This is a genomic window from Allobosea sp. RCC_152_1 (genome assembly GCF_041360765.1).
In the GTDB taxonomy this organism is placed as follows: domain Bacteria; phylum Pseudomonadota; class Alphaproteobacteria; order Rhizobiales; family Beijerinckiaceae; genus Allobosea; species Allobosea spartocytisi.
In genome coordinates, this window is the sequence record NZ_JBFUPU010000004.1 from 170647 (window position 1) to 282571 (window position 111925).

104 protein-coding genes and 1 riboswitch (2 of these 105 running past the window's edge) are annotated in these 111925 nt (G+C 67.5%); of the genes, 48 read left to right on the forward strand and 56 right to left on the reverse strand.

Going from position 1 to position 111925, the window contains the following annotated elements:
• The 4 genes from AB6806_RS15530 to AB6806_RS15545 form a co-directional block, all read right to left on the reverse strand.
• On the reverse strand, positions 1–1168 hold the 5' portion of the coding sequence (locus AB6806_RS15530; protein WP_142022269.1) for an amidohydrolase family protein. The gene continues 32 nt to the left of window position 1, outside the view; the window shows 1168 of its 1200 coding nt (coding positions 1–1168); the start codon lies at positions 1166–1168; the stop codon falls past the left edge of the window.
• A 26-nt stretch (positions 1169–1194) separates the two neighbouring features.
• Positions 1195–2169 carry an ABC transporter permease gene (locus AB6806_RS15535; RefSeq protein ID WP_133565931.1) on the reverse strand — a complete coding sequence of 325 codons (975 nt, stop codon included), beginning with the start codon at positions 2167–2169 and terminating at the stop codon, positions 1195–1197.
• The gene (locus AB6806_RS15540; protein ID WP_038366644.1) at positions 2159–3151 is read right to left on the reverse strand and encodes an ABC transporter permease; all 993 of its coding nucleotides are present in this window, start codon (positions 3149–3151) and stop codon (positions 2159–2161) included. The genes AB6806_RS15535 and AB6806_RS15540 overlap by 11 nt, the downstream gene beginning before the upstream one ends.
• A gap of 129 nt (positions 3152–3280) precedes the next feature.
• The gene (locus AB6806_RS15545; RefSeq protein WP_142022271.1) at positions 3281–4849 is read right to left on the reverse strand and encodes an ABC transporter substrate-binding protein; all 1569 of its coding nucleotides are present in this window, start codon (positions 4847–4849) and stop codon (positions 3281–3283) included.
• Positions 4850–5091: 242 nt separating this feature from the next.
• On the opposite strand from AB6806_RS15545, the gene AB6806_RS15550 reads away from it, so the two are divergent.
• From AB6806_RS15550 to AB6806_RS15580, 7 genes are all read left to right on the forward strand, one after another.
• Positions 5092–5799: a GntR family transcriptional regulator gene (locus AB6806_RS15550; protein ID WP_038366639.1), complete on the forward strand. Its 708-nt coding sequence runs from the start codon at positions 5092–5094 to the stop codon at positions 5797–5799.
• Positions 5796–6491: a flavin reductase family protein gene (locus AB6806_RS15555; protein WP_197062796.1), complete on the forward strand. Its 696-nt coding sequence runs from the start codon at positions 5796–5798 to the stop codon at positions 6489–6491. Before AB6806_RS15550 ends, AB6806_RS15555 begins: the two co-directional genes overlap by 4 nt.
• 281 nt (positions 6492–6772) lie before the next feature.
• The gene (locus AB6806_RS15560) at positions 6773–7588 is read left to right on the forward strand and encodes an alpha/beta fold hydrolase (protein ID WP_142022272.1); all 816 of its coding nucleotides are present in this window, start codon (positions 6773–6775) and stop codon (positions 7586–7588) included.
• A 120-nt stretch (positions 7589–7708) separates the two neighbouring features.
• Positions 7709–8122, forward strand: a complete 414-nt coding sequence (locus AB6806_RS15565; protein WP_038366636.1) for a c-type cytochrome — start codon at positions 7709–7711, stop codon at positions 8120–8122.
• A 234-nt stretch (positions 8123–8356) separates the two neighbouring features.
• Entirely contained in the window at positions 8357–8806 is a 450-nt protein-coding gene (locus AB6806_RS15570; protein WP_112763888.1) for an NUDIX hydrolase, read from the forward strand.
• Between the two features lie 113 nt (positions 8807–8919).
• Positions 8920–9726: a class I SAM-dependent methyltransferase gene (locus AB6806_RS15575; RefSeq protein ID WP_370954890.1), complete on the forward strand. Its 807-nt coding sequence runs from the start codon at positions 8920–8922 to the stop codon at positions 9724–9726.
• Between the two features lie 684 nt (positions 9727–10410).
• Positions 10411–10908, forward strand: coding sequence for a GNAT family N-acetyltransferase (locus AB6806_RS15580; RefSeq protein WP_370954891.1), 498 nt, complete (start codon positions 10411–10413; stop codon positions 10906–10908).
• A 189-nt stretch (positions 10909–11097) separates the two neighbouring features.
• Here the strand turns inward: AB6806_RS15580 and AB6806_RS15585 are convergent, their stop codons facing one another.
• From AB6806_RS15585 to uvrB, 4 genes are all read right to left on the reverse strand, one after another.
• Positions 11098–11244: a DUF2267 domain-containing protein gene (locus AB6806_RS15585; RefSeq protein ID WP_370954892.1), complete on the reverse strand. Its 147-nt coding sequence runs from the start codon at positions 11242–11244 to the stop codon at positions 11098–11100.
• 46 nt (positions 11245–11290) lie between these two features.
• A complete protein-coding gene (locus tag AB6806_RS15590) occupies positions 11291–12940 on the reverse strand; it encodes a hypothetical protein (RefSeq protein WP_370954893.1) in 1650 nt (549 codons plus the stop codon).
• Positions 12922–13308, reverse strand: a complete 387-nt coding sequence (locus AB6806_RS15595) for a hypothetical protein (RefSeq protein ID WP_370954894.1) — start codon at positions 13306–13308, stop codon at positions 12922–12924. The genes AB6806_RS15590 and AB6806_RS15595 overlap by 19 nt, the downstream gene beginning before the upstream one ends.
• Before the next feature lie 71 nt (positions 13309–13379).
• Entirely contained in the window at positions 13380–16088 is a 2709-nt protein-coding gene (gene uvrB / locus AB6806_RS15600) for an excinuclease ABC subunit UvrB (protein WP_370954895.1), read from the reverse strand.
• A gap of 142 nt (positions 16089–16230) precedes the next feature.
• Here uvrB and AB6806_RS15605 point away from each other — a divergent pair, with 142 nt between their 5' ends.
• The gene (locus AB6806_RS15605; protein WP_370954896.1) at positions 16231–19668 is read left to right on the forward strand and encodes a class I SAM-dependent DNA methyltransferase; all 3438 of its coding nucleotides are present in this window, start codon (positions 16231–16233) and stop codon (positions 19666–19668) included.
• A 15-nt stretch (positions 19669–19683) separates the two neighbouring features.
• Here the strand turns inward: AB6806_RS15605 and AB6806_RS15610 are convergent, their stop codons facing one another.
• Complete coding sequence (locus tag AB6806_RS15610; protein WP_142022279.1) at positions 19684–20901, reverse strand: TIGR03862 family flavoprotein; 1218 nt, start codon at positions 20899–20901, stop codon at positions 19684–19686.
• A gap of 97 nt (positions 20902–20998) precedes the next feature.
• Here AB6806_RS15610 and AB6806_RS15615 point away from each other — a divergent pair, with 97 nt between their 5' ends.
• The gene (locus AB6806_RS15615; RefSeq protein WP_142022280.1) at positions 20999–21319 is read left to right on the forward strand and encodes a YnfA family protein; all 321 of its coding nucleotides are present in this window, start codon (positions 20999–21001) and stop codon (positions 21317–21319) included.
• 145 nt (positions 21320–21464) lie between these two features.
• Here the strand turns inward: AB6806_RS15615 and AB6806_RS15620 are convergent, their stop codons facing one another.
• From AB6806_RS15620 to AB6806_RS15650, 7 genes are all read right to left on the reverse strand, one after another.
• Positions 21465–23192, reverse strand: coding sequence for a Na/Pi cotransporter family protein (locus tag AB6806_RS15620; protein ID WP_112763896.1), 1728 nt, complete (start codon positions 23190–23192; stop codon positions 21465–21467).
• Between the two features lie 156 nt (positions 23193–23348).
• Positions 23349–24416, reverse strand: coding sequence for an ABC transporter ATP-binding protein (locus AB6806_RS15625; protein ID WP_211200595.1), 1068 nt, complete (start codon positions 24414–24416; stop codon positions 23349–23351).
• Positions 24413–26629: an ABC transporter permease gene (locus tag AB6806_RS15630; RefSeq protein WP_142022281.1), complete on the reverse strand. Its 2217-nt coding sequence runs from the start codon at positions 26627–26629 to the stop codon at positions 24413–24415. The genes AB6806_RS15625 and AB6806_RS15630 overlap by 4 nt, the downstream gene beginning before the upstream one ends.
• A gap of 228 nt (positions 26630–26857) precedes the next feature.
• On the reverse strand, positions 26858–27895 hold the full coding sequence (locus tag AB6806_RS15635) for an ABC transporter substrate-binding protein (RefSeq protein ID WP_142022282.1): 1038 nt from the start codon (positions 27893–27895) through the stop codon (positions 26858–26860).
• A gap of 104 nt (positions 27896–27999) precedes the next feature.
• Entirely contained in the window at positions 28000–28782 is a 783-nt protein-coding gene (locus AB6806_RS15640) for an inositol monophosphatase family protein (protein WP_112763898.1), read from the reverse strand.
• Positions 28782–29801: an inositol 2-dehydrogenase gene (gene iolG / locus AB6806_RS15645; protein ID WP_370954897.1), complete on the reverse strand. Its 1020-nt coding sequence runs from the start codon at positions 29799–29801 to the stop codon at positions 28782–28784. Before iolG ends, AB6806_RS15640 begins: the two co-directional genes overlap by 1 nt.
• Before the next feature lie 39 nt (positions 29802–29840).
• Entirely contained in the window at positions 29841–30641 is an 801-nt protein-coding gene (locus tag AB6806_RS15650; protein WP_142022283.1) for an SDR family oxidoreductase, read from the reverse strand.
• A 330-nt stretch (positions 30642–30971) separates the two neighbouring features.
• Here AB6806_RS15650 and purU point away from each other — a divergent pair, with 330 nt between their 5' ends.
• From purU to AB6806_RS15675, 5 genes are all read left to right on the forward strand, one after another.
• On the forward strand, positions 30972–31835 hold the full coding sequence (gene purU / locus AB6806_RS15655) for a formyltetrahydrofolate deformylase (RefSeq protein WP_038364511.1): 864 nt from the start codon (positions 30972–30974) through the stop codon (positions 31833–31835).
• 210 nt (positions 31836–32045) lie between these two features.
• On the forward strand, positions 32046–33833 hold the full coding sequence (locus AB6806_RS15660) for a peptide ABC transporter substrate-binding protein (protein ID WP_038364513.1): 1788 nt from the start codon (positions 32046–32048) through the stop codon (positions 33831–33833).
• 150 nt (positions 33834–33983) lie between these two features.
• The gene (locus AB6806_RS15665; RefSeq protein WP_038364515.1) at positions 33984–34943 is read left to right on the forward strand and encodes an ABC transporter permease; all 960 of its coding nucleotides are present in this window, start codon (positions 33984–33986) and stop codon (positions 34941–34943) included.
• Positions 34909–35850, forward strand: coding sequence for an ABC transporter permease (locus tag AB6806_RS15670; protein WP_038364517.1), 942 nt, complete (start codon positions 34909–34911; stop codon positions 35848–35850). Before AB6806_RS15665 ends, AB6806_RS15670 begins: the two co-directional genes overlap by 35 nt.
• Positions 35851–35868: 18 nt before the next feature.
• Positions 35869–37719, forward strand: coding sequence for an ABC transporter ATP-binding protein (locus AB6806_RS15675; protein ID WP_112763901.1), 1851 nt, complete (start codon positions 35869–35871; stop codon positions 37717–37719).
• A gap of 91 nt (positions 37720–37810) precedes the next feature.
• Here AB6806_RS15675 and AB6806_RS15680 read toward each other — a convergent pair whose 3' ends face one another.
• Positions 37811–38326 carry a YqhA family protein gene (locus AB6806_RS15680; protein ID WP_051988187.1) on the reverse strand — a complete coding sequence of 172 codons (516 nt, stop codon included), beginning with the start codon at positions 38324–38326 and terminating at the stop codon, positions 37811–37813.
• A gap of 236 nt (positions 38327–38562) precedes the next feature.
• Between AB6806_RS15680 and AB6806_RS15685 the strand changes: the two genes are divergently transcribed.
• Positions 38563–39648, forward strand: coding sequence for a YeiH family protein (locus AB6806_RS15685; protein ID WP_142022475.1), 1086 nt, complete (start codon positions 38563–38565; stop codon positions 39646–39648).
• 59 nt (positions 39649–39707) lie between these two features.
• On the opposite strand, the gene AB6806_RS15690 is transcribed toward AB6806_RS15685, so the two are convergent.
• From AB6806_RS15690 to AB6806_RS15700, 3 genes are all read right to left on the reverse strand, one after another.
• Positions 39708–41747: an NAD(+) synthase gene (locus AB6806_RS15690; protein ID WP_142022284.1), complete on the reverse strand. Its 2040-nt coding sequence runs from the start codon at positions 41745–41747 to the stop codon at positions 39708–39710.
• Positions 41748–41920: 173 nt separating this feature from the next.
• Positions 41921–42937 (reverse strand): NAD-dependent epimerase/dehydratase family protein, encoded by a 1017-nt coding sequence (locus AB6806_RS15695; RefSeq protein ID WP_142022476.1) that lies wholly within the window; start codon positions 42935–42937, stop codon positions 41921–41923.
• A 128-nt stretch (positions 42938–43065) separates the two neighbouring features.
• Positions 43066–44415 carry a nucleotide sugar dehydrogenase gene (locus tag AB6806_RS15700; protein ID WP_370954898.1) on the reverse strand — a complete coding sequence of 450 codons (1350 nt, stop codon included), beginning with the start codon at positions 44413–44415 and terminating at the stop codon, positions 43066–43068.
• A 338-nt stretch (positions 44416–44753) separates the two neighbouring features.
• Between AB6806_RS15700 and AB6806_RS15705 the strand changes: the two genes are divergently transcribed.
• Together AB6806_RS15705 and AB6806_RS15710 are read left to right on the forward strand one after the other, a co-directional pair.
• Positions 44754–46418, forward strand: coding sequence for a GMC family oxidoreductase (locus AB6806_RS15705; protein WP_370954899.1), 1665 nt, complete (start codon positions 44754–44756; stop codon positions 46416–46418).
• Positions 46419–46492: 74 nt separating this feature from the next.
• Complete coding sequence (locus AB6806_RS15710) at positions 46493–47020, forward strand: hypothetical protein (RefSeq protein ID WP_162720139.1); 528 nt, start codon at positions 46493–46495, stop codon at positions 47018–47020.
• A 4-nt stretch (positions 47021–47024) separates the two neighbouring features.
• Here AB6806_RS15710 and AB6806_RS15715 read toward each other — a convergent pair whose 3' ends face one another.
• The 3 genes from AB6806_RS15715 to cobD all read right to left on the reverse strand — a co-directional run bounded on the left by AB6806_RS15715 (position 47025) and on the right by cobD (position 50352).
• A complete protein-coding gene (locus AB6806_RS15715; protein ID WP_162720140.1) occupies positions 47025–48239 on the reverse strand; it encodes an MFS transporter in 1215 nt (404 codons plus the stop codon).
• 13 nt (positions 48240–48252) lie between these two features.
• Entirely contained in the window at positions 48253–49224 is a 972-nt protein-coding gene (locus tag AB6806_RS15720; protein WP_133566015.1) for a D-2-hydroxyacid dehydrogenase, read from the reverse strand.
• A gap of 84 nt (positions 49225–49308) precedes the next feature.
• A complete protein-coding gene (gene cobD / locus AB6806_RS15725) occupies positions 49309–50352 on the reverse strand; it encodes a threonine-phosphate decarboxylase CobD (RefSeq protein WP_370954900.1) in 1044 nt (347 codons plus the stop codon).
• Here cobD and cbiB point away from each other — a divergent pair.
• Positions 50351–51328, forward strand: a complete 978-nt coding sequence (gene cbiB, locus AB6806_RS15730) for an adenosylcobinamide-phosphate synthase CbiB (RefSeq protein ID WP_142022290.1) — start codon at positions 50351–50353, stop codon at positions 51326–51328. The genes cobD and cbiB overlap by 2 nt on opposite strands.
• A 4-nt stretch (positions 51329–51332) precedes the next feature.
• Here the strand turns inward: cbiB and AB6806_RS15735 are convergent, their stop codons facing one another.
• From AB6806_RS15735 to cobU, 4 genes are all read right to left on the reverse strand, one after another.
• Complete coding sequence (locus tag AB6806_RS15735; RefSeq protein ID WP_142022291.1) at positions 51333–52988, reverse strand: acyl-CoA dehydrogenase family protein; 1656 nt, start codon at positions 52986–52988, stop codon at positions 51333–51335.
• Entirely contained in the window at positions 52985–53605 is a 621-nt protein-coding gene (locus AB6806_RS15740) for a TetR/AcrR family transcriptional regulator (RefSeq protein WP_133565908.1), read from the reverse strand. Before AB6806_RS15740 ends, AB6806_RS15735 begins: the two co-directional genes overlap by 4 nt.
• Before the next feature lie 296 nt (positions 53606–53901).
• Complete coding sequence (cobO, locus tag AB6806_RS15745; protein ID WP_142022292.1) at positions 53902–54510, reverse strand: cob(I)yrinic acid a,c-diamide adenosyltransferase; 609 nt, start codon at positions 54508–54510, stop codon at positions 53902–53904.
• Between the two features lie 13 nt (positions 54511–54523).
• Complete coding sequence (cobU, locus tag AB6806_RS15750; RefSeq protein ID WP_142022293.1) at positions 54524–55045, reverse strand: bifunctional adenosylcobinamide kinase/adenosylcobinamide-phosphate guanylyltransferase; 522 nt, start codon at positions 55043–55045, stop codon at positions 54524–54526.
• A gap of 179 nt (positions 55046–55224) precedes the next feature.
• Positions 55225–55410: riboswitch (cobalamin riboswitch) on the forward strand.
• A 37-nt stretch (positions 55411–55447) separates the two neighbouring features.
• On the opposite strand from cobU, the gene AB6806_RS15755 reads away from it, so the two are divergent.
• From AB6806_RS15755 to cobJ, 9 genes are read left to right on the forward strand one after another with little or no spacing between them, the layout of a single operon-like run.
• Positions 55448–55624, forward strand: coding sequence for a CbtB domain-containing protein (locus tag AB6806_RS15755; protein ID WP_142022294.1), 177 nt, complete (start codon positions 55448–55450; stop codon positions 55622–55624).
• Positions 55625–55636: 12 nt separating this feature from the next.
• Positions 55637–56380 carry a CbtA family protein gene (locus AB6806_RS15760; protein ID WP_142022295.1) on the forward strand — a complete coding sequence of 248 codons (744 nt, stop codon included), beginning with the start codon at positions 55637–55639 and terminating at the stop codon, positions 56378–56380.
• A 41-nt stretch (positions 56381–56421) separates the two neighbouring features.
• Positions 56422–56811 carry a DUF1636 family protein gene (locus AB6806_RS15765; protein WP_112765217.1) on the forward strand — a complete coding sequence of 130 codons (390 nt, stop codon included), beginning with the start codon at positions 56422–56424 and terminating at the stop codon, positions 56809–56811.
• Positions 56812–56815: 4 nt separating this feature from the next.
• On the forward strand, positions 56816–57871 hold the full coding sequence (gene cobW, locus AB6806_RS15770) for a cobalamin biosynthesis protein CobW (RefSeq protein WP_142022296.1): 1056 nt from the start codon (positions 56816–56818) through the stop codon (positions 57869–57871).
• 9 nt (positions 57872–57880) lie between these two features.
• Positions 57881–61315, forward strand: coding sequence for a cobaltochelatase subunit CobN (gene cobN, locus AB6806_RS15775; RefSeq protein ID WP_370954902.1), 3435 nt, complete (start codon positions 57881–57883; stop codon positions 61313–61315).
• Entirely contained in the window at positions 61312–62682 is a 1371-nt protein-coding gene (locus tag AB6806_RS15780) for a precorrin-3B synthase (RefSeq protein WP_142022298.1), read from the forward strand. Before cobN ends, AB6806_RS15780 begins: the two co-directional genes overlap by 4 nt.
• A complete protein-coding gene (locus tag AB6806_RS15785; protein WP_142022299.1) occupies positions 62679–63311 on the forward strand; it encodes a precorrin-8X methylmutase in 633 nt (210 codons plus the stop codon). Before AB6806_RS15780 ends, AB6806_RS15785 begins: the two co-directional genes overlap by 4 nt.
• 4 nt (positions 63312–63315) lie before the next feature.
• Positions 63316–64056, forward strand: coding sequence for a precorrin-2 C(20)-methyltransferase (locus tag AB6806_RS15790; protein ID WP_370954903.1), 741 nt, complete (start codon positions 63316–63318; stop codon positions 64054–64056).
• Positions 64053–64844 (forward strand): precorrin-3B C(17)-methyltransferase, encoded by a 792-nt coding sequence (gene cobJ / locus AB6806_RS15795; RefSeq protein ID WP_370954904.1) that lies wholly within the window; start codon positions 64053–64055, stop codon positions 64842–64844. Before AB6806_RS15790 ends, cobJ begins: the two co-directional genes overlap by 4 nt.
• Here the strand turns inward: cobJ and AB6806_RS15800 are convergent.
• On the reverse strand, positions 64787–65551 hold the full coding sequence (locus tag AB6806_RS15800; protein WP_051988203.1) for a cobalt-precorrin-6A reductase: 765 nt from the start codon (positions 65549–65551) through the stop codon (positions 64787–64789). The two genes, cobJ and AB6806_RS15800, sit on opposite strands and share 58 nt — an antisense overlap.
• On the opposite strand from AB6806_RS15800, the gene cbiE reads away from it, so the two are divergent.
• The 5 genes from cbiE to bluB all read left to right on the forward strand — a co-directional run bounded on the left by cbiE (position 65550) and on the right by bluB (position 70058).
• The gene (gene cbiE, locus AB6806_RS15805; protein WP_142022302.1) at positions 65550–66797 is read left to right on the forward strand and encodes a precorrin-6y C5,15-methyltransferase (decarboxylating) subunit CbiE; all 1248 of its coding nucleotides are present in this window, start codon (positions 65550–65552) and stop codon (positions 66795–66797) included. The genes AB6806_RS15800 and cbiE overlap by 2 nt on opposite strands.
• A 160-nt stretch (positions 66798–66957) precedes the next feature.
• The gene (locus tag AB6806_RS15810) at positions 66958–67347 is read left to right on the forward strand and encodes a cobalamin biosynthesis protein (protein ID WP_142022303.1); all 390 of its coding nucleotides are present in this window, start codon (positions 66958–66960) and stop codon (positions 67345–67347) included.
• 13 nt (positions 67348–67360) lie between these two features.
• Positions 67361–68125 carry a precorrin-4 C(11)-methyltransferase gene (gene cobM, locus AB6806_RS15815; RefSeq protein ID WP_142022304.1) on the forward strand — a complete coding sequence of 255 codons (765 nt, stop codon included), beginning with the start codon at positions 67361–67363 and terminating at the stop codon, positions 68123–68125.
• Entirely contained in the window at positions 68122–69447 is a 1326-nt protein-coding gene (locus tag AB6806_RS15820) for a cobyrinate a,c-diamide synthase (RefSeq protein WP_370954905.1), read from the forward strand. Before cobM ends, AB6806_RS15820 begins: the two co-directional genes overlap by 4 nt.
• A complete protein-coding gene (gene bluB / locus AB6806_RS15825) occupies positions 69444–70058 on the forward strand; it encodes a 5,6-dimethylbenzimidazole synthase (protein ID WP_370954906.1) in 615 nt (204 codons plus the stop codon). Before AB6806_RS15820 ends, bluB begins: the two co-directional genes overlap by 4 nt.
• A gap of 137 nt (positions 70059–70195) precedes the next feature.
• On the opposite strand, the gene AB6806_RS15830 is transcribed toward bluB, so the two are convergent.
• A complete protein-coding gene (locus AB6806_RS15830) occupies positions 70196–71860 on the reverse strand; it encodes a caspase family protein (RefSeq protein ID WP_370954907.1) in 1665 nt (554 codons plus the stop codon).
• A gap of 410 nt (positions 71861–72270) precedes the next feature.
• Here AB6806_RS15830 and AB6806_RS15835 point away from each other — a divergent pair, with 410 nt between their 5' ends.
• The 5 genes from AB6806_RS15835 (at position 72271) to AB6806_RS15855 (ending at position 77039) form a co-directional block, all read left to right on the forward strand.
• On the forward strand, positions 72271–73038 hold the full coding sequence (locus AB6806_RS15835) for an ABC transporter ATP-binding protein (RefSeq protein ID WP_038364593.1): 768 nt from the start codon (positions 72271–72273) through the stop codon (positions 73036–73038).
• Complete coding sequence (locus AB6806_RS15840; protein WP_051988205.1) at positions 73025–73771, forward strand: ABC transporter ATP-binding protein; 747 nt, start codon at positions 73025–73027, stop codon at positions 73769–73771. Before AB6806_RS15835 ends, AB6806_RS15840 begins: the two co-directional genes overlap by 14 nt.
• A 67-nt stretch (positions 73772–73838) precedes the next feature.
• Positions 73839–75041 carry an ABC transporter substrate-binding protein gene (locus AB6806_RS15845; RefSeq protein WP_370955008.1) on the forward strand — a complete coding sequence of 401 codons (1203 nt, stop codon included), beginning with the start codon at positions 73839–73841 and terminating at the stop codon, positions 75039–75041.
• Positions 75042–75143: 102 nt separating this feature from the next.
• Positions 75144–76031, forward strand: coding sequence for a branched-chain amino acid ABC transporter permease (locus tag AB6806_RS15850; RefSeq protein WP_112765203.1), 888 nt, complete (start codon positions 75144–75146; stop codon positions 76029–76031).
• A gap of 18 nt (positions 76032–76049) precedes the next feature.
• Positions 76050–77039, forward strand: a complete 990-nt coding sequence (locus AB6806_RS15855) for a branched-chain amino acid ABC transporter permease (RefSeq protein WP_370954908.1) — start codon at positions 76050–76052, stop codon at positions 77037–77039.
• 18 nt (positions 77040–77057) lie between these two features.
• Here AB6806_RS15855 and AB6806_RS15860 read toward each other — a convergent pair whose 3' ends face one another.
• The gene (locus AB6806_RS15860; RefSeq protein ID WP_038364599.1) at positions 77058–77588 is read right to left on the reverse strand and encodes a hydrolase; all 531 of its coding nucleotides are present in this window, start codon (positions 77586–77588) and stop codon (positions 77058–77060) included.
• A gap of 116 nt (positions 77589–77704) precedes the next feature.
• On the opposite strand from AB6806_RS15860, the gene AB6806_RS15865 reads away from it, so the two are divergent.
• The 4 genes from AB6806_RS15865 (at position 77705) to AB6806_RS15880 (ending at position 80833) form a co-directional block, all read left to right on the forward strand.
• Positions 77705–78145: a MarR family winged helix-turn-helix transcriptional regulator gene (locus AB6806_RS15865; RefSeq protein WP_112765200.1), complete on the forward strand. Its 441-nt coding sequence runs from the start codon at positions 77705–77707 to the stop codon at positions 78143–78145.
• Between the two features lie 33 nt (positions 78146–78178).
• Positions 78179–78583 carry a VOC family protein gene (locus tag AB6806_RS15870; protein WP_142022311.1) on the forward strand — a complete coding sequence of 135 codons (405 nt, stop codon included), beginning with the start codon at positions 78179–78181 and terminating at the stop codon, positions 78581–78583.
• A gap of 110 nt (positions 78584–78693) precedes the next feature.
• Positions 78694–80190, forward strand: a complete 1497-nt coding sequence (locus tag AB6806_RS15875) for an MDR family MFS transporter (RefSeq protein ID WP_038364605.1) — start codon at positions 78694–78696, stop codon at positions 80188–80190.
• An 85-nt stretch (positions 80191–80275) separates the two neighbouring features.
• Positions 80276–80833 (forward strand): DUF1269 domain-containing protein, encoded by a 558-nt coding sequence (locus AB6806_RS15880; protein ID WP_370954909.1) that lies wholly within the window; start codon positions 80276–80278, stop codon positions 80831–80833.
• 100 nt (positions 80834–80933) lie between these two features.
• Here AB6806_RS15880 and dapD read toward each other — a convergent pair whose 3' ends face one another.
• From dapD to AB6806_RS15905, 5 genes are all read right to left on the reverse strand, one after another.
• A complete protein-coding gene (gene dapD / locus AB6806_RS15885; protein ID WP_370954910.1) occupies positions 80934–81776 on the reverse strand; it encodes a 2,3,4,5-tetrahydropyridine-2,6-dicarboxylate N-succinyltransferase in 843 nt (280 codons plus the stop codon).
• A 59-nt stretch (positions 81777–81835) separates the two neighbouring features.
• The gene (cobF, locus tag AB6806_RS15890) at positions 81836–82597 is read right to left on the reverse strand and encodes a precorrin-6A synthase (deacetylating) (RefSeq protein WP_370954911.1); all 762 of its coding nucleotides are present in this window, start codon (positions 82595–82597) and stop codon (positions 81836–81838) included.
• 53 nt (positions 82598–82650) lie between these two features.
• Entirely contained in the window at positions 82651–82968 is a 318-nt protein-coding gene (locus AB6806_RS15895) for a hypothetical protein (RefSeq protein WP_370954912.1), read from the reverse strand.
• Entirely contained in the window at positions 82958–83227 is a 270-nt protein-coding gene (locus AB6806_RS15900; protein ID WP_038364612.1) for a hypothetical protein, read from the reverse strand. Before AB6806_RS15900 ends, AB6806_RS15895 begins: the two co-directional genes overlap by 11 nt.
• Before the next feature lie 140 nt (positions 83228–83367).
• Positions 83368–84150: a VOC family protein gene (locus AB6806_RS15905; RefSeq protein ID WP_113253751.1), complete on the reverse strand. Its 783-nt coding sequence runs from the start codon at positions 84148–84150 to the stop codon at positions 83368–83370.
• Positions 84151–84342: 192 nt separating this feature from the next.
• Between AB6806_RS15905 and AB6806_RS15910 the strand changes: the two genes are divergently transcribed.
• Entirely contained in the window at positions 84343–85245 is a 903-nt protein-coding gene (locus tag AB6806_RS15910) for an aldose 1-epimerase family protein (protein WP_370954913.1), read from the forward strand.
• 9 nt (positions 85246–85254) lie between these two features.
• On the opposite strand, the gene AB6806_RS15915 is transcribed toward AB6806_RS15910, so the two are convergent.
• The 6 genes from AB6806_RS15915 to AB6806_RS15940 form a co-directional block, all read right to left on the reverse strand.
• Positions 85255–86844, reverse strand: a complete 1590-nt coding sequence (locus AB6806_RS15915; RefSeq protein ID WP_370954914.1) for an ABC transporter substrate-binding protein — start codon at positions 86842–86844, stop codon at positions 85255–85257.
• 50 nt (positions 86845–86894) lie between these two features.
• Positions 86895–88403 (reverse strand): serine hydrolase domain-containing protein, encoded by a 1509-nt coding sequence (locus AB6806_RS15920; RefSeq protein ID WP_370954915.1) that lies wholly within the window; start codon positions 88401–88403, stop codon positions 86895–86897.
• A gap of 3 nt (positions 88404–88406) precedes the next feature.
• A complete protein-coding gene (locus tag AB6806_RS15925) occupies positions 88407–89564 on the reverse strand; it encodes an amidohydrolase (RefSeq protein ID WP_370954916.1) in 1158 nt (385 codons plus the stop codon).
• A 113-nt stretch (positions 89565–89677) separates the two neighbouring features.
• A complete protein-coding gene (locus AB6806_RS15930; protein WP_112765190.1) occupies positions 89678–89893 on the reverse strand; it encodes a hypothetical protein in 216 nt (71 codons plus the stop codon).
• A 104-nt stretch (positions 89894–89997) separates the two neighbouring features.
• Complete coding sequence (locus tag AB6806_RS15935; protein ID WP_038364621.1) at positions 89998–90738, reverse strand: M48 family metallopeptidase; 741 nt, start codon at positions 90736–90738, stop codon at positions 89998–90000.
• Between the two features lie 74 nt (positions 90739–90812).
• The gene (locus AB6806_RS15940; protein ID WP_081925507.1) at positions 90813–92114 is read right to left on the reverse strand and encodes a polyhydroxyalkanoate depolymerase; all 1302 of its coding nucleotides are present in this window, start codon (positions 92112–92114) and stop codon (positions 90813–90815) included.
• Positions 92115–92240: 126 nt separating this feature from the next.
• Here AB6806_RS15940 and AB6806_RS15945 point away from each other — a divergent pair, with 126 nt between their 5' ends.
• From AB6806_RS15945 to AB6806_RS15955, 3 genes are all read left to right on the forward strand, one after another.
• On the forward strand, positions 92241–92387 hold the full coding sequence (locus AB6806_RS15945; RefSeq protein WP_185747972.1) for a hypothetical protein: 147 nt from the start codon (positions 92241–92243) through the stop codon (positions 92385–92387).
• Positions 92388–92416: 29 nt separating this feature from the next.
• Positions 92417–93736 (forward strand): ActS/PrrB/RegB family redox-sensitive histidine kinase, encoded by a 1320-nt coding sequence (locus tag AB6806_RS15950; RefSeq protein ID WP_038365158.1) that lies wholly within the window; start codon positions 92417–92419, stop codon positions 93734–93736.
• Between the two features lie 88 nt (positions 93737–93824).
• Entirely contained in the window at positions 93825–94391 is a 567-nt protein-coding gene (locus AB6806_RS15955) for an ActR/PrrA/RegA family redox response regulator transcription factor (protein WP_038364622.1), read from the forward strand.
• A gap of 74 nt (positions 94392–94465) precedes the next feature.
• On the opposite strand, the gene AB6806_RS15960 is transcribed toward AB6806_RS15955, so the two are convergent.
• The gene (locus AB6806_RS15960; RefSeq protein WP_142022322.1) at positions 94466–95635 is read right to left on the reverse strand and encodes an MFS transporter; all 1170 of its coding nucleotides are present in this window, start codon (positions 95633–95635) and stop codon (positions 94466–94468) included.
• A 136-nt stretch (positions 95636–95771) separates the two neighbouring features.
• Positions 95772–96239, reverse strand: a complete 468-nt coding sequence (locus tag AB6806_RS15965; protein ID WP_133565880.1) for an MmcB family DNA repair protein — start codon at positions 96237–96239, stop codon at positions 95772–95774.
• Between the two features lie 189 nt (positions 96240–96428).
• Here AB6806_RS15965 and AB6806_RS15970 point away from each other — a divergent pair, with 189 nt between their 5' ends.
• Positions 96429–98315: a TRAP transporter large permease gene (locus AB6806_RS15970; RefSeq protein ID WP_142022323.1), complete on the forward strand. Its 1887-nt coding sequence runs from the start codon at positions 96429–96431 to the stop codon at positions 98313–98315.
• 9 nt (positions 98316–98324) lie between these two features.
• On the opposite strand, the gene AB6806_RS15975 is transcribed toward AB6806_RS15970, so the two are convergent.
• The 10 genes from AB6806_RS15975 to AB6806_RS16020 all read right to left on the reverse strand — a co-directional run bounded on the left by AB6806_RS15975 (position 98325) and on the right by AB6806_RS16020 (position 108106).
• Positions 98325–99293 (reverse strand): 2-hydroxyacid dehydrogenase, encoded by a 969-nt coding sequence (locus tag AB6806_RS15975; RefSeq protein WP_210245675.1) that lies wholly within the window; start codon positions 99291–99293, stop codon positions 98325–98327.
• 53 nt (positions 99294–99346) lie between these two features.
• On the reverse strand, positions 99347–100024 hold the full coding sequence (locus AB6806_RS15980; protein ID WP_038364631.1) for an RraA family protein: 678 nt from the start codon (positions 100022–100024) through the stop codon (positions 99347–99349).
• Positions 100025–100092: 68 nt separating this feature from the next.
• Positions 100093–100881: an ABC transporter permease gene (locus AB6806_RS15985; RefSeq protein ID WP_038364633.1), complete on the reverse strand. Its 789-nt coding sequence runs from the start codon at positions 100879–100881 to the stop codon at positions 100093–100095.
• Positions 100878–101720 (reverse strand): ABC transporter permease, encoded by an 843-nt coding sequence (locus AB6806_RS15990; protein ID WP_142022324.1) that lies wholly within the window; start codon positions 101718–101720, stop codon positions 100878–100880. Before AB6806_RS15990 ends, AB6806_RS15985 begins: the two co-directional genes overlap by 4 nt.
• On the reverse strand, positions 101717–102772 hold the full coding sequence (locus AB6806_RS15995; RefSeq protein WP_370954917.1) for an ABC transporter ATP-binding protein: 1056 nt from the start codon (positions 102770–102772) through the stop codon (positions 101717–101719). Before AB6806_RS15995 ends, AB6806_RS15990 begins: the two co-directional genes overlap by 4 nt.
• 21 nt (positions 102773–102793) lie before the next feature.
• Positions 102794–103849, reverse strand: coding sequence for an extracellular solute-binding protein (locus AB6806_RS16000; RefSeq protein WP_038364639.1), 1056 nt, complete (start codon positions 103847–103849; stop codon positions 102794–102796).
• A 78-nt stretch (positions 103850–103927) separates the two neighbouring features.
• On the reverse strand, positions 103928–104755 hold the full coding sequence (locus AB6806_RS16005) for a creatininase family protein (protein ID WP_038364642.1): 828 nt from the start codon (positions 104753–104755) through the stop codon (positions 103928–103930).
• 44 nt (positions 104756–104799) lie between these two features.
• On the reverse strand, positions 104800–105627 hold the full coding sequence (locus AB6806_RS16010) for an ABC transporter permease (RefSeq protein WP_166652887.1): 828 nt from the start codon (positions 105625–105627) through the stop codon (positions 104800–104802).
• Positions 105624–106577, reverse strand: a complete 954-nt coding sequence (locus AB6806_RS16015; protein WP_133560527.1) for an ABC transporter permease — start codon at positions 106575–106577, stop codon at positions 105624–105626. Before AB6806_RS16015 ends, AB6806_RS16010 begins: the two co-directional genes overlap by 4 nt.
• Complete coding sequence (locus AB6806_RS16020; RefSeq protein WP_038364649.1) at positions 106574–108106, reverse strand: ABC transporter substrate-binding protein; 1533 nt, start codon at positions 108104–108106, stop codon at positions 106574–106576. The genes AB6806_RS16015 and AB6806_RS16020 overlap by 4 nt, the downstream gene beginning before the upstream one ends.
• Before the next feature lie 239 nt (positions 108107–108345).
• Between AB6806_RS16020 and AB6806_RS16025 the strand changes: the two genes are divergently transcribed.
• The gene (locus AB6806_RS16025; RefSeq protein WP_210245676.1) at positions 108346–109104 is read left to right on the forward strand and encodes a GntR family transcriptional regulator; all 759 of its coding nucleotides are present in this window, start codon (positions 108346–108348) and stop codon (positions 109102–109104) included.
• A gap of 96 nt (positions 109105–109200) precedes the next feature.
• Here AB6806_RS16025 and AB6806_RS16030 read toward each other — a convergent pair whose 3' ends face one another.
• Positions 109201–109971, reverse strand: coding sequence for an SDR family NAD(P)-dependent oxidoreductase (locus AB6806_RS16030; RefSeq protein ID WP_112761506.1), 771 nt, complete (start codon positions 109969–109971; stop codon positions 109201–109203).
• Between the two features lie 129 nt (positions 109972–110100).
• Between AB6806_RS16030 and AB6806_RS16035 the strand changes: the two genes are divergently transcribed.
• The gene (locus AB6806_RS16035; protein WP_142022326.1) at positions 110101–110436 is read left to right on the forward strand and encodes a GIY-YIG nuclease family protein; all 336 of its coding nucleotides are present in this window, start codon (positions 110101–110103) and stop codon (positions 110434–110436) included.
• A gap of 193 nt (positions 110437–110629) precedes the next feature.
• Here AB6806_RS16035 and AB6806_RS16040 read toward each other — a convergent pair whose 3' ends face one another.
• Both AB6806_RS16040 and AB6806_RS16045 read right to left on the reverse strand, forming a co-directional pair.
• A complete protein-coding gene (locus AB6806_RS16040; RefSeq protein ID WP_038364652.1) occupies positions 110630–111568 on the reverse strand; it encodes an ABC transporter substrate-binding protein in 939 nt (312 codons plus the stop codon).
• 96 nt (positions 111569–111664) lie between these two features.
• Positions 111665–111925, reverse strand: partial view of an ABC transporter permease gene (locus AB6806_RS16045; RefSeq protein ID WP_370955009.1) — the final stretch only. The gene runs 687 nt beyond the window's last position; 261 of the gene's 948 nt are visible here — the last part of the coding sequence; its start codon lies beyond the right edge, outside the window; the stop codon is at positions 111665–111667.

The window sequence follows — 111925 nt, forward strand, 5'->3', positions numbered from 1 at the left end:
GGGCGACGATCTTGCCGCGCTTGACGACGCGGCGCTTCGGAGAGCGGGTGACGATCGCCTCGGCCAGCGTCTCGCCCGGCAGGATGACGAAATCCGCAGCCTTGCCCTCGGCCAGCCCGTAATCGGCGATCTCCATCACCTGCGCGCCGCCGAGCGTACAGACATCGAGCGCGATCCTGAGCTCGTCGTCGCGGCGGAAATTGTTGCGCAGGCCGACGAACATCGCCCGCTCCAGCATGTCGGCATTGCCATAGGGGCCCCAGGTGTCGCGGATGCCGTCCGAGCCTGAGCAGACGCGCACGCCGGCCTCGACCAGCTTCTTCACCGGCGGAGCGGCGCTGCGCGAGGGGGCGGTGGTCATGATCGCGATGTCGAGTTCGGCGAGCTGCGCGATCAGCGGATCGACCAGCGCAGGATCGGGTGAGCCCAGGCAGAAGGCGTGGCTGATCGTGACCTTGCCCTGCATGCCGAGCGCGCGGGTGCGCTCGATGATCAGCTCCGTCGAGAAGGCGCCCATCTCGCCGGGCTCGTGCAGATGGATGTCGAGCGGCTTGCCATATGTCTGGCAGAGCGCGAAGACGGCATCGAGATGCCCCTTGGGGTCGCGGTCGATGCCGCAGGGATCGAGGCCGCCGACGATCTCGCAGCCGGCCTTCATCGCCTGATCCATCAGCTCCAGCGTGCCGGGACGGCGCAGCAGGCCCGATTGCGGGAAGGCGACGAGCTCGATGTCGACGATGTCGCGGTATGCGTCGCGGGTCTTCATCACGCCCTCGACGCCCCAGAGCCCATGCTCGGTGTCGATGTCGACATGGCTGCGGATATGGGTCGTGCCCATCAGCGAGGACTGGATTGACTGCCGGGCCGACTGGCGCGCCGGCTCGATATCCAGCCGCTTCTTGCTCTCGCGCTCATTGTCGATCTTGTCGAGCAGCTTCGGGCCGACCTCGTTGACGTACCAGGGCTGGCCCCAGAGGCTCTTGTCGAGATGGGTGTGCGCCTCGACGAGGCCGGGGATGACGATCTCGCTACGCCCGTCCTCGACCGCCACGCCGGCCGGCGCGGCGATGTCCTTCGCCATGCGGGCGATGCGGCCGTTCTCGATGAGGATGTCGAGGGCCGCTCCAGCGTTCGGGCGGACATTCTTGAGCAGCAGGGAGGCGGTCATATCAGGCATTTCCTCGTGGTTTCTTGTCAGCGAAGTTTCGGATTCAGCGCATCGCGCAGCCAGTCGCCGAGCAGGTTGACCGAGAGCACGATCAGCCCGAGCTGCAGAGAGGGGAACACGACGAGCCACCAGGAGCCGGAGAACAGGTACTGGTTGCCGATGCGGATCAGCGTGCCCAGCGAAGGCTGGGTGATCGGCATGCCCACCCCCAGGAAGGAGAGCGTCGCCTCCGAGAGGATGGCGAGGCCGAGATTGAGCGTCGCCGCGACCATGACCGGCGTCAGCGTGTTCGGCAGGATGTGCCAGAGCATGATACGCGTCGCCGGCACGCGGATGATGCGGGCGGCCAGCACATATTCCTTGCGGCGCTCGACCATGGTCGAGGCGCGCACGGTGCGGGCATACTGTACCCAGTTGGTCAGCGAGATCGCGAGCACCAGCACCATCGCGGCGAAGGGGTCGCGCAGTTCCGGCGGCAGCAGGCCGCGGAAGACCGCGGAGACCAGGATCGCCATCAAGAGCGTCGGAATCGACAGCACGGTATCCCCGAGGCGCATCAGCAGATTGTCGATGCGCCCGCCATGGAAGCCGGCGACGAGCCCGACGGACACGCCGATCAGCATCGAGACGACCACGGCGGAAAAGCCGATGATCAGCGAGATGCGCGAGCCGTAGAGGATGGCGGAGAGCACGTCTCGGCCCTGCGGGTCGGTGCCGAGCAGGAAGGGCCATTCGCCGCCCTCCTGCCAGATCGGCGGGATCTCGGCCTTGTCGATGAAGATCTGCGAGAGATCATAGGGGTTCTGCACGGCGATCAGCGGGGCCAGGAAGGCCGTGACGATCAGCAGCGTCAGCACCAGCGCTGAGATCCAGGCGGCGGGCGTCTTGCGGAAGCTCCAGCCGATGTCGCTGTCGAGAAAGCGCCGGATGCGGCCGGGCTTGGCATCGGCAGGTTTGGCATCGGCAGGTTTGGCGACGGTCGCGACGGTTTCAGCGGGCATTGGCGGCTCCCGAGAGCGCGTCCTCGCGCAGGCGCGGATCGACCCAGGCATAGGTCAGGTCGACCAGGGTGTTCAGCGCGACGAAGATGAAGGAGACGATGATCAGATAGGCCGCCATCACCGGGATATCGACGAAGGTGACGGCCTGGACGAAGAGCATGCCCATGCCCGGCCACTGGAACACCGTCTCGGTGACCAGGGCGAAGGCGATGAGATTGCCGATCTGCAGGCCGGTGACGGTGATGACCGGCATCAGGCAGTTGCGCAGCGCATGGCCGAAATGGATCGAGCGGGCGGGCAGGCCGCGCGCCCTCGCGAAGCGGATGAAATCGGTGCGCATGGTCTCGAGCATCTCGGCCCGCACCAGCCGCATCACCAGCGTGATCTGGAAGAGCGAGAGGGTGATGCCGGGCAGGATCAGCGCCTTGCGCCCCGACGGCGTCAGGAAGCCGGTGCTCCACCAGCCGAGCTTCACCACCTCGCCGCGGCCGAAGGCCGGCAGCCATTGCAGCGTCACCGAGAAGACGAGGATCAGCATGATGCCGAGCGCGAAGCTCGGCAGCGACACGCCGAGCACCGAGCCGAATTGCAGCGCCTTGGCGAGGAGGCTTTCTCGTCGGATGGCGGTGTAGACCCCGAGCGGGATGCCGAGGGCGAGCGACAGGAAGGTCGCGACCAGGACGAGTTCGAAGGTCGCCGGGAAGCGCTCCGAGATGAGCGCGAAGACATCCTGCTGATTGCGGTAGGAGATGCCGAAATCGCCCTGGGCCGCGTTCTTCACGAAGGTCGCGAATTGCAGCACGAAGCCCTTGTCGAGACCGAGGCGGGTCCGCAATTCGTCGCGCTGCTGCTGGCTCGCCTGCTCGTTCAGCATCAGCTCGACGGGATCGCCGACGAAGCGGAAGCTCAGGAAGGCGAGGAAGGCCACGGCGAGCATGACGCCGGCGGCATTCAGGAAGCGCTTGAGGAGGAAGGCCGGCATGGGCGGCTCCTGGGTTCCGGCGGCATTCCCGGGCTTCGCGTTGGCGAAGACCCGGGAAGCTCAGGCGGATGAAGGGCTCGTTTCCGAGATGGCCGGGTCAAGCCCGGCCATGACGGCGGCGGTTCAGCCTCATTTCAACTTGGTCAGCCACAGGCGCGGCTTGTTGTCGGAGGCCTGCACCATAGTCTCGACATTGGCACGCATCGCCCAGGCCATCGGCTGCTGGTGCAGCGGGATGAACAGGGTCTGCTCCTTCACCAGCTTGAGCGCCTGCTTCATCAATTCGATGCGTTTGGCGTTGTCGAGCTCGACGCCGGCCTTGTCGATCAGCGCGTCGACCTTCGGATCGCCCCAGTTGCCCCAGTTGAACACGCCGGCCGTGCCGGTCCTGGAGTGGATCACCTGCACGAGCAGGGAATAGGCGTCGATCATCGGCTCGTTGGCCCAGCCGAAGGAGAGGACGTCGAAATCGCCCTTGGTGCGCTTCGGCGTCTGCTGGGCGCGCGGCGCCATGCTGAGATTGGGCTTGAAGCCGGCGCGCGACCACATCGAGGCGACCGCCTGGCAGAACTCCTCCTCATTGACCAGCGAATCGCTCTGGCAATTCATCTGGAAGGAGAAGCCGTTGGGATAGCCGGCCTCGGTGAGCAGCTTCTTGGCGGCGTTCAGGTCGAAGGGCGGACGCTCGTCCTGCGACGGCTCATAGCCGGGGATGGCGGGCGCGATGAGCGCGCCGGTGTTGCGCGAGAGGCCGCGCATGGCGCGCTTCTGGACCGCGTCGATGTCGATGGCGCGATAGAGCGCCTCGCGCACCCGGATGTCCTGGAAGGGATTCTTGCCCTTCACATCGCTCTCGAAGAGCTGGTCCTTGAGATTGAAGGCGAAGAAGACCGAGCGCAATTCGTTGGTCTGCATCACCTTGACGTCGGACGACGCCTTGAGGCGCGGCAGATCCTGCAGCGGCGCGACATTGGTGTAGTCGATCTCGCCCGACAGCAGCGCCGCGACGCGGGTCGAGGCCGAGGCAATCGGGACGAACTCGATGCGGTCGATATTGTGCTGCGGCTTGTCCCACCAGCCGGGATTCTTGACGAAGATCGTCTTGGCGTCGGGCTGGCGGCTCTCGATCGAGAAGGGGCCGGTGCCGTTGGCGTGGTCGGTGGGATAGCCGGTGACGCCCTTGCCGACATCGGTCGGCTTCAGGGCGTTGTGCTCCTCCAGCCACTTCTTGTCGAAGATGAAGATGTTGGTGAGGTCGTTGAGCAGCAGCGGATAGGGCCCGTCGACCTCGATCTCGACGGTGTAATCGTCGATCTTCTTCGAGGATTTATAGGCCGGCAGATTGCCCTTCAGCGGCGAGGCGGCATCCGAGACGCGGGCGAGCGAGGCGATGACGTCGTCGGCCGTGAAGGGGTCGCCATTGTGGAAGGTCACGCCCTTGCGCAGATGGAAGCGCCAGACCGTCGGCGACACCGTCTCCCAGGACTCGGCCAGCGCCGGCTCGATCTTGAGGTCGCCGGTATAGCGCACCAACCCTTCATAGACGTGGTTCAGGACCGACAGCGTGAAGGTCTCGCCGAAGGAATAGGGATCAAGCGAGGCGATCTCGCGACCCGCACCCCATTTCAGCGTCTTCGCCTCCGCCGCGCCGCTCAGCGCGAAAGCGGCAACGGCCGCCAGCAACCAGGCCTTCTTCATCGACACTCTCCCCTTTTCATTCGGCGCAGCCCGGAACGAAGCCGCGCGGTCGTCACTGCCACCTCTGTGTGCATCGCGGCGCTTTCCGCGCCATCTCGTGTGCGATTAATGTTCAGTCTTGCATACGATTGTTTGATCGTATTGTATGCGATTATTGAACACAAGCGCAAACTGGAACGGAGCCCCGTCTCGTGACATTGACGGTCCCCAGCAAGGTCAGACCAAAGCGAGGACAGGCCGATATGGGCGAGTCACGGCTGCCGGGATTGCGTGCGCAATCCGTCTACAGGGCGCTTCGGCGCGCGATCATCGAACAGGCGCTGAAACCGGGCATGAAACTGCCCGAGGATTCGATCGGCGAGCAGCTCGGGGTCAGCCGCACGCTGGTCCGGGAGGCCTTCAACCGCCTTTCGGTGGAAGGGCTGGTCGAGCTCACGCCGAACAAGGGCGCCTCCGTCGCCTATCCGACGCTGGAGGAGGCGCGCGACGTCTTCGAGGTCCGGCGCGGGCTCGAGCGGCTCGTCGCCGAGAACCTCGCCGGGCGGTTGACCGCCGCGCAGGCGGCCGAGCTGGAAGCCCATGTCCGGCAGGAGGAAAAGGCGCATGGGCAGGACGGGCCGGAATCGATCCGCCTGTCCGGCGAGTTCCATATCAAGCTCGCCGAGATGACCGGCAACGCCCTGCTGCTGCGCTATGTGCAGGAATCCTCGTCGCGCTGCTCGCTGATCCTGGCGATCTACGGCCGGCCGCATTCCTCGGAATGCGCCGTCTCCGAACACCGCCAGCTGATCGAGGCCCTGCGCGACGGCGACGCCGCCCGCGCCGCCGACCTGATGGACCACCACCTGCGCGCCGTCGTCACCCGCGCGCTGCTGACACCCCGCATCGAGCGCGACATCCGCGACGTGCTCGCCCCCTATGCCCTGAGCGAAGGACTGACTCCATCATGACAGCGACGCCGGCCGTGCAGCCGCGGGCCGAGGAAGCCCCCGGCATCGTCACCTTCGATTTCGCGCAGCTGACGCCGCGCGAACGCTACAAGCTGCTGATCGGCGCCGTGGTGCCGCGGCCGATCGCGCTGGTGACGACGGTCGATGCGCAGGGCACGGTCAATGCCGCGCCCTTCTCCTTCTTCAACTGCCTCTCCGCCGATCCCGCGATCCTGGCTCTCGGCGTCGAATACCGCCCGACCGGCGCGCAGAAGGATACCGGCCGCAACATCCGCGAGACGCTGGCCTTCACCGTCAACATCGTCTCCGACGCGCTTGTCGCCGGCATGAACATCTGCGCCGTGCCCTTCGAGCCCGGCACGGACGAGCTCGCCGAGGCCGGCCTCACCGCCATGCCCGGTATCAAGGTGCCCTGTCCCTGGATCGGCCAGGCGCCGGCCGCCTTCGAATGCCGCCACCACACCACGCTCGGCATCGGCAGCTCGCGCGAGATCATCCTGGGCGAGATCGTCTATGCGCATTTCCGCGGCGATACCGTCGACGAACGCCTGCATGTCGACCCCGTCGCGCTCGACGCCGTCGGCCGCATGGGCGGCCATGGCTACGCGACGACGCGGGATTATTTCGATCTGCCGACCATGCCGCTCGCGACCTGGCGGACCGATCCGGACGCCGCGAATCGACGAGACTGACCTGCCGGTGCTGCGGCGAAGCGCAGCTTCGCCATGCAACAGGCGCGCAACGGTTAGTCCTCCACCTATCGACCTTGCATTTATCGCATCCCGCCCCTCGCGCTCACGCCATGGCGGGCTCCGCCCGCATGGGTCATCCTGACCTGACGTGACGGCAGCGCCCTTCGGAGCGCAACCGAAGAACAGCGGGGCGATGCACCGCGACAGGGGGAAGGCGGAACCATGGCGGCGCAGCCGCGCCATTGCTGCGCGGCACGGGGCCATGCCCGTTGGGTGACGACATGACGACGACAACCGAGATCATCGACTTCCGGGCCGAGACGGATGACGGAGCCACGCTCCACTGCTTCCGCGAGGGCCATGGCCAGCCGCTGCTGCTGGTCAGCGGCCTCAGCGGCACCGCCGGATTCTGGACGAACATCGCCGCGACGCTCGGGCGCTCCTTCGAGATCATCCGCTTCGACCAGCGCGGCATCGGCGGCAGCAGCCGCGGCGAGGCGCCCTGCGACATCGAGAGGCTCGCCCGCGACGGCCTCGCCGTGCTCGACGCGGCCGGGCTCGACCGGGCCGTCGTGCTCGGCCATTCGACCGGCGGCTGCATCGCGCAGGGGATGGCAAAGCTTGCGCCCGGCCGGCTCGACGGGCTCATCCTCAGCGGAAGCTGGCTCAAGGCCTGCCGCTACATGACCGCCCTGTTCGGTGCCCGGCGCGCCATCCTCGACTGCGCCCCCCAGGCCTTCGCCGCCCTGTCCGTGCTCAGCGCCTACCAGCCGCGCTGGCTCGAGGCGAACTGGCACATCTATGACGACGCGATCGAGGCCGCGCCGGTGAGCGACCATGCCCGGACCGTGATGCGCGAACGCATCGACGCGCTGCTCGCTTTCGACGGCACCGCCGATATCGAAGCCCTGCCGATGCCGATCCTGGTGATGGGGGCGCGGGACGACATGGTCGTGCCGGTCTACCATCAGGAGGCGCTGGCCGCCGCCCTGCCCGGCTGCCGCCGCTCGATCATGGAAACCGGCGGACATCTCTTCCCGGTGTCGCGCCCGGACATCTTCACCGCCTCCGTGGCGGAATGGATCGGCGAGCTCTGAGCGCCCCACCCGCCCGGCCGCGTCGAAAGGACCCATATCGGCCCGGCGCCGGCCCACGCTAAACCGGAACCGTTCCAAGGAAGACCCGGGCCGCAAGCCGGGCCCCGAAAGACGAGACCCATGCGCGCCGTTCTGCCCCGCCTCCTCGCTGTATCCTTCCTGACCTCATCGCTTCTGGCCCTGCCGCTCCTCGCCCATCCCGCCGCCGCGCAGGATCTCGAGGCCGGCCAACGCTCCTTCAACAAATGCCGCGCCTGCCACCAGATCGGCGAGGGCGCGCGCAATCTCGTCGGACCCGAGCTCAACGGCGTGATCGGCCGGCATTCCGGCGCGGCCGAGGGCTACAGCTACTCGAACGCCAACAAGAATTCCGGCCTGACCTGGGACGAGGCGACCTTCGCGGATTACATCAAGGATCCCAAGGCGAAGATCCCCGGCACCAAGATGATCTTCGCCGGCATCCGCAGCGAGAAGGAGATCCAGGACCTGATCGCCTTCCTCAAGCAGTTCGACAAGGACGGCAAGAAGCTCTGACGGCGCCCCTCGCCGCGCAGTTCCCCGACCAAACCCATGTCTCGCGCAGCGCCACGGAAGGCGGTGCCGGACGAAAACGACGGCATGCGCTCAGATCAGGGCCGGTAATCCCCCGGCCATGACAGAACGCCTCTTCCATTTTCGCGATTGGATGCAATATTTATTCGCTCCGGCGGATCATCGCGATTCGGGAGCCGGAGAAATGTGCTGCCCGGGAAAGGTCTCCACGCACCGATGAAGAAGGCCAAGCGGAAAACGGGAGAGAAGCGGTCGCAGATCGCCGCTGTGCCGATCCGCCGCGCCGCCGACGGTTCGATGGAGATCCTGCTCGTGACCTCGCGGACGACACGCCGCTGGATCGTGCCGAAGGGCTGGCCGATCAAGGGCCTCAAGGACCACGACGCCGCTGCGCGCGAGGCCTATGAGGAAGCCGGCGTGATCGGCCGCATCGGCCATGAGCCGGCCGGGCGCTACAGCTACTGGAAGCGGATGAGCGACCATTTCGCGCTCTGCGAGGTGAAGCTCTATCTGCTGGCGGTCGAGAAGCAGCTCGGCAGCTTCCGCGAGCAGCACCAGCGCGACCTGCACTGGTTCAAGCTCGCCGACGCCGCCGACATCGTCGACGAGCCCGAGCTCAGCACCGCCATCCGCAAGCTGGAGACGCTGCCTGCCCTGGCGGCATGAAAGCCCGCGGCGACCGCGCCCGAATGACAGCGCCGAGAACCGACGATTACTGGCGCATTCAACGAAAATGACGTAGCGTCACCATCCGGAACAAAGAAAAGCGGAGGCCGGCAATGCCCGACCAGACGCGCCATGACGCATGGCAGGCCGGCGAGACTGACGAGCGCTTCATGGCGCGCTGGAGCCGGGAGCTGGCGCCGCGCTTCATCGACTGGCTGAACCCCCTGCCCGGCTTCGAATGGCTCGAGGTCGGCTGCGGCAGCGGCGCGCTCACCGAGGCGCTGCTCGGCCTGGCCGTGCCGGTCAGCGTCGTCGCGATCGACCCCTCGGAGGACCTCCTGGCGCTGGCGCACGAGCGGATCACCAATCCCCGCGCCAGCTTCCGGAAGGGCAGCGCCGAGGCCCTGCCGGTGGCGAATACAAGCTGCGACGCCGTCGGCTCCGGGCTGGTGCTCGATATCGTGCCGGACCGGGCGAAGGCGCTGGCGGAGATGCGCCGGGTGGTGCGGCCGCGCGGGCTGATCTGCTTCTATGTCTGGGATTATCCGGGCGGCGGGGTGCAGTTCCTGCGCGCCTTCTGGAGCGCCGCGACGGTGCTCGACCCGCAAGCCGCCGATCTCGGCGAGGACCGGCGCTTCCCCTTCTGCACCCAGGAGGGGCTGACCGGGCTCGCGCTCGCCGCCGGGCTCACCGACATCGCCTGCGCGCCGATCACGATCCCGACCGTGTTCCGCGACTTCGCGGATTTCTGGCAGCCCTTCACGCTCGGCACCGGGCCGGCTGCGGCCTATTACGCCAGCCTGGCGCCGGCGGCGCGCGAGTCCCTGCGGCAGAGGCTGCGGGAGAGGCTGCCGATCGCCGAGGACGGCACGATCGCGCTGGAGGCGCGCGCCTGGGCGGTGCAGGGCATCTCGCCCTGAGAGGGCGGCATGGCCGATGCGGGCCGCGCGAGCCAAAACCCCGCCCGCCTTGCGGCGTTCGTTCGAGAACGAGGGGCAGCGGAGCGCCGCGAGGCGCGGTTGGGTATAAGGCCGCTTCCATTGAGCCAGGATGCGGCGCGGAGGGATTGAGCCACCTTCCGCACGCCCCGTGGCGCTCCGCTTCCGGCGTTCTTAAGTCTCCGGGCCGCGCTTATCGGGCCTGCGGCCATCCTTCGCCGCGAGCCCTTTCGACGCCAGTTCGGCTCAGCGCCTTGTCGCGCCTACTCGGGCATGGGACGAAGGCGTGATGCCATCGGCCGTTCCCAGCGAGCTCCTCGCACAGGGATCGTAATGTCCCCAGGGCGGTGCCCCGAAGCCTCCCGGGAGTGGATCGTGACTCCACCCGCAGGCGCCGACCTCATCCCCACCAACGGCACACCTCCGGATGGCTGCCCCTCGGGGATGAGGTGGTCCGAGGATAGGCGCGGCTTGCAAGGGCGGGGATAAGTTTTCGGCGGGCCGCGACGCCTCTTCCCGTCTCCCCCTGCGGGAGAAGGGTTCCCGCGCCCTCCATCGGCCGCGCGAGACGCAGATGCGCGGCACAAGGCCGAGCCTAACGGCAGACCGGGCTCGACTCCACGCCGGGATGGCGGCATGGCATAAGCGCTCTCTCAAGGAGCCAGCATGCCAATTCGCCCCGAACAGCCCGCGGACGCCGAGGCCATTCGCGCCCTGACCACCGAAGCCTTCGCGGCGGCGCCGCATAGCAGCGGCACCGAAGCGGCCATCATCGACGGCTTGCGCGCGGCCGGGGCGCTGACGCTCTCGCTCGTCGCGGTCGAGGGCGACGAGATTGTCGGTCATGTCGCCTTCTCGCCGGTGACGATCGACGGGGCGGAACGCGGCTGGTTCGGGCTCGGGCCGGTCTCGGTGCGGCCGGGCCGGCAGCGCGGCGGTGTCGGCTCGGAGCTGATCCGCGAGGGCTTGCAGCGCCTGCGCGAGATCGGCGCCGGCGGCTGCGTGTTGCTCGGCGACCCCGGCTATTACGGCCGCTTCGGTTTTGCTGCCGATCCGGCGCTGGTGCTGGAGGGCGTGCCGCCGGAATATTTCATGCGCCTCGCCTTCGGGGCCGGGGTGCCGGCCGGCACGGTGCGCTATCACGCGGCTTTCGACGGGGCTTGAGGCTCAGGAGCGATAGGGCTGCCGAACCGCTACGCCTTTCCTTCTCCCGGCTGGGAGAAGGTGGCGCGGAGCGCCGGATGAGGGTGTGCCTTTTCTGAAGAAGGCTCAACGGCTCCGTTGCGGCTAGACGATCAGCGGCGGTCCCTCACCCCTGCCCCTCTCCCATCCGGGAGAGGGGTTCTCCGCGGCTCACTTCATCGCCCGGAAGGTGACCAGCACGGCCAGCACCGCCGCATAGCTCTGATGCGTGGTGCCGAGCCCAAGCTCATCGCGCGCATCGAGCAGGAAGCGCTCGAGATCGCGCGAGGCGTAGACGAAGGTGGAGGGGACGGTCACGCGAAACGCCCCTGTTTGTCCGTCCTATGACACCATAAAGAAAATATTACGAGATGGCTTCTGTCACAAACCGAATGGTTCCATCAGAGAAACGCCTAGCCATACATGAAAGATAAGAAGCATCAGCCTGGCGCGTCAACTCCTGCGGATGCAATGTATACATCTCTCCATCAAGCGTGACGACCCCAGTCTTCATCATATGATCCAAAACAGAACGCCCTGAGCCCTTTGTCATACGCTCGTGATCCAATTTATCTTTGAACCTTTTGAGACTTCCTTTGGAATGCGACCTAAACGAAATTACGAACTTCCTGAATCGTCTCAATGCCTCTTCAAGACGAGGATCAGAACTCTCCGTCGGGTTTGTTGAAAAATTAGTCCAGGGATGAGCAGACGATCCCGGCCATGCGACTGAGAGTGAAACTCCATTTAAAATTGGCACGCTCGAGATAAGCGAAACATTAGCCTGTTGGGCTTCGATGAACACCGCCGCGTCACTCGAATTAGGAATTGCCTCCAGCACCACCTTTTCTGCAGCAATGCTCAGAACCCCACCCTGAATAACAACAGGAGCAACGAGAACGACTTCTTTTGCTCCTCCAATTTCGACTTGGGCGTGCGGGGCATTGATTTCAACATCCTGCACATGGCTCCCAAGCTTCAAAGTGCCAGCCTGCTCGCTTGAGAATCGCAAAACTCGATTATTAGTCCCATCCGCCCGCACCGTTCCAATCTCAATTTCTGCTCGGAGCAGCCCTTCATCAGAGCCATCATCGGAACCGTCAACCAACAAACTGGCGGAGTCTCCAAGCGATAGTCGAGCGCGAATTGAAGAATAAACAATGCCGACATGCTCCGGCGGCAAAAATGAACTATCGCGGCCGGAAAAATAAAATTCTGACAGAAATGGATTACTCGCCGCGCCTTTCGCCAATTCGGCTGCAAGCGCTTTGGCTGCTATCGATTCATTTTGAAGGGCCGCAGCTGCAATAACGGCCGCAAAAACTGCCGATGATGGCCGATTATTACCGTCCAAAAACGGGTGCTCTGGCACCCAAGTCTCCAACGCAGAAGAATATGTTTGGGTATCCTGCGCGCACATTTGAATCAGCTGAGGCGCAATTCCACCATAAACTCTGGCGCCGAGTCGAGAGAGCTGCTCTTTTGGCAAATAAAGCTGTTCAGCTATTCTTTTTTCTTCAAGAACAATTGAAGAAAGCTTTTGATGCTCTCTGCTCAGTATAGCATCAACAACACTTTGAAGTGTTACAGGATGCTCTCCCTTCTGCAACTGTGCAATCAAAGTGCTAGGATTTCCAGAGGCAGCAACGCGATCTGCTACTGCTTGTATAACGGGAGCGTACCCTGCAAATCTGTCGCCATCTTGCGTCGTATCCTTTCGAAGACCATCAAGAAGCAACGATACAGCACGTGAGCAGGCCTCAGCATGCGGATTATTCGGCACAGCAACATTCAGTCGTGCACGCGCAAAATCCAGCGCCCTATCCTTTGCGTAGTAACCAATCTCAAGAACAGGGACGTTTATTTGATCACTGCAAACAATCCACGCGTCCTGAATCGCACCTGTGCGACCGAATAAAACGGTCGGCAGCTTTCGGCTTTTTGACATAAAAGCAACATCTGAAAGAAAAGCCTCAAAAGCCTCTTGCGTTACTCTTAGTCGAGCTTCATCCAAGCCATCGATAAGAACGGCGCAATTACCACTCTGCCAAGAAGCATATAAATTTGACCTGGCCAGCCCACCGGACAGTGTATTAGCACCAACTGGATCAGCTTCAGCCAGATCAATGTAAATTGCGCCAGTAACTGCAGACAGCTGCCTAGCAAGAGTTGATTTCCCGCAGCTCCTGGCGCTGAAATAAAAATCAGAGACTCTACTTTTGGATCTATAGGATCGCCGAAACTCTCGCTTAACCTTAGAGGAGCTTCCGTGAAAGTGGCAAGCTCTGGCACATCCTGATACCATCCTTTAACTAAAGAATCGCTGCGTACCGAACTTGCCGCGAGTCTCCCACGCCAAAACTCGTCAATATTGTAGTTCATAATGCAGGACCTAGCCCAAAATCCGAAGACGAAAATCATTCTCAAAAATTAAACCCAACTTTGTCAAATCATCACCGCGTTGATCTCCTCCCTCTCCGCTCCCCCGCCCCCTTCGGCCGCGATTCCGGCACCGGGCCCATCTCGTCCAGCGTCGGCTTCCGCACCCGTGAGGTGCCCGTCAGCAGCGGGTTCGGCTTATCGCCGGCCTTCGGCTTGGCCTCGCCGCCGCCGAGATTATGCGGACCCATGTCTGCGTCCGTGGGTTTGCGGGCACGGGTCGGCGGCAGGTTGGCGCTGGAGCCGTAGCTGCGCTCGCCCTTGTACTTGCCGGCGGAGGCCTCGACATCGCCCTGCCGGGCGAGCGGATCGTCCGCGATCGCCAGCTCCGTCGCCTGCAGGCGCTTGATCTCGTCGCGCAGCCGGGCCGCCGTCTCGAATTCGAGATCGGCCGCGGCCTCGCGCATACGCTTCTCGAGATCGGCGATCGCGGCCTTGAGGTTGTGGCCCGAGGCCGGCGCCACCAGCCCCTTGTCGACCGTGACATGGTCGCGCTCATAGACCGAGCCGAGAATGTCGCCGATGGCGCGCTTGATCGTCTGCGGCGTGATGCCGTGCTCGGCATTGTAGGCGAGCTGCTTTTCGCGGCGGCGGTTGGTCTCGGCCAGCGCCCGCTCCATCGAGCCGGTGACGTGGTCGGCATAGAGGATGACCTTGCCGTCGACGTTTCGGGCGGCGCGGCCGATGGTCTGGATCAGCGAGGTCTCGGAGCGCAGGAAGCCCTCCTTGTCGGCGTCCAAGATGGCGACGAAGCCGCATTCGGGAATGTCGAGGCCCTCGCGCAGCAGGTTGATGCCGACCAGCACGTCGAAGGTGCCGAGGCGCAGGTCTCTGAGGATCTCGATGCGCTCGATCGTGTCGATGTCGGAGTGCATGTAGCGCACGCGCACGCCGTTCTCGTGCAGGTATTCGGTCAGGTCCTCCGCCATGCGCTTGGTCAGCACCGTGACGAGGGTGCGATAGCCCTTCTCGGTGACCTCCTTGATCTCGTCCAGGAGGTCCGCGACCTGATGCTTGGCCGGCCGGATCTCGACCGGCGGGTCGATCAAACCTGTCGGACGAATGACCTGCTCGGTGAAGACGCCGCCGGTCTGCTCCATCTCCCAGCCGCCGGGGGTGGCCGAGACATGCACCGACTGGGGCCGCATCGCGTCCCATTCCTCGAAGCGCAGCGGCCGGTTGTCCATGCAGGAGGGCAGGCGGAAGCCGTATTCGGCCAAAGTCGCCTTGCGGCGGAAGTCGCCGCGATACATGCCGCCGATCTGCGGCACGGTGACGTGGCTCTCATCGGTGAAGACCAGCGCGTTGTCGGGCAGGTATTCGAACAGGGTCGGCGGCGGCTCGCCCGGCTTGCGGCCGGTGAGATAGCGCGAATAGTTCTCGATGCCGTTGCAGGAGCCGGTGGCCTCGATCATCTCGATGTCGAAGGTGCAGCGCTGGTCGAGCCGCTGCGCCTCGAGATAGCGGCCCATGCGGTTGAGTTCGTCGAGGCGGGCCTTCAGCTCCTCCTTGATCGACTTCACGGCCTGGGTCAGCGTCGGGCGCGGCGTGGTGTAGTGCGAATTGCCGTAGACCTTGATGAATTCGAGCTCGCCGGTCTTCTGGCCGGTCAGCGGATCGAATTCGCTGATGCTCTCGACCTCGTCGCCGAACAGGCCGATGCGCCAGGCCCGGTCCTCATAGTGCGCCGGATAGAGCTCGATGACGTCGCCACGCACCCGGAAGGTGCCGCGGGCGAAGTCATGCTGGGTGCGCTTGTACTGGAGCGCGACGAGATCGGCGATGAGCTGGCGCTGCTCGATGCGCTCGCCGAGCTTCACCGAGAAGGTCATCGCCGTATAGGTCTCGACCGAGCCGATACCGTAGATGCAGGAGACCGAGGCGACGATGATCACGTCGTCGCGTTCGAGCAGGGAGCGCGTGGCCGAATGGCGCATGCGGTCGATCTGCTCGTTGATCGAGGATTCCTTCTCGATATAGGTGTCCGAGCGCGGAACATAGGCCTCCGGCTGGTAATAGTCGTAATAGGAGACGAAGTACTCGACCGCGTTGTCGGGGAAGAAGCTCTTGAACTCCCCGTAAAGCTGCGCGGCCAGCGTCTTGTTCGGCGCGAGGATCAACGCCGGGCGCTGCGTCTCCTCGATCACCTTGGCCATGGTGAAGGTCTTGCCCGAGCCGGTGACGCCGAGCAGCACCTGGTCGCGCTCCTGCCGGCGGATGCCGTCGACGAGATCGGCGATTGCCGTCGGCTGGTCGCCCGAAGGGGAGAACTCCGACTTCATCTGGAAGCGGATGCCGCCTTCCGATTTCTCGGGGCGCTCCGGCCGGTGCGGCGTCCAGGGCTTGCCGGGCTGGATGAAGGGGCTGCCGGTTTCCAGCAGATGCTGCAGCGAGCTCGCCGTCGCGGCCGCCGCGCCCTCGGCGCCGATGAAGGCGCCATCCGCCTTCTTGGAGAGCTTGCGCTTGGGTCTCTCCTCGCCGCCCGGCCGTTCCAGCGCGTAGTCGGGCTTCGCTTCATAACCAGCCTGCGGCCGGTCGCTGAAGCCGGACGCGCCGCCCGGCACCGCCGTGCCGCGGTTGATCGCGGGGTTGAGCAGGTCGGCGAGATAGCCTTCGAGCGGCTTCAGCTCGGGCTTGGTCGCCTTGGAATTCGGCGTGCGGGCCGAGGACGGCTTCTTCGCCGCCTTCGGCCTGGTCGCGGTGGTGTCGGAGCTTTTCGGCATGGCCGCAATATGGGGCGGAACGACCGCGGATGCGAGGGGGCGCAGCGCCCGGCCGGCATGATTGGTGACAGGAGTTGACAGGAAAGAAAACTGCAACTTATAGTTGCATAGATGCGGCATCCGCAATCAGGGGGCCGTTACGATGCCGGGGAGCAGACCCGAGCCGGCGGAGGATGAGGTCGAAGCCTTCATCACCCGCTGGCGCGTATCGGAAGGGGCGGAGCGCGCGGCCTATGCGCAGTTCCTGAGCGAATTGTGCCCTCTCATCGGCGTCGAGGCGCCGCAGCCGCCAACCAGCGACGCCGACGCGGTGGCCTATCGCTTCGAGTACCCCGTGCGCTTTCCCGACGGGCAGGGCGGACACACGACCGGGCGGATCGACCTCTACAAGAAGAGCGCCTTCGTCCTGGAGGCGAAGCAGAGCCGACTGAAGGGGCAGGCCAAGGAGTTGCTGCCGGCCCAGGGCGCCCTGCCCTTCGCCGAGCCGGCGGGACCGCGCGGCCGGCGCGGCGCCGACCGTGCCTGGGACGTGCTGATGCTGAACGCACGCCGCCAGGCGGAGGATTATGCCAAGGCGCTGCCGGCGGCACATGGCTGGCCGCCCTTCCTGATCATCTGCGATGTCGGTCATTGTTTCGAATTCTATGCCGACTTCACCGGGCAAGGTAAGAACTACAGCCAGTTTCCCGACCGGCAGAGCTATCGCGTCTATCTCGACCAACTGCGCGATCCCGCCATCCGCCGGCGCCTCGCCGCGATCTGGACCGAGCCTCTCACGCTCGACCCGGCGCGCCATGCCGCCCGCGTCACCCGCGCGATCGCCGAGCGGCTGGCGGCGGTGTCGAAGGCGCTGGAGCGGGTGCACGACCCGGAGGAGGTGGCGCTCTTCCTGATGCGCTGCCTGTTCACGATGTTCGCCGAGGATGTCGGACTGATCCGCAAGGACGCTTTCAAGACGCTTCTGCGCGAATGCCGCGACGATCCGGACTCCTTCCTGCCGCTGGTCTCGGAACTCTGGCAGGCCATGGACAAGGGCGAGTACTCGACATCGGTGCGCGAGCGCATGAAGCGCTTCAATGGCAAGCTCTACGAGGACGCCAAGGTCTACGCGCTGGGCCGCGAGGAAATCGGCGAATTGCTGGCGGCGGCCGAACATGACTGGAAGGAGGTGGAGCCGGCGATCTTCGGTGCGCTGCTGGAACAGGCGCTCGACCCGCAGGAACGTGCGCGTCTCGGCGCGCACTACACGCCGCGCGCCTATGTCGAACGGCTCGTCGTCGAGACGGTGATGGAGCCACTCAGGGAGGATTGGCGTGCCGTGCTCGGCGCGGCCCAACAGGCGCGCGACGGCGGCGACGCCAGGAAGGCGCTGACGCTGGTCGAGGGCTTTCACACGACGCTGTGTAAAACGCGGGTGCTCGATCCGGCCTGCGGAACCGGGAACTTCCTCCACGTCGCGCAGGAGTTGATGAAGAAGCTCGAGGGCGAGGTCCTCGACGCTGCGAGCGAGCTTGGCAGTGCCGAGACGCTTGGCGGCTTCGCGCGACACGCGGTGGGCCCGCATCAATTCCTCGGCATGGAAATCAACCGTCGGGCCGTCGCCATTGCCGATCTCGTGCTTTGGATCGGCCATCTGCAATGGCATTTCCGCACCCGTGGCTTCGCGCCCAAGGAACCGATCCTCGAAAGGCTCGACCACATTTACAAGCGCGATGCCGTGCTCACATGGGACGGTTGGCCGATCCCGCAATGGCGCGACAGCGGCGAATTCCTGCCCAATCCGCGCCTGCCGGCATGGCCGGAAGCGGAGTTCATCGTCGGCAATCCGCCCTTCATCGGCGGCAAGGATCTGCGCATGCGGCTGACCGACGTCTACGTCGAGGCCCTGTGGGCAGTGCATCCGCAGATGAACGAGAGCGCCGATCTGGTGATGTACTGGTGGGATCACGCCGCCGAAATCCTCACCCGGCCGGGCACGAAGCTCCGACGCTTCGGCTTCGTCACCACCAACTCCATCACCCAGCTCTTCCAGCGCCGGACCATCGAGCGGCATCTCGCCGGCAAACGCCCGCTTTCGATCCTGATGGCAATACCCGACCATCCCTGGACGAAGGCCGGCAAGGACGCAGCCGCCGTGCGTATCGCGATGACGGTCGCGCAGGCCGGCAGGCATGAAGGGAAGCGGCTGGAAGTTCTTTCCGAAGCCGGGCTCGACAGCGACCAGCCATTGATCGCGTTCCACGAGCGGCGGGGGCGGATCAATACCGACCTGACGATCGGTACCGACTTGACCACGGCAAACGCCCTGCGTGCGCAGGACGGGCTGTGTTCGCCCGGCGTCAAGCTCCACGGCGCGGGCTTCATCGTGACGCCGGCCGAAGCCGAGGCATTCGGGCTCGGGCGCAGACCCGGGCTTGAAATGTACATCCGTCCCTATCGCAACGGCCGCGACCTGACGGAAAGAGCGCGCGGCGTCATGGTCATCGACCTGTTCGGCCTTTCAGCCGAGACCGTCCGTGAGCGCTTTCCGGAGATCTACCAGCACCTCAAGCTGACGGTGAAGGAACTCAAGAGCGACGCCGGAAAGACCATTGGCCGCGACGCCAATCGGCGAGCCAGCTATCGCTCGCAATGGTGGCTGTTCGGGGAGCCGCGCCGTGAATTGCGCCCCGCCCTCGCGCAGCTCCAGCGCTACATCGCCACCGTCGAGACCGCGAAGCACCGCGTCTTCCAGTTCCTCGACGGGTCGATCCTTCCCGACAACATGCTGGTCGCGGTCGCGCTGTCGGATGCCTTCCATCTCGGCGTGCTGTCTTCGCGCTTCCATGTCATGTGGTCCCTTCGTCAGGGAGCAACGCTGGAGGATCGGCCCCGCTACTCGAAATCACGCTGCTTCGACCCGTTTCCCTTCCCGGAGGCCAGCGAAGTCCAGAAGGAGGCGATCCGGCTACCGGCCGAGGCGCTGGACGCGCTGCGCAAGCAGGTTCTGGCCGAGCATCCCGACCTCACCCTGACCAAGCTCTACAATGTTCGCGAGGCGATCCGCACGGGTTGTGCGCTGAGCGCGGCCGAGACCAGTGTCCGCGATCGCGGCCTGGCGTTGATCCTCGACGAGCATCACCTGGCCGTCGATGCTGCCGTCGCGAGCGCCTATGGCTGGCCCGCCGATCTCGCCGAGGAGGAGGTGCTGGCGCGGCTCGCGGCGCTCAACCAGCAGCGCGCGCAGGAGGAGAAGCGCGGCCATGTCCACTGGCTGCGGCCCGACTATCAGCGCCCGCGCCATGGCGACACGGACAGGGGCGGGGAACAGCTCGAGGCGGAGGTGCTGGTCGCCGCGCGTCCCGCCGCGACGAAACCGAGCTTTCCGGCCGATGCCGTCGAGCGCGTCGCGGCGGTGCTCGCCATGCTGGGCGGCACCGCGATCCCGCTCGATGCGGCAGCCATCGCCGGGCAGTTCCGGCAGGGGCGCCGGGTCGAACGCGCCGTGCGCGAGATCCTCGTCTCGCTCGCCCGTGTCGGGGAAATCTCGACCGTCGACAGCGGCATCCGCTTCGCGCGCCGGCTGACCGCCACGGGGTGACGGGCGCGACCTCGTTCAACGCTGCCCGAGCCACGCTTCCAAGCCGGCGGCGGCGGCGGCGCCCGTCGCGAGGCTCGCCTGCAGCAGGTAGCCGCCGGTCGGCGCCTCCCAGTCCAGCATCTCGCCGGCGACGAAGACGCCCGGCAAGCGCTTCAGCATGAAGCCGGCATCGAGCTCGCCATGGCCGATGCCGCCGGCGGTCGAGATGGCGCGGGCGATCGGCATCGGCGCGGCGAGGCGCAGCGGAGCATCCTTGATGAGCAGCGCCAGGGCTCCGGGCTCGGCCGGCATCGCGGCGCCCGCAACCTCGCGCAGCAGCGCCACGGCGACGGGCGAAAGCCCGGCCGCCTTGCGCAGATGGTTGCTCAGCGTCTCGCCCTTGCGGCGCTTCGTCAGGCGCACAGCGAGCGCCTCGGCGGACAGGTCCGGCCTCAGATCGAGCCGGAGCGTCGCCGCGCCATCGCGCCGAACGGCCTCGCGCAGCGGAGCCGAGAGAGCATAGATCAGGCCGCCCTCGATGCCATCAGCGTCGATCATGGCCTCGCCCGCCACCTCCTCATCGCCGAAGCGCGCCACGATCCGCTTCAGCGGCGTGCCGGCGAAACGCGCGCGCATCGTCTGCGACCAGGCGACGGTGAAACCGGCATTGGCGGGCCGGAGCGGCGATAGCGCGATCTCCCGGGCGGCGAGCAGCGGCACCCAGCCGCCATCGGAGCCGAGACGCGGCCAGCTCGCGCCGCCCAGCGCGAGCAAGGCGGCCGCGGGATGGACGGTTTCGGTTTCGCCGGAAGCGAGCCGGAAGGTCAGGGCACCGGCAGCGTCCCAGCCGGTCCAGAGCCGCCCGGCCGCCAGCCCGACGCCCAGCCCTTCGAGACGCCGCAGCCAGGCGCGCAGCAGCGGCGAGGCCTTCATCGCACGGGGAAAGATGCGCCCACTCGATCCGACGAAGGTCTCCGCGCCGAGCCCATCGGCCCAGTCGCGCAGGGCTTGCGGCGGAAAGGCGCGGATGGCCGGCTCCAGCCAGCCCTTCGCCTCGCGATAGCGGCCGAGGACGGCATCGAGCGGCTCGGAGTGGGTCAGGTTCAATCCGCCCCGGCCTGCCAGCAGGAATTTGCGCGCCGGCGAGGCCATGCGCTCGTAGATCGTGACGCGATGCCCGGCCTGCGCCAGCCGCTCGGCCGCGATCAATCCGGCCGGGCCGGCGCCGATGATGGCGATATTCTGTGCTGACATGTCCCGGGCTTGCTCGCATTGCGCTTCACTCGCAATGACGGCTTAGACTGGGGGCTCCCGCGAGGGAACCTCATTCGCGACCCAGCCGGATCCTGCCATGCCTACGCTTGCCGCCTATATCGGCGCCGCGCTCTTCGAGATCGCCGGCTGCTTCGCCTTCTGGGGCTGGATGCGGCTCGGCAAGCCCGTCTGGTGGCTGCTGCCGGGGCTCCTTGCGCTCGGGCTCTTCGCCTGGCTGCTGACGCTGGCGGAAAGCGCCGCGGCCGGGCGCGCCTACGCCGCCTATGGCGGGCTCTATATCGCCGCCTCGCTCGGCTGGCTCTGGGCGGTGGAGGGCTTGAGGCCGGACCGGTGGGACGTGATGGGCGGCATCATCTGCCTCGCGGGCGCTGCGATCATCCTGGCGGCGCCGCGTTAGGCAGGCATGAACGCCATTCTCGGGCGAAGCGGCTTCGACCCGAGAATCTCATGCAAGAAGGGGAGCCCTTCCGCCCGGAGATGCTCGGGTGAAGCCCGAGCATGACGGCGGGGACGGGCCACCTCCCGATCGAAACGCCCGATGCTCACCCGCCCGAATGCGGGGCGGGGATGAGCGTGGCCGGCGTCTCGCGATTGCGCGCCGCTTCCTTGGTCTCGCGCAGGCGGCTTTCGCGCAACTCGTTGGCGCTCTCCAGGATCGGGTAGGCGATCGAGACGATGTGGCCGTGGATGCGCTTGAGGTCGCGGATGATGTCGAGATGGATCGCGCTGGTCTCGATCGATTCCGGCCGGCCCGAGCGCAGGCGCTGGAAATGGCTGTCGGTGGCGCGCCGCTCAGCCTCGCGCATCGCCGCCTTGTCGGCGAAGAGCTGGCGGGCGAGCACGAGGTCGCGCGTCGCGAAGACGTTGAGCGCCAGCGCCAGCGCCGAGGCGACGCGGTGATGGAACTCGCGGATCTCGGCCAGCCCCTCGGGCGAGAAGGAGTAGCGCTTGCGGATCTTCTTCTCGGCGAGCTCGCGCAGGTTCTTGTCGATGACGTCGCCGATATGCTCGAGATTGGTGATCAGCGTGACGATCTCGAACAGGCGGCGGCTTTCCTCGTCGGTCAGCTCGTTGCGCGAGACCTTGACCAGATAGAGCTTGATCGACTCATGGATGGTGTCGACGCCGTCATCGGCCCGGGCGATGGCGCGGGAGAGCTTGAGTTCGTCCTTCTCCAGCAGCGTCATGGTGTCGCGCAGCATGGACTCGACCCGGTCGCCGAGGCGCAGCGCCTCGCGCATCGCGCCGCCGAGCGCCTCGGTCGGGCTGTCCAGCGCATTGGGGTCGAGATAGCGCGGCGTCACCGCCTCGCCCTTCTCCTCCTTGCCGGGCATGAAGCGCTCGACCAGCCCCGAGATGGGCTTGACGAAGGGCAGGAAGATCAGCGCGCCGACGAAGTTCAGCACGACATGGAACTCGATGGCGAGGCGCGAGCCCGACGGAGACAGGCCGAGCAGCCAGCCCGAGAGCGGGCCGACGAAGGGCAGCACGGCGAGCGCCAGCAGGAGCCGGGTCAGCAGGTTGCCGACGGCGGCGCGACGCTGGGCGGCCGGCGCGCCGAGCTGGTCCAGCACCGGGATCAGCGCATTGCCGAGATTGGCGCCGATGACCAGCGTCAGCGCGGTTGCCGGCGGGAACAGGCCCGAGGCGGCGAAGGTCGCGATCATCAGGATGACCGCGATGCTGGAATGGACCAGCCAGGTCGCGGCGATGGCGACGAGCATACCGAGCAGCGGCTCGGAACCGATGGCCCCGAGGACGACGCGGAAGGTCGGCGAGCGGGCGAGCGGCGCGGCGGCGGCGTTGAGCTCGATCAGCGCCAGCAGGATGAGGCCGATACCGACGAGGACGCGGCCGATATTGCGCGGCCGTTCCATCGCCTCGCTGGAGAGATACATCGCGACGCCGATGGCGACGCAGAGCCCCCAGAGCCAGCCCAGATCCATCGAGATCACGAAAGCGGCGAGCGCCGTGCCGAGATTGGCGCCGAGAAGGACGGCCAGCGCCATCGCCGGCACGATCAGCGCCTGCCCGGCGAAGGAGGAGACCAGCAGCGTCGTCGCGGTCGAGCTCTGCAGCACCATGGTCACGGCGATGCCGCTGCCGAAGGCGGCGAAGCGATTGCGCGTGAAACTCTGCAACGCATGCCTGAGCTGCGAGCCGAAGGCGCGCATCGCGCCCGTTCGGACCAATCTGACCGCCCAGATCAGCAGCGCGACGCCGCCGGCCAGATGGATCAGGATGGTGGTTGCGCTCTCGCTCGCGTTCATTTCGGTGCGGTCTTTCTCCGGTTTGGGATTGAAATATCTGCCGAATCTATCAATTTTTGATTAGCCGGCCAACTGATATCTCGCAAAAAAGTGCCCATAATGAGATCACCGGAATTGTGATCCGGGCAGGCGAAATCCGGGCTTTCGGCGGCGGAATCAGGCCGGTGGGATCAGCGTCACCCCCGACTCGGCAAAGGAAACCGCGACGGGCGCCCCCGGTTCCAGCATCGTGCGGGCGCCATACTGGACGACGAACAGCTCGCCGATCTCGGTTTCGACCATGACGTCGAGGTGATTGCCGAGATAGGCGCATTTGCTGATCTTGCCCGGCAGCGAGGCCGGGCCTGCGGTGCCGGACAGCAGCAGCGCCTCGGGGCGGATCGCGACCTTGGCCGGGCCGGGGCCGAGATCGCGGGCGGGCAGCGAAATCGTGGCGGAGCCGATCGCGACCTCGGCGCGGCCATCCGCCACGGATTTCACGGTCACCTCGACCAGATTGGCGTCGCCGATGAAATCCGCGACGAAGGCATTGGCCGGCTGCTCATAGAGCTCGCGCGGCGCGCCTTCCTGCGCGATCCGCGAATTCGACATCACGATGATGCGGTCGGAGACCGCCAGCGCCTCCTCCTGGTCATGGGTGACATAGGCGACGGTCAGGTTGAGGTCCTGCTGCAGTTCGCGGATCTCCTCGCGGACGCGGCGGCGCAGCTTGGCGTCGAGATTGGAGAGCGGCTCGTCGAAGAGCAGCACCTGCGGCTCCAGCACGAGGGCGCGGGCGACCGCGACGCGCTGCTGCTGGCCGCCGGACAATTCGGAGGGGTAGCGGCTCTCGAAGCCCTTCAGGCCGACCAGCGCCAGCTTCTCCAGCGCCATCTGCTTCGCCTGCTCCTTGCCGAGCCCCTTCACGGTGGGGCCATAGGCGGCGTTCTCGAGCACGCTCATATGCGGGAACAGCGCATAGGACTGGAAGACCATCGAGACGTCGCGGTCGGCGGCCGAGAGCTTGGTCACGTCCTTGCCGCCGATCAGGATCTGGCCCTCGCTGGCGATCTCGAGGCCCGCGATCATGCGCAAGGTCGTGGTCTTGCCGCAGCCGGAGGGGCCGAGCAGCGTGACGAGCTTGCCGGCTTCGATGGTGAAATTGACGTTGTCGACCGCCGTCACGGCGCCGTAGCGCATCGAGACATTGCGGAATTCAACGGAAGCGGGGCCGGCCTTCGTCAACTTGCTGCTCCCTGGGTGATGGGGTTGGAGACCGAGCTGGACAGCGCGACGATCTTGCGCCGGCCGAGCTTGCGCTCGCCGACGAGGAACTGGATCAGCGCGATGCCGAAGGCCATGAAAACGATGAGCGCCGAGGAATAGGCGATGGCGAGGCCGAATTCACCGGCCTCGACGCGCCCGACGATATAGGCGGTGGAGAGGTTGTACTCGGCCGAGACGAGGAAGATCACGGCGCTGACCGCCGTCATCGAGCGCACGAAGCTGTAGACCAAGGCGGAAACCAGCGCCGGCTTCAGCAGCGGCAGCACGACGCGCCAGAGCGTCGTGAAGCTGCGGGCGCGCAAGGTGGTCGAGGCCTCGTCCAGGCTCTTGTCGATCTGCGAGAGGCCGGCGATGCCGGAGCGCACGCCCACCGGCATGTTGCGGAAGACGAAGGCGATGATGAGGATCAGCCCGGTGCCGGTGATCTCGATCGGCGGCACGTTGAAGGCGAGGATATAGGCGACGCCGAGCACCGTGCCGGGAATGGCGAAGGAGAGCATCGTCGCGAATTCGAGCGCGCCGCGCCCGCGGAAGCGCTGCCGCGTCAGCAGATAGGCGGTGAGCAGCCCGATCAGCGCCGTCAGTGGCGCCGAGATCGCCGCGACCTTCACCGTGGTGAAGAAGGAGGACCAGGCCGAGCCCTCGAAGAAGATGCCGTGGCTGAAGTCGATGGCGAAGCCGGTGCGGTAATGCTCCAGCGTCGGGGTGAAGTCGCGGCCCATATTGCGAACGAAGCCGCCGATCAGGATGACCACATAGATGACGACGGTGAGCGCGACCCAGGGCACGATCGCCGCCGTGGCGAGCCAGGAGACGCGGCGCGGCAGCGGGGTCGGCAGGCCGGCATCGCCCTTGCCGGTGACGGTGGTGTAGGATTTGTCGCCGAGCCAACGCTGCTGCACCCAGAAGGCACCGAGCGTGAAGGCGAGCAGGATGATGGCGAGCACCGCCGCCTGCCCCTGATTGTAGGAGGCGCCGACCACCGCGAAGAAGATCTTGGTCGAGAGCACCTCGAAATTGCCGCCGAGCACCAGCGGATTGCCGAAATCGGCCATGCTCTCGACGAAGCCGAGCAGGAAGGCATTGGCGATGCCCGGCCTGAGCAGCGGCCAGGTCACGGTGCGGAAGGTCTGCCAGCGCTTGGCGCCGAGCGTCTGTGAGGCTTCCTCCAGGCTCGGGCTGATGCCCTGCACCACGCCGATCAGCACGAGGAAGGCGATCGGCGCGAAGGCCAGCACCTGTGCCAGCAGCACGCCGGGGAGGCCATAGAGCCAGCGCGAGCGGGGAACCCCGAACCATTCATAGAGCAGGGTCGAGGCCGCGCCGGCGCGGCCGAAGAGCAGGATCAGCGCGAGGCCGATGACGAAGGGCGGGGTGATGATCGGCAGCACCGTCAGCGCCCGCATGATGCGCTTGCCGGGCATGCCAGTGCGCAGGATCAAAAGCGCGCAGGCCAAGCCCAGCAAGGTGGTGATGACGCCGCAGAGCACGGCGAGGACCAGCGTGTTCCAGGCGACGCCGCAATTGGTGTTGCTGGTGACGCAGCCGAGCCCCCAGATCGAGGAATCGAGGAAGCGCGCGAAGAAGGCGGCGGGCGCGAAAGTGCCGTCCGCTTCGATCAGTGCGCTCTTCAGGATGATCCAGACCGGGAAGAAGATGAACAGGCCGATCAGCAGGATGACGATGCCGATCGAGGAGGTCGTGAAGAGGTCGCCGCGGCAGATGCCGCGATAGGCGAGCCCGTGGCAGAGCAACAGCAGCAATGCGAGCAGCGTCAGGAAGCCGCCGCCACCCATGCCGCGCTGGGCCGCGCCCGCTCCGCCCAGCAGAGCGGCGAGCCAGGGAATGCCCTGGTCCTTGAGCACGATGGCGAAGGCCTGGGCGAAGAACAGGAGCATGCCGAGCAGGCCCGCCCCGATCAGCACCTTCGCGGTCCGTGCACGGTCGGCGCTGCCCATGAAGGCGGTCGCGACCGCAAGGGCGATGCCCACCGGCAGGAGCCAGGGCGCCTCTCCCGAAAGGGCGAGCGCCAGCGCACTGCCGGCCTTGCCGAACGGATATCCCGCAAGCCAGCCGAGATCGGTCAGGCCCATGCCCTCGACGAGATACCAGGGCATCAGCGCATAGCCGATCCAGCCGATCAGCAGCACGAGTCGCGTCGCCGGTGCCATCCTTGCCCTGTCCCTCACCTGATGGTTCGAGCCGGTTCGTTCCGGCTTTCATGTCGATGATACGGTTCGACCGATACCGCCGTGGTCATCCCGGACGCAGCGAAGCGGAGATCCGGGATCCATGCCTGAACTTTTATCGCAAGCGCTCTGGCATGGATCCCGGGTCAAGCCCGGGATGACGGGGTATTTCCGAGGTCGAGTTCCCCAGATCGCTTTGGAAGTGCCGCCTTACTTCGGCAGCGCCTTCACTTCCTTGTCCCACTTCGCGAGCAGGCGGTTGCGCTCGGCCGAGGAGCCGTATTTCACGAAGTCGTAGTTGATGAGCTTCATCTCGCTCATCTTCGGGGCCTGGGCCGGCACCGGCGCGTTCTTGTTCGACGGCACCTGATAGGACTTCGCGGGAGCGCCGAGCGCCTGGGCGGCCGGGGTCAGGGCCCAGTCGTAGAACTTCTTGGCGTTGTCGAGATTGCGCGCGCCCTTGACGATCGACATCGAGCCGATCTCGTAGCCCGTGCCCTCGCAAGGCGCGACCGGCTTGATCGGGTCGCCCTGCACGGCGAAGACCACCGCGTCATGGATGAAGACGATGCCGACCGCCGTCTCGCCGAGGCTCGCGGCCTTGGCCGGCGCGGCGCCCGACTTGGTGTACTGGCTGACGTTCTTGTGCAGGGCCTTGAGGTAGTCGAAGCCCTTCTCCTCGCCCATGAGCTGAACGACGGTGGCGAGCAGGTTATAGGCCGTGCCCGAGGAGTTGGGATCGGCGACCTGGACGTCGTCCTTGAGCTTGGCGTTGAGCAGATCGGCCCAGCATTTCGGCTCGGGGATGCCCTTCGCCTTGATCTGCTCGGTGTTGAAGCCGAAGCCGAGCGCGCCGGCATAGATGCCGATGGTGCGCTTGTTGGCGGCCTTCCACTGATTCAGCGCCCAGTCGTTGAGGTCCTTATTCGCGGGCGATTCGTATTCGGTCGTCAGCCCTTCCTCGGCGGCCTGCAGATGCGGGTCGCCGGTGCCGCCCCACCAGATGTCGCCGCGCGGATTCGAGGACTCGGCCTTGAGCTGCGCATAGATCTCGCCCGCCGATTTGCGGGTCATCGCGACCTTGATGCCGGTCTCCTTCTCGAAGGCGGTCGACATGGCGCGGCACCATTCCTCCTGGACGCCGCAATACATGACGAGCGACCCCTGAGCGCGGGCCGGTGTCGCGGCAAAGGCCGCGGTGGCGATGGCGGCGAAAAGCCCCGCCTTGAGCCAGGATTTCGACTGCATGATAACCTCCCTGATTGTGTGGACCGGCCTCTTACGTCCGGTTTTTGTGATTGTCGTGAAAGTGAAACGACTTGGCCGAAAAGGTCAACGATATAGCGTGCCGGCTAAACGATCCCGGTGATCTCCTTCAGAGCCGGCGCCAGAGCCGGCGTGCAGCACAGGATCGGATTGCCCTTGGCGATGCCTTCGCCGGCGAAGAAGTCATTGATATGGGCGCCAGCCTCCGAGGCGATGACGATGCCGGCCGCGACGTCCCAGGCGTTGATGTGCAATTCGGCATAGGCGTCGCTGCTGCCGTTCGCGACATGGCAGAGGCCGAGCGTGCCCGAGCCGCCGCGCCGGACCGCCGCACCCGCCGCATAGCTGCGGCCGATGGTCTCGACATAGCGCTGCGCCGGGATACGGGTCGACCATCCCAGCTCGACCGAAGCGCGGGCGATGTCCGCCCCTCCCGAGACCTTGATCGCATCGCCGTTGAGGGTCGCGCCGGCGCCGCGCCGGGCCGCATAGACCTCGCCCAGCGCCGGCGCCGCGACGACGCCGATCTCCGGCACCCGATCCGCCAGAAAGCCGATCGAGATGCACCAGTTGCGGTCGCCATGGGCGAAATTCGCGGTGCCGTCGATCGGATCGAGAATCCAGACCGCGTCGGAGGCCTGGCCGCCGCCCTCCTCGCCGATGACGGAATCGTTCGGGAAGAGCGCGGAGAGGCGCTGGCGCAGGAAATCCTCGACCTTGCCGTCCGCGATGGTCAGCCAGTCCTGCGCGCCCTTCATGGTGGTGCCGAGCGATTCACGCTTGCTGAAATAGCCCAGCGCCAGATGGCTCGCCTCGGCCGCGAGGCCGAGCGCCGCGTAATAGCGCAGATCGCGTTCCGCCGGGGTCATCAGTTCGCTCCCAGATCGACGCGGACGGGCTTGCCGGTCTGCGCCGACTCGGTCGCGGCATCGGCGAGGATCTGCGCCTTCAAGCCATCGAGGCCGGTCGGAGACGGCGCGGCCTTGCCGTGGCAGGCAGCGATGAAGGCGTCGAGCTCGGCGCGATAGGCCGCGGCATAGCGCTCCAGGAAGAAGTTCTGCACCGGATCGGCGCGGAAACCCTGCCCCGTCGCGATCTCGACGGTGGTCTCGTGGATGTTGCCGGCGCGCAGCATGCCCTGCGAGCCGTGGACCTCGATGCGCTGGTCATAGCCGTAGGTGGCGCGGCGCGAGTTCGAGATCTGGGCGATCTTGCCCGAGGCCGTCTTCATGACAACGGCGGCGGTGTCGACATCGCCGGCCTCGCCGATCGCCTTGTCGACGAGGGCGGAGCCGAGCGCAAAGACCTCGACCGGCTCCTCGGCGAGGAGGAAGCGCGCCATGTCGAAGTCGTGGATCATCATGTCGCGGAAGAGCCCGCCGGAGCGCCTGACATAATCGACCGGCGGCGGCGAGGGATCGCGCGAGATCACCGTGACGATCTCGATCGCGCCGGCCTCGCCCGCGCGCAGGCGCTTCTCCAGCGCCGCAAAGTTCGGATCGAAGCGGCGGTTGAAGCCGATCATCAGCGGCTTGCCGGATTTTTCGACCGTGGCGAGGCAGCGGCGGATGCGGGCGGCGTCGAGATCGACCGGCTTCTCGCAGAACACGGCCTTGCCGGCGGAAACCGCCTGCTCGATCAGGTCGGCATGGGTGTCGGTCGGGGTGCAGATCAGCACGGCGTCGATCGCCGGATCGGCGAGAATCGCCTCGGTGCTCGCAACCTTCGCGCCGGTGGCGGCAGCGAGCGAGGCGGCGGCCTCCGGCATCGCGTCGGTGACGGCGACAAGCTCGGCATCGCCCCGCGCGGCGACGTTCAGCCCGTGAATGCGCCCGATGCGGCCGGCGCCCAGCAATCCGATCTTCATGGTGTCTTCAAGTCCCGTCATCGTTTCCGCAGCCGTCCTGCAGCGATCCGCCCCGGAGCGCTAGTCATGCGCGCCGAGAATATTCTGGTCGAAATCGATATTGGCTCCGGTCATCAGCCCGGATTCGTCGGAAGCGAGATAGGCCACCGCCTTGGCGACCTCGCGCGGATCGATCAGCCGGCCGAAAGGCTGGGAGGCCGAAGCTTCCTCCAGCCAGCCATCCTTGGCGTCGTGGCGCAGCTTCATGATCGCGTCTTCGCCCGGCGTCGCCATCCAGCCGATATTGAGGCCGTTGCAGCGGATGCGGTGCTTGATGAGGCCGTAGGCGACGTTCTTCGTCAGCACGCCAAGCGCGCCCTTGGAGACGCTGTAGGCGGAGAGGAAGGGCTGACCGCCATGGGCCGACATCGACTGGATGTTGACGACCGCGCCCGCAATGCTCTGCCGGCGCATCAACCCGGCCGCATCCTGGATCAGGAAGAAGGGCGCCCGCAGATTGACCGCCATGATGCGCTCATAGAGCGCGGGCTCGGTGTCGAAGATCGTGCCGCGATCGGTATCGCCGGCGGCGTTGACGAGAATGTCGAGCCGCCCGAAGGCCTTTTCCGCCGCCGGGACGATCTGCCTGACGGCGTCGAGATCGGCGAGATCGACACGGTGGAAGAGCGCCTCGCAGCCCGCCGCGCGCAGGCTCGCGGCGACCGCCTCGCCGCGCGCGGCATTGCGCCCGGTCAACAGGATGGCGCGGAGGCCGCGGCCGGCGAATTCATGGGCGATCGCCTCGCCGAGCCCCTGGCTGGCGCCGGTGACGATCGCGACCCGGCCCTCGAGGCTGCGGCTGAAACTTGCGGCTTGCGGCACCTGCGCCGGCTCCCTGAAAACGGCAGAAATTTTTTAGTTCCACTTTTGTTGGAATAAACATTCCATTTTCGGAGAGGCCAAGTCAAGACGACGCGGAGGCCGGCGCTTGACAAGATCGGCCCGACGCGGTGTTGCAGAGGTGCGGCCATGGCACGGTCGCGCTGGAACGGTTCCCCACGCCCATGACGGCACCAGCCCCGACGAGCCCGGCCAGAGCCGGCACCCGCCCGGCCAACGGCCGAGGTTGACGGCAGCGCGTCGCGCGCCGCCCGTCCCATCGCCATCCCCCGTCATTCCTGCCGAAGGGCCGCCGAACCGGCGGCATCAGCCATGCTCGAACACATCTCCATCCTCACCCTGTCCTGCCCCAACCGGCCCGGCATCGTCGCGGCGGTCTCGACGCTGCTGTTCGAGGCCGGCTGCAATATCCTCGATGCCCAACAGTTCGACGACACCGAGACCGGGCGCTTCTTCATGCGCGTCGTCTTCAACCGGCTGGAAGGCAGCCAGCCGCACGAAGCCATCGCGGCCGCCGTCGACGGGCTCGCCGAACGCTTCGCGATGCAAGCCAGCCTGCGCGAGGTCGGGCGGAAGAAGCGCGTGATGCTGCTGGTCTCGAAATTCGACCATTGCCTGGCCGACCTGCTCTATCGCTGGCGCATCGGGGAACTGCCGATGGAGATCACCGGCATCGTCTCGAACCATGCGCGCGAGCATATCGCCTCGACCGATCTCGGCACGCTGCCGTTCCACCACATGCCGGTGACGCGCCAGAGCAAGATGGAGCAGGAAGCGGAGATCTGGCGCCTGATCCAGGAGACGAAGACCGACCTCGTCGTCCTCGCCCGCTACATGCAGATCCTGTCCGATGGATTTTCAGCCAAGCTCGCCGGCCGCTGCATCAATATCCATCACTCGTTCCTGCCCGGCTTCAAGGGCGCCAAGCCCTATCACCAGGCCCATGAGCGCGGGGTCAAGCTGATCGGCGCCACCGCGCATTACGTCACGCCCGATCTCGACGAAGGCCCGATCATCGAGCAGGACGTCGAGCGCATCTCGCACCGCGACACGCCGGAAGACCTCGTCCGCAAGGGGCGCGACATCGAGCGCCGCGTCCTGGCCCGGGCGGTGCTCAACCATTTGGAAGATCGCGTGCTCCTCAACGGGCAAAAAACTGTCGTCTTCACCGACTGATTCGCACAAAATTGCACAACCGGCGCGGTTCGGCGAAAAAACTCCCGTAGCCCGGGAATGTCAGCCGGCTAGCGCGGGCAAATCCGGAATTTGCACCGCGCTGCACAGTTGACGCTTTCGTTGGCACATGCCTTGCTGAGGCCGCAACCATAACAATGGCGCCAGAGCGCCGGGGATGCTTTTTGTTTTTTTTAAGGTGGAGGCAATCCGATGAAAGACCAGGAAATCCGCGGCCTGATCGCGGATGTGAAGGAAGGCACGCTGTCGCGACGCTCCTTCATCCAGAAAATGGCGGCAGTCGGCATCGCCGCTCCGATCGCGAGCCAAATTCTCGTCTGGAACGACGTGGCGATGGCGAATGCCACGCTCGAATACAAGCCGACCAAGGCCGGCGGCGGCGGACCGCTCAAGATCCTGCTCTGGCAGGCGCCGACCCTGCTGAACCCGCATTTTGCCTCGGGCACCAAGGACCAGATCGCCTCGCGCATCTTCTATGAGCCGCTCGCCGGCTGGGACAAGGAAGGCAACCTCATCCCCTGCCTCGCCGCCGAGGTGCCGACGAAGGCGAATGGCGGCCTCTCGGCCGACGGCCTGAGCGTCACCTGGAAGCTGAAGCCCGGCGTGAAATGGCATGACGGCAAGCCGTTCACGGCCGACGACGTCGTCTTCACCTGGGAATACGCCAAGGAGCCGGCGACCGCCGCCTACACCACGGGCTCCTACACCAACATCAAGGTCGAGAAGGTCGACGATCTCACGGTCAAGGTGATCTTCCAGCAGCCGACGCCGTTCTGGGCCGACCCCTTCGTCGGCACCGTCGGCCAGATCCTGCCGAAGCACCGCTTCGGCGATTATGTCGGCGCCAAGTCGCGCGAGGCGCCGGACAACCTGAAGCCCATCGGCACCGGCCCCTACAAGTTCGTCGACTTCAAGCCGGGCGACGTGCTGACCGGCGAGCGCAACCCCGACTACCACATCAAGAACCAGCCCGCCTTCGACACGCTCGAGGTCAAGGGCGGCGGTGACGCGGTCTCGGCGGCGCGCGCCGTGCTGCAGACCGGCGAATACGACTATGCCTGGAACCTGCAGGTCGAGGACGAGGTCCTCAAGCGCATGGAGACCGGCGGACGCGGCAAGGTCAGCACGGTTCCCTCGGGCGATATCGAGTTCATCATCCTGAACCCGACCGATCCGTGGACCGAGGTCGACGGCGAGCGCTCCAGCGTCAAGACCAAACACCCGACGCTGAGCGATCCGAAGGTGCGCGAGGCGATCAACCTGCTGATCGACCGCGACTCGGTCCAGAAGTTCATCTATGGCCGCGGCGGCATCGCGACGGCGAGCTTCGTCAACGAGCCCAAGCAGTTCAAGTCGACCAAGCTCAAATACGAGTTCAACATCGACAAGGCCAACAAGATCCTCGACGAGGCCGGCTGGAAGAAGGGCTCCGACGGCATTCGCGAAAAGGACGGCAAGAAGCTCAAATACGTCTTCCAGACCTCGATCAACGCCCCGCGCCAGAAGACCCAGGCCATCATCAAGCAGGCTTGCCAGCGCGCCGGCATCGATCTGGAGCTGAAGTCGGTCACGGCCTCGGTGTTCTTCTCCTCGGACGTCGCCAACCCCGACACCTACACCAAGCTCTATGTCGACATGGAGATGTACACGACCACGCAGCCGCAGCCCGATCCCGAGCGCTTCCTCAACCAGTTCGTCTCCTGGGAGATCGCCAACAAGGAGAACAAGTGGCTGGGCCGCAACGTCTCGCGCTACTCGGATCCGGCTGCCGACGAGGCCTACAAGGCCGCCCAGAAGGAGCTCGACCCGGCCAAGCGCGCAGCCCTGCTGATCAAGGTCAACGAGATCTTCTGCGAGGCCAACATCATCCTGCCGCTGCTCTCGCGCACCCGCGTCGCCGCGGCGGCGAACAACGTCATGCACGACCATTCCGGCTGGGACGTCGATACCTGGAACATTGCGGCCTGGTATCGCAGCTGAGCTTGAAAACGCCCTTCACGCAGTCTTTCGCTGTGTGAAGGGCGACTGCATCGGCTTGCCCCTCCTGTGCCAAAAGTGCAGGAGGGCTTGCCGATTGCTACCGGCGTTCAGTCCGCGGCCCGGCCGCGCACGCAAAGAGAAACAAACTTCATGGCGACATATCTGATACGGCGGCTTCTTATCGCCATTCCAAGCCTGCTCGGCATCAGCCTGATCCTGTTCACGGTCCTGGCGCTCGCGCCGGGCGATCCTTTCTCGGAGATGGCGACGAATCCGAACGTGCCGCCTGAGGTGCGCGAGGCCATCCGCGCCAGCTTCGGCCTCAACGACCCGATTTTCGTGCGCTATCTGCGCTGGCTCTCCGCCATGGCCCAGGGCGACTGGGGCTTCTCCTTCGCCAGCCGCATCAATGTCGACCAGCTCATCCTGCAGCGCCTGCCGACCACGCTGTTCGTCGTCGGCTCCTCGCAGATCCTGGCGCTGTGCGTCGCGCTGCCCGTCGGCATCTACGCCGCGACGCGGCCCTATTCCGTCTTCGACCAGATCGCCAACACGCTGGCCTTCATCGGCTTCTCGCTGCCGACCTTCTTCACCGGCCTGCTCTTCATCCTGCTGTTCTCGGTGACGCTCGACTGGTTTCCCTTCGTCTACCGCTCCGACATCGCCGCGACCGGCTGGCGCTGGTATTGGGAGATGTTCCGCCAGGCGATCATGCCGATCACCGTGCTCGGCCTGTTCCAGGCAGCGTCCTATACGCGCTATGTGCGTTCCTCGGTGCTCGATGTGATCCGGCTCGACTATGTCACCACGGCCCGCGCCAAGGGCCTCAGCGAGCGCAAGGTCACGCTGCGCCACATCACGCGCAACGCGCTGATCCCGGTGGTGACGCTGGTCGCGCTGCAGATGCCCGCCGTGTTCGGCGGCGCGCTCGTGACCGAGCAGATCTTTCGCGTGCCGGGCATCGGCTCGCTGCTGATCGACGCAATCCTCGCCAACGACACCCCAGTCATCATGGCCGTGACCTTCGTGTTCGCCTGCCTGGTGGTCCTGTTCAACCTCATTGCGGATGTTCTTTATGGCTGGCTCGACCCTCGCATCTCCTTCAGCTGAACCGGCCGTGGCGGCGCGCGCCACCACGGCGGCGGTTTCGCCGGGGCGCGAGACCTGGCGGCGCTTCAAGCGCCACCGCCTCGCCGTGGTCAGCAGCTTCATCCTCGGCTTCCTGATTCTCGGCGTGGTCGTCGGGCCCTGGCTGTGGCCGGTCGCGATCAACGACATCGACTTCACGGCGCAATTGCAGGGACCGTCCTTCGCCCACCCGCTCGGGACCGACGATCTCGGCCAGGATATCCTGGCGCGCATGATGTATGGCGGGCGCATCTCGCTCTCCGTCGGTCTCGCGGCCATGGTGGTGGCGACCTTCGTCGGCGTGATCATCGGCGCGCTCGCCGGCATGTCGCGCAAGGTCGCCGACCCCGTTCTGATGTGGGTGACGGACCTGTTCCTGTCCCTGCCGCAGCTGCCCCTGCTGCTGCTCGTGATCTATCTCTTCCGCGAGCAGCTCAAGGCGCTCTTCGGCGTCGAGGGCGGCGTCTTCGTGCTGATCGTCGTCGTCATCGGCGGCCTGCGCTGGATGCCCGTCGCCCGGCTGGTGCGGGCGCAGTTCCTGTCGCTGCGCGAGAAGGAATTCGTCGAGGCGGCTCGCGCCCAGGGCGCGACCAAGCTCAGGCAGATGTTCGCCCATATCCTGCCCAACGCGCTCGGGCCCGTCATCGTCGCGGCGACGATCGAGGTCTCCGCGGCGATCATCGCCGAATCGACGCTCTCCTTCCTCGGGCTGGGCTTCCCGCCGGACATCCCGACCTGGGGGCGCCTGCTGTTCGACGCCAAGGACCATCTCGATTCCGCGCCGCACTGGGCGTTGTTCCCCGGTGCCGCGATCTTCCTCACCGTGTTGTCGATCAACTTCATCGGCGACGGCCTGCGTGACGCACTCGACCCGCGCCGCGTGATCTGATCCAGAGAAGGACCTGACATGACCTCCCCGATCCTCTCCGTTTCCAACCTGACCACCTCCTTCCGCGTGGAGGGACAGTGGAAGTCGGTCGTCCGCAACATCTCCTTCGACATCAAGCCGAAGGAGACCCTGGCGGTCGTCGGCGAGTCCGGCTCCGGCAAGAGCGTCACCGCGCTCTCGATCATGCGGCTGACCCCGCCCGGCTCGAGCAAGATCGAAGGCTCGATCAAGCTCAACGGCAAGGAGCTTCTGACGCTGCCCGACGCGGATATGCGCCATATCCGCGGCAACGAGATCGCGATGATCTTCCAGGAGCCGATGACCTCGCTGAACCCGGTGCTGACCATCGGCTTCCAGATCGCCGAGGCGCTGATCCTGCATCGCGGCCTGTCGCGCTCCGAGGCCGAGGCCGAGACGATCCGCCTGCTGGAGAAGGTCCGCATCCCCGCCGCGAAGTCGCGCTTCCACGAATATCCGCACCGCTTCTCGGGCGGCATGCGCCAGCGCGTGATGATCGCGATGGCGCTGGCCTGCAAGCCCAAGCTGCTGATCGCCGACGAGCCGACGACCGCGCTCGACGTGACCATCCAGGCGCAGATCCTGGAGCTGATCAAGACGCTGCAGGACGAGGAGGGCATGTCCGTCCTCTTCATCACCCACGACATGGGCGTCGTCGCCGAGATCGCCGACCGCACCGTCGTCATGTACAATGGCGACGAGATCGAGACCGGCCCGACCGAGGACATCTTCGCCCGGCCGCAGAAGCCCTACACCAAGTCGCTGCTTTCGGCCGTGCCGAAGCTCGGCTCGATGATCGGCAAGGCCCGGCCGATGCGCTTCCCGGTCGTCGACCGCGCCACCGGCGAATCCGACGTGCCGACCGAGACGCCCGACACCGTCCAGGCGGCCGAGCGTCCCGTCCTCGAAGTCGCCGGCCTCACCACCCGCTTCGAGATCCGCGGCGGCCTGCTCTCCTCGGTCAAGGGCCGGGTGCATGCGGTCGAGAACGTCTCCTTCAGCCTGAAGGCCGGCGAGACGCTGGCGCTGGTCGGCGAATCCGGCTGCGGCAAGTCGACCACCGGCCGCTCGGTGATGCGCCTGATCGAGCCGCTCACCGGCTCTGTGCTGCTCGACGGCGTCGACGTGCTGAAGCTCAACCAGCATGACCTGCGCGAGCAGCGCAAGCGCATGCAGATGATCTTCCAGGACCCCTTCGCCTCGCTCAATCCGCGCATGAATGTCGGGACCGCGATCGCCGAGCCGCTGCTGATCAACAACCTTGCCAGCCGCTCGGAGGCGCGCGACAAGGTGGCGGACCTGCTCAAGCGCGTCGGCCTCTCGCCCGACATGGCCAACCGCTTCCCGCACGAGTTCTCGGGCGGCCAGCGCCAGCGCATCTGCATCGCCCGCGCGCTCGCGGTCGAGCCGCGCCTGATCGTGGCCGACGAAGCGGTCTCGGCGCTCGACGTCTCGGTGAAGGCGCAGGTGGTCAACCTGATGCTCGACCTGCAGGCGCGCATGGGGCTGGGCTATCTCTTCATCTCGCACGACATGGCGGTGGTGGAGCGCGTCAGCCATCGCGTGGCGGTGATGTATCTCGGCGAGATCGTCGAGATCGGCCCGCGCGTCTCAATCTTCGAGAACCCGCAGCACCCCTACACCAAGCGCCTGCTGGCCGCCGTGCCGGTCGCCGATCCGGCCCGGCGCCTGATCAAGCGCCCGGTCTCGAACGACGAGATCAAGAGCCCGGTCCGCGCCCCCGACTACGAGCCGCCGGTGCGCCAGTACCGCGAGGTCTCGCCCGGCCATGCCGTGATGATCTGGGGCGAGGAATGGGAGAAGAAGGACCCGGCCGCGATCGCGGCCTGAGCCCTTCCAAGATCGAGACGATCAGCCCGCGGCGCGAGCCGCGGGTTTTTTGTTGGGGTGTGGCCGCTGCTTCAGCGGTCCTCGATTGGCCCTAATGCTTTGGCGGCTCAGCCTCTCCGACGCGATCCGCGATCGCCATGAGCAGCATCGTCAGCGCAAAGCCCAACATGATGGCGATGAGCCATCCGAGCTTCGTACTATCCGCGCTGTTCTCGATATCCAGGAACCACTCCAGAACGTTCACCGCCGCGATGGCGACGATGGATGCAAGCAGCCTTTGCTTCAGACCCGAAAACCCCACATTTGCCAGGCTGGTTGGCCAGGCCGGGCGTTGCTGGACGTCGATCGGCGCCAAGAAATTCTCGTAGCTCGAGCAGATCACGATGACGATCAGATTTGCCGTCAAGGCAATGTCGACGAGCTTCAAGCTGCCGACAATGATTTCGGACGGATCGGACATCCGGGCGCTCGTGAAAAAATCGAACAGCTTCAGCGCGAAATTGAAGAGCAGCGCCGCGAGGGTGAGGATCAGGCCAAGGAGAAAGGGCGCCAGGAACCAACGGGAATTTGCGATGATGGCTTCGAGCGTCAAGCGCAAGCGATTCATGACGAACTCCCTGTGGCTTCTGCCCCCGGGCGAACATTGTGAAAGCTGAATTTGCCAGAATGGCTCGGTCACGCCAATCGGAAGGTGTTGCCGAAGCGCCCTGCATCGGCTCCGCAAACACGCGCAAGCGGGCCAATCGTTCGGCCCGATGAAACGGAATGATCGCAACAATGCGATAGACAGCATAATTCTTCTCCGATTAGGTCCGCGGAGAAGAAGGTTCTCCCATGGCCGATATGCGCTCCGTCACTCCGTTGCCCGCGCCCTCCCCTTCAGCGCTGAGGGGCCTGGGGCGAATCCTGCCCGGCCTGGGGCTCTGCGCCGGCATCAGCGCGATCGCCTTCGCGCTGGAGCATCTCGAGGCCTTCGCCACGGGCCGCGCCTGGCTTGAAGCCCTGGTGCTGGCCATCCTGATCGGCACCGCTGTCCGCACGGTCTGGACGCCCTCCGAAATGTGGCGCGCGGGCATCGCCTTCTCGGCGAAGACCGTTCTGGAAATCGCCATCGTGCTGCTCGGCGCGTCCTTGAATGTCGCGATGATCATCGCCGCCGGACCTGCCTTGATTGCCGGCATCGCGGCGGTGGTGTCGGTCGCGCTCGTCGTCAGCTTCGTGCTCGGCCGGGCGCTGGGGCTGCCGAAGCGCATGGCCGTCCTCGTCGCCTGCGGCAATTCGATCTGCGGCAACTCGGCCATCGCCGCCGTCGCGCCGGTCATCGGCGCTGACGGCAAGGATGTGGCCGCCTCCATCGCCTTCACCGCGGTGCTGGGCGTTCTGGTCGTGCTCGGCCTGCCCCTTCTCGTCCCGCTCCTGAGCCTGTCCGAGACCCAATACGGCGTTCTCGCCGGGTTGACGGTCTACGCCGTCCCCCAGGTCCTTGCCGCCACCGCTCCGGTCGCGGCCGCCAGCGTGCAGATCGGGACTCTCGTCAAGCTCGTCCGCGTCCTCATGCTGGGGCCCGTCGTGCTCGCGCTCTCCATCCTGGGCCACAGGCTGCGGGACGATGTCAGCGCGACCGGCACAGGCGGCGTCAAGCCGGCGTCGCAACGCGTGGCCTTCAATAAACTCGTGCCGTGGTTCATCATCGCCTTCCTGGGGATGGCGGCGTTGCGTACGCATGGCTTCATCCCGGAAGTCGCGCTTGCGCCCATCGCCACGACCGCGACCATCCTCACCATCGTCTCGATGGCGGCCCTGGGTCTCGGGGTCGATATCCGCGTCGTTGCCAGAGCCGGCGGGCGGGTCACCGCCGCCGTCACCCTTTCCCTGCTTGCATTGGCGGCAGTCAGCCTCGGCCTCATCCGGGTGCTCGGCGTCAGCTGAGCGCCCCACCACCGAACCAAGGGCGGTCGGGCGATCCGCTCCGATCGCCGCTGCTTCGCTCAGTCCGGGATGCGCGCCCAATCGGCCAGCCACGGCGCCGCCGAAGCATCGCTCGGCGCACGCCAGTCGCCGCGCGGCGAGAGCGAGCCGCCTGACGAGACCTTCGGGCCGTTCGGCATGGCCGAGCGCTTGAACTGGCTCGTCTCGAAGAAGCGCCGGATGAAGACGCCGAGCCAGCGCTTGATCACCGGCAGGTCGTAGGCGACGCGCTTGCCTTCCTCCATATTGGGCGGCCAGGCGCCCTTGGCGGCATCGCGCCAGGCATGTTCGGCAAGGAAGGCGATCTTGCTGGGCCTGAAGCCGTAGCGCGTCGTGTAGAACAGGTTGAAATCCTGCAGCGCATAGGGGCCGACGAAATCCTCGGTCTTCTGCGCCGGCTTGTCGCCATCACCGGGCACCAGCTCGGGCGAGATCTCGGTGGCGAGGATGTCGAGCATCACATCCGAAGCCTCCGCGCCGAAGCGGCCGGACTGCGCCACCCAGCGGATCAGATGCTGAATCAGCGTCTTCGGCACCGAGCCGTTGACGTTGTAATGCGACATCTGATCGCCGACGCCATAGGTGCACCAGCCGAGCGCCAGCTCCGACAAATCGCCGGTGCCCATCACCAGCGCATTGTGCCGGTTGGCGAGGCGGAAGAGCACGGAAGTGCGCGCCCCGGCCTGCACATTTTCAAACGTAATATCGTAGACGGGCTCGCCCGCGGCGAAGGGGTGGCCGATATCGACCAGCATCTGCCGGCAGGCCGGCGTCATGTCGATTTCCTCGGCGCTGACGCCGAGCGACCGCATCAGGCGCCAGGCATTGTCCTTGGTGCCCTGGCTGGTGGCGAAAGCCGGCAGCGTATAGGCGAGGATGTTCTCGCGCGGCAGCCCGAGCGCATCAAAGGTATGGGCCGCGACGATCAGCGCCTGCGTCGAGTCGAGGCCGCCGGAGACGCCGATCACCACCTTGTCGATCCGCGTGCTTTCCAGCCGCTTGCGCAGGCCATGCGACTGGATGTTGTAGGCCTCGAAGCAGAGCTCGCTCAGCCGCGCATCGTCGCTCGGCACGAAGGGAAAGCGTTCCACGGCGCGGGCAAGGCCGAGATCGCTCTCCCGGTCCGGTTCCAGCGCGAAGTCGATGCGGCGGAAGGCGAGCTTCTCGCGGTGAACGTCGATGCTGTCGCCAAAGGTGTTCTGGCGAATGCGGTCCATCGCCAGCCGCTCGAGGTCGATATCGGCGAGGATAAGCTCCGGCTCGGCGGCGAAGCGCTCGGCTTCGGCCAGCAGCGCGCCGTTCTCGTAGATCATCGCCTGCCCGTCCCAGGCGAGATCGGTGGTCGACTCGCCCGTGCCGGCGGCGGAATAGGCATAGGCCGCGATGCAGCGCCCCGAATGGGCCTTGCACAGGGCATGGCGCCAGTCGGATTTGCCGATGGTGACGTTGCTGGCCGAGAGGTTCAGCAGCACGGTCGCGCCGGCGAGCGCGCCGAAGGACGAGGGCGGGATCGGCGTCCAGACATCCTCGCAGATCTCCATATGGACGATGAAGTCCGGGACATCGCTCGCCGCCAGCAGGAGATCCGTGCCGAAAGGCACCTCCTGGCCGCAGAGGTCGATATAGAGGGCCCCTGCCCGCTCGCCCGAAGCGAACTGGCGGCGCTCGTAGAATTCGCGATAGTTCGGCAGATAGGTCTTCGGCACCACGGCGAGGATGCGGCCGCGATGGATCGCGACGGCGCAATTGAACAGCCGCCCCTCGACCCGCAGCGGCGCGCCAACGACCGCGACGCAACGCAGGCTGCGGCTCTCCTCGACGAGTCGCGCCAGCGCCGCGCTCACCGCGTCGAGCAGCGCGTTCTGCTGCAGGAGGTCGTCGATAGCATAGGCGCTGATGCCGAGCTCCGGGAACAGGCAGAGCGAGGCGCCGCCTTCATCGGCCCGGCGCAGCAGCTTCACCGTCTCCGCGACGTTGAAAGCCGGATCCGCCACCTTCAGCCGCGGCGCGGCGCAGGCGAGGCGAACCAGGCCGTGCTCGTGGATATTCGCGAAACTCATCGAGACTCCGTTGGGCTCGGACACCGAAGACGCGGCACATCGCTTATCGCGCAGACGGCCTGTGCGGAGCAAGGCGGCCCCGGTCATGGCTGCCGCGACGCGGTCAGATGCCAGCAGTGGCTGCCTTCGATTCGCGCGACGCGATGCGGCTCGAACTGGGCCCGCCTCCCGGCTCAGACGCGGTAGAAATCGCGAAACCAGGCGACGAAGCGGGGAATGCCGACCTCGATCGGCGTATCCGGCCGGAAATCGACCGCGGCGGCCAAATCGGCCACGTCGGCATAGGTCGCCGGCACGTCGCCGGGCTGCGCGGGCAGGTGGCGCCTGATCGCCTTGCGCCCGCAGGCGGCTTCAACCACGTCGATGAAGTGCGAGAGCGCCACCGGGGTGTGGTTGCCGATGTTGTAGATGCGCCATGGCGCCGTGGATGTCGCCGGATCGGGGCGCCCGGGGTCGAAAGCCGGGTTCGCCGCCGCGGGCTGCGCGGCAAGGCGCACGATCGCTTCGCAGATATCATCGACATAGGTGAAGTCGCGGCTCATCTGCGCTTCGGCATAGACGTCGATCGGTCTGCCCTCGAGGATCGCCTTGGTGAATTTGAAATACGCCATGTCCGGCCTGCCCCAGGGCCCGTAGACCGTGAAGAACCGCAGCCCCGTCATCGGAATCCCGTAGAGATGGGCATAGGAATGCGCCATCAGCTCGTTCGCCCGCTTGGTCGCGGCGTAAAGGGAAACCGGATGGTCGGCGCCGTCATGCTCGCTGAACGGCACCTTCGCATTCGCGCCATAGACGGAACTCGAGGAGGCATAGACGAGATGGCCGACGGCATGCCGGCGGCTCGCCTCCAGCACCGAGAGAAAACCGTCGAGATTGGCGCTGGCATAGGCGCGCGGATTTTCAAGCGAGTAGCGGACACCCGCCTGCGCCGCCAGATGGATGATCGCATCGGGGCGGAATGCACCGATCGCAGCATCGAAGGCGTCATGATCGGCGATGTCGATCTGCTCGAAGGAAAAGCCGTTGCGGCCCAGCAGCCGGGCGAGGCGCGCCTGCTTCAACGCCGGGTCATAGTAGGGGACGAGCGCATCGACGCCCATGACCTCGACGCCACGCTCCAGCAGCGCCTCCGCGACATGAAGGCCGATAAAGCCCGCGGCTCCCGTCACGACGACACGGTTCAACGACAGGCTGTGATTCAACGGCGGCACTCATGAAAAGACATCGCAGCTCCTCTCATCGCAACTCGCCGGGCCTGGTGGCAAGAGGCCGGAGGGATAACAATCCTGTCCCGGACCGGTCGAACGGCATCAGGACGTCACGCCTTGATGACATTGTCCGCGAGCGCGCCGTTGCGTTCACAGGCATTGCGCGTGTCGACGACGAGGCGCGCCTCCGCAACGAGTCTCCTATAGTCGACCGCATCATGATCGGTCGCGATGAGCACTGCATCAAAACTGCCGATCGTCCCGGAAGCCAGCGCGATGGAGCGACGCCCGGCCAGGCTGCCATGCTCCCGCGTATGCGGGATGATGGGAACATGCGGGTCGTGGTAGGACGCCTGGGCGCCGCGTTGCTCGATCAGCTCGATCAGGCGCAGTGACGGGCTTTCGCGCATGTCGTCGACGTTCTTCTTGTAGGCGGCGCCGATGACAAGAATCCGCGCCCCATTCAATCCGCGCGCAAAATGCCGATCCAAACCCTGCGCCAGCCGTTCAACAACCAGATGCGGCATCGCCGTGTTGATTTCGCCGGCCAGCTCTATGAAGCGCGCGGTGATTCCGTATTCCCGTGCTTTCCAAGAGAGATAGAAGGGATCGATCGGGATGCAGTGCCCCCCCAGTCCGGGCCCAGGATAAAACGGCATGAAGCCGAATGGCTTGGTCTTGGCCGCGTCGATAACCTCCCAGATATCGATGCCCATCGCCGCATAGATCGACTTCAGCTCGTTGACGAGGGCGATATTGACCGAACGGAAGATATTCTCTGTCAGCTTGACGGCTTCGGCCACTGAGGTCGACGAGACCGGCACGGTCTGAACGACGAGTTCGCCGTACAAGGCCTGCGCTATCGCGAGCGCCTCAGGGCCGTCGCCACCGACGACCTTTGGGATCGAAGCGGTGCCAAAGCGCTGATTGCCCGGATCTTCCCGCTCGGGCGAGAAGGCCAGGTAGAAATCCGTCCCGCTTTTCAAGCCGGTACGTTCGAGGATCGGCTTGAGGACTTCCTCGGTGGTCCCTGGGTAGGTCGTGGACTCCAGCGCGATGAACTGCCCCTTCCGCAAACGTCGCGCTATCGCTTCCGCGGTCCGGACAATGAAGCTCAGATCCGGCTCGCGGTGGCGCGTGAGGGGCGTCGGCACACAGATGATGAGGCCATCGGGCTCGTCCAGCTGCGAAAAATCATCCGTGGCGAGAAAGCGCCCCGCCTTCGCTGCCCCCGCAAGATCGTCGGCCTGAATATGCTTGATGCCGGTCCTGCCCTCGTTGAGCTCGGAGACGCGGGCGGAGTTGATATCGAAGCCGAGCACCTGGAATCCGGCACGGAGAGCGGCCAGGGCGAGCGGGACGCCGACATAGCCCAGCCCGATGATCCCGACCCGGAAGCTGCGGTCCGACACGCCCTGCAGCAGTTTCTTCGCCGCCGCATCCGGCAGGATCTCAGTCATGGCGCTCATTCTCGGATCAACGGCAGCGGGAGCTTCGACGCCAGGGCCACGCCTTGCTTCCCGTCGCGAAACGGATGCATGCGAACGCCGGCCATCTCATCTTCGGCCACATCGTCGCGGCGATGACAAGTCTGCAGCGGTGGGTTCTGCAGGCAGAGCGAGACCGTTAACGCGCGTCCAGCCCGGCGGAACGCGATCCGCCCTCAGGGTCCGGGGCGCCGCAGAGAAGCAGCATGGATGTGCACAAGCACGCGCTGACACGGCGTTCCGACCTATGTCAGATTGCACATCCACTGCCGGCGAACAGGCAGGCTCGCAGCCGGATTCTTGGAAACGCCATGCCCGATACGCCTTCGACCGACCGCCGCCTGATCGGCACTTTCGACTATGTCGTCATCGGTGCGGGCTCGGCCGGCTGCGTCGTCGCCAACCGGCTGGCGGCCGACCCGAAACAGAAAGTCATGGTGCTGGAGGCCGGCGGCAAGGATGACTGGATCTGGTTCCACATTCCGGTCGGCTATCTCTTCGCCATCGGCGATCCGCGCGCCGACTGGATGTTCCAGACCGAGCCGCAAGCGGGGCTCGGCGGCCGGGTGCTGGCCTATCCGCGCGGCAAGGTCGTCGGCGGCTCGTCGGCGATCAACGCCATGGTCTATATGCGCGGCCAGGCGGCCGATTACGATGGCTGGCGGCAGCGCGGCCTCACAGGCTGGGGCTGGGACGATGTGCTGCCCTATTTCCTCAGACATGAGGACCATATCGCGCCGCCGCCCGGCGGGCTGCACAGGGCCGGCGGGGAATGGCGCGTCGAGCATCCGCGGGTGCGCTGGGCGATTCTCGACGCCATCCGCGACGCGGCCGAGGCGGCCGGCATCGCCAAGATCCCGGATTTCAACACCGGCGACAATGAAGGCTCCTCCTATTTCCAGGTGAACCAGCGGCGCGGACGGCGGCTGAGCGCCTTCAACGCCTTTCTGAAGCCGCTGCTCGACCAGCGTGACCGCAGCAATCTGCGGCTGGAGACGCGGGTGCATGTCGAGCGCATCGTCTTCGAGGAGGGCCGCGCGACCGCCGTCGAATTCACCCATGGCGCGGGCACGCCGAGCGCGGAGAAGCTCAGGGTGGAGGTGCGCGGCGAGGTGGTGCTGTCGGCCGGCGCCGTCGCCTCCCCGCTCCTGCTCGAGCGCTCCGGCATCGGCGGCGGCGCCCATCTCCAGTCGCTCGGGATCGAGACGCGGGTCGATGCGCCCGGCGTCGGCGCGAACCTGCAGGACCATCTGCAGATCCGGCCGGTCTACAAGGTCCATGGCGTCAAGACGCTGAACAGCGACTATGCGAGGCTCTGGCGCCGGCCGCTGATGGCGCTGGAATGGGCGGCGCTGCGCACCGGCCCCCTGACCATGGCGCCCTCGCAGGTCGGCGCCTTCGCCAAATCCTCGCCGGACTACGCGACGGCGAATCTGCAATATCATTTCCAGCCGCTGTCGCTGGATAGCTGGGGATCGGGCCTGCATCCCTTCGACGCCTTCACGGCGAGCGTCTGCAATCTCAGGCCGTCGAGCCGGGGCAGCGTGCATCTGCGTTCGGCCGATCCCTATGACGGACCGGTCATTTCCCCGAACTATCTCGATACGGAGGAGGATCGGCAGGTCGCAATCGATGCGCTGAAGCTGACGCGGCGGATCGTGGCGCAGGCGCCGCTCGCCCGCTTCCGGCCGGAGGAATATCTGCCGGGCGCGGCCGCCGATTCCGACGCGGCGCTGCTGGAGGCCGCCGGCAAGCTCGGCACGACGATCTTCCATCCCGTCGGCACGGCGAAGATGGGCCGCGCCGACGATCCCCTCGCCGTGCTGGACGAAAGGCTCAAGGTGCGCGGCGTGAGCGGGCTGCGCGTCATCGATGCCTCGGTGATGCCGGCCATCACCTCGGGCAACACCGCCAACCCGACCATGATGATCGCCGAGAAGGGCGCGGCGATGCTCAAGGAGGATGCGCGCCGCTGAGCGGGGCATGTCCCGGATGCGCCGCGCCGCAGGCTTTGAAACGCCATCAATTCAGGCTTATGAATCCGGCTGCGATGTCCGATCCGTTTTCGCCTCCGCCCGCGCCGAAGCGCGGCCCGCTCAAGCGCGGGCTGCTCGCGGTGCTGCGCGCGATCCTCGTCGTCTTCATCGTCCTCGACGAGCTGCTGCGGCCGCTCTACCGACCACTGATCCGCCGGCTTGCCGATTTGCGCGTCGTGCAAAAGCTGGAGGAGAAAGTCGCCGCCCTGCCGCGCCCGCTCGTGCTGCTGGCGCTGGCGATCCCCTTCGCGATCGCCGAACCGCTGAAGATTTTCGGCCTGCTGCTGTTCGCGCGCGGACAGTTCTGGCCCGGGCTCGTCGTGACCGCCTTCGCGCATCTGATGAGCTTCGTCCTGGTCGAGCGCATCTATGAGGCCGGGCGCGAGAAGCTGCTGAGCTATCGCTGGTTCGCCTGGATCATGGCGCAGGTGGTGCGGGTGCGCGACACCATGCTCGGCTGGGTCAGGGAAACCTCGGCCTATGGCTTCGCCATGCGGACGCGCGACGCCGCGCGCCGGTGGTGGCGCACCATGCTGGCCTGAAGGTTTACGCCGCACGGCTGCGGGCGAGCACGAAGAGGGCCGCCGCCGCCAGGGCGGACAGCACGATCAGCACCAGCGTCGAGACCGTGACGCCGCCGCGTTCCAGCGCGACGGCGAAGACGAGTGGCGCTGCCGCCTTGATGACGAGGCCGGGCGCCGCGAGCTTGCCCATCGTCGCACCGAAGCCGACCGGCCCGAAAAGCTGGAGCGGCACCGTGCCGCGCACGATCGAGCCCAGCCCCATGCTGATGCCGAAGGCGACCGCGAAGAGGCCGGCGACCGCCGGCAATGCGCCCCCGATCAACAGGAGCGCGAGGCCGAGCGGCATCAGGCAGGCCGAGACCCAGGCGGTGGTCACCGGCGGCACGGCCTTCCCGAACAGCATCTCAACGAGGCGCCCCGCAACCTGGGACGGCCCGAGCATCGTGCCGATGCCCACCGCCACGGCCGCGCTGAGCCCGAAACCGCGCAGCAGCGCCAGCAGATGCACGGCCATGGCGGAGACGACGAAGCCCTGCAGCGAGAAGGCGAGCGCCAGCAGCAGGAAAGCGCGACGGCGCGCCTCGCCCCCGAGATAGGCCGGCGCCGCGATCGCGCCGGCATTGTCCGGGATCGCCGCAGGCTGGGCGGCCGCACGGCGGACCCGGCCGGGCAGGAAGGCGAGATGCAGCGGCGCGCAGATGACGAGCTGCGACAGGCCGTAGAGCCGGTAGACGCCGCGCCAGTCGAGGATGGCGAGCAGGGTGCTGGTCAGAGGCCAGAACAGGGTCGAGGCGAAGCCGGCGATCAGGGTGAGCTGGCTGATCGCGCGGCGCGCCCGGTCGCCACGCGCCTGACTCAGCGCCGTGAAGGCGGCGTCGTAGAACACCGCGGTCGTGACCGCCTGGAGCACCACCATCGCCGCGACATAGCTGACGATGCCGCGCACCTCGGCGAGCGCCATCAGAGAAAGCCCAGCCAGGACAGAACCCAGCGTCATCACCAGCCGGGTGCCGTAGCGGTCGATCAGGCTCCCCGTCACCGGCGCGACCGCGCCGCCCAGCAGCAGGCCGACGGCGAAACCGCCGAAGGTCCATTCCGGCGCCCAGCCGAATTCGGCGCTGATGCGCGGCGCGAGCACGGTGAAGGCGTAATAGAGCGCGCCATAGCCAAAGATCTGGGTGACGCCGAGCGCGGGGATCAGCGCCGGCCCGCCCGGCCGGAAGAGATGCGGCGGCACGCCGCGATCCTCCCTAGACGACCTGGTTGCGCAGGCTCTGCTCGCCGCGCGCCAGCCTGTCGAGATTGTCGAGGAGCATGTCGACGACATTGCGCTCGTAGAGCCGCGTCTCGCCGGCGCTGTGGGGGGTGACGATCACCTGCGGCAGGCGCCAGAAGGGCGAGGCGGCCGGCAGGGGCTCCTCATGGAAGCAGTCGAGCCCGGCGCCGGCGATCTGGCCGCCCGCCAGCGCGCCGAGCAGGGCCGCCTCGTCGACGACCTTGCCGCGCGCGACATTGATGAGGAAGGCCGAAGGCTTCATCGCACCGAGGATGCGGGCGTCGATCAGCCCCTCGGTCTCGGGGGTGAGCGGGCAGGTCAGGGCGACGAAATCGGCCTCCGCCACGACCTCGGCGAGGCGGTCGGGCTTGACGATCGCATGGACATGCGGATGCGCCTCCGGATTGCGGCGCACGCCGATGACGCGCATGTCGAAGGCGCAGGCCAGCTTCGCGAGTCTCAGGCCGATCCGGCCGAGGCCGACGATCACCAGCGTCTTGCCGCCGAGCTCGTCCTCGCGCCGGGCGCGGTCGCCGATCATCGGGCGCCAGCGCTGCGCCATCTGGTTGTCGCGGGCGAAATGGATCTGGCGCGCCAGAGCCAGGATCAGCGAGATTGCATGCTCGGCGACGGCGCGCTCATTGCTGCCCTGGGCGCTCGCGAGCCGGACCCCGGCCGCCGCCAGCGCCGCCTTGTCGAACTGGTCGGTGCCGGCACTCACCGACTGGATGAAACGCAGTTTCGGCAGGCGCGGCAGGAGGTCGTTGCGCCAGAGGCCCGAGACGACCAGGACATCGGCTTCCGGCGCCCGCTCGCGCAGATCGTCGAGGGTGCGCACCTCGAAATGCTTCGCGCCGCGTCCGCGCGTCAGGAACTCGTCCTGCAACTGATAGGCGGCGTGGGCGAAGCCGATCGTCAGCTCGCTCTCCGCTGGCAACAACGTCATCTGTTCCGTTCCTCCCGAATCCGCATTTTGGGCGACGTTAGACGGCGCGCCGGCTGCTGTCCCCGCGCCCATCGCATGCAAGCTTCACGCTGACGGCGATGCCTGCCGGACATCGGCGGCCAGCGCCTGCTGCAAGCGCGACCAAGCAGCGTCATCGCCCGGCAGACCGAAGCGCAAACGATCCGGCGCATTCTGGAAGCGGCGAACATAGATTCCGTGGCGGCCGAGGCGGGCGAAGAGTGCCGGTGCTGCCGGCGTTTCGAGCAAACGGAACAGGCTCGTGCCGCCGACGACGCGGCCGTGCGGCGTCAACAAGGCATCGAGGCGCGCAGCATCCCGCGCCCGCGCTTCACCGGCATCGGCGAGCCAGGCGGCATCCGCCAAGGCCCGCGCGCCGAGATGCAGAGCCGGGCCGGCGACCGACCAGGGTCCGAGCGCCGCCGCGAGCCGTGCCATCAGATCGGGCGCACCAATGGCGAAGCCGAGGCGCAGACCGGCCAAGCCATAGGTCTTGCCGAAGGAGCGCAGCACCACCACACCGGCCGGCAGATCCGGCAGGATGCTGGTCTCCGGCGTGAAATCGGCGAAGGCTTCGTCGACGACGAGCAGGCCGCCGCGGGCAGCGCAGCGCGCCGCAAGCTCCGCGATTTCCGCCCGCGAGAGCAGCCGCCCGTCAGGGTTGTTGGGATTGACCACGACGAGGGTCGCCGCCGCCTCTTCGGGCCTTGCCGCTTCGGTGACGACATAGCCTGCCTTGCGCCAGGCATGGGCATGCTCGGCATAGGTCGGACCGAGGATGGCGACTGGACCCGCCGGCGCCAGACGGGGCAGCAATTCGATCAGGATCTGCGTGCCGGGCGCGGCGACGATACCGGCATCGCCCGGCACCCGATAGGCGGCGCGGGCCGCAGCGAGGAGCGCGGCCTCGTCATCGGCGCCCGGCAGGCGCGTCCACAGGCTTAACGGCAGCTCCGGAAGCGGATAGGGGATCGGATTGATCCCGGTGGAGAGATCGATCCAGGGCCCGGGCGCATCCGGAAAGAGCGCGCGAGCCGTGGCGAGATCACCGCCATGCCAGATGCCGTCCTCAGCCAAGTCTCCAGCCCCAATCGCGCCCGCGCTCCGCATGAACCTCTCCGCCAGCCTGCCGCTGCTCGTGCTTGCCCTCGCGATCGAGGCGGCCTTCGGCTATCCCTCGCGCTTCTATGCCGCAATCGGCCATCCCGTCACCTGGATCGGACGATGGATCGGCATGCTTGATCGAGTGCTGAACCGCGAGGCCGCCTCCTTCGTCACACGCAAGGCCATGGGCGCGCTGGCGCTGGCCCTGCTGCTCGCCGTCATCATCGCCTTGTCCGCACTGGCCCAGCGCCTGTGCCTCTCCTTCGGACTGCTCGGCCTGATCCCGCTCGCGCTCCTCGCCTCGACGCTCATCGCCCAGCGCAGCCTCCACGAACATGTCGCTCGTGTTGCCGAAGGGCTGGAGCGCGAGGGGCTGGACGGCGGCCGTCGAGCCGTCGCGATGATCGTCGGGCGCAATCCGCAGACGCTGGACGAGGCAGGCGTGTCGCGCGCCGCCATCGAGAGCCTCGCCGAGAATTTTTCCGACGGCATCGTCGCGCCGGCTTTCTGGCTCGGCGCGGGCGGATTGCCGGGCATCGCCGCCTACAAGGCGATCAACACCGCCGATTCGATGATCGGCCATCGCACGCCGCGCCATCTCGCCTTCGGCTGGGCGGCAGCCCGGCTCGACGATCTCGTCAACCTGCCCGCTTCGCGGCTGACGGCGCTGCTGCTGGTCGCCTCCACCGCTCTCGACCGGACAGCCGATGCCCGCAATGCCTGGGGGGCCGTGCGGCGCGACGCGGGCAAGCACCGCTCGCCCAATGCCGGCTGGCCGGAGGCGGCCATGGCGGGAGCGCTGGGCCTGCGCCTCGCCGGGCCGCGCGTCTATGGCGAGACCCGCGTCGAGGATCACTGGATGGGCGATGGCCGGGCCGAAGCGAATGCGGCCGATATCAGGCGAGCGCTTACACTCTATCGGCGCTCCTGCGGCCTGCTCTGGGTGCTTGCAGCGCTGCTCGCGGCAACAGCCATCCTGTGACCGCCTAGTTGGGAACGGGCACGGCTCTCCCCGCGATCGCCTGCAGATCGACGCCCTGCGGCAGCGAGCCGAAATGTCCCGACCAGCCGCCGGCCAGCCGCGAGGCGACGAAGGCGTCGGCGACCCCGTGCGGCGCGTGGCGGATCAAGAGCGAGGCCGACAGGGCCAGCGCCATCCGCTCGACGAAGCGTCGCGCCAGATGCTCGTGCCTGAGCACGTCGACGAGATCGGTCTCAAGCTCGGCGAGGAAGGCGTCGTAGCGCGGATCGTTGCCGCGGGCGGCGCGCAATTCGTCGAGCAGGGCCGGCACGCAATCGGGATAGCGGCGGATCGAGCGGAGCACGTCGAGGCAGACGACATTGCCCGTGCCTTCCCAGATGCCGTTGAGCGGCGCCTCGCGATAGAGCCGCGCCATCAGATGGTCCTCGATGAAGCCGTTGCCGCCATGGCATTCCAGCGCCTCGGCGACGACCGGCGTGACGCGCCTGCAATTCCAGTATTTCGCGATCGGCGCGCCGATGCGGCCGAGCAGCTTCTCGGCCTCGCTCTCGCCTTCGCGATCGAGCGCATGGACGAAGCGGAAGGCGAGCCAGGCGGAGGCCTCGGCCTCCAGAGCGAGATCGGCGATCACATTCGCCATGATCGGCTGGTGGATCAGTGCCTTCTGGAAGGCGCGGCGATGGGCCGTGTGATGCGCGGCTTGCGCCACCGCATGGCGCATCAACCCGGCCGAGCCGACGGCGAAATCGAGGCGGGTATAGTGGTTCATCTCCAGCCCGGCGCGGATGCCGTGACCGGGCTCCCCGATGAGGTGGGCGAGGACGCCGCGGAATTCGACCTCGGAGGAGGCATTCGACTTGTTGCCGCACTTGTCCTTGAGCCGCTGGATCTGCAGCCGGTTGCGCGAGCCATCCGGCAGCCAGCCCGGCACGACGAAGCAGGAGACCCCCTCCTCCGTCCGCGCGAGCGTCAGGAACACGTCGGAATGCGGGACGGAGAAGAACCATTTATGGCCGGTGAGGGAATACGTTCCATCGGCATTGCGCGTCGCGACCGTCTGGGTCTGGCGGAGATCCGAGCCGCCCTGCTTCTCGGTCATCGCCATGCCGACCGTGCCGCCGCGCTTCTGCGTGGCCGGCAGGGGGCGCGGGTCGTACTCCGACGAGGTGACCAGCTGGCCGAACTCGGCCCAGCGCGCGGAATCGCGCCGCAGCACGGGAATCGCCGAATAGGTCATGCCGAGCGGGCAGCAGATGCCGTTCTCGCCCTGGTTCCAGAGATAGGAGACGGCGGCACGCGCCACCTGCGCGCCTTGGCGCGGCTTGGTCCAGCACAAGGAATGGAACTCGTCGCGCATGGCGAGCCCCATCAATTCGTGCCAGGCCGGATGGAACTCGATCTGATCCACGCGGCGGCCCCAGCGATCATGCGTGCGCAATTCCGGCAGGCTGCGATTGGCCTGCCGCGCCAGGTCCTGCACCGCTTGCGACCCGACATGGCCACCGACCACGCCCGCCTGCTCGCGGAACCAGCCCGCGCCGAAGGCATCGAGAATGCGCCCAAGCGCCGGGTCGGCGGCATAGGCGTCATAATCCGCCAGCGCGGGTGCCTGGTTCAGCACCTCATGGGTGTCGTAGCCGTAAGCATCGAGCGTGGTCATGCGGCCTGTCCTTCACGGGAGATCAGCGCGGCGAGGGAGAGATCGGCGAGCGCAGCCGCAATCTCGCGGCCACGCTCGGGGCTGATCGAGCGTTCCGGCGAGAGCGGGCCGATCAGCGCCTCCATGAAGCCGCCGACGATCATCGCGGCGGCGGCATCCGAATCGACGGTACGGAAGACGCCCTGTCTCCCGCCTTCGACGACGAGCGCGCGAAAAATGCCGGCGATCTCGCGGCGATAGTCAAGCCGTGTCGCGTCGACCGCCGGGTCGGCAGGCTCGGCGATCATCGACCAGGCTAGGCGGCGATTGGCGAAGGCGCGCCGGGCGAAAGCCTCGACCGCGGCGGTCAGGCGCTCGGTGACGGGAGCATCGCTCGCGGCGATCTCGCGCAGCACGGCGAGCTCGCGCGTCGAGACGATAGCGACGATCTCGGCCATCAGCTCGGCCTTGGAGGAGAAATAGGAATAGACGCTGCCGGTCGAGACGCCGCTGGCGGAGGCCACCGCGGCGATCGAGGTCTCGTGGAAGCCGATTTCGGAGACGATCCCGCGCGCGGCAGAGAGGATCGCCTCCCGCTTCCCGGCCTTGCGCGGTTGCTTTGGCGTTCCGTCGGCCATGCGGGCTCCGAATTGAACTTGAATTCAGATTCAATTTGAGAGCGAATGCCGCCCTCGTCAAGGGGCTCGGGAACTCCTCTCCTGGAAAGGAGAGGAGTAGGGGTAAGGTGTTCCGAGCGAAAACGTCGGCTTGAACCCGACCCGCCGGGAGCCCTCACGGAACTGGTCCGACCACCCACACCTCGCCCTGCCCTCTCCTTCCAGGAGAGGGATCCTCGCGCCTCGACCGGGACCTCCGAAGTCACGTCCCAGAAAGACGACGCTTCCGGCTTCCCGTGCCAACCTGCGAGGCAACCTTAGAACTCGATGCCTTCCTGCGCCTTCACCCCGGCGGCGAAGTGGTGCTTCACCAGCGTCATCTCGGTGACGAGGTCGGCCGCCTCGATCAGCTCTGGCTTGGCGTTGCGGCCGGTGACGACGATGTGGAGGTCGGGGCGGCGGGCGCGGAGCACCTCGACCACCTCGGCGAGCGGCAGATAGTCGTAACGCAGGGCGATGTTGAGCTCGTCGAGCACCAGCAATCTGATCTCGGGATCGGCCATCAACTCCCTGACCTTGGCGAAGGCGCGCTCGGCGGCGGCGATGTCGCGGGCTTTGTCCTGCGTCTCCCAGGTGAAGCCCTCGCCCATGCTGTGCCAGCTCACTTGATCGCCGAAGGCTTCGAGCGCCCGGCGCTCGCCGGTCGACCAGGCGCCCTTGATGAACTGCACCACGCCGATGTGCCAGCCATGGCCGAGCGCCCGCAAGATCAGGCCGAAGGCCGCCGTGGACTTGCCCTTGCCGGGGCCGGTATTGACGATGAGCAGTCCTTTTTCCTGCGTCTTGGAAGCGACCTCGGCGTCCTGCACCGCCTTGCGCTTCTCCATCTTCGCCTTGTGGCGGGCGGCGTCTTCGCTGTCGGTCATCTTTTCATCCGCATCATTTCACGCGCATCGGCAATCCGGCGACCATGAAGACCACGCTGGCTGCGCGCGCCGCAAGCGCCTGATGCAGCCGTCCGGCCTCGTCGCGGAAGCGGCGGGCGAGCGCGTTCTCCGGCACGATGCCGAGGCCGACCTCGTTGCCGACCAGCACGAGCGGGGCGGAGGCGCGCTCGCAGGCGGCGATGAGGGCTTCGCGGGCGGCGGCCGTGTCACGCTCGGCGAGGATGAGGTTGGTCAGCCACAGCGTCAGGCAGTCGACCAGGATCGGACGGCCCGCCGGCTGGGCGGCGATGGCCTCGGCCAGATCGAGCGGTGCATCGACCGTCTGCCAGCCGGCGGGCCGGCGGGCGCGATGCTCGGCGATCCGATCGCGCATCTCGTCGTCATAGGCCTGCGCGGTGGCGATATAGGTCCAGGGCGCCGGCTGGGCCTCGATCAGCGCCTCGGCATGGCGGCTCTTGCCGGAGCGGGCGCCGCCGAGGACGAGGGTGAGATGGGGGATTTCGGCGGGCTGCATCGGCGGCTTCGCGTTCGTTCGGCGTCATCCCCGGCGACCGAAGGGAGACCCGGGATCCATGCCGGAGCGCTTCCGAAGAAGGTTCAGGCATGGATCCCGGCTCTTCGCTGCGCTCCGGCCGGGATGACAGCGTGTATGTGTCGGACCGTTCCTGCATTGCACAGCAGTCCGCCGAAGGCTAATGATCGTCGCTGACGGTGCCTCCGCGAGGAGGTGAAAAGGGAACGCGGTGCGAGACCGCGGCTGCCCCCGCAACTGTAAGCGGATGTCCTTCGCCATCGGCCACTGGAGCGCACGCTCCGGGAAGGCGGCACAAGGGCGCCAAATCCGCGAGCCAGGAGACCTGCCGTCGACCCGCAACGATCCAACCGGCTGCCGGCGGGGCGGCTACGGAGAACAGTCATGAATACCGTTTCGGTTTCCACCTCGCAGATCAGCGTCTCGGAGCGGGCGAAGGCAGTCGCCGCCGCCCTCATCGTCGGAATCGCATTGGTCTATACGACCGGTTTCGCGGCCTCGACGAATGTCCACAACGCCGCGCACGACACCCGCCACGGCCTCGCCTTTCCCTGCCACTGAGGGAAAGCCATCATGGTCACGCGTGTTCTCACGGTCAGCATCCTGGCCGGGCTCCTGGCTGGGCTAATCATCGCCGCCCTTCAGCATGTCACCACCACCCCGCTGATCCTCAAGGCGGAAACCTATGAAAACGCCATGCGCGACGGAGCGAGAGCGCATCTCGCCTTCGCGCAGGGCGAAGCCCGCATCATCCTCGTCCATGGCGGCGCCGATCACGCCGAAGGGGCGGAGCATGACGAATGGAAGCCGCAGGACGGCACTCAGCGCATGCTCTTCACCAGCGCCGCCACCATCGGAACCGCGATCGGCTTCGCGGCGCTGCTGCTGGCCGGCATGATCGCAGCCGGCGACAGCATCGACCCGCGCCGCGCGCTGATCTGGGGTGCCTGCGGCTTCCTCGCCTTCGGCCTCGCGCCGGGAATGGGGCTCGCGCCGGAACTGCCGGGAGCCGCCTCGGCCGCCCTGCAGGCGCGCCAGCTCTGGTGGCTCGCGACCACCATCGCCACCGCGATCGGGCTGTTCCTGTTCCTGCGCTACGAGGCGCCCTGGCTCAAGCTCCTGGCCGTCGTCGTGATCCTGCTGCCGCATCTCGTCGGGGCTCCGCATGCGCCGACGCCGGAGAGCAAGGTGCCGGCCGAGCTCGCGGCGCATTTCACCTCGTTGTCGCTCGGCATCCAGGCCGCGCTCTGGCTGGTCACCGCCTTCATGGTCGGGACGCTCTGGCCCTGGATGAGCCGCCGCGCGGCTGCGGCCTGAGGATAGCGGCGCCTTCGGGCGCCGCGCGAAAGGCAAACCAGATGTCCGAGGGCGACCTCACCATCCATGTCTGCACGGCCTGCCGCCGGGCCCGCGCCGACCTCCCCGATGGTTACGACCAGCCGGGGCTGGCGCTGGCCGAACGCCTCGCCGCGCAGCTCGCAGCCAAGGGCAGCACGATCCCCGTGCTGCCCGTCGAATGCCTCGCCGTCTGCAAGCGGCCCTGCACCATCGCGCTCAGCGCCGACGGGAAATGGACCTATCTGATCGGCGATCTCGACACCGACACCCATCTCGACGAGATCGTCGGCGCGGCGGAGGCCTATGCCGCCAGCGCCAACGGCATCGTTCCCTGGAAAGAACGACCGCAGTCCTTCCGCAAGGGCGTGGTCGCGCGCGTGCCGCCTTTGCCGGCGCGCCAGCAAGGATGACATCATGAACGCTCCGCAGACCGCCAATCTCGGCAAGACACCCTGCACGATCATCACCGGCTTCCTCGGCGCCGGTAAGACGACGCTGGTGCGCCACCTCCTCGAAAACGCGCAGGGCAAGAAGCTCGCCGTGCTCGTCAACGAATTCGGCGATCTCGGCTTCGACGGCGAATTCCTCAAGGGCTGCGGCATCGCCGGCTGCAGCGACGAGGACGTGGTCGAGCTGCCGAATGGCTGCATCTGCTGCACCGTCGCCGACGATTTCGTGCCGGCGCTGGAGAAGCTGCTGAATCGGCCGAACCCGCCCGAGCACATCCTGATCGAGACCTCCGGCCTCGCCCTGCCGAAGCCGCTCGTCACCGCCTTCAACTGGCCGGCGATCCGCTCGCGCGTCACGGTCGACGGCGTCATCGCCGTGGTCGACGGGCCGGCGGTGGCCGAGGGCCAGTTCGCCGATGATCCGGAGGCGCTCGCGGCGCAGAAGGCCGCCGACGCCTCGGTCGATCACGACAACCCGCTGGAAGAGGTGTTCGAGGACCAGATCCTCTGCGCGGATCTCATCCTGCTCAACAAGAGCGACCTCATCGACGAGGCCGGCCGGGCGCGGGTCAAGGCCGAGATTGCCGAGCATCTGCCCAAGGCAATCAAGATCGTCGAGACCGCCCATGGCAAGGTCGAGCCGGCGCTGATCGTCGGCCTCGGTGCCGCGGCCGAAAGCGACCTCGCCGCCCGCCCCTCGCATCATGGCGAGGGCGAGCACGATCACGACCATGACGATTTCGACTCGGTCGCCGTGCCGCTGCCGGCCGGCTTGTCCCCCGAGGAGCTCACGGCGCGCGTCGCCAGGGCCGCCGAGGCCGAGGGCGTGCTGCGGCTCAAGGGCTTCACCGCCGTGCCGGGCAAGCCGATGCGGCTCGTGGTGCAGGGCGTCGGCCGGCGCGTCGGCCATCATTTCGACCGGCCCTGGGGCGCGAGCGAGTCGCGCGACGGACGCCTCACCGTGATCGGGCTCAAGGGCTTCGATCTCAAGGCCGTGGAAGCGGCTCTCGCGGGGGCGTAACATCGGCCGATGCATCTTCTCCCGACCAGCGAGATCAGGCTCGACGACGGCGAAGACGCCGTCGATCTCGCCCTGCCGCCGGGAGATGTGCTTGTCCTGTCCTTCACCGACAGCGACCTCTCGGCGCTGGCGGTGGCGGCAGGTGACAGCAGCCTGTCCGTTCGGCTCGCGCCGCTCCGACGCTTGAAACACCCGCTCTCGGTCGACTTCCTGATCGAGAAGACGGCCGCGCATTGCCGCTTCGTGCTGCTGCGCTGCCTCGGCGGGCTGGACTACTGGCGCTATGGCATCGAGCAGCTCGGGGCGGCCTGCCGCGAGAAGGGAATCCCGCTCGCGATCCTGCCCGGCGACGAGCGCGACGATCCGCGGCTCGGCGAGCATGCGACGGTGCCGGCGGAGCTTGCGGAAGCGCTTCTGGCCTATTTCCAGGCAGGCGGCGGCGCCGAGAACATGCGGCGGCTGCTGGCGCGGATCGGGCTTCATGTTGCAGGGCGAGGACTTCCATCCGACCTTGTGCCGCTGGTCCTGCCGGCGTTCTTCGCCCTCGGCCCCAAAGGCTCGCCCTCGCCCTGGCGCGATGCACTCGCCACGCTGCCCGCCGGCCGGCCGCTCGTCCCGATCCTGCTCTACCGCTCCGGCGTCGCGGCCGGCGACACGGCTATGGCCGAGGCGATGACCGCCGCCCTCGCCGCCCGCGGCCTCGCGCCCCTGCCCCTAGCCCTGACCAGCCTGAAGGACCCGACCGTCACGGCGGAGCTCGCAGCGCTGATCGCGACCCGCAGACCCGAACTGATCGTCACCACCACCGCCTTCTCTGCTCGCGAAGGCACCGATTTCGTGCTCGACGCCGCCAATTGCCCGATCCTGCAGGCCATGCCCGTCGGCAGTCCGCGCGAGGCCTGGGACGCCTCGCCGCGCGGCCTTTCCGCCGCCGATCTCGCCATGCAGGTGGCGCTGCCGGAATTCGACGGACGCATCGGCGCCATTCCAGTCGCCTTCAAGGCGGAGGAGAATGACCCGGCGACCGGGCTTACCATCCGCCGGCTGGTGCCGGATGCCGAGGGCATCGCCGCGCTGGCCGATCTCGCGGCCGGCTGGATCGCTCTCGCACTGAAGCCTGCAGCGGAGCGCCGGCTGGCGCTGGTGATGTCGGACTATCCCGCGCGCGGCGGCCGGGCCGGCTTCGCCGTCGGGCTCGACACGCCGGCGAGCGTGACGGCGATCCGGGAATTGCTGGCCGAGGCGGGATATGAGGTTGGACCGTTATCCTCCATCGTCATCCCGGGCGACCAAACGGAAACCCGGGATTCATGCCTGAACCTTTCCGAGCGACGTTTTGGCATGGATCCCGGATCGACGCCGCTGACGCGTCTTGTCCGAGATGACAGCGCAGATATGAATGAGGGGGCTAGCTTGATGGCAGCCCTCACTACCGGGGCTGCCGAGCTGAGCATTCCGCTCACAGCCTATAGCGACTGGCTCGCCGCGATCCCTGCCCCCGCCCGCGAAACACTCCTCGCCGCCCATGGCGCGCCTGAGGCCGATCCAGCCTGCCGCGACGGCGCCTTCCGCTTCCGCGCCGTGCGCCATGGCAAGCTCATCGTCGCCCTGCAACCGCCACGCGATGCGACGCCCGACCGCAAGGCTGTTTATCACGACCCCGACGCGCCGCCCGGTCACGGCTATCTCGCCTTCTACCTTGCGTTGCGCCAGTCCGAAGCCATCGACGCGCTGATCCATCTCGGCACGCACGGCACGACGGAATGGCTACCGGGCAAGGCGGTGGCGCTCTCGGCCGGCTGCTGGCCGCGCCTGGCTGTCGGCGGGCTGCCGGTGATCTACCCTTATGTTGTCGACGATCCCGGCGAAGCAGCGCCCGCCAAGCGGCGGCTCTCAGCCCTTACGCTCGGCCATCTGCCGCCGCCGCTGGCCGAAGCCGAGGCCGCCGGCGAAACCGCGCTGCTGCGCGATCTCGTCGAGGAATTCTCGCAGGCGCAGGTGCTGGATCCGCGCCGCGCCGACGTCGCCGCCGCAGAAATCCGGGCGCGGGCCGAAGCGAGTGGGCTCGCGGCCTCCTGCGGCGTCGCGCCGGACATGTCGATGAGCGAGGCGTTGACGCGGCTCGACGCGCATCTCTGCGACATCGCCGAACTGCCCTTCCGCGATGGCCTGCATGTCTTCGGCCATTCCGACGCCGACCCGGCTTCCGCGCGCAACGAGCGCGAAAACCTGCTCGCCGCGCTCGACGGCCGCTTCGTGCCGCCCGGCCCAGCGGGCTCGCCGCATCGCGGCCGCCCCGATGTGCTGCCGACCGGGCGCAACCTCTCGACGCTCGACCCCCGCGCGATCCCGACACGTGCGGCGGCGAGGCTAGGCCAACTCGCGGCGCAGGCGGTGGTGTCGCGCCACCTGCAGGATCATGGCGATTATCCGCGCCGGATCGTGATGGATCTCTGGGCCTCGCCGACACTGCGCTCCGGCGGCGAAGATATCGCCCATGCATTGGCGCTGATGGGCGTCGAGCCGCTCTGGGACGCAGCTTCGACCCGCGTGACCGGTTTCAGCATCATCCCGCAGCCGAAGCTCGCCTATCCGCGCCTCGACGTCACCGTGCGCATCTCCGGCACCTTCCGCGACACGTTTCCAGGGCAGATCGCGCTGATCGACCAGGCCGCGCGCGCAGTGGCGGCGCTGGACGAGCCGAACGATTGGAACGAGCCGGCCGCTGCCCACCGTCGCGGCGGGCATGGCGCGCGCATCTTCGGCGCCGCGCCCGGCCGCTATGGCGCGGCCATGGCCGACCGCGCGCTTGATGGCGACTGGACCGAGCGGGCGGATCTGGGCGCCGCCTATCTCGCGGCTTCCGACCATGCCTATGGCGGGCCGGAAGGCGTGGGCATGCGCGATGCCGGCTTCGCCGAGCGCATCCGCACCTCCGACGCCTTCATCCATGTCAGCGACACCGCCGGGCGCGACATTCTCGAAGCGACGAGCGCCGCCGACGTCATCGGCGGGCTCGCCGCGGCAGCCAAGGCGCTCGGTGCCGATCCCGCCCTCTACAGCCTCGACAGCTCGGATCCAGAGGCGCCGAAGGCGCGTACGCTGGCCGAGGACATCGCCCGCATCGTCCATGGCCGATTGACACATCCGCGCTGGATCGCCGGCCAGCTCGCCCATGGCTGGCGCGGCGCGGCGGAGCTGGCCGAGGCGGTCGACACCCTCTTCGTCTTCGCGGCGAGCACGGATGCCGTCGCCGACGGGCTGTTCGACGCCGTCTTCCAGGCCTATTGCGCCGATCCGCAGGTCTGGGCGGCGCTCGAAGCCAACAATGCGCCGGCCGCCGCCTCGATCCGCTCGCGATTGGCGGAAGCGGCCCGCCGCGGGCTCTGGACGAGCCGCCGCAACTCGGTCGGCGCCTTCCTGGCGCGGGAGGCGGCGGAATGAGCGCGCTTCCCAAGGAAGCCCTGAGGCGCGGCTGGTGCCCCAGCGCCTTGCGGCCGATGGAGACCGGCGATGGCTGGCTGGTCCGACTGCATCCGCCCGGTGCCCGGCTGACTCCCATGCAATTGCGACAGATTGCGGCTCTGGCCGGCGAGCATGGCAACGGGCTGATCGAGATCTCGGCGCGCGCCAATCTGCAGATCCGTGGCGTGAAGCCCGAGAGACACCCGGCGCTGGTCGAGCGACTGCTGGCGGAGCGTCTCGTCGATGAACATGACGGCGACGGGCCGCAGCGGCTGACACTGGTTTCGCCGCTGGCGGGATTTAACGAGGCCGTCCTGCTCGGGCTCGACCCGAGCACCTCTTCGAAGAATTTCTCGGGTCGGCGCCATGCGCCGCCCGAGAATGACGGCCGGGGCTTGATCGATGCCTTCGCGCTGGCCGAGCAGATCGAAGGGCAGGCCCGCGTGATTCCAGGCCTGCCGGCCAAGCTCTGCGTCATCGTCGACGATGGCGGCCCCCAAGCGCTGGATGGGTTCGCTTGTGATATCCGGCTCGTCGGCATCGGCGCCGGGCGCGTGGCGCTGGGCCTTGCCGATCGTCTCTGGCGCGGCCCGATCCCCGGCGATGATGCTGCCGCAGCGGTTGAGGCCATCCTAGGCCGCTTTGCGAAGCTGCGAAGCGCGGCGCCCGACCGCATCCGTCGCCTGCGCGATCTGTCGCCTGAAGCACTGGCCGGCCTCACCGCCTTGCCCGACATCACCGCGCCGATGCGACGCCCTCCGCCGCGGCGCGCCGGGCTGTTCAAGCTGGCGGGGAAGCGTTTCGCGGCGCTCATCGGCCTGCCCTTCGGCCGCTGCGATGCGGCGGCGCTCGACAAGCTCGGCGCGGGCACCGAGGCGAGCCTGGCCGATATCCGGCTTTCGCCCTGGCGGGGGCTCGCCTTCCGCGATCTCGACCGCAGGGAAGCCGTGAACCTGCTCGCGCTGGCGGGTGATCTCGGGCTGATCACGCGCGACGACGATCCGCGCCTCTCCGTGCAGGCCTGCGCCGGCAGCCCCGCCTGCTCGCGTGCAGAGGCACCGACCATGGCGGATGCGGCCGTTCTCGCCGACGCGGCCGCCGGTCTCCTTGCGCAGGGCGTGACCCTGCATGTCTCCGGCTGCGTCAAGGCCTGCGCCCATCCCGCTGCCGCCGACCTCACGCTGGTCGGGCGACGGGGCGAATATGATGTCGTGCTCGGCGGCACGACGCGGGACAAGCCGCTTGCGACGCTTGACCTTTCGGCGCTGCTCACGCGATTGCAGCCGGGACAAGAGATTCACGCGCGCCTGACCGGGGCCGCGCGTTCAACAGGACCGCGCGGTTGAGCAGGGCATACGATTACATTCAGGACGGGGCGGCGATCTACGAACGCTCCTTCGCCATCATCCGCGCCGAGGCTGATCTCGCCCGCTTCGGCGGAGCGGCCGAGCGCGTCGTGGTGCGCATGATCCATGCCTGCGGCATGACCGATCTGCCTGATGACGTCGAGATGTCGGCGGATTTCGCCGAGGCTGCGCAAAGCGCTCTCAGGGCCGGCGCGCCGATCCTTTGCGACGCCAAGATGGTCGCCAATGGTGTGACGCGCGCACGGCTGCCGGCCGGCAACGAGGTGGTCTGCACGCTTGACGATCCGCAGGTTCCGGCCCTTGCCGCCGGGATGGGCACGACCCGCTCCGCCGCCGCGATGGAGCTGTGGAAGCCCCGGCTCGCCGGCTCGATCGTCGTGATCGGCAATGCGCCGACCTCGCTGTTTCGCCTTCTGGAAATGCTCGATGCCGGTGCGCCGAGGCCTGCCGCCGTGATCGGCATTCCCGTCGGCTTCGTCGGCGCAGCAGAATCGAAGGAAGCGCTGGCCAGGGACGGGCGCGTGCCCTTCGTCGTGGTGCATGGGCGGCGCGGCGGCTCGGCGATGGCGGCGGCAGCCGTCAATGCGCTGGCGCAGGACAAGGAATAGCCAGGTGAGCGGGACAGTGAAGAGCCTGCTCTACGGCGTCGGCCTCGGGCCGGGCGCACCGGATCTGATGACGGTCAGGGCCCGCGAGATCATTCTCTCGGCCGACCGGCTCGTGCATTTCTGCAAGCGCGGCCGGCGCGGCAATGCCCGCGGCACGGCCGACGCGATCATCGCGCCCGATCCGGCCCGCGAGATCGAACTCGCCTTTCCGGTGACGATCGAGGCCAATGTCGGCGAGCCCGATTATGACGGACCGATCGCCGCCTTCTACGAGGAGGCGGCCGAGCGCCTCGCGGCGGAGATGCGGGCCGGGCGGACGCTCGCCGTGCTCTGCGACGGCGACCCGTTCTTCTACGGCTCCTTCATGCATCTGTGGCGGCGGCTCTCCCCGCGCTTCCCGACCGAGATCGTGCCCGGCGTCACCGGCATGACCGGCGCCTGGGGCGAGGCCGGTGCGCCGATCACCTGGGGCGACGACGTCATGACCGTGCTGCCCGGCACGCTGCCGGAGGCGGAGCTGGCGCGCCGCCTCGCCGATACCGACGCCGCCGTGATCATGAAGCTCGGCCGCAACCTGCCGAAGGTGCGCCGGGCGCTTGTGGCCGCCGGGCTGGAAGGGCGCGCGATCTATGTCGAGCGCGCGACCATGGCGCGGCAGGTGGTGGCGCGGCTTACCGACAAGGTCGATGACGAGGCTCCCTATTTCGCAATGGTGCTGGTGCCCGGCGAAGGGCGACGCCTGTGACCGGCTCCCTCACCATCGTCGGCCTCGGCCCGGGCACGGCGGAGTGGATCACACCGGCCGCGCAGGCGGCGCTCGATGCCGCGACCGACATCGTCGGCTACGGCCCCTATGTCGACCGGGTGCCGGAGCGGGAGGGACTGACCAAGCACGCCTCCGACAACCGCGTCGAGGTCGAACGGGCCTCCCATGCGCTGCGGCTGGCGGCGGAGGACCGCAAGGTCGCGGTCGTCTCAGGCGGCGATCCCGGCGTCTTCGCCATGGCGGCGGCAGTGTTCGAGGCGCTTGAGGCCGGCCCCGCCGAATGGCGTGCACTTCCGATCACGGTGGAACCCGGCATCACCGCGATGCTGGCAGCGGCTGCGAAGGCCGGGGCCCCGCTGGGCGGCGATTTCTGCGCGATCTCGCTCTCGGACAATCTCAAGCCCTGGGACGTCGTGACGGCACGGCTCGGAGCCGCACTCGCGGCCGATTTCGTGATCTGCCTCTACAATCCGATCTCGAAGGCGCGGCCCTGGCAGCTCGGCAGGGCGCTGGAGCTGGCGGCGGAGCATCGCGCGCCGGAGGCGCCCGTGCTCTTCGCCCGCGCCGTCGGACGGCCGGACGAGAGCCTGCGCATCTTGACGCTGGCCGAGGCCATCGCGGCCACGGGCACGGCCGATATGGCGACCCTGGTGATGATCGGCGCGTCCAGCACGCGGTTGATCGCGCGCGAGGGCGGAGCCCCTTACGTCTACACGCCGCGCTCGGTGACGAAGAGCCCCTGCGTCACCAGCCAGGGCAGGACCTGATCGATATGATCGACGGTCTCGACATCGGGCTTGGGCGGGCGCTCAACCATCACCACCGGCAGGGAGAGCCGGCGCGCGGCCGTGAGCTTGCCGACGGTCGCCGGCCCGCCCGAATTCTTGCTGACCAGGACCTCGACGCCTTCGCGGCGCATCAGATCCTCCTCGTCGTCGGCATCGAAGGGACCGCGCTGCTGGATGACGTCGACATGCGGCACCGGCAAGCGATCGCCGATCGGCTCGATGGCGCGCACCAGATAGCGATGCTGCGGCGCATCGGCGAAGGCCGGCAATTCGAGCCGGCCGACGGTCAGGAAGACCCGCCGGGGTTCACGTCCCAGCGCCTGAACCGCCGCCTCGATGTCCGGCACGGACTTCCAGCGGTCGCCGTCGCGCGGTTTCCAGGAATCGCGCCGGATCGCCAGCAGCGGCACGCCTTCCGCCTTGCAGGCATGCTCGGCATGGAAGGGCATGATCGCAGCGAAGGGATGGGTCGCATCGACGACGGCGACGATGCCCTCCTCGACGAGGTAGCGCCTGAGACCCTCGATGCCGCCGAAGCCGCCGATCCGCACCGGCAGATTCGTCGGCCGGGGATCGACGGTATGCCCCGCCAGCGAGATAATGGCACGAATTTCGGGAGCCTGATCAGCCAGAAGCTGGTCAAGCGCAGCAGCTTCGCTCGTTCCGCCAAGGATGAGGACGGTCATGCCGGCAGTCTTACGTGAATCGGTTATTCTGTCGAGCCGCCCGGCTTCGCCCTGGCTCTCGCTGGTCGGCCTCGGGGAAGATGGCGCCGCCGGACTCTGCCGAGAAGCGCTCGCGGCGCTGAACGAAGCCGAGATCGTCTTCGGCGGCGAGCGGCATATCGCGCTGGTCGGCTCCGTCCCCGGCGAGCTTCGCTCCTGGCCGCAGCCCTTCCGCAACGCGCTGCCGCAGATCCTGGCCGAGCGCGGCCGCAAGGTCTGCGTGCTCGCGACGAGCGACCCGTTCCATTACGGCATCGGCAACAGCCTGAGCCGGGCGATCCCGCCCGAGGAGATGCGGATCATCCCGCAGCTCTCCTCCTTCTCGATGGCCTGCACGCGGATGCGCTGGCCGCAGGAGGAATGCGCGCTGGTCTCACTGCATGGCCGCACGCTCTACCGGATCGTGCCGCATCTCCAGCCCGAGGCGCGCATCCTTGCTTTGTCCTGGGACGAGACGACGCCGCGAGCCGTCGCCGACCTGATGACCGCGCGTGGCATGGGCGCAAGCCGCATCACCGTGATGGAATCGCTCGGCGGCCCGCAGGAGCGCATCCGCGAGAGCCGAGCCGATGCCTTCGCGCTCGACGATATCGTGCCGCTCAACCTGATCGCGGTCGAGGTCGCGGCCACCCGTGACTCGCGCATCCTCCCGCTGACGCCGGGGCTCGACGAGGAATGGTTCGCCCATGACGGGCAGATCACCAAATCGGAGATCCGCGCCATCACGCTGTCGGCGCTGGCGCCGCGCGCCGGCGAGCTGCTCTGGGATGTCGGGGCCGGGTCGGGCTCGGTCGCCGTCGAATGGTGCCAGCGACACACCCGCAACCGAGCCATCGCCTTCGAGGCCCGCGCCGAGCGGGCCGAGCGGATCGCCCGCAACCGGCTCGAGCTCGGCGGGCTCGCCGTCGAGGTGGTGGGCGCGGCGCCGGCCGGCTTCGTCGGACAGGAGGCGCCGGACGCCGTCTTCATCGGCGGCGGCCTAACGGAGGAGGGGTTGTTCGACGCCGCCTGGGCGGCGCTGAAGCCGGGCGGCCGGCTCGTCGCCAATGTCGTCACCCTCGAGGGCGAGGCGAAGCTCGCCGCGCTCCATGCCGAACATGGCGGCTCGCTCAGGCGCATCTCGATCGACCGGCTGGCGCCGGTCGGCGGCAAGCATGGCTGGCGCCCGGCGATGCCGGTGACGCAGTGGCGGGTCGAGAAGCCTTGAAGGCCGCTTCGCGTTCCCTCTCCTCCATCGACAGTCCGGACAAGCCGCAAAGCGGCGCCGATCCGGAATCCAGCGGAGGACTCGGCGTTCTACGATGGATTCCAGGTCTCCGCTTCGCTGCGCCCGGAATGACGGCGCGGGTCGAACGGAGTGCGCAACCATGACCGCCCGCCTCGTCGCCGGCATCGGCATCAGGCCCGGCACGGAGGCTGCCGACATCCTCGCCTGCCTCGACGAGGCTCTGGCGATCGCCGGGCTTTCCGGCATGGCGACGCCGCGCTTCGCCACACTGGCGAGCCGCGCCGCCGAGGCCGGCATGGTCGCGGCCGCCGCCGATCGTTCGGCCGAGCTCGTCGCCATCCCCGACGAGGCGCTGAAGGGATACGAAGCCGCCTGCGCCACGCGCTCGACCCGGATCGCCTCGCTCTACGGCGTCGGCTCGGTGGCGGAGGCCGCCGCGCTCGCCGGCGCCGGGCCGGGCGGCACGCTGGTGCAGCCGCGCATCGCGACCGGGCGCGTCACCTGCGCGCTCGCCAGGACAGCACCATGAAACCGCTCTGCGCATGACCATCCATTTCATCGGCGCCGGCCCCGGCGCGCCCGACCTCATCACCTTGCGCGGGCGCGATCTCATCGCGGCTGCGCCCGTCTGCCTCTATGCGGGATCGCTGATCCCGCAAGCCATGCTGGGCTGGTGCCCGCCCGGTGCGCGCATCATCGACACCGCCCCGCTCGATCTCGACGCCATCATTGCCGAGATGGAAGCTGCGCATCAGGCCGGGCAGGACGTCGCGCGCCTACATTCCGGCGACCTCTCGATCTGGAGCGCGGTGGGCGAGCAGATGCGCCGGCTCGATGCGCTGGGGATTCCCTATACGGTGACGCCGGGCGTGCCGGCCTTCGCTGCCGCGGCCGCCGCGCTGAAACGCGAATTGACGCTGCCGGGCGTGGCACAATCGCTGGTGCTGACGCGCACCTCCGGCCGTGCCTCTTCCATGCCGGAAAAGGAGACGCTCGCGACCTTCGCAGCTTCCGGCGCGACGCTCGCCATCCATCTCTCGATCCATGTGATCGAGCAGGTCGTGGCGGAGCTGACGCCCTTCTATGGCTCGGATTGCCCCGTCGCCGTGGTGTTCCGGGCGACATGGCCGGACGAGACGGTGCTCAGCGGCTCGCTTACGACCATCGCCGCGCAGGTGAGGGCGGGCGCGCTGGAGCGCACGGCGCTGATCCTGGTCGGGCCGGCGCTGGCAGCCGACGATTTCGCCGAGAGCGCGCTTTATTCAGCCGGCTACGATCGCCGCTTCCGGCCGGGGGGTGGCACGTGATCGCGCGCGGGCTTCTCATCGCCGCGCCGCGCTCCGGCTCCGGCAAGACGACGATCACGCTCGGGCTGCAACGCGCGCTCGTGCGGCGCGGACTCACGGTACGCGGGCTGAAATGCGGGCCGGATTATATCGATCCCGCCTTCCACGCCGCGGCGACGGGCGCAGCGAGCGCCAATCTCGACAGCTACGCGATGTCGGACGGGCTGCTCGGGCACATAGCGGGCGAGGCGGCGGATGGCGCCGACATCGTCATCGCCGAAGGCTCGATGGGGCTGTTCGACGCCGTGCCGGGCGCGGCCGGCCATACCGGCGCCAGCGCCGACATCGCCGCGCTGCTGGGCTGGCCGGTCGTGCTCGTCATCGACGTTTCCGGGCAGGCGCAATCGGCGGCGGCCGTTGCGTTAGGCTGCAAGCTCTATGACCCGCGCATCCGTGTCGCCGGCGTCATCCTCAACAAGGTCGCAAGCGCGCGCCACGAGCGACTGGTGCGGCAGGGTATGGAGCTGATCGGCCTGCCCGTGCTCGGCGCGCTGCCGCGCGAGGCGAGCCTCATCCTGCCCGAGCGCCATCTCGGGCTGGTGCAGGCCGGCGAGACGGCCGATCTGCATGCCAGGCTCGACGCCCTGGCCGAGGCCGTGTCCGCCGCTGTCGATCTCGAGGCCGTCATCGCGGCCGCCGGGGAGACGCGACTGCCACCGGCGGAGACGGCGACCCCGCCGCTGCCTCCGCCCGGCCGACGCATCGCAATCGCGCGCGATGCCGCCTTCTCCTTCGTCTATCCGCATGTCGAGGCCGGCTGGCGGGCGGCGGGCGCCGAGATCCTTCCCTTCTCGCCGCTGAGAGACGAGCCGCCGCCGGAGGATTGCGATGCCTGCTGGCTGCCGGGCGGCTATCCCGAACTCCATGCCGGCAGGCTCGCTGCCGCCGGCCGCTTCCTCGGAGGCTTGCGCCGCTTCGCCGAAACCCGCCCGGTCCATGGCGAATGCGGCGGCTACATGGTGCTGGGACGCAAGCTCACCGACGCCGACGGGGTGACGCACGCCATGGCGGGGCTGCTCTCGGTCGAGACCTCCTTCGCGAAGCGGAAGATGAATCTCGGCTATCGCCGCGCGGTGCTGGAGGCGGATGGTCCGCTCGGCCCGGCCGGCACGGCGCTGACGGGGCACGAATTCCACTATGCAAGCATCGTCGCGCAAGGCGAGGACCCGCCCTTCGCCACCGTCCGCGACCCGCATGGCTCGCCTCCCGCCGTCGCGGGAAGCCGCCGCGGCCTGGTGACGGGTTCGTTCTTTCACGCCATCGCGACGGCGGAATCGGCGTGAGCGGCCCCCCGGCCTTCGACCCGGGCTTCGCGCAGCAATTTGCGGAGCTGCTGCGCTGGCGGCGCGATGTGCGGCGGTTCAGACGGGACCCGGTCCCCGCCGGGCTGATCGACGATCTGCTCGCGCAGACGCAGCTTTCGCCCTCGGTCGGGCATTCGCAGCCCTGGCGCTGGCTCGCAGTCACGGAGGCAGCCCAACGCGAGGCGGTGCAGGAGAGCTTCCGCCGCTGCAACGCCGAGGCGCTGGCCGCCTATGAAGGCGAGCGGGCCGCTCTCTATGCCCGGCTCAAGCTCGAGGGTCTGCGCGAGGCCCCCGTGCAGTTCGCCGTGTTCTGCGACCACGGCACGCAACGCGGCCACGGCCTCGGCCGGCAGACCATGCCGGAAATGCTGGATTATTCGGTCGTCGCGGCGATCACGCAGTTCTGGCTGGCGGCGCGCATCCACGGCCTCGGCGTCGGCTGGGTCTCGATCCTCGAACCCGCCGAAATCGCCGCCGCGCTGGGCGCGCCGCCGGAGTGGAAGCTGATCGCCTATCTCTGCATCGGCTGGCCGGAAGAGGAATGCGCCGTGCCGGAACTGGTCAAGGCGGGCTGGGAAACCGGGCGATAAGCCAGGACCGCACGGGCGGAGCCCGAGGCGATCGGCGCGCGTCCCGAACCCGTCGACAAAGCGTCGCCCCCGGCCGGCCTACATAACAAAGAGCCGGCCCAAGGGCCGGCTCTTCATGTCCCGCTCAATCCCGTGCCTCAGCGGCCGCGCAGAATGCCGCCCATGATGGCGCCGCCGAGGATCGAGCCGAAGGCGGCCGCACCAGCTGAATCGCCCGTCGCGTCGCCGCGCTGCCGCACGCGGCCCTGATAGCCAGTGCTGGTGGTGCCGGCCCGCGGGGTGCCGGAGCTGGCAACGCCGCGCTCGCGAGCGAGGTCGCGCTGATACATCTCGTCACCCTCATAGGTGATCTTGCGGGTGGCCGCCGTGCCACCCTTGCGCTCGACCGTCCTGCTCTTCTTCTCGGTGGCAGCCTTCGCTTCATCCGCGAGCAGGCGCTGGTAGGCGGGCTCGCTCTGCGCGCGCAGCGCCGTCGCCTGCAAGGCCGTGAGGAAGCCGGTCTCCGGCACGCTGCGCGACTTCTGCCAGTCCTGGATCGCCTTGCGCTGGCCCGGCCCGAAATTCGCGGCGAGCTTGCCGGGCTGGAAGCCGGCGACGCGCAGGCGGGCCTGCAGCTCGCGCCGGCCCTTGGCGTCGAGCTTCATCGCAGCCTCGGTCTGGGCGGTGCCGATCTCCTTCTTCAGCGCCTCATCGGTCACGGCGGGAGCAGCGGCAGCGGCGGCCGTGGCGGCATTGGCCGGCGGCGTCGCCGCCTCCAGGCTCGCGAGCCGGTTGCGCGCGAAGGTGGCGAACTGGCCGGAGGGGAAGGCGTCGAGATAGGCGCGATAGTCGGCCGCGGAATTGCCGCGCTCCGCCACTTCCCAAGTCTTGATATCGATCTGGCCGCGGTCGAAGACCGGTGCCGCCGGCATGGTCGGCGCGGGCACCGCCGCATTGATCGCCTTGGCCGCGTCGGCGCTGCCGCCGGCCACGTCGGTCGCGGAGGCCGCGGCCAGCTTCAGCGTCGGGTTCAGCTTGAACTCACCGATGATCGAGGAATTGGTCCAGGGCTTCTGCTTCTTGCCCGTCGATTCCCAGACATCGGCGCGGACGCGGTCCATCACCGTGGTGATCGACACTTCGGGCGTCTCGATATGCTTCAGCAGCGCATCGGTGAAGGGGCTGTGCCCGTCCTTCTCACCGTCGAGCGCGGTCGCGCGCGGATCGGTGGCGAAGGCGATCAGGATGCCGGAGGCGGACTGCGTCTCGATCGGCGTCAGGCCACGGGTCACGGCGCGCGACCTGGCGGCAAGCTGGGACGCGAAAGGATTGTCGCGGCAGGCATCGAGGATGACGATGTTGACCCGCTCGTCACGCTGCATCTGGCGCAGGATGAGCTGGATATTGACGGCACGGAAATCGAGATCGGCCTCCGAACGCAGCGAGGCATCGACCGGAATGAGGTAGTTCTCATCGCCCACGGCGATGCCGTGACCGGCATAATAGACCAGCCCGGCCTTGGCGCCGTCGAGCCTCTGGGCGAACTGACGCACCAGATTGGTCATGTCGTCCATCTTGAGGTCGTAGCCCTCGACCACCTCGAAGCCGAGACGCTTGAGCGCCGCCGAGACACCCTTGGCATCGCGCATCGGGTTGGCCAGCGGCGGCACCGCCGAATAGGCGCTGTTGCCGATGACGAGCGCGACGCGGCGCTCGGGAACGGCGGCATGGGCTGCCGGGGCAAGCGCCACAGCACAGAGCACCAGCGCAAAGGCCACGGCCATTCGGGCACGGAACACCGAAATGCGAGTCGCGACGCTCACGACAACCTCCCAGCTCAATCATGCGCGCATCGCGGCCAACTGTGGCCACTCGCGCGACGGGACACGCCTAAAATATCAAAATAGCGGTGATCGAAGGCAGTCACATTTCTACCGCAATCACCCCGACCGGTAAACCAGCTTTCCCTTGGTCGCAGCCCATCCGCGATGGGTTCAAAGCGATGCCGGCCAACCACCCGGGAAATCGCGCGCAGCCTGCGCGTGCGGGCGCGCACCGCGCATCCTTCATTCGCATGACAAGGGCGGCATAAGACAAAGGGATGAGATCAGGCGCCAGACGGCGTCCAGGGCGGGAGCGAACGTTGACTTATGCCTGGAGCGCGGTGCAGCATGACATGCAAGGGGAAACGATAAACCAAGAAAGACAAAGCTGATGAAGGCCAGTATTCCGCATGCCTGAAGATATTATTTTGTCGACTTCAGGTTTGACCAAGGAATTCGCCGGCTTTACGGCGGTCAGCGGCGTCGACCTCAAGGTCAAGCGCGGCTCGATTCATGCGCTGATCGGGCCGAACGGAGCGGGCAAGACGACCTGTTTCAACCTGCTGACCAAGTTCCTCCCGCCGACGCGCGGGACGATCGTCTATAACGGTCGCGACATCACCGGCGAGAAGCCGGCCGAGATCGCCCGGCTTGGCCTCGTTCGCTCCTTCCAGATCTCGGCAGTGTTCCCGCAGCTCTCGGTGCTGACCAATGTCCGCATCGCGCTGCAGCGCAAGCGCGGCGACTCCTTCGATTTCTGGCGCTCGGAGCGCAGCCTGAAGAACCTCGACGCCGAGGCGCGGCGGCTGGTCGAGGCGGTCGGCCTCTCCCCCTTCCTCGAACTGACCGCGGGCGAACTCTCCTATGGGCGCAAGCGCGCGCTGGAGATCGCGACGACGCTGGCGCTCGAACCCGAGATGCTGCTGCTCGACGAGCCGATGGCCGGCATGGGCCGCGAGGACATCGAGCGGATCGAGGCGTTGATCCGCAAGGTCTCGGCCGAGCGCACCATCCTGATGGTCGAGCACAATCTCTCGGTCGTCGCCTCGCTCTGCGACCGCATCACCGTGCTGGCGCGCGGCCAGGTGCTGGCGGAGGGCGACTACGCCACCGTCTCGAAGGATCCGCGCGTGGTCGAAGCCTATATCGGCTCGGGAGGCGGCCATGGCCATCACTGAAGCCGCCCGGGCCCCGGCCGCCACGGCCGGCACCGCGCCCTTGCTGAAAGTGCGCGGGCTCGAGGCCTGGTACGGCGAGAGCCATGTGCTGCATGGCATCGACCTCGACGTCGCGCCGGGCGAGGTGGTGACGCTGCTCGGCCGCAATGGAGCCGGCAAGACCACGACGCTGAAATCGATCATGGGCGTCATCGGCAAGCGCAAGGGCTCGGTCGTGCTGGAGGGCAAGGAGACGATCGACCTGCCCTCGCGCGCCATCGCCCGGCTCGGCATCGGCTTCGTGCCGGAGGAGCGCGGCATCTATGCCTCGCTCTCGGTCGAGGAGAACCTGATGCTGCCGCCGCAGGTGCGCCCCGGCGGGCTGTCGCTGGAGCGCATCTTCACGCTGTTCCCCAACATCAAGGAGCGGCTGAAGAGCCAGGGCACCAAGCTCTCGGGCGGCGAACAGCAGATGCTGGCGATCGGGCGCATCCTGCGCACCGGCGCCCATCTCCTCCTGCTCGACGAGCCGACCGAGGGGCTCGCGCCGGTGATCATCGAGCAGATCGGCCGCACCATCGCGGAGCTGAAGCAGGAAGGCTTCACCATCATCCTGGTCGAGCAGAATTTCCGCTTCGCCCAGACGGTCGCAGACCGGCACTATGTCGTCGAGCAGGGCAAGGTCATCGACATGATCCCCAATGCCGAGCTCGACGCCAATATCGACAAGCTCCACCGCTATCTCGGGGTCTGACCCGCTCAGCGCCCCGCAATCAGAAAAGCGCCGGGAAACGCCGGCATCCACCTCAGGGAGAACGATGATGAAGCTGAAGACCTTCCTCGCGACGAGCGCGCTCGCCGTCCTATTGGCAAGCCCGGCCTTCGCCCAGCAGATCTCGGTCAAGGCCGGCGTGCTGAACGACCGCTCGGGCCTCTATGCCGACCTCGCCGGCGAGGGCTCCGTTGTCGCCGCCCGCATGGCGGTCGAGGACTTCAAGGCGGCCGAGAAGGGCATCAAGGTCGAGATCGTCTCGGCCGACCACCAGAACAAGCCGGATGTCGGCTCGACCATCGCGCGGCAATGGTACGATCAGGACGGCGTCGACCTGATCCTCGACGTGCCGACCTCCTCGGTCGCGCTCGCCGTCAGCCAGATCACCAAGGAAAAGAACAAGATCAACATCAACTCCGGCGCCGGCTCCTCGGACCTGACCGGCAAGGCCTGCAACGCCAACACCATCCACTGGACCTATGACACCTACGCGCTGGCGCAGGGCACCGGCGGCGCCATGGTGAAGGCCGGCGGCGACAGCTGGTTCTTCCTCACCGCCGACTACGCCTTCGGCCATGCGCTGGAGCGCGACGCGACCGCGACCATCACCAAGGCCGGCGGCAAGGTGCTGGGCTCGGTCAAGACGCCGTTCCCGGGCACTGACTTCTCGTCCTTCCTGCTCCAGGCGCAGGCCTCGAAGGCCAAGGTGATCGGGCTCGCCAATGCCGGCAGCGACACCACCAACGCGATCAAGCAGGCCGGCGAGTTCGGCATCGTCGCCGGCGGCCAGAAGCTCGCAGGGCTCCTCGTCTTCATCAGCGACGTCCATGCGCTCGGCCTGCAGGCGGCGCAGGGGCTGGTCCTGACCGAATCCTTCTACTGGGACCGCGACGACCAGACCCGCGCCTGGTCGCAGCGCTTCGCCAAGCTCAATGGCGGCAAGATGCCGACCATGGTGCAGGCGGGCGTCTATGCCGGCCTGCTGCACTATCTCAAGGCGGTCGAGGCCACCAAGAGCAAGGACACGGCGACCCTCATGGCCAAGATGAAGGAAATGCCGACGGACGACCCGCTCTTCGGCAAGGGTTCGATCCGCCCGAACGGCCGCAAGATGCACGACATGTATCTCTACGAGGTCAAGAAGCCGTCTGAGTCGAAGGGCCCGTGGGACTACTACAAGCAGATCTCCGTGCTGCCGGCCGAGCAGGCCTTCCAGCCTCTGGCCGAGACCGGCTGCTCGCTGGTCAAGTAACGAGCGCTTCCGGTCCCTCCACCGTCATCCCGGGCGCCCGCAGGGCGACCCGGGATCACGAAGAGGTTCGAGAGCCCACCCACAAGATGATCTGAGCCACGCATGTTCGAGCTTCTCGGAATCCCGCCACAAGCCTTGTTCGGCCAGGTCCTGCTCGGCCTGATCAACGGCTCGTTCTATGCGATCCTGAGCCTCGGGCTCGCGGTGATCTTCGGGCTGCTCAACATCATCAACTTCACCCATGGCGCCCAGTACATGATGGGCGCCTTCGTGGCCTGGATGGCGCTGAACTATCTCGGACTGAACTACTGGGCCGCGCTGCTGCTGGCGCCGATCGTGGTCGGCGCCATCGGGGTCCTGATCGAGCGGCTGCTGCTCAAACGCATCGCCCATCTCGACCATCTCTATGGGCTCCTGCTCACCTTCGGCCTGGCGCTGATCATCCAGGGCCTGTTCCGCAATTATTACGGCTCGTCCGGCCTGCCCTATGGCATCCCGCCGCAGCTTTCGGGCGGGCAGAATCTTGGCTTCATGTTCCTGCCGAACTACCGGGCCTGGGTGATCGTCGCCTCGCTCACCGTCTGCATCGGCACCTGGTTCCTGATCGAGAAGACCAAGCTCGGCGCCTATTTGCGCGCCGCGACCGAGAACCCGACCCTGACCCAGGCCTTCGGCATCAACGTGCCGCTGCTGGTGACGCTGACCTACGGGTTCGGCGTCGCGCTCGCGGCCTTCGCCGGCGTGCTCGCCGCGCCGATCTACTCGGTCAATCCGAATATGGGCGGCGACCTGATCATCGTCGTCTTCGCGGTGGTGGTGATCGGCGGCATGGGCTCGATCATGGGCGCGATCGTCACCGGCTTCTCGCTCGGCCTGATCGAGGGCCTGACCAAGGTGTTCTATCCGGAGGGCGCCGCGACCGTGATCTTCGTCATCATGGTGCTGGTGCTGCTGGTGAAGCCCGCCGGCCTGTTCGGCCGCCCGGCCTGACGCGAGAAGGACAACGACATGACCGATCTCGCCACCACCGAAGCCGCCAGCGGCGTCGCGCTCGCCGAGACCGACGACAGCACCGCGAAGCTGCACCGCAACCTGTTCATCGCCATCGCGGCGCTGCTCGTGGTCGCGCCCTTCGTCGCCTATCCCGTCTTCGTGATGAAGGTGCTCTGCTTCGCGCTGTTCGCGCTCGCCTTCAACCTGCTGCTCGGCTATGGCGGCCTGCTTTCCTTCGGCCACGCCGCCTATTTCGGCATGGCGAGCTATGTCAGCGCCTACACCGCCAAGAACTGGGGCCTCACGCCGGAGCTCGCGATCCTGCTCGGCACCGTGGTCGCAGCCCTGCTCGGCACGGTGTTCGGCGCGCTCGCCATCCGCCGCCAGGGCATCTATTTCGCGATGATCACGCTGGCGCTGGCCCAGATGGTGTTCTTCTTCTCGCTGCAGACGCCGCGCTTCACCGGCGGCGAGGACGGCATCCAGGCCGTGCCGCGCGGCAAATTCCTCGGGCTGATCAGCCTGGAGGACGACCGCGCGCTCTACTGGCTGGTGGCGGCGATCTTCCTTGGCGGGGTGCTGATGATCTACCGCATCATCCACTCGCCCTTCGGCCAGGTCTGCAAGGCGATCCGCGACAACGAGCCCCGCGCCATCTCGCTCGGCTACCGCGCCAACCAGTACAAGCTGATGGTCTTCGTGCTCTCGGCCACGCTCGCGGGGCTTGCCGGCGCGACCAAGGCGATCGTCTTCCAGCTGGCGTCGCTCACCGACGTCTACTGGACGATGTCCGGCGAGGTCGTGCTGATGACGCTGGTCGGGGGGCTCGGTACCGTCTTCGGCCCGATCGCCGGCGCGGTCGTCATCGTCGCCATGCAGAACTACCTCGCCAGCCTCGGCTCCTGGGTTCTCGTGGTCCAGGGCGGCATCTTCGTGCTCTGCGTCCTGCTCTTCCGCGAGGGCATCGTCGGCCTCGTCGCGAAATGGATCAAGAAGCCGCTGTGACGCTCGAGAGCGGCGGGATCAGCGGATCAGCTGCGAGATCGCCCTGAACTGCGGATGCTCGGCGCTCCGCAGCCATTCGAACAGCACCATCTCGGTGGTGACGATCTCGGCCCCATGCGCCGCGAGGCGGCGGATCGCGACAGCATGCGAGTCCGGCGCGCGGGAGCCGACGGCATCCTCCACCACCACGACGCGGCGACGATGCTCGAGCAGGGTGATGGCCGTCTGGGCGACGCAGACATGCGCCTCGCAGCCGCAGATGAGGATGTCCCTGTCGCCGCCCAGGACTTCGAGAACGGCGGGCTCGGCGCAGGCGTCGAAGCTCGTCTTGGCGATGGCAGGGGCGGCTCCGGCGAGTTCCGGAACGGTCGGGCCGAGCTTGGACGGGCTCTGTTCCGTGACGATCACGGGAATGTCGAGCAGGCGTGTCGCTTCGACGAGCCGGACCGCATTGGCCAGGACCCGTCCTCCGTCATGGATCGCCGGCACCAGCCGGGCCTGCAGATCGATGACCAGCAGCACGGCGTTCCCTGCATTCATGAGCGGCATCGGTCCGGTTCCCTGCGACAAGTGCGCCATAGGCATCTCACGCGGCAACGACCGTCAAGCCGGCAGAGCGTCGCTTCCGGCTTGACAGGAATCGTTGATATCAACAGAAAAGGATCATGACCGAACCACGAAGCGTCCCCTTCGAGACGACCCTGCTTGTCCGCGACTGTTGCCTGTGCCTGCATGTGCAGCGTGCGGCCCGCGCATTGGCGCGCCGCTTCGACGAGGCGCTGCGGCCGCTCGGGCTGACCAACGGGCAATTCTCGCTGCTGATGTCGCTGAACCGGCCCGAACCGCCCTCGCTCAAGCCGGTGGCGGAACTGCTCGCCATGGATCGCACCACGCTCACCGCAGCCCTGAAGCCGCTGGAACGGCGCGGGCTCGTCAGCATCGCGGCCGACCCGCGCGACCGCCGCAGCCGGCGGCTCTCGCTGACCCCGGCGGGGCTTGAGCTTCTGGCCGCGGCAGTGCCGATCTGGCAGCGGACCCATGAGATCGTCGATACGCAGCTCAACGACCCGCCTCGCTTCCGGCGGGAACTCGGCCGCATCGTCTGATTACCCTCGCTTCCCACTTCTGAAGGACAAGCCATGCCCCAGATGATCTTCCTCAACCTGCCCGTGAAGGATCTCCCGCGATCGATGGCTTTCTTCCAGGCGCTCGGCTTCTCCTTCAACCCGCAATTCACCGACGACACCGCCGCCTGCATGGTGATCAGCGACACCATCTTCGCGATGCTGCTGACCCACGCGAAATTCGAAAGCTTCTCGCCGAAGCCCATCGCCGACACCAATGAGAGCATCGAGGTCCTGACCTGCCTGTCGCGGGAGAGCCGGGCGGATGTTGACGCGATCGTGAAGGCCGCCGTCGCCGCCGGCGGCTCGACCTACAACGCGCCGCAGGACCATGGCTTCATGTATGGTCACGGCTTCCGCGACCTCGACGGCCATGTCTGGGAAGTGATGTGGATGGACCCGGCTGCGGTCCAGGGTTGAGCCGACCCGTCTCCACCGCAGAGCCGACCCCACGCCCCGCTCCTAGCGCATGATGCGTCGTGGAATTAACCTGTGGCCATTCCCCAGATGCAAGTTTGGCTGCAGGCTCCATGGACAAGCGGGTCGAGACACAGGCGCATGCCGCGCCGCTGACGCATGCGGATATCCGCTCGATCCTGATCGGCGTCATGGTTGCGATGTTCCTGGCCGCGCTCGACCAGACGATCGTCGCGACCGCGCTGCCGACGATCGGGCGCGAGCTCGGCGACGTCACCCACCTGCCCTGGATCGTCACCGCCTATCTCCTGGCCTCGACCGCGGTTACGCCGCTCTACGGCAAGCTCGCCGACATCCATGGGCGGCGCGTCGTGCTGCTCTCCGGCATCGTCGTCTTCGTGATCGGCTCGGTCGCCTGCGCGCTGGCGCCCAATCTCTGGCTGCTGATCGTCGCCCGCTTCGTGCAAGGGCTGGGCGGCGGCGGCCTGATCGCGCTGGCGCAGACCATCGTCGGCGACATGGTGCCGCCACGGGAGCGGGGCCGCTATCAGGTCTATTTCGCCAGCGTCTTCCTGTCCTCCTCGCTCATCGGCCCGGTGCTGGGTGGCGTGCTGGCCGAGAAGCTGCACTGGTCCGTGATCTTCTGGATCAACGTTCCGCTCGGCTTCGGCGCCTATTGGATGTCGAGCGCGGCGCTGAAGCGCCTGCCGCGGCATGAAAGGCCGCACAAGCTCGACGTTCTCGGCGCCATGCTAATGACGGCGGGAACGCTCTCGCTGCTGCTGGCCCTGTCCTCCGGCGGCACGGCCTATCCGTGGCGCTCGGCGCCGATCGCGGGGCTCATCGCGGCCACGCTGGTGTTGTGGAGCCTGTTCGCCTGGCGCCAGCGCACGGCCAGCGAGCCCCTGATCCCGCTCGACATCATGACCAACCGGGTGGTGCGCGCCGGCACGGTCGCCGCCGGCTTCGGCATGGGCACCTTCATCGGCCTGACCATCTATCTGCCGCTCTATTTCGAGACGGTGATGGGGCTGAGCGCGACCTATTCCGGGCTCGGCCTGTTGCCGCTGACCTGCGGCACGGTGATCGGCGCCACCGCCTCCGGGCGCGCGATGACGAAGCTCACCCACTACAAGCGCGTGCCCATGGTCGGGCTCGCCGTCGCGGCCGTGGGGACCGCGGTGATGGCCGTGTTTTCCGGCCGGATCCCGCTGGTGCCGTTCTGCATGATCCTGGCGATCGTCAGCCTCGGGCTCGGCACGCTGCTGCCCGTCGCGACGGTCTCGATCCAGAACGCCGTCAGGCCGCATCAGCTCGGCACGGTGACGGGCGTGGCGAATTTCTTCCGGCAGATCGGCGGCGCGCTGATCGTCGCCGCCCTGGGCGCCATCGTACTCGGCGGCGTCGGCGGCGAGACGGCCCAGCTCTCGCCCGAAGCGCTGAAGCTCGGCACGGTCGATCGCGACATGATGGTGACGCTGTTCCGCTACGTCTTCGGCGCGGCCTTCCTCGGCTTCGCGCTGGCCTTCGCTTTCATCACCTGGATGGAGGAATTGCCGCTGCGCGGCGGGGCGGCCGAGGCTGCGACGGCCGCCGCGGCGATGGAGTGAAGGAACCGGGCCGGCGGCGGCGCGTTTCCATCTGCCTGTCATCTGCCCGAGGCAGGCTCACCGCCTTTGCAGCAGGAGCGCCGCCATGTCCGATCTCGTCGTCATCGTCTATCCGACCGAGGCCCGCGCCGAGGAGATGCGCCAGAAGCTCATCGGCCTGCAGAAGGAATATCTGATCGAGATCGGCGACGCCGCCATCGCGGTGATGCATGAAGGCGGCAAGGTGAAGCTCAACCAGCTGCTCAACACCACGGCGCTCGGCGCGGTCTCCGGCTCGTTCTGGGGGCTGCTGATCGGCGCGATCTTCCTGATGCCGCTCTTCGGCGCCGCGCTCGGCGCGGCTTCCGGCGCACTCGGCGGCGCGCTGACCGATTACGGCATCGACGACAAGTTCATGAAGGACCTCGCCGGCAGCCTGCAGCCCGGCAATGCGGCGCTGTTCGTGCTGGTCAAGAAGGTGACCGGCGACAAGGTGCTGGAGGCGATCCGCGGCACCGGCGGCACCGTTCTCAAGACCTCCCTCGACCGCTCGCAGGAGCAGAAGCTGCGCGACGCGCTGGCCGATGCCCACGCGACCATGCCGCCGGCAGCCGACGCCGCGCCGGCGCCGCAGGGAACCGGCGCTCCCTCGCCCGTGGGCTGAGCGATCACCCTCCCGTCATGCTCGGGCTCGACCCGAGCATCTCCTGCCGGAGATTCCCGGGTCGAAGCTGCGCTTCGCCCGAGAATGACGGTACGCGTTCTCAGTCCCTGAGCAGCTCGTTGATGCCGGTCTTGGAGCGCGTCTGCGCGTCGACCGTCTTGACGATGACGGCGCAGGACAGTGCCGGGCCCGGCGTGCCGTCAGGGAAGGGCTTGCCCGGCAGCGAGCCCGGCACGACCACCGAATAGGGCGGCACCTTGCCGATATGGACCTGGCCGGTGGCGCGGTCGACGATCTTGGTCGAGGCCGAGATGAAGACGCCCATCGAGAGCACCGAGCCCTCGCCGACGATCACGCCCTCGACGACCTCGGAGCGGGCGCCGATGAAGCAGTTGTCCTCGATGATGGTCGGGTTGGCCTGCAGCGGCTCGAGCACGCCGCCGATGCCGACGCCGCCCGAGAGATGCACATTCTTGCCGATCTGGGCGCAGGAACCGACCGTCGCCCAGGTGTCGACCATGGTGCCGCTGTCGACATAGGCGCCGATGTTCACGAAGGACGGCATCAGCACGACGTTCGGCGCGATGTAGGAGCCCTTGCGCGCGGCGGCCGGCGGCACGACCCGGAAGCCGGCGGCGCGGAAGCGGTTCTCGCCCCAGCCCTCGAACTTCGACGGCACCTTGTCCCAGAACACGCCCTCGCCCGGGCCGTTGGCGATGATCACGTTGTCGGTGAGGCGGAAGGAGAGCAGCACCGCCTTCTTCAGCCACTGATGGACGATCCAATCCGCGCCTTGCTTTTCCGCGACGCGGGCCTCGCCCGCATCGAGCATCTCGATCGCCCGCTCGACCGCCTCGCGCACGGCGCCCTTGGTCGAGATGCCGATCTCGGCCCGGTTCTCCCAGGCGGCGTCGATGGTGGCGGCGAGATCGGCGAGGGACATGGGACACGGCTCCGGCGCTTGAAGGACGGCCGGAGCGATGGCGGATGAGGGCGCGTCCGTCAAGCCGCGACGCGACGGCGCAGCAGATAGGTGTCCATGATCCAGCCATGGCGGGCGCGGGCCTCGGCCCTGACACGGGTGATTTCGGCAAGGGTCTGCGCGAGCGGCCCGGCGAGCAGGATCTCGTCGGCCGTGCCGAGATAGGCCCCCCAGAAGATGTCGAGCCCGTCGGGAGCGATCTTGGCGAAGGCCTGTTCCCCGTCGAGCATCACCACGACGCTGTCCTGATCGACGGGGAAGCCGGCGGCCAGCCGCCGGCCGGTCGTGATCAGGATCGGCGCGCCAATGGTGTTCAACGGAATGCGGTGGCGGGCAGCCAGCACCTGGACGCTGCTGATGCCGGGATAGACCTGCCAGTCGAGATCAAGGCCGGAAGCGGCGACCCGCTCCATGATGCGCAGCGTCGAGTCGTAGAGCGCCGGATCGCCCCAGACGAGCAGCGCGCCGGTCTCGCCCTCGGCCAGTTCGCTCTCGAACAAGCCCCGGTAGCTGGCCGCGATGCGCGCATGCCAATCGTCGACCACGCCCTGGTAGTCGTCGCCGGCTTCGGCCCGCCTTGGAATGGTAACCGGCACGCTGCGATAGCCGGGCTTGCGGATGAAACGCGCGCAAATGGCCTCGCGCAGGTGGCGCAGCGCCGCCTTCTCCTCGCCCTTGTCGGGAATGAACAGCACATCGGCGCGGTTGAGCGCTTCGATCGCCTCGATCGTGACGTGGTCGGGATTGCCGGCTCCGATGCCGATGACGAGGATGTTGCGCATGCTGCTCCGAAGGCTCGCAGCGACTTACCATGAGCCCGGCCCGAAATGCGAGATCAGGCCCGGCCGGCCACCGCCATCCGCGCGAGGTCGGGATGCCGCGACAGCGCCGCGCCGCGCTTCAGCGCCCCCTCAAGCGCCTCCAGATCCGCCGCAGGACATGGCTGCCAGCCACAAGGGCACGGCCGATTGCCGCAATGAGCATCCGCCACCTCCCTGTAGATCGATCCCAGCGCCTCCGCCGTCAGCTCGACCAGCGCCAGGGGCGGCAGCCGGGTCCCCTGCAGCGCGGCGCAGAACGCCGCCATCATCGCCTCGCGGATGTCGCGCCCTGCCGCTTCGAGCACCTCGCCGTCCGACAGATCAGGCGGCACGGTCGATGCCCCGCATCGCCGCGGGACGATGGGGCGGCGGCGGCCCCTGCTCGGGCAAGGCGACGGCGAGCAGGTCGACAAGGCGCCGCATGCGCGCCGGCAAGGCGGTATGGGTGGAGAAATCGGCCGGCCCTTTGGCCAGGGCGAATGCGCGGCGCAGTTCCGGCCGGCTCGCGCCGGTGCGGACCACTTCCCGCATGATGATCTCGTCGATTCGGCCGATGACGGCCGCGACATCTGCTTCGGTGATGCCGGTCATGCTGGCACTTCCCTCCGTCGATTCCTTCAGCGGAAGGAGACATAGGTGAGCAGCGCGATTCGTTCAAGTCGTTGTTTTTATTGAATAAATAGAATGATTCGAATGTAAACGCACCCTTGTCGCCGATGCGCGTGACCAGATCATGACCGCCGGCGCCGCACGATCTCCAGCGGCGCGCCATGGCTCGCCCGCCGGTCAAGCGCGATGTCCTCGGCCCCGAAGAAGGACAGCGCGCAGATGCCCTGGCCGCGCGCCGCCAGATGCGACGAAGGCGCCTGGCCTGCGTCGCGGGGCGCGACGATGGACAATATCTGCTCGCCGATGCGGAACTGCGCGAGGCCGAAACCGAGCCCCGGCACGGTGCCGACCGCGACAGGCTCCTGCCTGAGCAAGGCGCGGTAGCGCGCCGTCGCGGCAGCCAAATCGCGCACGGCCACGGTTACGGCCGCCACGCCGGTCACACCGTTGGCATGGATGCGCGGCGCCCCTTCCGGCACACGCAGATGGCGCGGGGTGGTGTCCTCGACCAGAAACGGGATGTCCGGCTCCAGCGGGCGCGCCGAACGCCAGGCGATGCGGCTGCCGTCGGGCTGGAGCCGGCTGCCGTCGATCGGGCCCTCCAGCTCGATGCCGGCGGCACGCTGGCGCGCGATGTCCGCTTCGAAATCATCCGGAAGCAGGGCGTAGTCGACGAAGCCGGGGCCGGCCGCCCGGAACACTTCCCACCAGCGGAAATCCGGAACCGGGGTCGGGAAGGCAATGATCTCAAGATAGGCGCCATCCGCCAGCACCACGAGCGCATTGCGCGAGCCGCGCGGATGCTCGCCGCCGGGAAGAACCGTGAAGCCCAGCGCTTCATAATCCCGCGTCGCCTGGTCGAGATCGGCGACGGCGATGACGATATGGTCGATGGTGAAGGGCATGGCCGGTCCTGCTCAGGCATGGCTCGCGATGGCTTCGACGGCCCCGCGCCGCCAGATCGCCCGAAAGGCCCGGCTTCGGCAAGCGGCCTGCCGGCAAGGCTGGGCCTCGCGCAGCGCCTGTGCGGCCATACGGATTCCCAGCGGCCGGCGATTGCCTTATCGACAGGGACAGGCCGCCGGCGGAGAAGAACCATGAGCGACACCCATGAGATCGCCTCCGGCGGGCTGAAGGCGACGATCCGCGCGCAAGGCGGTGAAGTCGTCGCGTTTTCGGATGCGGATGGCCCGCTGCTCTGGCATGGCGGGCCGGAATGGCCGCGCCATGCACCGGTGCTCTTTCCCATCGTCGGACGATTGGCGGAGGACACGCTGATCCATCAGGGCCGCGCCTACCGCCTGACTCAGCACGGCTTCGCCCGCGACAGCCTGTTCGCATGGGTCGAGCGCAGCGAAAGCCGCGCCGTGCTGGAATTGCGGGAGAGCGAGGCGACGCTCGCAATCTATCCGTTCCGCTTCGTGCTGCGGATGATCTACGAGATCGCCGATGGCGCGCTGTCGGTGACGACGCATGTCACGAATCCAGCGCAGACCGCATTGATCTGCGGCGTCGGCGCCCACCCGGCTTTCCTCTGGCCCCTGGCCGAGGGCGTTCCGAAGGAGCGGCACAGGCTGACCTTCCCGCAAGCCGAACCCGGCCCCGGCCTCGGCGTCGCGGGTGGCTTGCTCGGCCCGGCGCTGCCGCTGCCCTTCGCCGGGCGGGAGCTCGAACTGACCGAGGGGCTTTTCGCCAATGACGCCATCGTCATTGCGGATGTCGCCAATCACGCCGTACGTTTCGCCGCTCTCGACGAAGCCGGGCGCGAGGTCCGGGCACTGAGCGTGAGCTGGGAAGGCTACAAGGACCTCGGCATCTGGTCGAAGCCGACGGGCGCGCCCTTCCTTTGCATCGAGCCGTGGTTCAGCATGGCGAGCCCGATCGGCTGGCAGGGCGAATTCGCGGACAAGCCGGGCGTGCTCAAGCTCGCACCCGGCGAAAGCCGCGATTTCGTCTGGCGGGCCGCGCCGCATTTCATTCCGACACGCGCGCCAGAATAAAATCCGGCCTCACTTCTTCTCGATGTTCCAGAACAGCATGACCGGCGCCGCCAGCACACCGCTGATATTGCTGCGGCGAGCATAGGGCTGATCGAACTGCCCGAGCACGCGGTAAGGCTGCACCTCCGCCAGCCGCTTGTGCAGCGCCTCGAGCGCAAGCTGCCGGCTGGCATCGTCGGGCGCATCGACGAAGGCGCCGCGCAGCTTCTCGGCCTCGGCATCGCAAGGCCAGCCGGCCCAGGCGCGCTCGCAGGCCATGTTGGTGCCGATATTGGTCAGCGGCGACTGCATGGTCGCGCCGGAGGCATAGGTGACGAAGAGGTTCCAGCCGCCCTGATCCGGCGGGCTCTTGTTCTGCTGGCGGGTGGTGACGGCGCCCCAATCGGCGAACTGGACCTCGACATTGAAGCCGACCTTCTTCAGCGAATCGGCCGCGACCTCGGCCATGCGGCCGATCGGCGCGATGTCATTGCTGGTCGAGAGCACCAGCTTCTCGCCCTTGTAGCCGCTTTCCTTGAGGAGCTGGCGCGCCTTCTCAAGATCGGGCTTGGCATAGGCTTCAGTCCCGATTTCGGTGCCGTTCGGGCTGCCGCAGACGAAATAGGCGTTGCAGCGCTTCCACCATTCCTCGTCACCGAAGCCGGCGGCGAGGAAATCGGCCTGGTCCGTGGCATAGGCGAGCGCGAGCCGGGCCTTGGGATTGTCGAAGGGCGGATAGAGATGGTTCGGCCGCAGCATCACCTGATTGGCGAGGTTGGAATAACGCTCGACCTTGACGTCGCGATTGGAAGTGATCGTCGGGATCAGGTCCTGGCTCGGCTGCTCCCAGATGTCGATCTCGCCGGTCTGGAGCGCGGCCGCGGCGGTCGCGGCATCCGGCATGATCAGCCATTCGACGCGATCGACCTTGACGACCCGCCCGCCCGCGAGCCCGTCGGCCGGCTCGGAGCGCGGCAGGTAATCGGGGTTGCGATCATAGACGATCTTCGAGCCGCTGCGCCATTCCGCGCGATTGAAGGTGAAGGGGCCTGAGCCGATCGCCTCGGTGATCGGCTTCATCGGGTCGCTCTTGGCATCGGCCTCGCGCATGATCACCGGGATCTGGCCGACAGCGGAGCCGAGCGCGAAGGGCACCAGCGCGAGCGGGCGCTTGAGCTTCAGCTTGAAGGTCCTGGCGTCGACCGCCTCCATGCCTTCGGTGTATTCGGCGAGCTTGCCGCCGATGGTGTCGCGCTTCATCCAGCGCGCGAGCGAGGCGATGACGTCCTTCGTCGTCACCGGCTGGCCATCGTGGAATTTGAGGCCGGGGCGCAGGGTGAACGACCAGGTCAGCTTGTCCGGCGAGGTCTCGAAACTCTCGACCATCTGCGGCTTGGGCAGGAGGTTCGAATCCCAGGCGAAGAGCGTCTCGTAGATCATCAGCCCGTGCATGCGGGTGATGACGATGGAGGCCGCGACCGGATCGAGCGTCTTGAGGTCGGCATGCGGCGCGACGCGCAGCACGCGGTTCGGCGCCGGCTGCGTCTGTGCCCGGGCGGCAAGGGGCAGCAGGGCCGTCGCCGCCAGGGCGAGAGCCGTTGCAAGGCGGGGTAGACGCATGGGAACCTCCTCCAGTCTTCGTCAGGCCGGCGCCTCCCCCTCAGGAGCGCCTAGCCGACACGCTCCATCTGCAAGATCCTCGCCCGGTGGCCGGCCACCCGCAAACCGCCGGTACTGTCGAGCCAGAGGCAAGGTCGCGCCCGCCAGGGTCCGTGCGCGAGATCGGCCAGCGCCCGGCCGTTGGGCAGCGGCGTCAGCCGGGTCGCCGTGCCGCCGGCCGGCCAGGGCCATAGCGCGGCGCCATCCGGCCGGATCGCGATCTCCGTGCCGAAATGCGGATCGCGCCAGCGGCCGATCAATCGCGCGTCGAGCGGCGTGTCGGCCGGCACGCGCCGCAGCGAACGCCGGACGCCGCCGATCAGGCCGGCGAGGCCGTCCGCCCCTTCCCGCCGCAGGCGGATGTCGAGATAGGCCGGCAGGCTGCGCAGGCCGCCCTCGCCATCGGCGACGAGGCGCTCATAACCGCCCATGAAGCTGATCGAATCGGCGGTCAGCTCGGCCCAGAACGGGCCCTCCTCGCTCGCGAAGAGCCCCGTGGGAGCCTCTGCCGCAGTGGGCAGCGGCTCTCCGAGCAAGGCCGCCAGCACCGTCAGCGCCGGCCAGAGCGCCTCCTCCTCGCGATTGGTCAGCACGACCACGCCGACGCCGAGCGCGGGCGCCATCAGGGCATGGTTGCGATAGCCCGGCAGGGAGCCGCCATGGCCGATGATGTCGATGCCGCCGAGACGGCTGCAGACCAGCCCGAGCCGGTAGACGCTCTCGCTGCCATCCCCGAAATGGCGCGGCGCCGTCAGCCGCTCCCGCATGCCGGCGAGAGGACCGCGGCCGGCGAGCAGAGCCGAAAACCAGCCGGCGAGGTCGGCGGCCGAGCCGGCGATGCCACCGGAAGCGGAGAAATGGAAGCCGTAATGGCCACGCCGCCAGGCCGCGCCATCGCGCCAATAGCCGGTGGCGAGGCCGGGCACGATCTCGACTCCGTCATAGGGCAGGCGGAAGGAGAGCCCGAATTCGCCCGACAGCGCCGCGACGGTCTCGCCATAGGGCTTGCCGGTCAGCTTTTCGAGGATGCGCTGCCCCAGCCTCCAGCCCGTGTTGGAATAGGCCATCTCGGTGCCGGGTGGCGCACTCAATGACGGGAAACGGCAGGCGAGCGCGTAGATCTCGTCGGCGCTCAAGGTCGCCGTGTAGGGCGCGCCTTGCTGCCAGAAGGCTTCCATCATGTCCGGCAGGCCGCCGGTCATGTCGAGCGCGCGGCCAAGCTCGACCTCAGCCAAGGGCTCCGGCAGTTCGGGCAGCCAGCGGCCGAGCGGGGCGTCGAGCGGAACGCCCTCGCGCAGCAGCGCCACGGCCAGCACATGCTTGCTGATCGAGGCGAAGCGGTTCGGCGTGGCGGGCGTGAAGGCCAGGCCGTGCTCGATGCTGGCGAACCCGCCGGCAAACGCCTCGCGAACCCCGTCGCGGTCGAAGAGCACGACGGCGCCACCCGGCCCGACTTCCCGGTCCCAGGCGGCGGCGATGTCGGCCGCGCGCGCGGCGGCCTCTGTCCAATGCGCTGCCATGACTCAGGCCGGCTGCGCTTCGCCGAGGAGATTGCGTAGCGCCCGCATGAAGACGCGCGCACCGGTGCCGATGGCGTCGTCCGGGAAGTCGAAATCCGGATTGTGCAGATGGGCAGTATCGCCCGAACCGAGCAGGAACATCGCCGATTTCGCACCACGGCCGAACAGGCCGAAATCCTCCGAGCCACGCGACGGCTTGGTCGGCCCGTGCGGGACGTTCTCCTCGTCCATCGCCCGGCGCAGCATGGCCACGGCCTCCGGCTCGTTCTCGCAATGGTGGAAGATGTCGTGATAGCTCATCTCGACCGTCAGCCGGCTCGCCTCCGCCGCCTCGCGCGCCAGCGCTTCCGCCGCCGCGCAGAGCGCGCCCATCTGCGCGTCGTTGACGGTGCGAAGCGTCGCCCAGAGCTCGCCATGGCCGGGCGCGATGCCAAAGGCCGGCTCGCCGATTTCAACATGGGTGACGGTGACCAGACGGAAATACTCGTCGAGCGGGCCGCCCGGCCCAAGCGCCGTCAAGGCGGGGATCAGCGTCGCGATGGCCGGCGCGGGCGAGCGGCCATGCTCCGGCGTCGAGGCATGCGAGGTTTCGCCGGTGAGCACGATCCTGATGCCCCGCGAGGCGCAGTTCGCCGCGCCTTCCGAGATGCGGGCATGGCCGACCGGCACGCCCGGGCGGTTATGCAGGGAAAAAGCGTAATCGGGGGCGATCGCGGCGAATTTCGGATCGGCGATGACGGCAGCCGCTCCTGCGCCGGTCTCCTCCGCCGGCTGGAACAGCAGGATGGCGCGGCCGCGCCTGGGCGGATTGCGGTGGAGCCCGCGCGCCAGCCCGGCCAGGATGGTCATATGGCCGTCATGGCCGCAGAGATGGCCCTTGCCGGGGATTTCCGAGCGGTGGTCGCTGCTGGAGAGTTCCTCGATCGGCAGCGCGTCGAGCTCGGCGCGGATCATCACCGTCGGTCCGGGCTCGGCGCCCTCGTAGATCGCCGCGACGCCGTGGCCGCCGAGGCCCGTGACGATGCGGTCCGGCTGCGTCGGCTCGATGAAGGCGACGATGGTGGCGGCGGTCTCGCGTTCCTCGCCGGAGATCTCGGGCCGGCGATGCAGCCGATGCCTGAGATCGACCAGATCGACCATGTCGCTGTTGCTCAGGAACATCCGCAAACCTCCCACGGCCAGCCGGCGATTCGGCCGGCTCTTTCCATCAGAGGTTCGACAATTCTGACGCCCCGGCAAGCCTCACGGAGGCCGGGGCGCCATGCAGCGATGGTTCAGTTGCCGAGCTCGGCCTCGATCTCGGCGTCGAACGCTTCGGCCAGCATGGCGCGGCAGGCTTCGGCCTGCTGGCGGGCGGAATCGAGGGCGATGTGGGGCATGATCTCGGCGAGGTCGCGCAGAGCGAAATCAACCGCCGACAACAGGCCCAGGACGGGCTGCCCGACCGGGGCGGGCTGCGGCGGACGACGGAACGCGATGACCTGGCCCATAAGCATACTCACACTGAAGGCGAATCGACGCCCAGTGTGCGGGCACAATTTTCAGAAAGTGGTTAACGGCGGAAACAGGGCTGGCGAAGCCTGCCCGCGACGCCTCAACCGAAGCCGTGCAGCCCCGCCCCATGGCGCTTCAGCCAGGCCTCGGCCTCCTCCGTGCGCGGGCAGAGCTTGTGCGTCAGCGCCCAGAAGCGGTGCGAGTGGTTCATCTCCTTGAGATGGGCGACCTCATGGGCGGCGAGATAGTCGAGCACGAAGGCCGGGGCGAGGATCAGCCGCCAGGAAAAATTCAGATGCCCCTGCGCGGAGCAGGAACCCCAGCGACTCGTTGTGTCGCGAATCGTGATCTTGCGAGCGGGGATGCCGAGATTGGCGGTGTGGCGGCGCACCGCCTTCTCGAGATCCTCGAGCGCGAGGCGCCTGAGGAAATCCTTGACCCGGCGCGGGACATGGGCGCCCTCGCCCGCCACCGCGACGATCGGCGCGCCATCCCTGTCCGTCGTCGCCTGCGTCACGCCCCGCGCCTTCGACCAGTGGACAATGCGATGCGGCACGCCGCGCAGCGGAATCACCTGCCCGGGTTCGAAAGGCACGGCGAGGGGGCGCTTGGCGATGCGGGCCGCGATCCAGCCGCCATGATTCTCGGCGAACGCCCGGCCGGCGGCGAAATCGGCCCGCTCGGGCAAGGTCAGGGTGACCTCGCCCGTCGCCTGCGAGACGCGCAGGGTCATGCGCCGCGCATTGGCGCGCCGCTTCACCAGCACGGGAAAACGCTGACCGGCATGGACCACGTCGATGCGGTCCGGGTCGGGCTGGCGCTTGAACAGGGAGATGCGCATGCGCGGTGATTGTGCGGGATTCGCGGGCGATGCGGAAGAGGCTGCGCGCCGCAGCCTCCGTCAGCCGGGAAGGCTCAGCCCGCGATCTTCAACGCCTTGCGCTGCTCGCCAGCGCTCTCGTCGCGGCGGTCCTTGGCGGCCTCCATGTCGAGGCTGACCATGAAATCGGAGATGCGCGGCTGGATCTCGGCACGGAAGCGCGAGCCGTTGAAGACGCCGTAATGGCCGACCTTGGGCTGGAGATAGTGGACCCGCTTCGCGTCGGGAATATTGACGCAGAGATCATGCGCCGCCTTGGTCTGGCCGACGCCGGAGATGTCGTCCAGCTCGCCTTCGACGGTCATCAGCGCGACGCGGCGGACGGCCGTGAGGTCGACCGGCTTGTCGCGATGCATCATCTCGCCCTTCGGCAAGGCGTGCTTGACGAAAACGGTGTCGACCGTCTGCAGGTAGAATTCCGCCGTCAGATCCATGACCGCGAGATACTCGTCGTAGAAATCCCGGTGCTTCTCGGCGGAATCGCCGTCGCCGGAAACGAGATGCTTGAACATGTCGTAATGGGCGGTGACGTGGCGGTCGATATTCATCGCCATGAAGCCCGACAGCTGCATGAAGCCGGGATAGACCTGCCGGAACGCGCCCATATGCGGGAAGGGCACGGTGGTGATGCAGTTGCGCCGGAACCAGTCGGTGCCGCGCTCCATGGCAAGCTGGTTGACCGCGGTGGGCGAGCGGCGGGTGTCGATCGGCCCGCCCATCAGCGTCATCGAGCGCGGCGCGCCGTTGTCGCCCTCGGCCTCCATCCGCGCGACCGCAGCAATAACCGGCACCGAAGGCTGGCAGATCGCCATGACATGCGTGTCGGGGCCGAGCTTGTGCACCATGTCGATGACGTAATCGATGTAGTCATCGAGATCGAAGCGGCCTTCCGAGAGCGGCACGAGGCGGGCATCGGCCCAATCGGTGATGTAGACCTCGTGGCCGGGCAGGAAGGCCTCGACCGTGCCGCGCAGCAGCGTGGCGTAGTGACCGGACATCGGCGCGACGATCAGCACCTTGGGCTGGGGCTTGCGGCGGCCGGGAATCTTGCGGTCGAAATAGACGAGCTTGCAGAAGGGCCGTTCCCAGACTACGCGCTCCTCGACCGGAACCTTGACGCCGTTGATCGTCGTCTCGTCGAGGCCGAAGGCCGGCTTGCCGTAGCGGCGGGTCATGCGCTCGAACAATTCGCAGGACGCAGCGACGCTGCGGCCCATCGGCGTATAGGTCAGCGGATTGGCGGGGTTCTTGAACGCCAATTGCATCGCGTCCGAGACGCCGCGCATCGGGCTCACCAGCATGTGAACCGCTTCATAGGCATGATAGGCAAACGACATGGCGGCCCCGTACATGCGATTTCGACGTCCTTCCGGCGGCGCAGCAAAACGATGATGCGTCGCAACAACGCACCTTACGTTGATTTTGTTCTCATTCAACCCGGCTAAAGGCTAAGATTCTCTGACATGTGGATGGCCAATGGCAGGAACCTCGCTCCGCAGCGGCGCGGACGGAGCCAGGACGGCAGCAATCGCAAGGTGTTGAACGGGGTGTCGAACGCGGTCTTAGGCGAGATTTTGGGCAAGGTCTTGGGCAAGGTTCTGGAACAGTGACGGCCTCCGACCTGACGACGCCTGCCCTGATGCGCTCCAACCGGCACCTGCGGCTCGACACGCTGGTGCGCCTGCGCTGGCTCGCCATCGCCGGGCAGAGCGTCGCCGTGGCGGGCGTCCATTTCGGCCTCGGCTTCCTCCTGCCCTTCGGCTGGTGCTTCGGCGTCATCGCGATCTCGGCCTGGCTCAACATCGCGCTGCGCGTGCGTTTTCCGCTGAGCCACCGGCTGAGGGACGCCCCGGCAACCGCGCTGCTGGCCTTCGACATCGTCCAGCTCGCGGCGCTGCTCTACCTGACCGGCGGGCTGCAGAACCCCTTCGCCATCCTCTTCCTGGCGCCGGTGCTGATCTCGGCGACCGCCTTGCCGCCGCAGCGCACGCTGGTGCTCGGCCTGCTCGCCGCGGCGCTGGCGACCGTGCTCAGCCGCTTCCACCTGCCCTTGCCCTGGGCCGGGCCGGACCGGCCGACCCTGCCGCCCTATTACCAGCTCGGGAACTGGGCCGCGCTGGTGCTGGGCCTCGCCTTCACCGGCATCTATGCCTGGCGCGTCGCCAAGGAGGCGCGCGACCTCTCCGATGCGCTGGCGGCGACCGAGCTCGTGCTGGCGCGCGAGCAGCATCTCTCGCAGCTCGACGGGCTCGCCGCCGCTGCCGCGCATGAGCTCGGCACGCCGCTCGGCACCATCGCGCTCGTCGCCCGCGAGCTGACGCGCCTCGCCCCGCCCGACGGGGAGATGGCGGAGGACATCGCGCTGCTGCGCGAGCAGGTCGAGCGTTGCCGCGGCATCCTCGCCAAGCTCTCCAGCCTGCAGGACGAAGATGCCGGCCCGCTCGACAGGCTGACGCTGCGCCTGCTGATCGAGGAAACGGCCGGGCCGCAGCGACCCTTCGGCGTGCCCTTCGAGATCACCATGCAAGGCGAGAAGCCGGAGCCGGTCTGCCGACGCAATCCCGGCATGATCTACGGCCTCGGCAACATCGTCGACAACGCCGTCGATTTCGCGCGCGCGGCCGTGACGATCCGTGCATCCTGGACCGCAAGCCATGTCACGCTGACCATCGCCGATGACGGGCCGGGCTTTCCGCCCGACGTGCTGATGCGGGCGGGCGAGCCCTATCTCTCGCGCGGGACTGCGGAGAACCGCGCCGGCGGCGGGCTCGGCCTCGGGCTCTTCATCGCCAAGACGCTGCTCGAACGCGGCGGCGCCTCGATCGAATTCTCGAACCGGCCGGCGCCGGAGAGCGGCGCCTCGATCCGGATCGACTGGCCCCGCGACATCTTCGAAGCCGACCTTCCGGCCTTCGGGGGTACCGCAGCCCCGCCATCCGCACTACATGAGAGGGGTTGAGCGCGGGGCCAAAGCCCTGCGAACAACCGAAACGATCCCAAAACCCGCGCAACCGCAGCGCGCATGGACAAGCGGCAAGGAGACCAGAATGCAGGATACCCAGAGCGAGATCGACAGGCCCGGAACCGGCGCCGACATGTCCCTGCTGCTGGTCGACGACGACAAGCCGTTCCTGACCCGCCTCGCCCGCGCCATGGAAGGCCGCGGCTATATCGTGCGCATCGCCGACAGCGTCGCGGCCGGCCTCGCCGCCGTGGAAGAGGCGGCTCCCGCCTTCGCGGTGATCGATCTCAGGCTCGGCGACGGCAACGGGCTCGACGTGATCGCCCGGCTGAAGGAGCGCCGCCCGGATGCGCGCGGCGTCGTCCTGACCGGCTACGGCAATATCGCGACGGCGGTCAGCGCCGTGAAGCTCGGCGCCTTCGACTTCCTCGCCAAGCCGGCCGATGCCGATGAAATCCACGCCGCGCTGGCCGCCGCCCGCGACGCCCGCCCCTCGCCGCCGGAAAATCCGATGTCGGCAGACCGGGTGCGTTGGGAGCATATCCAGCGCGTCTATGAGCTCTGCAACCGCAACGTCTCCGAGACGGCGCGTCGCCTCGGCATGCACCGGCGCACCTTGCAGCGCATCCTCGCCAAGCGCGCACCGCGCTGAACCCTCTGCGGATATGAAAAAGGGCTGCCGGACTCATCGTCCGGCAGCCCTTTTTTGGATCGGTCGGCAACCGCTCAGGCGCAGACTGTTCGCGCGGCCTTCCGATCCAACGTCAGCGCGACCGCCGCCAGCCCCAGCGCCGCGAGCGGCACCAGCGCGGCGACCGGCGCGATCGCGCCAAGGCCGGGGCCATGCGAGATCACCAGCCCGCCGAGCCAGGCGCCCAGCGCATTCCCGAGATTGAAGGCGGCGATGTTCAGGCTGGACGCAAGGCCCTGGCCGGCGCCGCCCGCCTGCTGGAGCACCCACATCTGCAGCGGCGCCACCGTGGCGAAGGCCGCCGCGCCCAGCACGAAGGCGGCGATCACCGCGCCGGTCTGGCTGTGGAAGGCGAAGCCCGACGCGAACATCGCCGCGGTCATCAAGGCGAGGGAACCGATCAGCGCCGGCGCCAGGCTCCGGTCGGCCCAGCGACCGCCGAGCAGGTTGCCGACGACGAGGCCGCCGCCGAAGACGAGCAGCACCGGCGAGACAGCGGCCTCGCTGAAGCCGGCGAGCTGGACGAGGATCGGCTGGATGAAGGTGAAGATCGCGAAGATGCCGCCGAAGCCGAGCACGGTCATGACGAGGCCGAGCTGGACCTGGGGCCGAGCGAGCACCTTTAGCTCCTCGGCGAGCGGCCCCGGGACGACGCGCTCCTTGTCGGCGGGGACGAAGGCCGCGAGCACGAGGAAAGCCAGGATGCCGATGGCGGTGACCGCCCAGAAGGTCGAGCGCCAGCCGAAGGCGAGGCCGAGCCAGGAGCCGAAGGGCACACCGAGCAGGGTCGCAAGCGTCAGGCCGGTGAACATGATCGCGATGGCGGAGGCCTTGCGCTCGGGCGCGACGAGGCTCGTCGCCACCAGCGAGCCGACGCCGAAGAACGTGCCATGCGCCAGCGCGGTCACGATGCGCGCCGTCATCAGCCAGGCGAAGCTCGGCGCCAGGGCGGCCGCAAGATTGCCGAGGGTGAAGATCGCCATCAGCACGAGCAGCGTCGTCTTGCGCGGCAGACCGCGCGTCGCGATGGTCAGGATGGGCGCGCCGACGAAGACGCCGAGCGCATAGCCGGTCATCAGCAGGCCGGCGACGGGGATGGACACGCCGAGATCGCCCGAGACCTGCAGCAGCAGGCCCATGATCACGAACTCGGTGACGCCGATGCCGAAGGCACCGACGGTCAGGGCATAAAGGGCAACGGGCATGGAAGCCTCCGGATACGATTTGTCCCGGAGATAGCCCCTGAAGCGGCTGTGAATTAGTATGAGAGACGGATCATCATCTGTGATATGAATTCACGATGGGGCGCCCCGCCACGCGCAACGCAGCCGTCTCCGACGCTCAGCCCGCGCCGGGCGGGTCCTCGAGCAGCGCCAGCCGCCCCGCCGCCAGCTTCGCGAAAGCGATGGTCAGCATCTTTCGGCGCGCCGGCGCGAGCGGATGGCGCGGCGGCTCGCGCAGCAATTCGCCGCCATAGGCGTCCGCGACGATCAGCCCGACATCATCAGGCAGGATCTCGCGCGGGAATTCCGGCGCCACGGCGAAGAGAAAGCCGTCGCAATAGTCGCGGTAATCCGGCCATTTGCCGTCGACCCGGTAATCGGCGAGCCCGGACTTGACCTCGACCACCCAAAGCTCGCCCGCGGGCGACAGCGCGACGATGTCGCCGCGTCGGCCATTGGCAAAGGTCATCTCCTTGACGATGGCATGGCCGCGCTCGCGCAGATGCCGGCTGGCGCCCCGGCAGACGGCGCGGGTGATATCCGGCCGCGCCGGCGGTGGGTTGAGAATGGCGTCGGTGAGAGACATAGCCCATGTTCTCTCTTTGTTTCCAAAAAGGCAACCCGCGAAGCTGCTTGACGGGATATCGGCCTGAGCCAGGCGGCCGAACGCATCGAGGTGCGTGCATGCCGAACGGGAGAACCCGACGTTACGGCTAGTCTCCCGGACCCACCCCGGCCTATAAGGGCTCAAAATACGATAAGCGGAAACGTCTCGATGGATGCTCACGGCGCAAGCCTGCCGATTTCGGCGGATGTTTCCGCGACCGCGCTTGGGCGCGCTGCCGCCCCTGTCGAGCGGGTGCTCGGCCTGCTGGTCGAGACGATCGCGGCGATTCTGGTCGTCGTCGAGATCTCGCTGCTCGGCGCCGGCGTTCTGGCGCGTTACGTCTTCCACGCACCGCTGGTGTGGTCCGACGAGCTCGCCTCGATCCTGTTCCTGTGGCTGTCGATGCTCGGCGCGGTGATCGCGCTCAGGCGCGGCGAGCATATGCGCATGACCGGCCTTGTCAGCCGCGTCTCGCCCGGCACCCGTGCGGTGCTCGAGGCGCTGGCCATCACCGCCGCGATCGCCTTCCTGCTGATGATCCTGCCGCATGCGCTGGAGTATGCGGAAGAAGAGAACTTTATCGTCACCCCGGCGCTGGGGATCTCCAATGCCTGGCGTGCGGGCGCGCTCCCCATCGGCATCGCCCTGATGCTCGTCGTCGCCTGCTTGCGCCTCGTCCGCTTCGGCTCATGGAAGCCGGTGCTGCTGGCGGGCGCCGTCACGCTCGCGCTCGTCGTCCTGTTCTGGCTCGCCGGCCCAATGCTGAAGCCGCTCGGCAAGCTCAACCTGATCGTCTTCTTCGTCGGGGTCGTCGCCCTCAACGTCTTCTCCGGCGTGCCGATCGCCTTTTCCTTCGCCCTCGCCACCTTCGGCTATCTCGCCTGCACGACCTCGACACCGATGCTCGTCATGGTCGGCCGGCTCGACGAGGGCATGAGCCATCTCATCCTGCTCGCCGTCCCCCTCTTCATCTTCCTCGGCGCCCTGATCGAGATGACCGGCATGGCGCGCGCCATGATCCAGTTCCTCGCCTCGCTGCTCGGCCATGTCCGCGGCGGGCTGTCCTATGTGCTGATCGGCGCGATGTATCTGGTCTCCGGCATCTCCGGTTCGAAGATCGCCGACATGGCCGCGATCGCCCCCGTGCTCTTCCCGGAAATGCAGAAGCGCGGCGCCAAGCCCGGCGACCTCGTCGCGCTGCTCTCCGCCACCGGCGCCCAGACCGAGACGATCCCACCCTCGATCGTGCTGATCACCATCGGCTCGGTCACTGGCGTCTCGATCGCCGCGCTGTTCACCGGCGGCATGCTGCCCGCCGTCGTGCTCGGTGCTGCGCTCTGCGTCGTCGTCTGGTGGCGCTGCAGGGGCGAGGATCTCAGCAACGTCACGCGCTTCTCCCGCCGCGAGATCGCCAAGCTCGCCCTGATCGCGGCACCCGCCATCGCGCTGCCCTTCGTCATCCGAGCCGCCGTCGTCGAGGGCGTCGCCACGGCGACCGAAGTCTCGACCATTGGTATCGCCTATGCGATTCTGGCGGGCCTCCTGCTTTACCGCCAGTTCGACTGGCGGCGCCTGCCGAAGATGCTGGTCGAGACCGCTTCCCTCACCGGTGCCATCATCTTCATCATCGGCTGCGCCACCGCCATGGCCTGGGGCCTGACCCAGTCCGGCTTCTCGCGCGACCTCGCCCAGGCCATGGCCGCCGTGCCCGGCGGAAGCTGGGGCTTCCTCGGCATCTCGATCGTCGCCTTCACCGTCCTCGGCTCGGTGCTGGAGGGCATCCCGGCGATCGTGCTGTTCGGGCCACTCGTCTTCCCCATCGCCCACCAGCTCGGCGTGCACGAGGTCCATTATGCGATGGTCGTGATCTTCGCGATGGGCATCGGCCTTTTCGCCCCGCCCTTCGGCGTCGGCTATTACGGTGCCTGCGCCATCTCGAAGATCAACCCCGACGATGGCCTCAAATACATCTGGGCCTATATCGCGGCCCTTCTCATCGGGCTGCTGATCGTCGCAGCAGTCCCGTGGATATCGATCGGCTTCCTCAGGAGTTGAGGCTGCCGGTCAGACGACGATGTCGCGCTCCGGCACGGGCTCGCCGCGCGAGACATGCACCATGTTGGCGAACATGCGCTTGACCGTCGGCGCGAAATTATCGGCCGCCATGGCGGCGAGATGCGGCGTCACCACGATATTGTCGAGGGTCAGCAACTCGCTGTCCGGCGGCAGCGGCTCAACCGAATAGACGTCCATCGCGGCGCCCGCGATCTCCCGCGCCCGCAGCGCCGTGACCAGATCGGCTTCGTTGACCACCCCGCCGCGGGCGACGTTGACCAGCACCGCCGTCTTCTTCATCGCCTTGAGGGCGGCAGAATCGATCAGGTTCGTGGTTTCCGGCGTCAGCGGGCAGTGCAGCGAGACGACATCGGCCTCCGCCAGGATCTGCGCCAGCGAGGCATGGCTGACGCCGAGCTCGGCCTCCTCAGCGGCGCTGAGCGGCGTGCGCTTGCTGTAGAGGATCTTGCAGCCGAAGCCCTTGAGCAGCTTCGCGACGTTCTTGCCGATGGCGCCGAAGCCGACGATGCCGACCGTCTTGCCGGAGAGCATGTAGGTGTCGCTGGGCAGCTTGCCGGTCGCCCAACGGCCCTGTCTCAGCTCCTCATGGCCATAGGCGATGAAGCGCAGCGAGGACAGCATCAGCCCGAGCGCGAATTCGGCGACCGGAACGGCGTTGGAGCCGGTGGTGCGCGCGACCCTGATGCCGAGCTCCTTCGCAGCGGCGATGTCGATGTTGTCGTAGCCGACGCCCCATTTGTGCAGGAGCTTCAGCTTCCTGCCCGCCGCCAGCACCTCGCGCGAGACGCCGACCTGCCCGGAGATGGCATAGTCGGCCTCGGCGATGATCTCCTTCATATGCTCGTCGCCGCGCGCCGTGCCATGGGTCAGGACGAAGCCCGGCGGCAGGAGCGCGCGCAGGCGGTCGGCGCGCTCCGGCGTCGTCATATCGAGCAGGACGATGGTCTCAGACATCATGGGATTCCGGTCTTGAAGGCGAAGGTGTCGTGGGGGCTTCGGGACGAGGCGGCTCAGCCGTTCTGGGCCAGCGCGTCGAGCACCATCTTGGTGGCGCCGGAGATGTCGCCGAGCTTCTCGCCGGCCTTGACGCGGTTTTGCGTCTTCTCGCCGCGCTCCTGCCGGGCGATGGCCGCGTCGGCGATCGCCTCGGCCTCCTCGCGGGGCAGCACCAGCACGCCGGATTCGTCGGCCAGGATCACGTCCCCCGCCTTCACCGGCACATTGCCGCAGGAGATGGGATGGTTGAGCGTGCCGCCGAGATTGTAGAGGCGGGTGGTGATCGGCGACATGCCGCGGCACCACATCGGGAAATCGGAATCCTGGATCTCGGTCAGATCGGTGCAGGGGCCGTCGACGATGCCGCCGAGCGCGCCGGCCGCCTTGGCCGCGACGGTGACGCCGCCGCCCCAGCAGGCGTGCTTGTCGTCACCCAGGCGGTCAACGACGAGGATGTCGCCGGGCCGGAGCAGCCCGAGCGCGTGATGCAGCAAAGTCGAATCCTGGCCGGGAATGGCGAGCGTCACCGCCGCGCCGGCGATGCGCTTCGTGCGCAGCAACGGCTGGATGCCGCGATCCATGAAGCCCCAATGCTGGGAGTGGCCGACGGTCGCGGTCTCGACCTTCAGCAGCTTCTCCACGAGCGCGGCCGGAAGCTGCTCGGGCATGGGGGCGATGCGGTAATCGGGCATGGTGTCTTCTCCTGAGGCATGATGCCGAAAAGTGGGGACCGGTTTTCGGACGACATGATGCTTCCAAGCTATCGTCCGACGGCGCGGGCGACGCCGACAAGGCGTTCGACCGCGACGACGACGATCAGCGTGGCGATGATGAGAACGACCGAGAGCGCCGCGATCAGCGGGTCGGTGCGGCCTTCGACATAGCGCACCATCTCGACCGGCAGGGTCGAGGCGCGCGGGCCGGCAATGAAGAGCGAGATCACCGTCTCGTCGAAGGAGAGCAGGAAGGACAGGCAGGCGCAGGCGATCAGACCCGGCGCCGCCAGCGGCAGCGTCACGCGCCGCACCACCCGCCAGGGCGTGGCGCCGAGCGTCGCGGCGGCCGCCTCGATGTCGTGCGGCAGGTTGGCGAGGGCCGTCGCCATCATCCGGATGACGAAGGGCACCGTCACCGTCATATGGCCGAGGACGAGGCCGGGCAGCGTCGCGGTGAGCCGGAGCGGCGTGAAGAACAGCAGCAATGCGAGGCCGGTGATCAGCGTCGGCAGCAGCAGCGGCGCGAGGAAGAAGCCGGTCAGCGCGTCCTTGCCGCGGAACTCGCCCTTGGCCAGTGCCAGCGCGGCGGGCACGCCGACGAGGAGCGAGCACAGCGTCACCACGCTCGCGACCTGCACGCTCAAGCCAAGCGCCGACAGCAGCGGAGCATTGCCGGCGAGCGCCTGGAACCAGCGCAGCGAGTAGCCCGAAGGCGGGAACAGGATGAAATTATCCGCCGAGAAGGCGAGCGTGAAGACCACGACGATCGGCGCCAGGATCAGCGCATAGACGAGTGCCGCGATGCCGGAGAGGACGGGGCCGGCGCCGTTCATCGCCTCAGCCTCCGGGCCAGCAGGTTGGAGAAGGCGAGCAGCACCAGCAGGAGCACGAGCGTGTAGAGCGCGAGCACCGCGGCCGCCGGCCAGTTGGTGTTGGTCGTCGCCTGCTCGAAGATTTCGGTCGCCAGCACGAAGACACGCCCGCCGCCGAGCAGTTTCGGCGTGATATAGGCCGACATGGAGAGGACGAAGCCGAGCCCCGCCGCCAGCACGATGGCGGGCAGGCTGAGCGGCAGCGTCACGCGCAGGAAGGTTCGGAACGGCGAGGCACCGAGCGAGCGCGACGCCTCCTCCAGCGTCCGGTCGAGCTGGCCGAAGCCGGCGAGCAAGGCGAGGAGCATGTAGGGCATGATGCTCTCGGCCAGGCCGATGGTGACGCCGGTCCAGTTGAAGACGAGCTTCAGCGGCGCCGAGATCAGGCCGAGCCATTGCAGCAGGCCGTTGACCAGCCCGCGGTCGCCGAGAATGGCGAGCCAGCCGAAGACGCGCACGACACCGGAGATCAGCATCGGCAGGATGGCGATCACGGCCAGGATGCTGCGCCAGCGCGAGGTCGTGCGGAACAGGAAAAGCGAGAGCGGATAGGCCAGGGCCAGCGCGATCGCCGTCGCGACGAGCGAGAGCCAGAGCGAGTTCCAGGTCAATTCGAAGGTGAAGCCGTCGGCGAAGGTGTCGGCAGCCGTCTTCAGCGACCAGGCCTCGACCAGCGCGCCGGTCGGGCCGACTTCGTTGAAGGCGTTGCGCAGCAGGAGCAGGGTCGGCCAGGCATAGATGGCCAGCACGAAGAGTCCGGCCGGTACCAGCAGCAGCGGCAGTCGACGCGTCGCGCTCATGGCGCCTCGCGCGGGAAGGGCAGGCTGTCCTGCGCCCGCCAGATAACCGCGACCTCGGCGCCCTCAGCCAGCGCCGGGCTGCCCGACGGCATCTCGACCGTCAATTGCCCGCCCGCGCCCTCAACCAGCACCTCGACATGGTCGCCGACGAAGACACTGCGCAGGATGCGCCCGCTCACTCGGACATTCTCCGCGCCGACCGCCTCCGAACGCTGAACGATGCGCATGCGTTGCGGCCGCACGAAGACGTCGAATTCCCCGCTGGCGGGAGCGGTGACGGGCTGCGGTTCGTTCCAGAGCAGGACCTTGCCGTCTGGACCGCGCGTCGCCGGCAGGGCGTTGGCGCGTCCGACGAATTCGGCCACGAAGCGGGTCGCCGGGCGCTCGTAGATATCCTCGGCCGTGCCGATCTGGGCGATGCGGCCGCGATGCATCACGGCGATACGATCGCACATGGTCAAGGCCTCGACCTGATCATGCGTGACGAAGAGCGTGGTGATGCCGAGCGAGCGCTGGATCGAACGAATCTCGTGGCGCATCGCGTCGCGCAGCTTGGCGTCGAGGTTGGAGAGGGATTCGTCGAGCAGCAGCACGGAGGGGTGGATCACCAGCGCGCGAGCCAGCGCCACGCGCTGCTGCTGCCCGCCGGAGAGCTCGCGCGGGCGGCGCTGGTCGAGCCCCGCGAGACGGACGAGCGCCAGCGCATCCTCGACCTGCCGCGCGATCTCGGCCTTCGGCCGGCGACGCTCTTCCAGCCCGAAGGCGACGTTCCCAGCCACGCTCAGATGCGGAAACAGCGCATAGGACTGGAAGACATAGCCCATATTGCGCTTGTGAGCCGGCAAACTGGTAATCGCGGCGCCATCGACATGGATTGCGCCGCGATCGGGCTCGACCAGCCCCGCCAGCATCCGCAAGGTCGTCGTCTTGCCGCAGCCGGAGGGGCCGAGCAGCGCGACCGCCTCGCCCTTCTCCACGGCGAGCGAGACGTCGTCGACTGCGACAGAGGCGCCATAGCGCTTCTGCAGCCCGGCAAGTTCGAGATAGCTCATCGTCGCTTACCCGTTGCCCGCTCAGCGCGCCGCCGCGATGACCTCGCGCCGCCAGCGATTGTTCCACTGGTCGCGCACCTTGAGGATGTCGTTCCAGTCGAGCGGGATCATGGTGGAGCGGCTTTCCGGCGCGGCGGCGGTGCGCGCGACGGCCTTGGCGTCGATCTGGGCCTTGGCGTTGGTCGGCGCGTAGAACATGCGCTCGGTGAAGGCCTTCTGCGCCGGCTGGGAGAGGGCGTGTCTGACGAAGGCGGCAGCGGCGGCGCGGTTCTTCGAGCCGGCGCTGAGGTTGATGGTGTTGATCTGGAAGACCGAGCCCTCGGGCGGCAGCAGCGTGCGGATCTTGCCGTTCGACTGATCGCCATAGAGCTGCGAGCGGGCGTTCCAGCCGGTCGCGACCTTGACGACGCCGTTCAGGATCAGCGAGTAGCCGTCCGGATTGGGCTCGAAGGTGTTGACCGAGGGGGCGAGCTCCCTGAGCTTCTTCATCGCGGCGTCGATCGATTTGCGATAGTCGCCGCCTTCCATCTTCTCGACCATGGCGGTCAGGGCCAGGCCCTGGATGTTCGGCGGGGCCGAAAGGGCGATCTGGCCCTTCAGATCCGGGCGCCAGAGATCGGCGAGTTTAGCGAGCGGCGGGGTCAGCGCCGCATCATAGACCAGCACGAGATGGTCGAAGGTCACGGCCGGACCGAACTCGCCACCGGCCTTGCGCGCCTCCGGCAGCAATTCGTCGAGCACCGGGAACTCGGCCGGGGTGAGCTTCTCGAACAGGCCCTCGAGATTGCCGATGCTGGAGGTGGTGACGTCCATGATCGAGACGTCGATCTGCGGGTCGGCCTTCTGCGCGCGGATGGTGCCGACCATCTGGGCCGAGGTGCCACCGGGTACGAAATTGACCTTCACGCCCGGATTGGCCGCGATGAAGGGCTCGATCACCGCCTTGGTGTAGTTGTCCTGGAAGATGCCGGAATAGGATTGCAGGGTGATCTGACCGCTGAGGCCCTGCGCGCGCAGAACGGCCGGCATGGCGATGGTCGCAAGACCCGTCTTGAGGATGAGGCGGCGTGTCGGCATGGGGACCTCCTGCAACTGGCGAGTGCGAACGCTGGGCATGGGCGAGCCTGCCGCGGGCGACCGCGGCAGGCGGAATCGTCAGGCCGAGACCTTGCTGGCGAAATGCGCGATGAAACGGGCGCAGATATCGGTCAGCTTCTCGGTGAGGGCAGCGCCCGTCTCGGCCGAGCACAGGCGCGGATCGCCCTTGGCGACGCCGAGATTGTAGACCTCGTCGTATTCGTTGGGCATCGCGACCTCATGGCCCTCGAAGCTCGCCGTGCCGAGGCCGGTGAACTGCAGATCGAGAACCGGGTCCTTCTTCAGCGGCTTGCCCTCCGGGATCAGGTCCTTGCGGATCAGCTCGGGGAAGAGGTGCAGGCCGATCGAGGTCAGCGGATCGGAGCCGTGTCCGGCGACCGCCGCCGCCTTGTCGGCGCCGCCGAGGATGCCGGGCAGGAGGCCGTAGCCGATGCGCCAGAGATAGAGGCTCGGCAGCACGATCTGCTCGCGCAGATAGAGCTCGCGCGCGACCTCGGCGATCGGCCCGACATTGCCACCATGGCCGTTGATGACGATGATCCGCGTCAGGCCGTTGCGGTGCAGCGACTCGACCATCTCGGCGATGACCTGTGTCAGCGTCGCCTGCGAGATGGCGATGCCGCCGGTCATGGCGCCGAACCAGTCTGCCCCACCGAAGGGCAGGACGGGCGCCACCAGCGTGCGCGTGCCGGCCTTGGTGGCGCGGATGGCGGCGAGCTCGGCGATCTTCTCGGCGAGGAGATAGTCGCCCATCGGCGCGTGCGGGCCCTGATCCTCATGGCTGCCCATCGGCAGCAGGATGACCGGGTTCGCTTCGAGAATCTGGCGGGCCTCCCCGCCCGTGATCGTCCCCATGTGAACGAGGGGATCTGTCTTGGCGGCCATGGCTTCGTCCTTCCTTCAGGCTTGATCTTGATAGAGCGGTGAGATCAGTGCTCCGCCGTGCGCGGATCGAGCAGATCGCGCAAGGCGTCGCAAAGCAGGTTCATGGCGAGGATGGTCAGCGTCAGCGCGGCGCAGGGCCAGAGCAGCAGCAGCGGGGCCTGCTCCATCGTCGCCCGCGCGCCGCGGATCATCAGCCCCCAGGAGGGCGATGGCGGCACGACGCCGAGGCCCAGGAAGGACAGACCGCTCTCGATCACCACCGCCGCCGCGACCGCCAGCGAGAACTGCACCAGCAGAGGGCCGGCAATGTTCGGCAGCACGGTGCGGAATAGCAGATGCGTGGAGGTGGCGCCGAGCGCGCGGGTCGCCTCGACATAGTCGCGGCCCTTCACCGCCAGCACCTCGGCATAGGTCACGCGGGCGAAGCCCGGCACGTAGAGCACCGAGAGCACGAGCAGCAGCGTGCCTGCGCCCGGTCCGAGCAGCGTGACCACCAAGAGCGCCAGCAGTACCGGCGGAAAGCACATGATGATCTCGACGCTGCGCACGGTCAGGAAGGCGCCCCAGCTCCGGGTCCAGCCGCCGATCAGGCCGAGCGTGACCCCGAAGAGGCCGGCGACAACAGCCGAGGCGAAGGCGACGGAGAGACTGGTGCGCGCGCCCCAGATCAGGCGCGAGAGCACGTCCCGGCCGAACTCGTCCCGGCCCAGCCAGGAACCCGACATCGGGCCGGCGAGGCGCTGGGCGACATCCTGCCGGATCGGGTCCGGCAGCGGCAGGAGCGGGGCGGCGAGCGCGACGAGCACGATCAGGCCGACGACGCCGGCGGGCAGGATCAGGCGCCTCAGGCCCTTGGCGCGTGCGAGCCTCATGCCTGCACCCGCGGGTCGATCGCCGCATGGAGGAGCTCGACGGCGAGGTTGATCAGCAGGAACAGCACGGAGATCGTCAGGATGATGCCGACCACCATCGGATAGTCGCGCCCCTCGACCGCCCGCAGCAGCGGCGTGGAGAGGCCCGGCCAGTTGAAGACATATTCGACCAGCACGGTACCGCCGAGCAGCGTGCCCATCTGCAGGCCGAGCACGGTGACGACCGGGTTCAGGGCGTTGCGCAGGACATGCACCACGAGGACGCGGCGGGGCGACAGCCCCTTGGCGCGGGCGGTGCGGACATAGTCATGGGCGAGCGCATCGAGCGTCGCCGCGCGCGTCATGCGAAACAGCACCGCCGCCAGGCCTTTCGCGATCGCGATGGCGGGCAGCGTCAGCAGCTTGAGATGCTGCGCCGGATCCTGGGCGAAGGGAACATAGCCGCCCGCCGGCATGAGCCGCAGCGTCTGCGCCAGCAGCAGCACCAGCAGCGTACCGACGACGAAGACCGGCACGGCGAGCAGCAGCGCCGTGATCCAGGACGCCGCGCGGTCGAAGGCTCCGCCGCGATGGACAGCCGCATAGACCCCAGCCGGCACGCCGAAGATGACGGCGATGACGGTGCCGGCGAGGATCAGTTCTAGCGTGCGCGGCAGCCGCAGCCCGATCTCCTGCAGCACGGGGTAGTCATCGACGAGGGAGTTTCCGAGATCGCCGCGCAGCAGACCCGCGAGGAAGTTCCCGTATTGCGTGAGCAGCGGCAGGTCGAGGCCGAGCTTCTCGCGCAATTCCGCGACGGAGGCAGGATCGGGCGCCGCGCCCGAGGTCGAGAGCAGGAGCTCTGCCGGATCGCCCGGCACCATGTGCAGTGCCAGGAAGACGATGGTCGCGACCACCCAGGCCATCGCCAGCGTCAGCAGGACCCGCCGTGTCAGCCAGGCCGTGCTCATCCGAAATAGGTCTGCTCGAGCATGTTGCCGGAGGAGTTCGTCAGGGCGCCGGGCAGGTTGACGAAGCCCATCACGTTCTTGTCCATGCCATAGCCCTGCTGGCGCCAGGCGAGGCCGACCAGCGGCACCTCCTCCAAGGCGGCGGCCTGCATCTCCTTGTAGATCGCGACGCGCTTGGCCTGGTCGAACTCGGCCCGGCCCCGCGCGAGGGCCGCGATGGTGCGGGGCGCATCGACCTTGAAGGAGCGGCCATGCGCCGGCGACAGCGTGGTGTCGAGCACCACCGTCAGCCCGTCCGGATCGTTGTTGTCGGAGGAGACGCCGTGGATCGCCATGTCGTACTGGCCGCGCATGCCGCGGCTGACGCGGGTCGACCAGTCCGGCAATTGCAATTCGCACTGGATGCCGACCGCTGCCAAATGCTGCTGGACGATCTCGGCGGTGTCCTTGTGCATGCCGAACTGGGCGGTCGACAGCAGCGTCGTCTGGAAGCCGTTGGCGAAGCCGGCCTCGGCCAGCAACGCCTTGGAGCGGGCCGGATCGTAGTTCCAGCCATGGGCGAGCTTGTCGTCGTACCAGGGTGTGCCCTCGACGATCGGCAGGCCTTCGAGCGGCTTGCCGCGGCCGAAGAAGGCAGCCTTGACGATGTCCTCGCGGCGCACGGCATGGGCGACGGCGCGGCGCACGCGCGGGTCGTTGAAGGGCGGCTTGGTGCCGTTGAAGAGCACGTCCATGAACGGCCCTTCCTGGTTGTCGAGCTTGAGGCGCGGATCGGCCTCCACCGCCGCCATCGACTGCCAGGGCACGTATTCGATCATGTCGACATCGCCGGACATCAACGCCGCGTTGCGCAGGTTCTCGTCGGCATAGACGACGAATTTGATGCCCTTGAGCTTGGGAAAGCCCGGCTTGTAGAACTTGTCGAAGGCCGCGAGGTCGAGCGAGGTGCCGCGCTCCTGCCCGACCAGCCGGAAGGGGCCGGCGCCGATCGGCTCGTTCGCCGTCGATTTCCGCGAGAGGATGAAGGTGTTGTAGTTGCCGAACCAGCTCGGCAACGTCACCAGCGGCTCCTTGGTGACGAGACGGACCGTCGCCGGATCGGGAATCTCGACGCGCTCAATGCTCTGGAACTGGGCGCGCATATAGGCGGTCGATTTCTCGCCGGCGATCTGCTCGATCGACCATTTGACGTCGTCGGCGGTGACCGGGTCGCCGTTCTGGAAGACGCAGCCCGGGCGGAGCTTGAAGACCCAGGCCCCCTCGGCGTCACGCGACCAGGATTCTGCGAGCTCGCCGCGCAATTCCCCGTCCGGCCCGTAGGAGACGAGGCTGCGATGGATCAGCATCTTGACCGTGCCGGCCGAGGCGCCGGTCGAGACCCAGGGCTGGAGATTGGGCGGAAAGGCGGAAAGGCCGTAGCGGATGATGCCGTTCGCGCGCTGGGCCTGCGCGGACTGCCTGAACAGGGGCGAAACCAGTACCGGAGCGGCAAGACCGGCACCCAAGAGAGAACGGCGGGAGATGCTCATCGGCTGATCCTCTGCTCTGGCTGGCGCGCGTGCTGCTGATCTCCGCGTCAGCCCGCGATGTGCAATCGCCATGCCGTGCCCGGCCGACGGCAGCCGCTCGAATGCGGCGCCCGACAGGCCAAAACAGCATGAATCACAGTCGGCAGGTGCACGGTTTAACGTTCCCCGGCGCAAGTCGCGCGCCACAGAGGACGCGCCCTTCGCTTCTGATGCGTCACGTATACGTGGCGAATTTTTTGATGTCCACCGCCAACTCGGCATGGCATCATGTCGAAAAGGAATACGGTTTTCGGGACGATACGCTCATGGCGATGATCGAGCTTCAGGACGAGCCCGCCGAAGAGCGCGGCCGGCCGACGCGCGAGCGGGTCTATCTCTATGTCCGCGAGCAGATCCTGCGCGGCCGCTTCGTGGGGGGCTCCTTCGTCGAGGAAGAGCAGATCTCCTCGGCGCTGGGCGTCTCGCGCACGCCGGTGCGCGAAGCCTTCCACCGGCTCGAGGCCGAACGCTTCATCGATCTGCTGCCGCGCCGCGGCGCGCTGGTGCGGCAGGTGACGGCGCAGGAGCTCATCGATCTCTACGAAGCCCGGCGGATGATCGAGAGCCACGCCATCAGCCGGATCTGCCGTGAGGAAATCCCGCTGCCCGCCGAAATGGGCACCATCCTCGCGCAGCTCGACGAGCGGCCGGAGGGCGATTATTTCGGCCGGATCGAGCTCAACCGGAACTTCCATTTCGCCATGGTCGCCGCTGTCGGCAATGTCGTGCTGTCCGAGCTCTACCAGTCGCTCGGGGCGCGCCAGCAGCGCGTCGCGATGACGGCGATCAGCACGGATCCGAGCCGGATCGCGCGCATCCGCAAAGAACATCACGCGCTCATCGAGGCGCTGAGCGAGTATGACGAGGCGAAGGCGCTCGGCATCCTCGAGCAGCATCTGCGGCCCATCATGGGCGTGTTGTCCCAGCTTCCGAACCGGACCGCGCCGGAATCGCCCTGACCGGCGCGGAGTGCCAAGGCTCAAGAGGTCGCCCGGCCGCCCGACAGGTCGAAGACGCCTTCCGGCGCCGTGGCGTGATCAAGTATTAGGACGCCGTCAGAGCGACGAGACGAGGTGGCCGCCATCGACCTCCACGGTCGAACCGGTGATGTAGCTGCCGGCTTGCGAGGCGAGCAGGAGCAGCGCCCCGTCAAGCTCCTCGGGCCGGCCCAATCGCCGCTGCGGGATGCGGCGGATCAGGTTCTGGCCGGGCTCGCTGGCGAAGAAATCGCGATTGATGTCGGTCTCGATATAGCCGGGGCAGAGCGCATTGACCCGGATGCCGTCACGGGCCCATTCCAATGCCAGCGCCCTGGTGAGCTGGATCACGCCCGCCTTGGAGGCGGCATAGGCACTGACGCCGCCGGCGACGCGATGGCCGAGGATCGAGGCGATGTTCACGATCGCCCCGCCCCGGCCGGAGGCGCGCATGCCGCGCGCGACCGCCTGCGCCACCAGGAAGACGCCCTTGAGATTGGTGTCGAGGACGCGGTCCCATTCCTCCTCGCCCAGTTCGGCGGCCGGCGCGGCGCCGCTGATTCCGGCATTGTTGATCAGGATGTCGAAGGAATGGCCTTCCAGCGCTGTCCGGACGGAGCGCGCATCGGCAACATCGAGCGCGAGGCCCTGCGCCTCCCCGCCGGCATCAGCGATCTCCGCGCAGGCACAGTCGAGGGCAGCCTTGCGCCGGGCCGCCAGCGTCACGGCGACACCATAGCGCGCGAGCAGCCGCGCAAAATGAAGGCCGAGACCGCCGGAAGCTCCGGTCACGAGCGCGGTCTTGCCGGACAGGTCGCCGAAGAGAAGGACAGGTTCGCTCTCGCTCATCGGTCAACCTTCGGACGAGCGGAGCCGAGGATCAAGCGGCGGCGTTGCCGATAATATACCCGGATAAATTTCTTGCCCCATTAACATCCGGGTTATATTACGCATCCCGATCCCTCGACGAGGCCGGCCATGCGCAGTGAAGAGAAGAAGGCGGCCGTTGCCGCCTACAAGGAACGCAAGACGGCGGCGGGCATCTATCTGCTGCGCTGCGAGCCGAGCGGCCAGCGCTGGGTCGGCCGCGCGACCGATCTCGGCAGCATCGAGAACCGGCTGCGCTTCACCTTGCGCCACCGCAGCCATACCCATCGCGGGCTGCAGGCCGCCTGGGACGCGCATGGGCCGGAGGCCTTCCGGCTGGAGGAGCTGGAGCGGCTCGACGAGGAGAGCCTCTCCTATGTGCGCGACCGCCTTCTCAAGGAACGGCTCGGCCATTGGCTGGCGAAGCTCGGTGCCGAGGCGATCTGACATCCAGCCTGGATCGGTGGCGTTCCGGCATGGATCCCGGGTCAATCCCGGGATGACAATTCGGTTCCCGTGTGAAATCGATGCAATCTCAAAAGCAAAAGGGCTCCGGAGCGCCTCTGCTCCGGAGCCCTCATGCCGCATCGCAGCTTGCCCGGGAGGACCCCTCCCGGTCATCCGCCGCTCCGATCTGCGCTCAGAACGGCGAATCGGGGAAATAGAACTCGCTGGCATTCTCCTTGGTGACGAGCGTCGCGTCCAGGATGTAGCGGCCGCGCACCGGCACCTTGTCGTAGAAATTCGCGACGGTGAGCTCGAGTGCCGTCGCGATCATCGCCGGCGGGTAGAGCACGTTGACGGGGATCATCTTGTCGCCGTCGGCGACGCGCTTGATCATCTCCTTCATGCCGGCGCCGCCGATGACCATCTTGACGTCGGTGCGCTTGGCCTGGGAGATCGCCTCGAGGACGCCGACCGCCATGTCGTCGTCCTGGCACCAGACGGCGTCGATCTTCGGATATTTGGTCAGATAGTCCTGCATCACCTTGAAGGCGTCGTCGCGCGACCAGTTGCCGAACTGCTTCTCCAGCACCTTGATGCCGCTGCCGGCGATGGCCGCGTCGAAGCCCTTCTGGCGCTCCTCGTCGATGACGATCGGCAGGCCGCGGATGACGACGATGTCGCCCTTGCCGAGCTTCTCCTTGAGATAGAGGCCGGCGACGCGGCCGAGCTCGGGATTGTTGCCGGCGACATAGAGGTCCTGGATCGTCGGATCCGTCAGCGCCCGGTCGACCACCGTGACGAAGACACCCTTCTTCTTCACCGCCCGGATCGGGTCGGTGAGCTCGTCGGAATTGTGCGGCAGGGTGACGAGCGCGTCGATCTTCTGCGTCGTTAGGTCTTCCAGCGCATTGGCCTGGGAGGCGCCATTCGGCGAGGTCTTCACGATGATCTTGAGGCCGGGATGATTGGCCTGGAGGATCTTGGCGGCGCGCTCGGCGTGATAGACCACGCCGCCGGTCCAGCCATGGTCGGCGGCCGGAATCGACACCGCGATGGTGACGTTCTTCTGCTGTGCCTGGGCAAGCGTCGCCGTCAGAGCGGCGGCCGCGAGGCCCATCATGATCCTGCGCATTGTCTCACTCCCTTGCTTCTTGTGGTTATCGGGTTCGGGCCTTTGGATCGGAACCGGCGGGAGCCCTGTGCCGCCGGCCGTATCGGAATGCGGGCGTCAGCTCCTCCGCATCAGCGATTTCTGGACGAGCATGGCGATGACGATGATCACGCCCTGGACGGCGCCGATCAGGTATTCGCTGACCAGGCTCGACAGCACCATGATGTTGCCGACAACCTCCAGCATGAAGGCGCCGCAGATCGTGCCCCAGATCCGGCCGACGCCGCCGCGCAGCGCCGTGCCGCCGATGACGACCGCCGTGATCGCCTGCAATTCCCAGAGCAGGCCGGTCGTCGCGGTCGCCGCACCCAGCCGCGG

Excerpts from the sequence above, each read along its gene's own strand:
- AB6806_RS15535 (WP_133565931.1), bottom strand. The coding sequence starts at position 2,169 with ATGCCCGCTGAAACCGTCGCGACCGTCGCCAAACCTGCCGATGCCAAA.
- AB6806_RS15540 (WP_038366644.1), bottom strand. The coding sequence starts at position 3,151 with ATGCCGGCCTTCCTCCTCAAGCGCTTCCTGAATGCCGCCGGCGTCATG.
- AB6806_RS15545 (WP_142022271.1), bottom strand. The coding sequence starts at position 4,849 with ATGAAGAAGGCCTGGTTGCTGGCGGCCGTTGCCGCTTTCGCGCTGAGC.
- AB6806_RS15550 (WP_038366639.1), top strand. The coding sequence starts at position 5,092 with ATGGGCGAGTCACGGCTGCCGGGATTGCGTGCGCAATCCGTCTACAGG.
- AB6806_RS15555 (WP_197062796.1), top strand. The coding sequence starts at position 5,796 with ATGACAGCGACGCCGGCCGTGCAGCCGCGGGCCGAGGAAGCCCCCGGC.
- AB6806_RS15560 (WP_142022272.1), top strand. The coding sequence starts at position 6,773 with ATGACGACGACAACCGAGATCATCGACTTCCGGGCCGAGACGGATGAC.
- AB6806_RS15565 (WP_038366636.1), top strand. The coding sequence starts at position 7,709 with ATGCGCGCCGTTCTGCCCCGCCTCCTCGCTGTATCCTTCCTGACCTCA.
- AB6806_RS15570 (WP_112763888.1), top strand. The coding sequence starts at position 8,357 with ATGAAGAAGGCCAAGCGGAAAACGGGAGAGAAGCGGTCGCAGATCGCC.
- AB6806_RS15575 (WP_370954890.1), top strand. The coding sequence starts at position 8,920 with ATGCCCGACCAGACGCGCCATGACGCATGGCAGGCCGGCGAGACTGAC.
- AB6806_RS15580 (WP_370954891.1), top strand. The coding sequence starts at position 10,411 with ATGCCAATTCGCCCCGAACAGCCCGCGGACGCCGAGGCCATTCGCGCC.
- AB6806_RS15595 (WP_370954894.1), bottom strand. The coding sequence starts at position 13,308 with ATGAACTACAATATTGACGAGTTTTGGCGTGGGAGACTCGCGGCAAGT.
- uvrB (WP_370954895.1), bottom strand. The coding sequence starts at position 16,088 with ATGCCGAAAAGCTCCGACACCACCGCGACCAGGCCGAAGGCGGCGAAG.
- AB6806_RS15605 (WP_370954896.1), top strand. The coding sequence starts at position 16,231 with ATGCCGGGGAGCAGACCCGAGCCGGCGGAGGATGAGGTCGAAGCCTTC.
- AB6806_RS15610 (WP_142022279.1), bottom strand. The coding sequence starts at position 20,901 with ATGTCAGCACAGAATATCGCCATCATCGGCGCCGGCCCGGCCGGATTG.
- AB6806_RS15615 (WP_142022280.1), top strand. The coding sequence starts at position 20,999 with ATGCCTACGCTTGCCGCCTATATCGGCGCCGCGCTCTTCGAGATCGCC.
- AB6806_RS15620 (WP_112763896.1), bottom strand. The coding sequence starts at position 23,192 with ATGAACGCGAGCGAGAGCGCAACCACCATCCTGATCCATCTGGCCGGC.
- AB6806_RS15630 (WP_142022281.1), bottom strand. The coding sequence starts at position 26,629 with ATGGCACCGGCGACGCGACTCGTGCTGCTGATCGGCTGGATCGGCTAT.
- AB6806_RS15635 (WP_142022282.1), bottom strand. The coding sequence starts at position 27,895 with ATGCAGTCGAAATCCTGGCTCAAGGCGGGGCTTTTCGCCGCCATCGCC.
- AB6806_RS15640 (WP_112763898.1), bottom strand. The coding sequence starts at position 28,782 with ATGACCCCGGCGGAACGCGATCTGCGCTATTACGCGGCGCTCGGCCTC.
- iolG (WP_370954897.1), bottom strand. The coding sequence starts at position 29,801 with ATGACGGGACTTGAAGACACCATGAAGATCGGATTGCTGGGCGCCGGC.
- purU (WP_038364511.1), top strand. The coding sequence starts at position 30,972 with ATGCTCGAACACATCTCCATCCTCACCCTGTCCTGCCCCAACCGGCCC.
- AB6806_RS15660 (WP_038364513.1), top strand. The coding sequence starts at position 32,046 with ATGAAAGACCAGGAAATCCGCGGCCTGATCGCGGATGTGAAGGAAGGC.
- AB6806_RS15665 (WP_038364515.1), top strand. The coding sequence starts at position 33,984 with ATGGCGACATATCTGATACGGCGGCTTCTTATCGCCATTCCAAGCCTG.
- AB6806_RS15670 (WP_038364517.1), top strand. The coding sequence starts at position 34,909 with ATGGCTGGCTCGACCCTCGCATCTCCTTCAGCTGAACCGGCCGTGGCG.
- AB6806_RS15675 (WP_112763901.1), top strand. The coding sequence starts at position 35,869 with ATGACCTCCCCGATCCTCTCCGTTTCCAACCTGACCACCTCCTTCCGC.
- AB6806_RS15680 (WP_051988187.1), bottom strand. The coding sequence starts at position 38,326 with ATGAATCGCTTGCGCTTGACGCTCGAAGCCATCATCGCAAATTCCCGT.
- AB6806_RS15685 (WP_142022475.1), top strand. The coding sequence starts at position 38,563 with ATGCGCTCCGTCACTCCGTTGCCCGCGCCCTCCCCTTCAGCGCTGAGG.
- AB6806_RS15690 (WP_142022284.1), bottom strand. The coding sequence starts at position 41,747 with ATGAGTTTCGCGAATATCCACGAGCACGGCCTGGTTCGCCTCGCCTGC.
- AB6806_RS15700 (WP_370954898.1), bottom strand. The coding sequence starts at position 44,415 with ATGACTGAGATCCTGCCGGATGCGGCGGCGAAGAAACTGCTGCAGGGC.
- AB6806_RS15705 (WP_370954899.1), top strand. The coding sequence starts at position 44,754 with ATGCCCGATACGCCTTCGACCGACCGCCGCCTGATCGGCACTTTCGAC.
- AB6806_RS15710 (WP_162720139.1), top strand. The coding sequence starts at position 46,493 with ATGTCCGATCCGTTTTCGCCTCCGCCCGCGCCGAAGCGCGGCCCGCTC.
- AB6806_RS15720 (WP_133566015.1), bottom strand. The coding sequence starts at position 49,224 with ATGACGTTGTTGCCAGCGGAGAGCGAGCTGACGATCGGCTTCGCCCAC.
- cbiB (WP_142022290.1), top strand. The coding sequence starts at position 50,351 with ATGAACCTCTCCGCCAGCCTGCCGCTGCTCGTGCTTGCCCTCGCGATC.
- cobD (WP_370954900.1), bottom strand. The coding sequence starts at position 50,352 with ATGCGGAGCGCGGGCGCGATTGGGGCTGGAGACTTGGCTGAGGACGGC.
- AB6806_RS15735 (WP_142022291.1), bottom strand. The coding sequence starts at position 52,988 with ATGACCACGCTCGATGCTTACGGCTACGACACCCATGAGGTGCTGAAC.
- AB6806_RS15740 (WP_133565908.1), bottom strand. The coding sequence starts at position 53,605 with ATGGCCGACGGAACGCCAAAGCAACCGCGCAAGGCCGGGAAGCGGGAG.
- cobO (WP_142022292.1), bottom strand. The coding sequence starts at position 54,510 with ATGACCGACAGCGAAGACGCCGCCCGCCACAAGGCGAAGATGGAGAAG.
- cobU (WP_142022293.1), bottom strand. The coding sequence starts at position 55,045 with ATGCAGCCCGCCGAAATCCCCCATCTCACCCTCGTCCTCGGCGGCGCC.
- AB6806_RS15755 (WP_142022294.1), top strand. The coding sequence starts at position 55,448 with ATGAATACCGTTTCGGTTTCCACCTCGCAGATCAGCGTCTCGGAGCGG.
- AB6806_RS15760 (WP_142022295.1), top strand. The coding sequence starts at position 55,637 with ATGGTCACGCGTGTTCTCACGGTCAGCATCCTGGCCGGGCTCCTGGCT.
- AB6806_RS15765 (WP_112765217.1), top strand. The coding sequence starts at position 56,422 with ATGTCCGAGGGCGACCTCACCATCCATGTCTGCACGGCCTGCCGCCGG.
- cobW (WP_142022296.1), top strand. The coding sequence starts at position 56,816 with ATGAACGCTCCGCAGACCGCCAATCTCGGCAAGACACCCTGCACGATC.
- cobN (WP_370954902.1), top strand. The coding sequence starts at position 57,881 with ATGCATCTTCTCCCGACCAGCGAGATCAGGCTCGACGACGGCGAAGAC.
- AB6806_RS15780 (WP_142022298.1), top strand. The coding sequence starts at position 61,312 with ATGAGCGCGCTTCCCAAGGAAGCCCTGAGGCGCGGCTGGTGCCCCAGC.
- cbiE (WP_142022302.1), top strand. The coding sequence starts at position 65,550 with ATGCCGGCAGTCTTACGTGAATCGGTTATTCTGTCGAGCCGCCCGGCT.
- AB6806_RS15800 (WP_051988203.1), bottom strand. The coding sequence starts at position 65,551 with ATGACCGTCCTCATCCTTGGCGGAACGAGCGAAGCTGCTGCGCTTGAC.
- AB6806_RS15810 (WP_142022303.1), top strand. The coding sequence starts at position 66,958 with ATGACCGCCCGCCTCGTCGCCGGCATCGGCATCAGGCCCGGCACGGAG.
- cobM (WP_142022304.1), top strand. The coding sequence starts at position 67,361 with ATGACCATCCATTTCATCGGCGCCGGCCCCGGCGCGCCCGACCTCATC.
- AB6806_RS15835 (WP_038364593.1), top strand. The coding sequence starts at position 72,271 with ATGCCTGAAGATATTATTTTGTCGACTTCAGGTTTGACCAAGGAATTC.
- AB6806_RS15840 (WP_051988205.1), top strand. The coding sequence starts at position 73,025 with ATGGCCATCACTGAAGCCGCCCGGGCCCCGGCCGCCACGGCCGGCACC.
- AB6806_RS15845 (WP_370955008.1), top strand. The coding sequence starts at position 73,839 with ATGAAGCTGAAGACCTTCCTCGCGACGAGCGCGCTCGCCGTCCTATTG.
- AB6806_RS15850 (WP_112765203.1), top strand. The coding sequence starts at position 75,144 with ATGTTCGAGCTTCTCGGAATCCCGCCACAAGCCTTGTTCGGCCAGGTC.
- AB6806_RS15855 (WP_370954908.1), top strand. The coding sequence starts at position 76,050 with ATGACCGATCTCGCCACCACCGAAGCCGCCAGCGGCGTCGCGCTCGCC.
- AB6806_RS15860 (WP_038364599.1), bottom strand. The coding sequence starts at position 77,588 with ATGCCGCTCATGAATGCAGGGAACGCCGTGCTGCTGGTCATCGATCTG.
- AB6806_RS15865 (WP_112765200.1), top strand. The coding sequence starts at position 77,705 with ATGACCGAACCACGAAGCGTCCCCTTCGAGACGACCCTGCTTGTCCGC.
- AB6806_RS15870 (WP_142022311.1), top strand. The coding sequence starts at position 78,179 with ATGCCCCAGATGATCTTCCTCAACCTGCCCGTGAAGGATCTCCCGCGA.
- AB6806_RS15875 (WP_038364605.1), top strand. The coding sequence starts at position 78,694 with ATGGACAAGCGGGTCGAGACACAGGCGCATGCCGCGCCGCTGACGCAT.
- AB6806_RS15880 (WP_370954909.1), top strand. The coding sequence starts at position 80,276 with ATGTCCGATCTCGTCGTCATCGTCTATCCGACCGAGGCCCGCGCCGAG.
- dapD (WP_370954910.1), bottom strand. The coding sequence starts at position 81,776 with ATGTCCCTCGCCGATCTCGCCGCCACCATCGACGCCGCCTGGGAGAAC.
- cobF (WP_370954911.1), bottom strand. The coding sequence starts at position 82,597 with ATGCGCAACATCCTCGTCATCGGCATCGGAGCCGGCAATCCCGACCAC.
- AB6806_RS15900 (WP_038364612.1), bottom strand. The coding sequence starts at position 83,227 with ATGACCGGCATCACCGAAGCAGATGTCGCGGCCGTCATCGGCCGAATC.
- AB6806_RS15905 (WP_113253751.1), bottom strand. The coding sequence starts at position 84,150 with ATGCCCTTCACCATCGACCATATCGTCATCGCCGTCGCCGATCTCGAC.
- AB6806_RS15910 (WP_370954913.1), top strand. The coding sequence starts at position 84,343 with ATGAGCGACACCCATGAGATCGCCTCCGGCGGGCTGAAGGCGACGATC.
- AB6806_RS15915 (WP_370954914.1), bottom strand. The coding sequence starts at position 86,844 with ATGCGTCTACCCCGCCTTGCAACGGCTCTCGCCCTGGCGGCGACGGCC.
- AB6806_RS15920 (WP_370954915.1), bottom strand. The coding sequence starts at position 88,403 with ATGGCAGCGCATTGGACAGAGGCCGCCGCGCGCGCGGCCGACATCGCC.
- AB6806_RS15925 (WP_370954916.1), bottom strand. The coding sequence starts at position 89,564 with ATGTTCCTGAGCAACAGCGACATGGTCGATCTGGTCGATCTCAGGCAT.
- AB6806_RS15930 (WP_112765190.1), bottom strand. The coding sequence starts at position 89,893 with ATGGGCCAGGTCATCGCGTTCCGTCGTCCGCCGCAGCCCGCCCCGGTC.
- AB6806_RS15935 (WP_038364621.1), bottom strand. The coding sequence starts at position 90,738 with ATGCGCATCTCCCTGTTCAAGCGCCAGCCCGACCCGGACCGCATCGAC.
- AB6806_RS15940 (WP_081925507.1), bottom strand. The coding sequence starts at position 92,114 with ATGTCGTTTGCCTATCATGCCTATGAAGCGGTTCACATGCTGGTGAGC.
- AB6806_RS15945 (WP_185747972.1), top strand. The coding sequence starts at position 92,241 with ATGTGGATGGCCAATGGCAGGAACCTCGCTCCGCAGCGGCGCGGACGG.
- AB6806_RS15950 (WP_038365158.1), top strand. The coding sequence starts at position 92,417 with ATGCGCTCCAACCGGCACCTGCGGCTCGACACGCTGGTGCGCCTGCGC.
- AB6806_RS15955 (WP_038364622.1), top strand. The coding sequence starts at position 93,825 with ATGCAGGATACCCAGAGCGAGATCGACAGGCCCGGAACCGGCGCCGAC.
- AB6806_RS15960 (WP_142022322.1), bottom strand. The coding sequence starts at position 95,635 with ATGCCCGTTGCCCTTTATGCCCTGACCGTCGGTGCCTTCGGCATCGGC.
- AB6806_RS15965 (WP_133565880.1), bottom strand. The coding sequence starts at position 96,239 with ATGTCTCTCACCGACGCCATTCTCAACCCACCGCCGGCGCGGCCGGAT.
- AB6806_RS15970 (WP_142022323.1), top strand. The coding sequence starts at position 96,429 with ATGGATGCTCACGGCGCAAGCCTGCCGATTTCGGCGGATGTTTCCGCG.
- AB6806_RS15975 (WP_210245675.1), bottom strand. The coding sequence starts at position 99,293 with ATGATGTCTGAGACCATCGTCCTGCTCGATATGACGACGCCGGAGCGC.
- AB6806_RS15980 (WP_038364631.1), bottom strand. The coding sequence starts at position 100,024 with ATGCCCGATTACCGCATCGCCCCCATGCCCGAGCAGCTTCCGGCCGCG.
- AB6806_RS15985 (WP_038364633.1), bottom strand. The coding sequence starts at position 100,881 with ATGAACGGCGCCGGCCCCGTCCTCTCCGGCATCGCGGCACTCGTCTAT.
- AB6806_RS15990 (WP_142022324.1), bottom strand. The coding sequence starts at position 101,720 with ATGAGCGCGACGCGTCGACTGCCGCTGCTGCTGGTACCGGCCGGACTC.
- AB6806_RS15995 (WP_370954917.1), bottom strand. The coding sequence starts at position 102,772 with ATGAGCTATCTCGAACTTGCCGGGCTGCAGAAGCGCTATGGCGCCTCT.
- AB6806_RS16000 (WP_038364639.1), bottom strand. The coding sequence starts at position 103,849 with ATGCCGACACGCCGCCTCATCCTCAAGACGGGTCTTGCGACCATCGCC.
- AB6806_RS16005 (WP_038364642.1), bottom strand. The coding sequence starts at position 104,755 with ATGGCCGCCAAGACAGATCCCCTCGTTCACATGGGGACGATCACGGGC.
- AB6806_RS16010 (WP_166652887.1), bottom strand. The coding sequence starts at position 105,627 with ATGAGGCTCGCACGCGCCAAGGGCCTGAGGCGCCTGATCCTGCCCGCC.
- AB6806_RS16015 (WP_133560527.1), bottom strand. The coding sequence starts at position 106,577 with ATGAGCACGGCCTGGCTGACACGGCGGGTCCTGCTGACGCTGGCGATG.
- AB6806_RS16020 (WP_038364649.1), bottom strand. The coding sequence starts at position 108,106 with ATGAGCATCTCCCGCCGTTCTCTCTTGGGTGCCGGTCTTGCCGCTCCG.
- AB6806_RS16025 (WP_210245676.1), top strand. The coding sequence starts at position 108,346 with ATGTCCACCGCCAACTCGGCATGGCATCATGTCGAAAAGGAATACGGT.
- AB6806_RS16030 (WP_112761506.1), bottom strand. The coding sequence starts at position 109,971 with ATGAGCGAGAGCGAACCTGTCCTTCTCTTCGGCGACCTGTCCGGCAAG.
- AB6806_RS16035 (WP_142022326.1), top strand. The coding sequence starts at position 110,101 with ATGCGCAGTGAAGAGAAGAAGGCGGCCGTTGCCGCCTACAAGGAACGC.
- AB6806_RS16040 (WP_038364652.1), bottom strand. The coding sequence starts at position 111,568 with ATGCGCAGGATCATGATGGGCCTCGCGGCCGCCGCTCTGACGGCGACG.